We start from the raw sequence: 115,343 nt of genomic DNA, 5'->3' as shown, positions 1-115,343 counted from the left end.
CTTCTACCATTCTCCTAATTTCTTGAAGACACTAAGAAAACACCTTCATTTAGTGCTTTTTCTTTCTTCTACCCTTTTCCTTTCCTGCTCTGACCCTTTCTTTTCAGGCACAGAAGACCCTGAACCTATAATACCAGAGACCGCCATTAGTAATAGTTACTACCTCAGCAAAGATGGTGATGATGCCAACCCTGGCACTAAGGAAAAACCTTGGCGCACCTTGGCAAGAGTGAACTCAGTGGACTTAGAGCCTGGTGAAATAGTTTACTTGGAAGGGGGCAGTACATTTTCTGGAACCCTCTTGCTTGACTCCCTAGACAATGGGGCTAAAGGAAAGCCCGTGGTAATTACAAGTTATGGCCTTGGGATAGCTACCATAAATAGCGGACATAAAGAAGCCGTTATCATCAAAAGCAATTACTTTCATTTGAAGGCCATCAACGCCAAGGGAGCCGGAAGGAAAACAGGAAACACAACGAACGGAATTGAATTAACGAGGGCCCACCATGGTGTTGTTGAACAAGTAACTACGGAAGGATTTCAGCACTCAGGTTTAAAAATCTATAGTTGTCACAACATTGAGGTCATAAAGGTAACTGCCAAAGGCAATGGCTTTTGCGGCATTTATGTTACTGGTGAATTCCTTGAACAAAATGGGAAATACCTCCTCTCAGAAAATAGCGACCACCACTCCCGCAACATCACCCTCAAAAATTGCCTTGCCGAAGACAACCCAGGAGATCCGACTATTCTTGATAACCATAGTGGAAATGGCATTCTAATCGAGCTTACCAAAGGAGCCCTCGTAGAGCATTGCACGGCTACGAATAACGGTTGGGACATGCCTCGTACTGGGAATGGCCCTGTAGGCATTTGGGTGGCCTCCAGTGACAGTGTCATCATCCAACATTGCATCAGCTACCGCAACAAAACCTCTGCCGGAGGATTAGATGGAGGCGGGTTTGATCTCGATGGCGGCGTGACCAATTCTATAATTCAGTACTGCCTGTCTTACGAAAACGATGGAGCTGGATTTGGCCTCTTCCAATGGGATGGAGCTGGAGATTGGGATAATAACATAATCCGTTATTCCATCTCCCTTGATGATGGGAAAGGCCAATATGGAGGTTTTACCATTTGGAATGGCAGCAATGACAGCAAGCAGTTCTCTAATGCTTTCGCCTATAATAATGTGGTTATCAGCAAAAGATCATCAGGCGTAAAGTTCTTTGGCGACAGCAACAACAAAGGTTTCACCTTTTACAACAACATCTTTATCGGCCAAGGCCTGATAGTGGATGGCCCTTCCTCAGGAGAGAAGTTCCTAGGCAACACCTACTGGCAAGTACCCGGGGGCAACGGCATCTCCTTCAGGGGCCACCGCAGCCTGCAGGAATGGGCCAACGCCTCGGGCCAGGAGAAGCTGGACGGTAGGCTGGTGGGCCTGTTCACCGACCCCATGCTGGCCGGCCCCCTCACCACCTCCCTCACCGACCCCTACCAGCTCCACAGCCTGGCCGGCTTCCGGTTGCAGCCCAACTCCCCCCTCCGGGACAAGGGGCTGGACCTGCAGGCCCTCTTCCAGATCAAGCGCCCCCCACTGGACTTCTACGGCAACCCCAGCCTCAGCGGCACCGCCCCCGAGCCGGGCGTGCATGAACTCAAGTAATCAGAAAATAACCTATAGGGCATTCTTTGAATTCAAGATGCAAGCCAGGAGGACGAAAGCCTTATAGTCCCCTGGCTTGCATTTACCGCCTGCCTTAGTATGCATAAATTGCCTAACCCCAAGTTCTACTAAAAAATGGCTAAGCTATCTAATGCTTAATTTTATCTCAAACTCACTCTACAAGATTGCTTCTTATTTGGTTGAAGTTTCTTTATCAAAGCTATTTGTCGGGTGAAGACAACTGCAAGGGCCAGTAGATGCTCCTATTCAAGGCCTTTAAAAAATTAGAAAAGCAGTAAATTGACCGGTTGGGTTATGGCATGCAGCCTAAACCAAGGTATTTTGGACAATTTCTTGTGTAACCCTTTTGATTGTCCTGACCTCTGCCGCGCCTGGTTAAGGTGCTATTGGCTGCTATCTCCTCCGAGCACACGCCTTCTATGCTTATGGAATCTAAGGTTCCATAAAGTATCAAAACCTTTTTACGTCCTCAAGTCCACATAGTATAAAACTAGGTGCAAAGTTATATTAGTATTTATCAATATTAGGCAGTTCATCAGCAATCCTATGGACTGTTGGAGTGGAACTCACTATTTGTTGAAGGTACTACCTGTTCGCCTTCTACCCTAAATGCTTCCAGCCGTTATTGCAGACGGTGCAACTCATTGTTCAGTCCTGAGGAGGCCCAAAAGCTTACTAAGGGTGTTTGAGCAATGCTATGGTGAACCCAACTTAAGGTGGTAGAATAGATAATAATGCTTCGTAAATTTTAACTTCACTTGCAGCCTCATCTATTTGCAGCCTCATCTATTTGCAGCCTCATCTATTTCAGGTCAAGCAAAGGACAATCTATTCAATCTTATTCTCACACTATTATCCTACAATATCATTATATTTAAACAGGTATACAGAGAATTATGATAGTTGTAGCGAGATACTAGAATAGCATAGAAGGCGGCGGCCCCCTTATAATAGTTGGTGGAGAGAAGGCAGTAGTGATTGTCTCTGTTGAGAAGCACTTTATTTTATACCTATACTTAAAGGGAGTTTATAATAAGGTGGTCCCTTCTAACTTAGGAAAGGCGAACACCTGTGCCATCAAGCCGTACTGCTGCCATAGCATTTAATTACCCACTACTACAGTAAGTCACCAGCAAGCAGTAGCTCAGCCTGTTTATAGTCTGTTCAGATACTCTGAATGACCAGCAGAAGAGATCTGAATCTTAGAGATTGTACATTTAGGAAATTCTCAACGCCGCTTCATGCCACCCAAAACATGGCATTGAGGAATTGGCTTATCTTTGGTTGTGCGTCAAATGTCAATTGCATACTTGGCAACATCTCACAGGCACATTTACCCAAACTTAGCCATAAAACTGCAACGTTCTTTAACCTCCCCTTGCCTTATAAAACATAACGCACAAATCATTCGTCGATTGTTAACACCACCTAGTGTAGGAAGAAAACTTCACTTCTTAACATTACAACCTTTGCAAAAACTAGGGCAAGAAACAATATTGGTTTTTTTATAGTTAAAACCATCATCATAATATTTTCGTATTTTAAATCTAACTTTTTTATTATTACTTTGAACTTTATAAATAACCTCACAAATTTTTATGCAAAACTCATCTCTAATATTTAATTTAATAAATACAAAAAGAAATTTTTTAAATCTATATATTATTATTATCTACTCATCTTTTATAGGTGTATCCTGCAATGATGCTTCTCAAAAAGAAGATGAGCCAGGACCTCAAATACCCCAGGCTACTGTCGCTGTGGGATACTACCTTAGCAAAGAAGGAGATGACACCAACCCCGGCACCAAGGAGAAGCCGTGGCGTACCTTGGAACGGCTCAACACTGCAAACTTGGAACCAGGGGAGACAGTGTATTTGCAGGGTGGCACAGTTTTTCCAGGCACCCTCATCCTTGGCCCCGAAGACAGTGGATCCAAGGGAAAGCTCATCACAATCACTAGTTTCGGCACAGGAGTAGCTACCATTGACGGTGGCACTAAGGAGGCAGCGGTAGTCAGGTCCAACTATTTCAGGATTGCTAATTTGAACGCTAAGGGCGCGGGCCGAAAGGAGGGAAACACTGCTAACGGCATTGAATTAAACAGGGCAACCAATGGCACGGTCGAGCAGGTGACAATAGAAGGTTTCCAGCACTCTGGCTTGCGAATCTACAGTTGCCATAATATAGAGGCCATCAGGGTAGTAGCCCGCAGTAACGGGTTCAGTGGTATCCACGTAGCAGGTGATTTCGAGCAGCGCAATGGCAGGTATTCATTCCCAAATAATGAAAAGAACTTATCCAGGAACATTACCCTGCGCGATTGTGTGGCTGAGAATAATCCAGGTGATCCAAGTGTAGGCGACAACCACAGCGGCAGCGGGATCTTGGTAGAGATGACCAAGGTTGCCCTAATTGACCGCTGTGTAGCCACTAATAACGGCTGGGACATGCCTAGGGGTGGAAATGGGCCAATCGGAATCTGGACCCATTCCAGCGACAGCATCACCATCCAACACTCCATTAGCTACCGAAACAAAACTACTTCTAACGGCCATGATGGAGGGGGATTCGCATTAGACGGAGGAGTTACCAATTCCATCATCCAATACTGTCTCTCCTATGAAAATCAGGGGGCTGGCTACGGTCTTTATCAGTGGAGCGAAGCAATGGATTGGGCTAACAACACTGTCCGCTACTCTATCAGCATTGATGACGGATTACCTAATTATGGTAGTTTTAGCCTTTGGAACGGCAGCAATGACAGCAGGCAATTCTCTAATGGCCACATTTACAATAATTTAATAATTAATAGGGTTGCTCGCGCTTTGCAATTTGTATCGTTTGTTGCGAATCAAAATTTCAACTTCTATAACAACATCTTTATTGGTCAAGGCGAAATGATATCCGGCACATCCTCAAGTGATAAATTCCTGGGCAACACCTACTGGCAAATTCCTGGAGGTTACGGCATCTCCTTCAGGGGCCACCGCAGCCTGCAGGAATGGGCCAATGCCTCGGGCCAGGAGAAGCTGGACGGCAGGCTGGTGGGCCTGTTCACCGACCCCATGCTGGCCGGCCCCCTCACCACCTCCCTCACCGACCCCTACCAGCTCCACAGCCTGGCTGGCTTCCGGTTGCAGCCCAACTCCCCCCTCCGAGACAAGGGGCTGGACCTGCAGGCCCTCTTCCAGATCAAGCGCCCCCCACTGGACTTCTACGGCAACCCCAGCCTCAGCGGCACCGCCCCCGAGCCGGGCGTGCATGAACTCAAGTAATAGCCTGTACAATACACATCCAAGAACCTCCCGCCACCTCAAGCAAAGAACTTTAGGTGGTGGGAGGTTCTTGGGAATTAAAGCATTGTCTTAAAGGTCTTCATGGAGGTTTATCCTCTAGAAACCAAGGATTAGGGGTTGGCAAAACAGCCTGATTTATCAAAATCAGCCTAAAAGCAGGTAAAGCACAATCGCACTTACACTGAAAATAGTGGCGCCCTCTTCATCACAACCACAACTTTGAGTATCCCTGTCTCAAATAATATCATTGCCTCAAAAAGCACGACGAACACCTACCCTACTGTTCCAACTGAGCGACTGCCGCCGAAAAAAAAAGGAAAGCTTCTTGCATTTCCGCAACCTTAATCGCAACTTTACGATAAATCAATAGAACACCCTATGGGAGTCACCAAAACGCAGAACTTCACCGCAGAGCAGAACCAGATGGCCGCCTACGCGAAAGCCTTGGCCCACCCGGCCAGGGTAGCGATTCTCCAGTATTTGCTCAAGAAGCAGACCTGCATCTGCGGCGACCTGGTGGGTGAACTTCCGCTGGCGCAGGCCACCGTGTCACAGCACCTAAAAGAGCTGAAGGCGGTGGGCTTAATTAGGGGCACCGTAGAAGGCACTAGCGTCTGCTATTGCATTGATGCCCAGAAATGGGAAGAGGTGCGGGAGATTTTCCTGGGACTCCTTGCCTCGCCTATCCAATGCCAGGACAACTGCTGTTAAAAAAATTTACCTTTATTTATCGTAAAATTGCAATGATATGAACAATACCAATCTTCTTACCTGGAAGGCCTTCAAGGCCCAGTTAGAACAGCACCCCCACCTTCCGCTCCAGTTCCAATATGCGGCGGGCGCCTGGGTAGATGCCTCTTACCACATTACGGAGATCAAGCAGGCCCCCATTGTCTCTGTGGACTGCGGCGGCCAGATGAACAGTTGGACCGAGGTGATCGTGCAGTTATGGGAACCCAGCCAGCGCGACAGCGACCAGGCCATGCCGGTAAGCAAAGCACTTTCCATCATTGCCGTCGTGGAAAAGGTGCTGCCGTTGAACCCGCTGGGCATTGTGAAGATAGAGTTCGGGAACTCGCAGTTTGACACGCGCCAGATGTACCCGGCCGCGTTCACGGTGCAGGACGGGAACCTGGTAGTAGACCTTACGCCAGACGCCACTCAGTGCAAGGCCATTGAGCGGGGCGGCAGTTGCGGCACCACGGCTTCCGGCGAAGAATGCTGTGCCCCCGCCCCTACGGCAGAAAAACCGAAGGTGCAACTTGTAGAATTGACCACCTTGCCGGGCAACAGCTGCACGCCGGGCTCCGGCTGCTGCTAAGCATCACCGCTAACTGTCCCTTTTCCTCTCTATTTTATAAAATCACATGAAAAACGTTCTTGTCCTCTGCACCGGCAACTCCTGCCGCAGCCAGCTGGCCGAAGGGTACCTTCGCCATTTTGCGAACGGGAAAGCCACCATCTACAGTGCCGGCATTGAGACCCATGGCCTGAACCCCAGAGCCGTAGCCGCCATGGCCGCCGACGGGCTGGACATCTCAGGGCATACCTCCAACCATATAGATGAATACCGCGAGGTTCCGTTTGACTATGTGATCACCGTATGTGACCACGCCCAGGAAAACTGCCCTTATTTCCCCTCCAATGCTATCCAGATTCACCACAACTTCCCAGATCCGGCCAAGGCCACTGGCTCAGAAGAGGAGATCACCGCGGCCTTCCACCGGGTACGTGACCAGATAAAGCAGTTCAGCCAGACGTTTGTGGCCGAACACCTGGAGAAATAAGCGCTCCCAAAGAACTGACTTCTACAGGAACAGGCCAATTGACCAGCCTATGATTTCAGCCTGTTTTGTCAAAAATACCTTTAAAGCATGTACCCTGGCCTTTCCCGGAGGCAGGCATTCGCCACCACAGAAACCAAAGCAACCGCATGAGTCAATGCACCATTGATAAAAGGAAAAGGCTCTCTACCCTGGACCGCTTCCTGACCGTCTGGATTTTCGTGGCCATGGGCGCCGGCGTCTTGGTGGGGTATTTGTTTCCGGACACCGAAGGGTTTATCAATTCCTTTCAGGTGGGCACCGTGAATGTGCCCATCGCCATTGGCCTAATCCTGATGATGTACCCGCCGCTGGCCAAAGTAAGGTACGGGCAGTTGGGGCGGGTATTCAGCAATGTGAAAGTGATCACCCTGTCGTTGGTGCTAAACTGGGTCATTGGGCCGGTGCTCATGTTTCTGCTGGCCATCCTCTTCCTGCGGGACTATCCAGAGTACATGGTGGGCATTATCCTCATTGGGCTGGCCCGTTGTATAGCCATGGTGCTGGTCTGGAACGAGTTGGCCGAGGGGGACCGGGAATACGCAGCAGGGCTGGTGGCCTTCAACAGCATTTTCCAGGTCCTGTTCTACAGTGTATTCGCGTATGTGTTCATCACCGTGCTGCCTACCTGGTTTGGGCTGGAAGGCAAGGTGGTAAACATCAGCATGGGGGCCATTGCCCAGAGCGTGGCCATTTACCTGGGCATCCCGTTTCTGCTGGGCTTCTTTTCCAGCTTTTTCCTGCGCCGCCTAAAAGGAGACACCTGGTACCAGACGGTGTTTATCCCGGCCATTAGCCCCATCACCTTGATTTCCTTGCTGTTCACCATTGTGGTCATGTTCAGTTTGAAAGGAAACCTGCTGGTGCAGATTCCGCTGGATGTGGTGCGCATTGCGGTGCCCCTGGTGCTGTACTTTGCCATCATGTTTGTGGTGAGCCTTTACCTGGGCAAGTCCCTGGGCGCCAATTACGCCCAGAACGCCTCGGTGGCATTCACCGCCACGGGCAACAACTTTGAGCTGGCTATTGCGGTGGCCATTGGGGTGTTCGGGCTGAACTCCGGACAGGCATTTGCCGGCGTGGTAGGCCCGCTTATTGAGGTACCCGCTTTGATTGCCTTGGTGAATCTGGCGTATTGGTTCCGAAGGAAATATTACGGCTCTGCGCCGATGCTCACCACGCCGGCAGAGGCGGCACGCAAGAAGGCAAACTGAAACGGGGGGGGGGGCGCGCCTGCCCTTCGCCGGGGTCCGTCCTTACGCAAAGTCCGTAGTTTTTAGGCACATTTTCTTAAAGTAGACCGAAAATCGAAATAGTGATTTTAACTTGCCATAGATTTCTCTGGGGTGGTTTCCCGGCCGGGGCTACTGTACCAGAGCGCTTCGTTTTCAGGGCGTTTTTCAAGAAACTCCCCTAAAACCGTTTTATCTTTTTCCTACCTACCCATGCGTAAACTATTGCTGTTGCTGATGGCTTTGACGGTGGCGCCGCTACTGCGTGCCCAAACCCTTACCTCCCCTGACAAGAACCTCTCCTTCAAATTTGAGCTGGGAGAGAAAGGCGTGCCGTATTACCAGTTAAGCTTCAAGAAGAAACCGGTCATCAAACCCAGTGCGCTGGGCATTGAGACCAAAGACGTGGCCTCTTTCCTGGACGGCTTCACCGTGACCAGCACCGAACTGAAGACGGTGAACGATACTTGGAACCCCATCCTGGGCGAGCAGAAAACCATCCGGAACCATTACAACGAACTGCTGGTGACGCTTACCCAGAAAGCGCAGAAAGACCGCGTCATCCGCCTCCGGTTCCGGCTGTTCAATGACGGGCTGGGCTTCCGCTATGAGTTCCCCAAGCAGAAAGAACTGAACTACTTCGTAATCAAGGAAGAACGCACCGAGTTCAACCTGGCCGGCGACCACAAGATCTTCTGGATTCCGGGCGATTATGACACGAACGAATACCCGTACATGACCTCCCGCGTCTCTGAGATCCCGAGCCTGCAGAAGAAGGCCACCGTGCAGATCTCGGCGCAGCAGCCCATTCCCAACCCCTCGGTGCAGACGCCTTCCATGATGAAGACCTCTGACGGCCTGTACCTCAACATCCATGAGGCGGCTTTGATCAACTACCCGGCCATGCACCTGAACGTAGACGGCAAAACGCTCAAGCTAAGCGCGCACCTCACCCCAGACGCCCTGGGCAACAAAGGCTATCTGCAGACCGACACCCAGACCCCGTGGCGCACCATTGTGGTAAGCGACAAAGCCACCGACATTCTGGCCTCCAAGCTGATTCTGAACCTGAACGAACCCACCAAATACCAGGACGTGTCCTGGATAAAGCCGGTGAAATATATTGGCGTGTGGTGGGAATACTTTGTGGCCGGCAAAAGCAGCTGGGCCTACGGCACCGAGACCAACGTGAAACTCACCGACGACTTCAGCAAACTCACGCCCAACGGCCGCCACGGCGCCACCACCCAGAACGTGAAGAAGCACATTGATTTTGCCGCCACCCACGGCTTTGACGCCGTGCTGGTCGAAGGCTGGAACATTGGCTGGGAAGACTGGTTCGGGAACTGGAAGGAAGAGGTGTTCGACTTTGTGACCCCGTACCCAGATTTTGACGTGAAGGAACTGCACCGCTACGCCGCCGCTAAGGGCGTGAAGATCATGATGCACCATGAGACGTCGGCCTCAGCCACCAACTATGAGCGCCGCCTGCACCAGGCCTTCCAGTTCATGGTAGACAATGGGTACAACTCGGTGAAAACCGGGTACGTGGGCCCTGTCATTCCGCGCGGCGAACACCATGACGGGCAATGGATGGTGAACCACTACATCCACGTGGCCAACACCGCCGCCCAGTACAAGATCATGGTCAACAGCCATGAGGCCGTGCGCCCCACCGGCCTGCACCGCACCTTCCCTAACTGGATCGCCCAGGAATCTGCCCGCGGAACGGAGTTTGAGGCCATGGGCGGCCTGGCCCCCGAGCACGCCACCATTCTACCGTTTACCCGCCTCATGGGTGGCCCCATGGACTATACGCCCGGCATTTTCCAGACGGATCTTTCTTACTACGGCACAGGCCACGGCAACCGCGTGAACACCACCCTGGTGAAACAACTGGCCTATTACGTGACCATGTACAGCCCGCTGCAAATGGCCGCAGATTTGCCCGAGAACTACGAGCGTTTCCCAGATGCGTTCCAGTTCATTAAAGACGTAGCCGCAGATTGGGATGAGACTTACGTGCTGGAAGCCGAGCCCGGTGACTACGTGACCACGGCCCGTAAAGCAAAAGGCAAGAACGAGTGGTACGTAGGCGGCATCACCGATGAGAACGTTCGCACCGCTACCATCAACTTCTCTTTCCTGCCGAAGGGCAAGCAGTTCCTGGCCACCGTGTACGCTGATGGCCCTGACGCGAGCTATGACAAGAAACCGCAGAGCTATACCGTGAAAAAAGTAGCGGTTACCTCCAAAAGTGTCTTGAAACAACGGTTGGCGTCTAGCGGCGGCGTGGCCGTGAGCCTCAAAGAAGCCAGCAAAGACGAGCTGAAAGGCTTGCCGAAACTATAAACCTCCCGGAGCCGGAACTTGCCGGTTTCTCCTTTATTTTTGAAAAACAAGCTAGAAAAGCCCCGTTGCCGGACGCAGCGGGGCTTTTCTTTTGTGTGGCATCAAGGCTTCAGGGGGAAGCCTTTGCCTTTCCGGTTGGTTCATGGCAAGGCTAATATGGAGCGCTCAAAACAACTGGTGGGCTTCACACAGGCCGGTTGTGGCTTTTTGGGTTGTTTTATGAAAACAAGCGATAAAACAGCGCTTGGTATATTTCCGTCGGTTAAAAAAAAAACTCCCCTCACCCTTCTAAAATTCAATTTATGCTCTAAATATGTTTTCTTGAGGAACTTATTTATAATTTTTGTAATTAAAAGTAAATAATTTAATATTTTTACAATAACGGTTTATCACACCTTATACCCTTTCCCCTATGCGTAAACATCTACTCGCGGTCTTACTACTTTGCCTTCTCCACTTGGGCGCACAAGCCCAGGCCCCTAAGCGGGAGTTCAGAGGCGCCTGGATTGCCACGTACGCCAACATCGACTGGCCCAACCGCTCCCAAACCCCGGCCCAGCAGCAGGCGGCTCTCATCAGCATCCTCAACCATCACCAGGCCACTGGTATCAACGCCATCTTTCTGCAGGTCAGAAGCCAGAGTGATGCCTTGTACTTGAGCAACTTGGAACCCATCTCCGCTGACCTGACCGGCACCCAGGGGAAAAACCCCGGTTGGGATCCCTTGCAGTTCGCCTTGGAAGAAAGCCACAAACGCGGCATGGAATTGCACGCCTGGCTTAACCCCTACCGGGCCATCGCGAACGTGAACGGTTTGGCGGCGTTTTCCGCGAACCACGTGGCCAAGCAACACCCTGAATGGTTGATCACCTCCGGCAACCTGCGTACCCTTGACCCCGGCTTACCCGCCGTGCGGGACCACATCATGACCGTGATCGCCGACATCGTGAAACGCTACGACGTAGACGGTATCCACTTTGATGACTACTTCTACCCCAACGCCGCTTTCAACGATGATGCCACCTATGCGGCCCACCCGCGCGGCATCACTGACCGGGCTGATTGGCGCCGTGACAACGTGAACCTGCTCATCCAGCGCGTGCATGACACCATCAACCTTATAAAACCGTGGGTGAAATTCGGGGTATCGCCTTCTGGCATTTACCGCAACAGCACCAACCCTGCTATTGGCACCAGCACCAGCGGCCTGCAGCACTACGTGTCTCTCTTCGCAGACTCGCGCAAGTGGCTCCAGGAAGGTTGGGTAGATTACCTGGCCCCTCAGGTGTATTGGTACATTGGGCAGCCGGGCGCCAACTATGGCGTGATTGTGCCGTGGTGGAACAACAATGCCTTCGGCCGCCACATCTACATTGGCATGGCCGGCTATAAAGTGAATGACCCGGCGCAGGGAACCGCCTGGGCAAATCCGTCGCAGATCCCGAACCAGATACGGCTGAACCGCCAAATGGACAACGTGCAGGGGCAGGCCATCTACAATACCAGCAGCCTGCGCAGCAGCACCAAGCTGGGCTTCCGAGACTCTTTGCGCACCAACTTCTACCAGAAGCCTGCCCTGCAACCCACCATGCCCTGGCGTGATGCAGTGGCCCCGGAGGCTCCGGCCGGCCTGGTCGCCACCAGATACGCGGCAGACTCAGTTTTGCTCACCTGGGAGAAAGCCCCGGAAACCAGCAATGAACTAGACAAAGTGTCCCGCTATGTGGTGTACCGCTCAGAAAGCCCGGTGTTTAACATCAGCAACGCAGAGCAGTTGTTGGCGATCACGGCTACGGCCGGAACCACCTACCGTGACAAGGTGCCTGACCCGGCCAAAACTTACTTCTACACCATCACCGCCGTAGACCGCTTCCATAATGAAAGCGCGCCTTCCAACATCACCGACTACACCGCCCCGGTTTTTGCGTGCCTCGGCAACCAAACCCTGACCTTGTCAGCGTCTTGTGGCGCCCAGGTACCCGACTACACCGGCCTGGTTTCCGTGACCGATGATGTTTCTGGCCCAGACGCCATTACCGTGACTCAAAGTCCGGCCGCCGGCACCCTGATTTCTGGCACCGGCGACTTCACCCTCACCCTGACCGCCACTGACGCCTCTGGCAAGAGCGCTTCCTGCACCTTCACCGTGCAGAAACAAGACGTGACCGCCCCAACCTTTATGCTGGCCGTCAGCCAGAACGTGTCGCTGCAAGCCGGTTGCGAGGTGGTAGTGCCGGACTTCATCACCGGTCTGACCGGCACTGATGATTGCGGTCAGGTGACCTTCACCCAAAGCCCAGTTGCGGGTTCCGTTCTGGCCTCCGGCCACGGCCAGAAGCACGTGGTCACCGTGACCGCCCAGGATGGCAATGGCAACTCCTCTGAGAGAACCGTCACCCTGAACGCCTTAGACACGACTCCGCCGGTATTGATCGTGCAGAACATCACGCGCACCTTGCAAAATGGCACCGTGTCTGTGACTGCGGCAGACGTGAACAATGGCTCTTATGACAACTGCGCCCTGAACACCGGTAGCTTCAGCCTGTCACAGACCACTTTCACGTGCGCTAACATTGGCACCAACACCGTTACCTTCACGGCTCTGGACGAGGCGGGCAATGAGGCGTCTGTTACAACTACTGTGACCATTGTAGGAGCTATTCCGGCACCTGCCATTCAGGTAAGCAGAACGGACCAGACGTACACCGGCCTACCAGAAAACACCCTTGCCTTGGGTTACGGAGCGCAACAGCTTATCCTTACTGCTACCAACGGCACCTCTGCGGCAGGGAACACCACCTATACCTGGAGTCCGGCTGCAGGCTTGAGCACCACCTCCTCAGGCACCACGGTCTTCACGCCAGAAGCGGCGGGCACCTACACCTTCACGGTGACGGTCACCAATGAATTTGGCTGCTCTGAAACTGCTCAGGTCACCGTACAGGTGATAGACGTACGCTGTGGCACCAAAGGTGAAAAAGTGCTGGTTTGCAACACTACCGGCAGCGTGTCTAACCCCGGCAGCGAGATTTGCGTCTCGCCGAATGCAGTACCGGCCTACCTGAAAAACGGAGGTTCTTTGGGTGCTTGCTCTGGAGGAACCATCACGGCTTCGCAGTTTACGGAAGCAAACCTTGTGATGGCACCGGTGCTTACCGCCTTCCCCAACCCGTTTGCGGAGCAGCTCACGGTGGAGTTCACCTTGACGGCCGCAGAACAGCAAGTGAGCCTGGAGCTTTATGACCTGCATGGCAAGAAACTGGCCCAACTGTACACCGGAAACGCAGTTGCCTTCCAGACCTACCGCATTCCGGTGGCCACCCGCACCTTGGTGGGCAGGTTCTACTATGTGCGTCTGGTGACCCCAGACAAGGTGCATACCTTCAAGATCACCCGCCAATAGAATAATACCATCCCTCACCAAAAAGCGCCTGCTGGTTTTCAGCAGGCGCTTTTTCTTTTTACGGTAGACTAAACGGGCGCAGATCACTGCCAGAGGAATACCTTTTCCTGGGTCTTTTCCTGGAATCAGGCTATAAGCCCTATAACCAGCCTGTAAATGAAGAACGCCCGCTTATGATCAGCGGGCGTTCTTCATTTACAGGCTGGTGTCTCCCTAGAACTCCATTTCATCGGCGCTGGGGCCGTAGCTGCCGGGAATGGGCACATTGAGCAGACGCAGGTACACGCCCAATTGCGCCCGGTGGTGAATGACCTGGCTCATGGTGTTGCGCAGCATGTCAAACTTAGACCCCGTGGTGTAAATCGTGTCTCCGTTCCTAAGTATCCATTCCTCGCACAGTTGTTCCTCCTGGCCCTTGGCCAATTGCGCGCGGCCGTCTTCCAGGGTCTCCTCAAAATAGGTCAGCAGTTCCTCGGTGCTGTTGATGACTTTGGGCGTGTAGGGGTGCTTCGCGAAGTCCAGCTCCGGGGCGTTCAGGGTCATGCCAATCCAGGAAGGCAGTTCCGCGAGGTGCGTGGCGAGGGTCCGGATGTTCATGCTTTTGGGATGCGGTTGCCAATCGTATTTATCGTTGGGGATGCGCGCCAACATCTTGCGGGTGGTTTTGGCTTCGGCTTCCAATTCTTTCTGGAGCACGTCTAGCACGGACATGGTTTGTACCTCTGACATAGTTTTCTTTTGGTTAGATGATACCCCAAAGGAACAACCACCCACTGACAACCCTATGGCAGCGCACTTTCAAGAAGTGAAAAGAATTTTCTTTTTTGCCTTGGCCTTATCTTTCATCGGCAAGCCGAAAGATTATTTAAGTTAGATTGTTGGTGATAACACCAACAATGGCGCGAAAAATTGGCACTGAAAGCCGTCATAAATATGAAGAGAACGCCCAGATGTTTATCATAAGCGAGATGCTGAAGGAGGCTAGAAAAGAAGCGAAGCTGACCCAGGAGCAATTGGCAGAAAAAGCAGGGACCAAGAAAAGCTATATCTCTAGAATAGAAAACGCACGAGGCGATATTCAACTTTCTACTTTGATTAGAATATTTGAGAAAGGCCTGAACAAGAAGATCGGCTTGACCTTCCTATAAGGATAGCAGTATCTTTCTTAATACGCCACCGGCAGCTGCTTCATGTACTCCCCAATGGCCATGTGGTCAGGTTTGAGAAAGGGCAGCTCGGTGTTTTTGAGGGTGAGAATGCGCGACACCCTGAAATCGCGGTAGTCCTGGCGATGGTGGCACCAGCCAATCAGGTGCCAGTTGAACGCGTAGAAAATCAGCCCGATGGGTTCAACCCGCCGTTGGCTCACTTCTTCTTTGTTGTTTTTATATCCGATTTCCAGCAGGCACTTTGTGGAGATGGCCTGCTGAATGAGCGCCAGGTACTCATAGTCATTGTTGAAACAGGCGGGCAGCTGCATTTTGATGTGGTGGTGCAGGAAATCCAACTGCTCTTTCTGGGTCGTGCGCAGCACGGCCTTCACCTTGTTCAGGGCCGTTGCGTAGTGCGTCTGAATGGACTTATCGGTGAACCCGAACACCATGGCCTCCATGAGCAGCAGCGCGCTGGCTTCCTCAGAGGAAAACGAGACCGGCGGCAGAAAATAGCCCTGCACCACAAAATAGCCTTTGTGCGGCTCAAACCCGATGGGCATGCCCTGCTCCCCCAGCGCCTTCACATCGCGGTACACGGTGCGCACGCTGATGCCGAAGGATTCCGCAATCTTCTCCGCAGTCACGTACTTCTTAGACTGCAGCATGGTCATGATGCCGAAAAGCCGGTCTACTCGGTTCATATGCCTGGGTTGATTTAAAGCGGTTGAGACTTCGGGGATTCTGGGTACCAAGGTAGAAAACCCGCCGCTCATCTGCCCAAAAAACTCCGTTTAGGGGCTATTTTTCAGAAAAAGGCCTCTAAACGGATTTATACGAACAGCTCCTTTGCCTTACTTCTTGGGGAGGATCTTCTTCAGCGCCTTTCCCACGTGCGGGGCTACGCGCGTGAACCCCAGGTCTGAGAGGTGGCTGCCGTCAATGGTGCCTTCGTGGTCATAGTCAGGGAGATCTTTAGCAGGCAGATAATGCAGGTTTTTGAATTTCTCCTGCTTGAGCTGCTCGTAGGCCTTCCTGAATTCCTGGTTCTGACGGGTATCATGTTGGCGTTTTTCCTGATCCCAAGGGGTGCTCTCCCTGAAAACGCTTTCCACCATGAGAATGGGCGTGTGGGGTTTGAGTTCGCGCAGGCGCTTGATGAACGGCACCGCCCGCTCCCTGATCTGCTCCGGCGACGGATTAGGCACGCAGTCCAGCACATAGACATCGGCGTCCATCTGGCCCAGCACCTCGGCCAAAGCTAGCTCCATCTTGCCGCTCCCGCTGAAGCCCAGGTTATAGACATCCAGGTTCAGCTGCCGGCTCAGAATGGCCGGGTACGCCATACCGGGCCGGCTGGCCGAAGCGCCTTGCGTGATGCTGGAACCATAGATAACTACTTTTCTGGTGGGCAGGAACCGGGCATCGGCTTTCTGGAGCGTTGATCCGGTCTCTACGCCCACGTGCACTTCCTCGGCGGCGGCGTACAGGGGCAGGTGCACGCGGTAGTGGCGCAGCTGGCCATCCAGGTTATTGATGACCAGGTGCTCATTCTGTTCTTTAGACGGCCGCGCGGTAGCCATATACTGCCATTCTTTCCCGTTCCAGCCATAAAGATCCAGGCCGTTTACTGCCGCGGGTGTCATGTTCCAGAGCGTGTTGTACTTGGCCAGCCGCCACCTGAGCTTGATGGACTTGGAGTTGGTTTGGAACGAGACACTGATCCCCGCCGAATTAGTCGCCAACCCGGCCACGGCTTTGGGCAAGCTAGGCCGCTGCGCCGCATCTATGCGATGGAAACCGGAGTCGCGCACGGTAGAGGATTGGCCCAGGATGCTCAGGTCACGGGCATTCACATAGGTGTACTTCACGCCAGTGCTGTCCTGTGCCACGGCTGCCTGACCGCCTAACACAACAAAGGCCCATAGAACCAAATTCAGAAATCTGAGAGAAGGCATAGTGAGATTTGATAAAGATAAAAGGTTGATGTTCGGCGGGCTACTCCACTGCCTGCCGTTTGCGTTTTGCGGGTTATTCTGAAAAAACAGCCTCTAAACAGAAGTATCGCCTTGAGGGAGGTATGGTGCTTTACACCTCTTCGCCCAGGCTCTTGATTTCCCTAAGGAAGGTATTGTCTTATTTTTGGCTACCTCTTGGAAGGCTTCCCCTCCAACTGCAACATTGAACCTGGGCCCGTTTAGTGCCTCTTTTTCTCAAAACTGCCGCTAATCTTGCAGGTAACGGGCCGCCTATCCGTCCTTTAGGCTTTCCCGGCGGGAAGTGTGGCTGGCAAAGGATGCCGGAACGAGATCATCCCAAACAGCAGGGCAAACAGGCCATACACCACCGCCAGCGGCCATAGCACCTGCCCTCCCGCCTGCGCGGCTTTCAAGAGAGCCAGGGCGCCTACCAGAAAGTGCATCAAGTTGCCTAGTGCCACCGGGCGCGCGTAAATACCACCGATAAGGATTCCTTTCGCCATCCAGTTCAGAATAGCAAACCCCAGGTACAGCGCCCCCAGCAGCTGCACCAACAGAGGCCCCAGTCCGGTGGCCTCGCTGCCAAGGTATAGCAACACCTCCTGCGGCATAAAAGAGGAAATGCCCCCTAAAAGGGCCATAAAAATAGCACTGGCAAGCATGACTAATCTGGTATTCATAGGTTTTGCAAGTTGGAAAGGGGTTATTGGGTTCCAAGATAAGGAAAGGACTTGAGGAACAAGCCCCGCCACAGCCGCTAAAAAAGAAAACCTGTTTTAGCCCCCTTTTCACCAAAAGGAGACCAAAACAGGTTCATGAGACACTATCAGTTATTCTTAGGCTACCGCCCGGGTTTTATAACCGCTGAAGCCATAGTAAACGATGTACAGGTAACAGAGCAAGGGCACCACAAAGGAAAGCTGCACGTCGCCGGTCACGTCTGCTAAGGCTCCCTGCAGGGGTGGCACAATGGCCCCGCCCACAATGGCCATCACCAGCAGTGAGGATCCCTGACTTGTGTGCGTGCCCAGCCCCTTGATGGCCAGGTCAAAGATGGTAGGGAACATGATGGAGTTGAAGAGCCCGATGGCGATCACCGCCCACATGGCCACGCTGCCCTGGGCGAAGGTCCCGATGAGCAGCAGCCCGATCACCGCCGCCGCGTAGAGCCCCACCGTGCGGTTAGGAATGAACCGGCCCAGCAGCAGCACCACGAAGTTCGCCGCGATCAGCCCCAGGATGATGAGCGCCTGGTTTAGGTCATAAATGGCGTACACCGCCCCGAAGGTCACCAACGCGATGGCCGCCATGATCCCGTATTTGAGGGAGATGCTGCGCAGCTGCGCCAGGGCCACCGCCCCGAAGAAGCGGCCCACCATGGCCCCGCCCCAGTAAAAGGCCAAGTAATGCTTGGCCTCCGACTCGTCCAGCCCCGCGATCTGGGGCAGCTTGAGGTAGTTGATGAGCATGCTGCCCACGGCCACCTCGCCGCCCACGTACATGAAGATGCAGATGATGCCCAGCACCAGGTGCCGGTGCCGCAGCGCGCCGGAGCCAGGCACAATGGCAGTGTCCCCGCCGGTGAGACGCGGCAGACGGGCCACCTTGATGATCACCGCAATGACGAGGAGCGCCACGGCCAGCCCCACGTAGGGCATCTTCACTGACTCAGCGGTAGCATCGCCGCCGCTCACCTGGTCAAAGATGAGGTAGCCGCCCAGTACCGGGGCAATGGTAGTGCCCAGCGAGTTGAGGGCCTGCGTCAGGTTCATGCGGCTGGAGGAGGACTCGGGCGGACCCAGGATGGAGACGTAGGGGTTGGCCGTGATCTGCAGCACCGTGATGCCCGAGGCAAGCACGAAAAGCGCCCCCAGGAACAGGCCGTAGGAGTGCAGGTCGGCGGCCGGCAGGAACAGCAGGCAGCCCACGGCCGTCACCACTAGCCCCACAATGATGCCGTTGCGGTAGCCGATGCGCAGGATGGGGTCGCCTTTGGTCACCGAGACCAGGAAATAGAGGAGCGAGACGATGAAGTAGGCCCCGAAGAAAGCCGTCTGGATAAGCATCGCCTGCCAGTTCTGCAGCGTGAAGACCTGCTGGAGCTTAGGGATGAGGATGTCGTTGAGGCACGTGATGAAGCCCCACATGAAGAAGAGCATGGTCACCGTCATCAACGGCCCCAGGTAATTGCCGCCGCCGGAGGTGACCCCAGCCGCCGCCGGCGCCTTCGCGCTGTTCGTGATTCCTGCCATAGTTGGTGCGTGTGGTACGAGTTAGTTTGGTAAAAAACGGGGTTCTATGGCTTCCAGCAGAAGGCGGCCCAAGCATGGAAGGCAAAGGACTCCAAAAGCAGCCTTGCATCACCTTCTCCCTTAAAGGGAAACCGCGCATCCAGGCTTTCCAAGGCAGACTGGTTTTGGCGTACTTCCTGAAAAGTAGCACGAAAACATAGGCCCGAAGAAAACCGTGGTTCTTGCTGCGTGATGGCTTCAACAGGAGCCATCGCCCCTGTCAGGCCCATAGAACCTTCAAGTATAGCGTTAATTCTGCTGATTTTGAAAAAACCGGCAAAAAACGCCAGCCTCAGTTTCCAGTCCGGCTTCCTCTGGCGTAGGATGGTGGGTTTGCTTGATTTTTGCTGCCACCGTAGAGGAACCGCAAAAGCAGGTGAGGGAACCCGGCGTCCGTGCCGAACCCTCCCCATGCTCCCGTGGGTGTTCCCAAGAATTCAAGAGATCGCCTGATTCAGGCAAGGCTTGTTACTCCTCTGGCGAGGCCTGAGAAGACGGCGCCTTCCTGGCGGCAAAGCCGGCCTGCTGCTGAAGGGCTTCCAGGGCGCCGGACAGGTACACGAGCGGCGCGTTCCAGTTGATGGCGATCTCATTGGCGGCGTAGGAACAGTCAGAGTCTAGGTACATTTCATCTGGGGAAGTAGCGGTGTAACCGGGGCATTTGTCCTGCTTGTCTGCGTTGGCGTTGGTGCCGCCCGACAGCAGGCCCGGTACCGGCTCGGCCACCGCATCAGCCATGGAAGGGCGGTGGTGCGGGTGCAGGGTCACTTTTTCCCCGAACCCGGTCAGGAAAGAGTAACCCACGGCGTTGCGGCCCAGCAGATAATCCAGGTTGGAGAGGGCAGCCTGCAGGTATTTTTTGTCGTTGGTCAACTGATAAGCCTGCACCAGCGCAATGCCCTGGTTGGCTGCCACCGAGGAACTTCCCCAGATATAGTCTTCTTTCACGCGGCCCATCACGGTGCGGTAAGCGCCGCTGGCTGCGCCGGTCACCATGCCATCGGCTAGCTGCAAAAGCCTTTTCCTTAGTTCGGGCAGGTCTTTCTGGGCAGCGCCTTTCTGGTCTTTGTGCCGCAGGAGGGTGTAATAGCCCAACAGCCGTACCTGGGGCCAGCCTGGCAGCGGCATCCTGGCGTCGGGCAGCATGTTCACGGCGGTGTAGTAGGTGTCTTGGCGGGTGGTGGTGTAGAGCTCGGCGGCGGCCCAGATAAACTCGTCACTGAAGTCTTTGTCGCCGTAGGCGCCGGTGCTCACGTCTGGGTCGAAGTTCTTGTTCAGGCTCTCCTGGTCGTAGACCACATTGGGGTTCTTTAGGGCCCAGGCCCAGGCTTTGGTGGCGGCGGTAAGGCAGGAGTCAGCCAAGCCCGGAAACTCTTTGGAAAACCCTTTGTACACCCGGCTGGCCTGCGCCATGACCGCCGCGAAATTGAGGGCGGCCCCGGTTCCCTTCTGCACCACGTACCGGACGGAGGTGGCTTTGTCTGGCATGATGATTCCGTCAAAGGCCGCATTGGTGAGTTTGTGGTACACCCCGCCGTCATGCGGGTCTTGCATGGCCAGCATCCAGCGCAGGTTCCAGAGAGATTCATCCAGGAGGTCGGGCACCTGGTTCCCGCTCTCTGGCAGGTTCAATTGTTGGGTTTTGTAATACTGCGGAAAATCTTCATACGCAGAAAGCAGCGTGCCCATGGTGATGCCGCTGTTCACGATGTACTTGTTGTAATCCCCGGCATCATACCAGCCGCGCGGCGCGGAGATCACTGTTCCGGCCGGGCGCTGGGGTGTGGCCGCCGAGGCGTGCACCAATACCTTGTCATCTGGGTGCCCCGCCGGCCTATGCCATTTACCGGCATACTTCTGGGGCAGATCAACGGCGGTGCGCTGGAAGTAGAAGCCTTTGATGGCCGCCGCCGCCACCGCCTGGTGAACCTGGGGCTTGATGTCAAAGGGGTAAGAAGTGCCCACCCCCGGAATCTCCAGCACGTAGGTTCCCAAGGCGCTGACCTGACTGAAGTCGGCTACCCGGGTGGGTTTGTTGGAAAGCTCTGTGGGTTGCGAAGCCGCCAGTTGCCCGGTGAATACGGTCTTGCCCTGGTCAGCGGTTTTCAGCAGGAATCTTCCTTCTTTGGTGTCGCCTACCACTACGGCTATTTTGGCGGCGTTTGGATAAAAACCCACCTGATTCAGCCGGATTCGCTCCTGCCCTTGCGGAGCCTTGGGCGTTTTAGGCGGAGTTTGCGCCAGGGCGCAGGAAAAGGAAAGGCAGAACAGCGCTCCGCTGAGGGTTTTGGCAAGGAAAGGCATGTAAGTTTTCGTCAGGTTATAGGAGTCAGAACTATATTGATCACTCTAAAGGCACCTTCTTTTCATAGGCTTATGACCTTGACCGGCTAGGCAAGGCGCAGCTAGAAGGAAAGGCGGTTTTTCTCCTTTTTAAAAAACCAAGGTAGAAAATCGCCACCACTCCCAGGTGTACCAAATGTTTCACATCTGTCCCTCTTCGGTTAACCGCGAGTCTGCTGGCCTCCTGTTTCCCGCACGTGCAGGCGTAACGGGCAGGTCCGTCCAGTGATTGGCTTAGGCATCGGGCTTGGCCGCCTGCCGGCTTTCCGCGTACTGCGAGGGCAGGATGTGGTACTCTTCCTTGAAGTACTTGGTGAAGTATTTCCGGTTGTTGAACCCTACCTTGTAGGCGACCTCGGCCACTGTTAACTGGCTCTTTTCCAGAAACTGGGTTGCATGCTGCAAGCGTATCTTCCGGATGAACTCTACCGGCGACTGCCCCGTGATGGCCACCATCTTCTTGTACAGGTGCACCCGGCTCACGCCCAGTTCCCGGCTCATCTCCTCCACAGACAGGTCTGGGTTGCTCAGGTGGTCTTCCACGTACTGGATCGCCTTCCTGATGAGTTTATCATCCAGAGACACGATCTCGTTCTGGCTGGCCTGCACGCTGATCTTCTTCTCAAACACCTTCTGCAGAAGCTCGCGCTGCGCGATCAGGTTTCTGATTCTGGACAGCAGCATGTCAAAGTGGAAAGGCTTGGTGAGGTAATCATTGGCGCCTATGTCTAAGCCCTTCAGTTTCTTTTCATCTGAGGTGTGGGCCGTGAGCAGCACAAACGGGATCTGCGAGGTACGGGGGTCTCCCTTGATTTTCTGGCAGAACTCCATACCGTCTACCACGGGCATCATGAGGTCGCTCACAATCAGGTCTGGCAGATACGCCAGCGCCTTCTGCCAGCCTTCTTTGCCATCCTGGGCCTCCAGAATATGGAAGTGCGGGCTCAGGCTGTCTTTGAGGAAGAACCGGAAGTCTTCGTTGTCCTCGGCTACCAGCACCACGGGCTTGGGCTCTGGGAACGCCAGGCGCCGCCGATCCGCGGGTGAAGCAGGTTCCTCGGCGGGTTCGTAAGGAGCGGAGAGGATGGTTTCGGGCGCTTTTTCCACGGATTCCTTCACCGGGATCGTCACCGTAAAGCAACTCCCGGACCCGGGGGCACTATCTACGGTGATGACACCCCCGTGCAGGTGCACGAACTCCTGCACCAAGGCCAGGCCAATGCCGCTGCCCTGGTTCATGAGGTGCGCGGGCACAGTGTCCCGGAAGAACCGGTCGAAGATCTTTTTATGGTTCTCTTTGGCAATACCGATGCCGGTGTCGCGCACCTTCAGCTCCAGAATCATGATGCCTTCTGACGAGGAGTCAGAGGTATGGCCATGGAGCTCTACGTGGATCTGGCCCTGCGGCGGCGTGAACTTGAAGGCATTGGACAGCAGGTTGAACAGGATCTTCTCCAGTTTGTCATGGTCAAAGTACACGGTGAGTTCTTTCACGCTCGCTGAAAAGTTCAGGGCAATGCCTTTGGTGTCTGACAAGTTGGCAAATGAGTGCACCGTTTCCTGCACAAACGCCACCACCTCTCCCCGGGTGGGCGAGAGCCGCATGTCTTCCAGGTCCATTTTCTTGAAGTCCAGCAACTGGTTGACCATGTGCAGGAGGCGTTTGGCGTTCTTCTGGATCATCTGGAACTGCTGGCGCTGCCCGGGGTCCTCTGTTCCTTTGAGCAGTTTCTCCAGCGGGGCCAGAATCAAGGTAAGCGGCGTTCTGAACTCGTGGCTGATGTTGGTAAAGAACTTGATCTTGAGCAGATCCAGCTCATGCAGCTGGTGCGCCTGCCGCCGCTCCTGCTCCAGCTCAAACCGGGCCGTCGTCCTGCGCAATTCCACGCGCCTTATCAGCACCAGCGCAATAATCGCCAGCACCACATACAGCCCAAACGCCAGCGGGGTTTGCCAGAAAGGCGCCAGTACGGTGATGGTGAGGCGCGTGGCGGTGGGTGTCCAGACGCCGTCATTGTTAGAAGCCATCACGTTGAACACATAGGTGCCCGGGTCCAAGTTGGTGTAGGTGATTTTCCGGTTGTTATCGGTTACGGTATGCCATTCTTTGTCAAAGCCCTCTAACCTATAGCGGTACTGGTTTTTCTCGGGGTGCAGAAAGTTGAGGGCGGCAAATTCCAGCGAGAAAGCGTTCTCATCATGCTCCAGCGTGATCTGATCAGTGTCAGAGACGGCTTTGGCTAGAATCACCCTTCCGTTTACGGGTTGGCCCGCTTCCAGTGATTGGTTGAAGAGCTGGAAATCGGTGAACACCACCCGGGGAGCCGCCTGGTTTTTCCTGATCTGCTCTGGCCGGAAGAGGTTGAACCCGTTCGCGCCGCCAAAGATAAGCTCGCCGCGGCGGGTTCTCAGGGCGGCGTTCTCGTTGAAGGCTTTGCCCTGCAGGCCGTCCTGTTCATCAAAGTTCCTGAAATGGTAGCTATACTTCCCGCCTTTTTGCTGCACCGTGAGTTGCGCGATGCCGTTGTGCGTGCTCACCCACAACTGGCCGTTCTTATCTTCCAGAATGGTGGTTATGGTGTTGTTGGGCAGCCCGTCTTTGACCGTGAAATGGGTAAAGGTGTTGCCCTTCTCCTGGTACAGGTCCAGCCCTTCAGTGGTGCCTATCCAGATTCTGTTCCGGCTGTCTCTGTGGATGTAGGTGATGTTGTTGCTGATCAGGCTCCGGGGGTTTCGGGGATCATGGGAGAAATAGCTGCTCTTGCCGGTTTCCTTGTGGAACACGTCAATGCCATACCCGCCGCCTACCCACAGGTTGCCGTGGCGGTCTTGGGTGATGGAAGAGATGTAATCACAGTGGATAGGGAATTTGCCCGTGCCCACGCTGGAATGGATGAACCCGTTCTGCGCTGGGTCAAAGAGTTCCAGGCCACCCCGCAGGGTACCCACCCAGATATGGCCCTGGGTGTCTTCATACAGTTCCCAGACACTGTTGTCTGACAGGCTTCTGGGGTTGCCCGGCTCATTTTTGTAGTGGGTGAACGTTTGGCCGTTGAACCGGGAAAGCCCGCCCAGGTAGGTGCCCACCCACAGGTTCTGGTGCCGGTCCAGGAGCAGGCTCACCACCACATCATTGGCCAGGCTGTTGGCACCTGCCGGGTTGTGCCGGTACCGGGTGTATTTTCCCGTGGCCCGGTCCAGGTACAGCAGGCCCTCGCCGTTGGTGCCTATCCAGAGGTTGCCTTTCCCGTCTTCGGCGAAGGCGTTGATATCATCAAAAGGCAGGCTGCCCGGCAAAGAGGGTTGGTGCCTCACCAGCGGGAACCGCACCAGGTTCTTGTGGTAATAGTTGATGCCTTTCTTGAAGGTGCCTACCCACACAATGCCCTCGTTGTCTTTGTAGAGCGTGTTGATGCTGTTATGGGCCAGGCTTTTCGCTACCTCTTCGTTGTGCCTGATATAGCGCACCGTGAGCGATTTCTTGTCAATGACGTTGATGCCGCCGTGGTCCGCGCCTATCCACAACTGGCCCGGCTCGGCTTCCACAATTCCCCTGATCACGTTATTGCTCAGTTGCAGCCCGGGTGAGGATTTGTGGAAATGCCGCAGGGTTTTGGCTTTGCTGCTATAGAAATAGACGCCTCCCTCTTTTTCGCGCACGTAGAGCCAAAGGTCATCAGCGGAGTCTACCGTTACCGCGTAGTCCAGGGTTTCCTGGCTGTAATGGCGGTACATCTCTTCTTGCCGCTCCACCACTTTCAGCGTCTGGCCGTCCAGTTTCTCCAGGATGCCGTTTTTGTGCACCACCCAGATGTGGCCCTGGCTGGTCTGGCCCAACCCCGAGATATCATTGGTGCTGAGGCTGCCCTTCGCCGAGAAGGCGTGCTGCAAAGGAATGGTTTTCCGGTTTTTAACCTGGTATTTAAAGAGTCCCTGGCCAGCCAGGGCAAACCAGAAGTCTCCGTGGCAGTCTTTCAGGATGTCTTCAATGGCAGCGTTAGCGGGCAGATGATATGTTTTATAGAACTCGCGTAGGTTGCGTTGGAATTTCCCGGTGACCGGGTCAAACACGCAGCCTCCCTGCAAGGTCTGCACCCAGATCTTGCCGTCGGGCGCTTCCAGAAGCCGGGTGACATCATTGCTGATGAGCGAAGTGGTGTCATCTGACCGGTACTTGTACACTTTGAGTTTGTAGCCGTCGTAACGGTTGAGCCCCCCGGCCATGGTGCCTACCCACAGATAGCCCCGGCTGTCTTTCAGGAAGCATTTGACCTGGTTGCTGGAAAGCCCCTGGTCTATGTCTATGAGCGAGAACCTGAACTGCGTAGGCACCTGCGCCAGCGCCAGCGGCAGAACCCCCAGCACCAGCAACACCACTATTATGCCTTTTCTAACTCCCATACCTATCTGATCTTGCCCGGAAATCCTGTTGTAAAACCGATACCACGTCCGGTTCTGCCATTAAATTATCACTTTATTTGGACATACTTGACAACGCGGCCTGCAAAATGAAAATGCTTCCGTTTCAAGGCCATTTTCAGAAAAGCAGCCCGAAATCAATTCCCCTCTTAAAAGCGGCGGAAACTTCTGGTTAACATGACAGCCTCTTGCCCTATATTTCAGATGATCCTGTGCCCAGAGGGGCCGAAGCAGAGGTTTCAGGTAAGTATTCTCAAAACAAGCCAAAAAACAGCGTTCAGGCGTTCACCCCCTTCCGTCACTGGTGCCTCCAGAGAAACCGCCTCTGTCACTACCCCCCCATTGAAAGAGGAAGCCCAGCCGAAAAGAGGGTCTTTTTGATAAAAGGCCACCTAAACAGGTTTTTCAAATATATGGGCTAGGGCCGTGTGGCCGAAGGATCAAATGTTTCCTTTTGGTGGTGCATTTGTTAAGCACGACTCCTGGCTGGGTTTCTACTCAAAAAGATGTTTTATACTTGTAGAGCCCCTGTGCTATGTTACTTATAAACGGGCGCGATGTCTTAGAAAAAACCAACCACCACCATGAGATACATCACCCCACTGGCCCTGGCGTTCGCCCTGGGGCTGCAGGCCTGCAGTTCTACCCAAACAGGGCAGTCTGCCGCACCAGAAGGCGCCCTGGCTACCGCTACCAGCCCCGCTCCGGCTACCCAACCCCGCCGCGACCAGCAAATTGAGGATTTGCTCTCCAGGATGACCGTGGAGGAAAAAGTAGGCCAAATGACCCAGCTCACCATAGACCTGATCCTGAAAGACAACGAGGTCGCCACCGTAGACACGGCCAAGCTGCGTAAGGTACTGGCCAACTACCACGTGGGCTCCATACTGAACGTGCGCAACCGGGCGTATACCATTGACGAGTGGCACCAGGTTCTGAACGCTATTCATGACATGACGGAGAAAACCCGGCTGAAAATCCCGGTGATCTACGGCATTGATGCCATCCACGGCGCCAACTACCTGGCCGGTACCACCCTGTATCCCCACAACATCGGCATGGCCGCCACCCGCAACCCTGAGCTGGTAAACCGCCTGGCCCAGATCACAGCCCTGGAAACCAGAGCCTCGGGCATTCCATGGAACTTTGACCCGGTGTTGGATGTGGGCCGTCAGCCGCTTTGGCCGCGCTTTGAGGAAACCTTCGGCGAAGACGTGTTCGTGGTGAAGACCATGGGCGCCGCCGCCATCAGGGGCTATGAGCAGAACGGCAAGGGCCCGGACTTCACGGTGGCCTCCTGCATGAAACACTTTTTAGGCTATTCGTACCCGTCAACGGGCAAAGACCGCACGCCCTCCTATATTCCGGAGCAGATGATGCGCGAGATCTTCCTGCCGCCGTTCAAGGCCGCGGTGGAAGCCGGCGCTTCTACGGTCATGATCAACTCCGGCGAGATCAATGGAATTCCCGTGCACGGCAGCAAGTACTACCTGACGCAGATTCTGCGCAACGAACTGGGCTTTGAGGGCGTGGCCGTGTCTGACTGGGAAGACGTGATCCGGTTGCACACCCGCCACAAAACGGCCGCCACGCCCAAGGAAGCTGTGCGCCAGGCCGTTGAAGCCGGCCTGGACATGAGCATGGTGCCCACTGATCTTTCGTTCTATGACCATTTGGTGGCCCTGGTGAAAGAGGGTACCATCACGGAGGAACGCCTTAACCTCTCGGTGCGCCGGATTCTGGCCCTGAAAAAGAAATTGGGTTTGTTTGAGCAGGTCAGACCCAAAGCCGCCCTGAAAAGCACCATCCATCAGCCCGCCTTCGACCAGGTTTCCTTACAGGCAGCGCTGGAAAGCCTGACCCTGCTCAAGAACGACAGGAACGTGCTGCCGCTGCGCAAGACCACCAAAATACTGGTGGCCGGTCCCACCGCCAACACCTTGGCCGCGCTGCACGGCAGTTGGTCGTATATCTGGCAGGGCACCGATGAGAAGCAATATCCCGCCAAAGCCAAGACGGTGCTTCAGGGCCTGGCGGCCGAGATTGGGCAAGACCGCGTATTTTCCCGCTCCGTGGCAGATTTCACCAACGCGGCCAATTATAACGTAGCCCAACTGAAGAAAGACGCCGCCCAGGCACAGGCCATTGTGCTTTGCCTGGGGGAGAAAGCCTACGCCGAGAGCCCGGGCGTGATTGATGACCTGGACCTGGAGGAAAACCAGCTGGCCCTGGTGAGAGCCGCTAAAGAAACCGGAAAACCCGTGATCATCGTACTGCTGGAAGGCCGGCCCCGGACCCTGTCGGCGGTGGAGCCGCTGGCGGATGCCATTCTGTTGGCTTACCGCCCGGCTACCTTTGGCGCGGCGGCCATTGCCGATGTGCTGTTCGGGGATTATAACCCAGACGGGGTGCTGCCCTTCACCTACCCCCGTTTCTCTGGTGATGTGCTCACCTATGACCACAAAGGCACGGAGATCATCCGGGAAGATATTCCGAACGCGGCCGGCAACCGGGGCTTCAACCCGCAGTGGATGTTCGGACACGGCCTAAGCTACACCACCTTCGCGTTCTCTGACCTGCGCGTGAACAAACCCACCTTCACCACCAATGACCAATTGCAGGTAACCGTGCGGGTGAAAAACACCGGCAGCAAGGCAGGCAAGAAGGCTGTGGAATTGTACAGCCATGACCAGTTCGCCAGCATTACCCCCAGCGCCCGCCGCCTGCGCGCCTTCTCCAAGGTAACCCTGCAGCCCGGCGAAGAGAAGGAAGTGCGGTTCACCCTCACCGCCCAAGACCTGGCCTTCGTGAACGAGGCCGGCAAATGGGTGACGGAACCCGGGGCCTTTGACCTGATGGTAGGCGACCAGAAAACCGTGATCACCTTGCAGTAACCGGTACTTAGGCAAGCTTCCCGTTTTAGGCCCTTTTTTTACCAAACCCGCCTGAAACGGGAAGCTTTGGTGCATTTCCACCTGAAATGCCATCTGCCAAACCCGATGGAAGGCTATCGCCTTACGGAAGTTTCCAACTTCCGGATATTCCAGGTCCAAGTTGAAAACTTGAACCAGAGGTTGGGTCTGGTGAAGGAATCGGCACTGCCGGCAATCCGAGCTAGTGCCATGCCTATTTTAGGGTTTATTTTCAAGAATCGCCCTGAGAGCGCACCTGCCCGGCTTCAGTTCTTACAGCTTTTTTATTCTAACCTGGATCACCTTATGAAATCAGTGTCGCGTTCTTATTTATTCGGGGTGATGCTTCTGGTGGTGTCGCTGGGGCTGGGTTGCAAGAGTACCGAATCTGAAAAACCCGACAAACCCACCCGGGCGCAGACTCCGGTGGAAAAATACGGTAAGTTGAGCATTGTGGGCCCTCGGGTGGTAGACCAAACCGGGAAAGCGGTACAGTTGCGGGGCATGTCGCTCTTCTGGAGCCAGTGGCAGGGCGGCTTCTACAACCCGGCGGCGGTGAAATGGCTCAAAGACGACTGGCAGGTGACGGTGATCAGGGCGGCTCTGGCGGTAGATCACGGCGGCTACCGGCAGAACCCGGAGGTGGAGAAACAGAAAGTCATTGCGGTGGTGGAAGCCGCCCTGAAAGAAGGCATCTACGTGATCATTGACTGGCATGACCACGAGGCGCACAAGCACATAGCACAAGCCCGGGCGTTCTTCGGGGAGATGGCCCAACGCTTTGGCCAGTACCCCAACGTGATTTATGAACCCTACAATGAACCCCTGGAGAACGCTGATTGGGCAATCCAGATAAAACCCTACCACGAAGCCATTATTCAGGAAATCAGGAAACACGACCCGGACAACCTCATTGTCTGCGGCACCAGAATGTGGTCACAGCGGGTAGACGAGGCCGCTGACAACCCCATCCGGCAGCCCAACATTGCCTACACCCTCCATTACTACGCGGCCACCCACAAACAGGAACTGCGCACCATTGCCACCAAAGCCATCAACAAGGGCGCCGCCCTGTTCGTGACTGAGTTTGGCACCTGCGCCGCCGACGGGAACGGCAAGGTAGACGCAGCGGAAAGCAAGTTATGGTGGGAGTTCCTGGACCAACATCAGATTTCCTGGTGCAACTGGTCGGTCGCGGACAAAGACGAAGCCGCATCAGCTTTGAGGCCCGGCGCCAGCGTCAATGGCCAGTGGACGGCCGCCGACATCAGTCCTTCGGGCCAACTAGTGAGGCAAGAGCTTCTGAACAAAGCAAAACTGGAAAAAGCCCAGCCGTAGAAAGCCTCCAGAGGTGTTTAAGATGAAACAGTAGGTGCCCGCCATTACATTTGCGGGCTCCTACTGGTTTTGCGCTCTTCAGGGCTTCCCTCTTCTAAGCCCTTTTTACAAAAAAGCCCCTAAACCGTTCTTACCTAAGCTACCCTTGTCATCCTGAAAGGATCTTGGTTGCGTACGGCAAGGACAGTGCAGGCATGCCTTTCTAGTTCGCCCACAAGATCCTTTCAGGATGACAAAATAGGGTGTATCTGGTAACTGAGCATGCCACAGAACCCTTTCCAGGGGAGAAAAAAGGAACTGGGTTGTCTCTTACTGATGCATTTACCCCATCCTGATAAGACCCTAGGGCTTTAGGGCGGGACAACCGGCACATATCTTTAGATGAAGACTCTGGAGCCGGAGTAGTTTTGCCGGAACTCTTTGGGCGTGCAGCCATTCTTGCGCCGGAAAATGCGGTTGAAGTACGACAGGTTATTGAAGCCGCATTTAAATGACACCTCAGAAATGGTCTCGGTGGTGTCAATAAGCATGCGCGAGGCGTGGCCCAACCTGATTTCATTGAGGCTCTCAATGAAGGTTTTTCCCGTGCGTTTTTTGATAAACCGGCTAAAAGAGACCTCAGACATATTCACCACTTTAGAGACATCTGCTAGAGACACTTCCTTGTCATAGTTGGCCTGCATGTACTCAAAGGCCTTTTCAATGCGGCGGCTGTAGTAATTGAACTGCTCTGAGGTGAAGGAGCTGTTAGACAAAGTCCGCATGTTGCGCGATACCGACAGATCATGCAGAATGGAGATCAGCTCCAGCACGGAGTCAAAACCGCCTTTCTGGGTGAGTTGCTCCAACCGGGGCTTGAACGCTTCCTTTATTTCCCGGGAGAAGGAAATGCCTTTGCTGGCCCGCTCCAGCAAGGTCTTGATAAAACTCAACTGATTCCGGCGCAGGAACTTCTCATCCAGCAGGTCTTTGTGGAACTGGATGGTGATCTCCATGATTTCCTGGCTTTTGCACTGGTGCGTAAACCAGCCGTGGGGCAAATTACTGCCCACCAGCACCAGCTCCAGGTCGTCTAGGATCTCCACGTGGTCTCCTACCACCCGCTTGGCCCCGGCGGCGTTGTAAATGAAATTCAGCTCAAAGTCCTCATGGTAATGGAGCGGAAAATTAAACTCCTGCTTTACCCGCGAGAAAATGGTGAAACAATCATTCTGGGTTAAGGGTGTGATCTCACGATAAATAGAACTCATACTTCTTCTGCTAGGCGGTCAAGGTACAAAGAAGAAATAAAATGGCTGTCATCGGGATAAAAAAATACCAGTAATGCCATTTGCTAAACCTGCTCTTAAAGTGCCGCCGGTTAAGAAAGAAGTAGCTTGAACCATTTATAACCCAAACAGCCCTCGTGGGATAGACACTAGTATGCTTATCCCCTTTACTCTTATCTCTTTATCTATTAGCTTAGATACTTCGGCTTGCTGATACATGCGTCTTCCTTACGTTTTTGGCAAACAGATACAAAAGCACCTAGGGGCCGATATCGGGTAAGAACATTAGAGCAGCGCCATTATCCATCAAACAAACGATAAAATAGTATTATACCTCGGCATAAAATCTATGTAGTTTTGTAAAGTAGCCTTTTGTCTCTGCTCAGGAAAAATAAAGGAGAGCGGCCTCCCTTTTTCGCAGACCCTTCTTTTACCAGAGAAATGAAAAAAGAGGGTAAAAACAGGTGAATTGCTTACGCATACAACAGGGCAGCCCCAGCGGTGGCAAACCAACAGGCGGCACCTTCCCAATACAAACCAGAAGCTTCTACACAGACAGAACCTATGACAAGATTTCTCCTGGCCTTCCTTTTCTTGGCGCTGTCGCACCTTCCCTCCTGGGGGCAGGAGTTTCAGCCCATCAACCGGAAAGCCACACCTGAAACCAAGAATTTGTACCACAACCTGAAGCGCCTCGCGCAGAAAGGCATCATGTTCGGGCACCAGGATGCGCTGGCCTACGGGGTGGGTTGGAAGTATGAGCCGGGCCGCTCAGACGTGAAGGAAGTGGTAGGCGAATACCCGGCGGTGGTAGGCTGGGAACTGGGCCACTTGGAACTAGGCAAACCCATGAACCTGGACAGCGTCCCGTTCCAGAAGATGCGGGAGTTGGCCCAGGAGGTGTACGCCAAAGGAGGCCTCAACACCTTCAGCTGGCACCTGAACAACCCCGTTGACCCTTCCAAAACCAGTTGGGACGCAGCCGATTCCACCATTCAGCACCTGTTCCAGGACAAGAAAGCCCTGAAACGCTACAAGTCCTGGTTAGACGGGCTGGCCGGTTTCATGAAAAGCCTGAAAGGGCCCAAAGGCGAGTTGATCCCGGTGGTGTTCCGGCCCTTGCATGAGCACACCGGCAGTTGGTTCTGGTGGGGCCGCCAGCACTGCTCGCCCGAGGAATATAAGCAGATGTGGCGCTTCACGGTAGATTACCTGCGCAAGAAGAAGGCCCATAACCTGCTGTTCGCGTACTCCACCGACCGTTTCACTTCCCGTGAGGATTACCTGGAACGGTACCCCGGTGATGACTACGTAGACATGGTGGGCTTTGACATTTACCACCGTCCGCCCGCAGACCCCAACGTACTAACCCAGGCTAACCAAAACTTCATCCAGGATACTCGCCGCATGGTGGAAACCCTGCGCCAGATTGGCCAGGAGAAAAACAAAGTCTGGACGCTGAGTGAAACCGGCCTGGAAACCTTGCCTCAGGCAGACTGGTGGACTAACGTGCTCACTCCTATCATCAAAGACGCGGGCTTGTCTTACGTGATGGTGTGGCGCAACGCCCGCAAAGAACATTTTTACGCCCCTTATCCCGGCCAGAAAAGCGCCGAGGATTTCAAGGTCTTTTACCAGAACCCCAACGTGTTCTTCCTGGACAAAGTAGCCCGGGAGCGCCTCTATGACCCGGCACCGCCGGAGAAAGCAGGCGCCAAGCTATAGCTGCTTTTTCCAGATATTCACCCCGCCCCTTACGCCCCAAACAAAACAGACATTTCATCCCGCACCCATGAGACTAACCGCGCTGGATATCAGCATCATTTTCATCTACCTCATAGCGGTAGCGGCAATAGGCCTGTTCTTGCAGAAAAGAGCGAAGGCGAACAAGGAAGCTTACCTGCTGGGGGGCAATACCCTGCCGTGGTACGCCCTGGGTCTTTCCAACGCCTCTGGCATGTTTGACATCTCCGGCACCATGTGGATGGTGATGCTGGGCTTTGTGTATGGCCTCAAAAGCATCTGGATTCCGTGGCTATGGCCGTCGTTCAACCAGATTTTCCTGATGATGTTCTTGGCGGCCTGGTTGCGCCGCTCTAACGTGACCACCGGCGCCGAGTGGATGCTCACCCGCTTCGGCCGGGGCCGGGACTCCAACAAATCGCACGCCATTGTGGTGGCCTTTGCCTTGCTGAGCTGCCTGGGCTTTCTGGCGTATGGCTTCATCGGGTTGGGTAAGTTCGTGGAGATATTCGTGCCGTGGTCAGCGGTGCAGCCGTATGTGCCGTTTACCGTTTCAGCCGAGTTCGTGCCTCATTTTTACGGCATGCTTTTCACTTTCTTCGCGGTATTCTACTCTATTCTGGGTGGAATGGCCAGTATTGTGTGGGCCGATGTGCTCCAATACGCCATCATGACCGCGGCCTCCGTGGTGGTGGCGGTTCTGGCCATGAACAACCTGGACACCGCCCCGCTGAACGTGCCCGAAGAATGGAAAACGCCTTTCTTCGGGGCTACCCTGAACATGGAGTGGACGGGCATTATTGATGATGTCAACGCCAAGATCCAGTCAGATGGGTACTCGCTCTTCGGCATTTTCTTCTCACTCATGGTCTTCAAGGGAATCCTGGCCAGCTTATCCGGCCCTACGCCCAACTATGACATGCAGAAGATCCTTTCTTCCCGTTCCCCGGCCGACGCCGCCAAAATGAGCGCCTTTGTTTCCGTGGTGCTGATTCCTACGCGGTACCTGATGATCATGGGGTTTACGGTGCTGGCCATCCTGAACTATGACCAACTCAACCTGCATTCAGCCAGCGGCATTGACTTTGAGCGCATCCTTCCGGCGGCTATCCAGAGGTTTGCCCCCACAGGGATCATGGGTCTGCTTCTGGCGGGCCTTCTGGCGGCCTTTATCGGCACGTTTGCCGGTACGCTCAACGCGGCCCAGGCCTACTTGGTAAATGACGTGTACCTGAAATACGTGAACCCCGAGGCATCTAACGTGGCGGTGAACCGCATGAACTACGCCACCGGTATTGTGGTGGTGCTGGTGAGCATGGCGCTGGGCTTTATGGCCAAAGACGTCAACAGCCTGCTGCAGTGGATTGTGGCCGGTCTGTACGGGGGCTATATCTCCGCAAACGTGTTGAAATGGTATTGGTGGCGCTTCAACGGCAACGGCTTTTTCTGGGGCATGTTGGTAGGCATCATCGCGGCCTTGATCTTCCCTTATTTCACCGAGGGGCTTGACCTATACTACTTCCCATGGTTGCTGCTCATCTCGTTGACCGGTAGCCTCATTGGCACCTTTATGGCACCACCCACAGATGCCGAGACCCTGAAAAGCTTCTACAAGACCGTGCGCCCGTGGGGCTTCTGGAAACCAGTGGCCGACCAAGTGAAAGCCGAAGACCCCTCCTTCGTGGAAAACAAAAACTTTGTACTGGACATGTTCAACGTACTCATTGGGGTAGTGTGGCAGATGAGCCTCACGGTTCTGCCTATTTACCTAATCCTGGGCATGCATAGGGAACTGATGGTTTCCGGCGGGATTATGCTCGTGTGCAGCCTGATCCTGAAGAAAACCTGGTGGGACAAACTGCCTCAGGATTCTGACTCGGTAGCGGCCCTTCTCAAACGAAAATTAGTTTCTCATTCTTAATCTTCTGCGGCCTTACCCCGGCTGCTCCCCCAACACCTTAATCCTATTACCATGGAAAATGCCTTCCAGCAAAGACAGCAAGCGTTGGAGAAGTCTTACGCCGACCTTATCAACAGAAAGAACGAAAAGCAGCCCCTTGGCAACGGCATCTACCACCGATACAAATACCCGGTGTTAACGGCTCAGCACGCGCCTCTTTTCTGGCGGTATGACCTGAACCAGGACACCAACCCGTTCCTGATGGAGCGGATTGGCATCAACGCCACCTTCAACGCCGGGGCCATCAAATGGAATGGCCGCTACCTGCTGGTGGTGCGCGTGGAAGGCAATGACCGCAAATCGTTCTTCGCGGTAGCGGAAAGCCCGAACGGCGTGGACAACTTCCGGTTCTGGGATCGCCCCATCACCCTGCCGGAGACGGAGAACCCGGACGGCAACGTGTATGACATGCGCGTGGTGCAGCACGAAGACGGCTGGATATACGGCCTTTTCTGCACCGAGCGCAAAGACCCCAATGCCCTGCCCGGCGATGAATCCTCGGCGGTGGCGCAGTGTGGTATTGCCCGCACCAAAGACCTGGTCACCTGGGAACGTCTGCCAGACCTGAAAACCCCGTCCCCTCAGCAGCGCAACGTGGTTTTGCACCCTGAGTTCATCAACGGAAAATACGCCCTGTATACCCGTCCGCAGGATGGCTTCATCAACGCCGGTTCCGGCGGAGGCATCGGGTTCGGCTTCACCGATTCCATGGAGAACGCCGTGGTGGAAGAAGAGATCATTGTAGATGGCAAGCAGTACCACACCGTGTATGAGGTAAAGAACGGCCAGGGCCCCGCCCCGCTTAAAACAGAGAAAGGCTGGCTGCACCTGGCCCACGGCGTACGCAACACGGCCGCTGGCCTCCGCTACGTGCTGTACCTGTTCCTGACGGATCTGGAAAATCCCGCCCAAGTCATTGCCAAACCGGGCGGGCACTTCATCGCCCCGGAGGGCGAGGAAAGAGTGGGTGACGTGTCTAACGTGGCCTTCGCCAACGGCTGGATCATGGACCAAGACGGCCGCGTGTTCATCTACTATGCCTCCTCAGACACCAGAATGCACGTAGCCACGTCTACCGTTGACCAATTGCTGGACTACGTGCTGCACACCCCCGCAGACGAGTTCCGCTCCGCCGCCTCTGTGCAGCAGATCAACCGACTGGTAGACAAAAACCAATCCTACATCCAGGGCAAAAAGCAGGTGATGGCCCCAGAACTAAACGGCGCAAATTAATGGCTACTGCTTCCACTACCTCTTTCGCACCCCAGCTTAGAACCTACCAACAGGAGATGGAAACCGAGTTGGCGAGAATTCTTGGGTTCTGGGCTGAGAAAACCCCGGATCACCAGCACGGCGGGTTCGTGGGGCAGATAGATCATAGCGGGCAGGTGAACCCTCAGGCGCCCAAAGGCAGCATCCTGAATGCCCGCATTCTCTGGACGTTTTCGGCCGCTTTTAAGCAAACGGGGCAAAAAACCTATCTGGAGATGGCTACCAGGGCGTTTGAGTATATGCTTTCTTCCTTTCTTGATTCTGCCCACGGCGGCGTTTATTGGATGGTAGACGCCCAAGGCCAGCCTTTGAACACCCGCAAGCAGATTTACGCGCTGGCCTTCACCATCTACGGCATGAGCGAGTTCTATCTGGCCACACAAAATGAAAAGGCGCTGCAGGTAAGCCAGGAATTATTCCGGTGGATAGAGAAGTACAGCTTTGATGCGGAGCACGGCGGCTATCTGGAAGCCTTCAGCCAAACAGGCCAGTTACTGGAAGACCTGCGACTGAGCGAGAAAGACCGCAACGACCCGAAGACCATGAACACGCACCTGCATGTTTTGGAAGCTTATGCCAACCTTTACCGCGCCTGGCCAGACCAGCACCTGGGCACGCAACTGAGGGGCCTGATTGAAGTATTCCTGCACCGCATTATTGACCCGGCTACCGGTCACCTGCACCTGTTCTTCTCCCGCGACTGGACTTCTTCGGGGAACCTGGTTTCCTATGGGCATGACATTGAGGCCTCGTGGTTGTTGCAGGAAGCCGCTGAAGTGTTGGGGGACCAGGCGCTACTTTCAAGGGTGAAAGTGGTAGCGCTCACCATGGCAAACGCCACGGCAGAAGCGGTACTCCCCGATGGCAGCCTGTACCATGAACTGAACCTTGACCAAGACCACTATGACACCCACCGCGAGTGGTGGGTGAGCGCCGAGGCCATGGTGGGCTTCTTCAACGCCTATGAGTTAACCGGCTCCCAGGACTTTCTGCAGCGGTCTCTGAACTCCTGGAAATTCGCCCAAACCCACCTCCTGGATTTGGCGGGAGGCGAGTGGCACTGGGGCGTGCACGATGATTACTCCCTCATGGCCCAGGAAGACAAAGTGGGTTTCTGGAAATGCCCCTACCACAATGCCCGGGCCTGCCTGGAAATCATGCACAGATGCCAGAAAGAACTCAGCCAAAGCTGACCTTCCTGCGCCAGGTTTACCGTCTGTTTTTGCAGAAAGGACTTGGAACAAGCCTTCGGTTTTCCAGCTGATTTTAAGAAACAAGCCTTTAAACATCATCGGGTTCACCTAAGCAAGCGGATAGGTAACTGGTTAAAACTATTTCCTATATAACTCTTCCCTTTGTCATCCTGAAAGGGTCTTGTGAGCGAACTAGAAAGTCTTGTCTGCACTGCCCTTGCCGTTAGCAACCAAGATCCTTTCAGGATGACAAGGAATAAAGGGCCTTGCTGTAGGTAACCTTCCGCTTACCACAAAAAAGAAACACCACACCTTACTTTCCCCGATCTAACGCATTAAACCACCATGAAAAAACTAGTGCTCTCCTTAGCGGCCCTCACCCTTTCTTTCGTGGCTCTGGGCCAGGGAAACAACTATGCGCAGAACTACCAAAAGTTTGAAGGTTTGGCCATGACCCCGCCCATGGGCTGGAACAGCTGGAACAAATTCGCCTGCAACGTAGACGAGAAACTGATCAGGGAAACTGCTGATGCCATGGTCAGCTCCGGCATGAAGGCCGCCGGCTACACCTACATCAACATAGATGACTGCTGGCACGGCGACCGCGACAGCCTGGGCTTTATTCAAGCGGACCCCAAACGCTTCCCTTCGGGCATCAAAGCCTTGGCAGATTACGTGCATTCCAAAGGCCTGAAACTGGGCATCTACTCTGATGCCGGTTCCCAGACCTGCGGCGGCCGCCCCGGTAGCCGCGGGTATGAATTCCAGGATGCCCAGATGTATGCGCAATGGGGTGTGGACTACCTGAAATATGACTGGTGCAACACCGAGGGCCTCAAAGCCGAGGGCGCCTACAAAACCATCACCGCCGCCCTGCGCAAGGCGGGCCGCCCCATGGTGCTCAGCATCTGCGAGTGGGGCACCGACAAGCCCTGGGAATGGGGGCCGGCCGTAGGCCACCTCTGGAGAACTACCGGCGACATCTACAACTGCTTTGACTGCGTGAAAGACCACGGCACCTGGAAATCCTGGGGCGTGATGCAGATCCTGGACCAGCAGGAAGGCCTGCGCCAGTACGCCGGCCCCGGCCAATGGAACGACCCCGACATGCTGGAAGTGGGCAACGGCATGGCCGTGAACGAAGACCGCGCCCACTTCACCATGTGGAGCATGCTGGCGGCCCCGCTTATTGCCGGAAACGACCTGCGCCAGATGAGCAAAGAAACCCTGGCCATCTTAACCGATAGAGAAGTGTTGGCCATCAACCAGGACAAGCTGGGCATCCAGGGGTTGAAGTACTCCGCCAAAGACAGCCTGGAAACGTGGCTGAAACCGCTGGACGGGGGCAAGTGGGCCGTTGCGTTCCTGAACCGGGCCAAAGTCCCGCAGAAAGTATCGTTTGACTGGAAGAAAACCCCCATCACAGATGCTCTCTCCAAAAGAGAGCTGAACGCGAACAAAACCGACTATAAAATCAGGAACGTGTGGGCGAAGAAAAGCCAGGGCACTACCAAAAAAGCCTTTGAGGCCACCGTACCCGCGCACGATGTGGTCTTGGTGGTATTGGCAGAATAGGCAATCCCCTGTTTGAGGCCTGTTTTCCTCAAACCAGGCTTAAAACGCCCTTACCACCCAAGCTTTTGCAGGTGGTTACGCCATGCGCTCATCCAAATACTTGTCAAGAAACCAAGGTACTAATGCAAGAAAGATGAAACTGACGTCTTTAAGAAAACTCCTCCTGGGCATGCTACTCACAGGCGCCACTACCTCCGCAGAAGCCGTCTCGCTGCCCGCCATCATAGGCCACCACATGGTGCTGCAACGCAACGCCGAGGTCACCATTTGGGGCTGGGGCAAGACCGGCGAGGAAATCACCGTGACCGGCAGCTGGGACTCCCAACCTGTGAAAACCAAAGCCAATACCCAGGCCAAGTGGTCGGTGACACTGCAGACCTCGGCCGCTCCTGGCCCGCACACCGTAACCGTGCAAGGCTATAATACCCTGGTGCTGGAAGATGTTTTACTGGGCGAGGTCTGGCTGTGTTCAGGTCAGTCAAATATGGAATGGAGCGCCAGCATGGGCATTGACAACGCAGACCAGCACACCAAAGAAGCCACCTATCCTTCTATCCGTTTCTTCCAGGTAGGCCACCGCACCGCTGATGCTCCCCAGCTGGATGTGCAGGGCCAGTGGGTAGTGTGCACGCCCGAAACCATGAAATACTTCAGCGCGGTGGGCTACTTCTTCGGGAGGGAGATCCACCAGAAGTTGAACGTGCCCGTAGGTTTGATCAACAGCAGTTGGGGCGGCACGCCCGCCGAGGTGTGGCTGAGTTCGGAGGCCATCGCTTCTAGCCCTGTTTTGGCAGAAGCAGCCGCTAAACGCAAAGAAGTGGAGTGGGGTCCGGTACAGCCGGCCAAAGCCTACAACGCCATGATCGCGCCGCTTATCCCCTTCCGGCTGGCCGGCGCTCTCTGGTACCAGGGTGAATCCAATACCGATGCGCCGGAGGTGTACGCCCAGATGCTGCCCGCCCTCATCCAGGATTGGCGCACCGCCTGGAAAAACGAGTTCTCCTTCTACTTTGCGCAGATTGCGCCCTACACCTACGGCGGCGCGGAGGAATGGCCCCGCCTGGCCGAAGCCCAGCTCAAAACCCTGCGCGTTCCCAACACCGGCATGGCCGTGCTCCATGACATAGGCAACGTGAACGATATCCACCCCAGAAACAAGCTGGACGTGGGCAAGCGTTTAGCGGGTTTGGCCCTGAACAAAACCTACGGCCAAAAAGAGGTGCCTGCCTCTGGCCCCATTTACCGCGAGATGAAGAAGGAAGGCAACAAGATCCGGCTCTACTTTGATCACGCTGACCAGGGTTTGATGGCCAAAGGCAAAGAACTCACCCACTTTGAGATTGCCGGGGAAGACCAACGTTTTGTGCCCGCCCAGGCCAGGATTGACGGCAAAACCCTGGTAGTAAGCGCCAAAGAAGTGAAGAACCCGGTAGCCGTCCGGATGGGCTGGAGCAACACTGCTACGCCTAACCTGTACAACAAGGCAGGTCTGCCAGCCTCCACGTTCAGAACCGATAACTGGCCCAGGAAAAACAACCTGTAGCCTGTCGGTTGGCAGCTTCTTATTTTTTTGGCAGCTTTTCGCAAAACGGCCTCAAAACATCTTAACCCATTACTCTTAGCCGTTTTTACTTCGTCACTTTCCCTCTGTCATCCTGAAAAGATCTTGTGGGCGAACGGTACTACCATTTACTACAACGTTTTTACCAATCGGGCACAAGATCCTTTCAGGATGACAACATGATACGACCATAGGAGAAACTGCCTTAATCCTTCAGGGCCTGTTCTTCCTTTCAACTGAAGTTACCCATGAAACACATGAAAAGAATCTACCTCCTTCTGGCCCTGCTTTGGGCATTCCTGGCGCAGGTGCAGGCCCAGCAAACCTCTTTTGTAAAGACTGATGGCCATCTGTTCACCCTGGACGGCAAGCCTTACTATTACGTGGGCACCAATTACTGGTACGGCGGCCTGCTGGGTTCTACCGGCCAGGGCGGCGACCGCAAACGCTTGCTTCATGAACTGGATTTGCTCAAGAAAAAAGGGATCACTAACCTGCGAATTCTGGCCGGGGCCGAGGGTCCGGACAACGAGCCATACCGCGTGTCGCCGGGGTTGCAGATGGCGCCGGGTGTTTATAATGACACGTTGCTGGCCGGCTTGGATTTCCTGTTGGCTGAGATGGCCAAGCGTGACATGAAGGCGGTCTTGTACCTGAACAACTCCTGGGAATGGTCTGGCGGCTACGGGCAATACCTCAACTGGAATGGCTACGGCCCTATCCCCTATGCCTTGGCCAACAACAACGACTGGGCGGGCTTCATGCGCTATGTTGGCCAGTTCCACCAGTGCGACCCGTGTAAGCAACAGTTCGCCGATCATGTGAGATTCCTGGTAAGCCGCACAAACCAGTTGACGAACCAGAAGTACACCCAGGACCCTACCATTATGGGGTGGCAGATTGCCAATGAGCCTCGGGCTTTTTCCATGGCTAATGTACTGGCCTATGACCGCTGGATCAAAAGCACTGCCGCCCTGATCAAGTCCCTGGATAAAAACCATCTAGTGTCTACCGGCTCTGAGGGTTCGCACGGGTCTGAGGCTTCTATGGACGTGTTCCGGCAAGTACACACCGACCCCAACATTGATTACTTCACCATGCACATCTGGCCCAAGAACTGGGGCTGGCTGGACAGCAAGAACATTCTCGGCACCCTGGACTCCGCGATCGTGAAAACGAACCAGTACATGGACCGCCATATCGCCTTTGCGCGGGAACAGCAGAAACCCATTGTGATGGAAGAGTTCGGCCTGCCGCGGGACCACCACCAATTCACCCTCTCTGACCCCACCACCGCCCGTGACACGTATTACCGGCACGTGTTTGAACGGGTGTTGGCCAGCGCGAAAGCAAAAGACGCCCTGGCCGGGGCCAATTTCTGGGGCTTCAGCGGTACCGCCCGCCCGCACCCAGACCGCCATTTCTGGAAAACCGGCGATGCCCTCACCGCCGACCCGCCCCAGGAAGAACAGGGCCTGAACTCGGTCTTTGATACAGACAGCACCATGCCCTTGATTGCCCGGTACGCCAAGGCCGTCAACAAGGCTGGCAAGAAGAAAAAGAGGCAATAACCGAAAAGGGAAGAGCACAGGATAGCCTCTCTTCCGGTGTGATTTCAGTCAGCCTTAAACAGACATAGCCTCAGCCAAACTCACAAGTAGTTTAGCAGAGGCTATGTCTGTTATGGGTAAGGTGGCTAGTTCTTCAAAGGAGCACCCACGGCAATGCCGCAATCATGACCAGGCTGGCCGTGCGGCGGGTTCAAACCTTTAGCCGTTGAAATGGGCGGCGCAGACGGAAGCACCGGGGCCGGTGGCAAGGCAGAAGGAGCAGCACTTGGGGTAACGGTCGTAGAGGGTGCTGTAGCTGGGGCCGAGTTTAATGGGGCTCCCACCTGAATATCGCACCGGTGACCGGGTTGGCCGTGGGCCGGATTAAGGCCGGCAGTGGCGCCTCCCTGGGCGGCTGGCATTGCCTGCCCGGTGGCCGCAGGCTGGTTTTGAGCCGCCGGGAAAGTAACGTCCTGGGAATTGTTCGTCTGCGCTGGGGTATTGTCTTTGCTTTTGGAGCAACCTGCCAGGCTGAGCACAGAGGCGGCTAGAACCACCGGAAGTATATTTTTCATAACTGATTTTAAAAAGACCAAACAGCAAGGCTGGGGGTAAAGTGCCCGCTATTGCTCCACAAGATACACAAAAAAACATCCAGCCTCACTTATCTACCAGGTTCAGATGGGCCTGGTAAATACCTGCTTTTCCTAAAACAGGCTGTTTTCACTCAGAAACCAATATTTCAGCTTCCTGGAAAAGGGCAAAACCTCTTGCTCCGCCTCCAGAGGCAGGTCTTAGTTAAGAATGGGGTTCTGCGGGAATTTAGAGAGTTTTGACTTGGAGGCGAACACCAGCATCTGGATCATGACGCCAATGGCGATGATCAAGACCAGTTCAAACTGCGTCAAAATAGAAGAACCGGCAATGATGCGTTTGGTCTGCTCGTTCAACCGCTTTCCTTCGGCCACCTGAATGCCCGACAATTGATGCAGATGATTGGTCGCTTGGGCGTATTGGCCATCCATGCGGTGTTTGGCCAGGGCTCTTTGCTCCTGTTCTGTACCCGGCTGCAGCAGGTACTTTTGCTCCAGGGTGCTCAGTTCTTGCAGGTTCTGTTTCAGTGAGCTGAAATAGGTGGCCTCGGTCTCGGTGAGCTGCGTTTTTTCATAGGCCACCAGCAGTTCTGAGATCGCCGCGTTTTTCTCTTTGAGGCGGGTAGGCAACCCACTGTCCTCGGCGGCATAGAAGTTCTTATCTACCATCATTTTCTTCTGGTACAGGTGGTCTGAGAGCTGGTAGATATAACTTTCCACCAGCAACCGGTCTTCATACACAGAGGCGAAGGAGGTCCCTAACTTTGACACGTTCTTGCTGTCCATGAAGTTCTTGGCCAATACCAGCACCAGCACCAAAGCTAGCAGCAAGGCGGCCTTTGTCTTATGCTTCACACTATATGCCCATCTCATCTTTGTCAGGAAGTAAAAGATTAAACAATCACGTGGGCCAGCCTTAGCGGGGAAAGGGTGTTGGCCCTGCTTTCCGAAAAAGAGGCGAAAAACCCACGCACTTGCAGGAAGTTACAAAAATAAAACACCAAAAGCCAGACGGTAAGTTTCTTTGACCAAGACAAAGATAAGGGTTTGTAGCACCGGGTACTTTTCTTTGGCTTCCTGTAATTCAAGGGTATGACGCCCGCAAATGATGACCGTGCTGCAGGAACCGTTCTGTTATGGCCAGGCCAAGGCCAGCCCAGCCTTCATACCTTAGAATTATATATCCAGCCAATCTCATTACCCTGCCCAAGGCTTGGTGGTAAAGTAGCACATGTTGTGGTGAAGTTGCACCTGTTTTTACTCGTTCGTTCCTAACTGCCTTCTACCTGATCTTTGCTCTTGCAAAGCAGTGTTGTTCTTTGCGCATGATTAAGGTTTATCTTTCGCCTGAAAATGGCTGAGTTCCTCAAAAAGCACCTTCAGCGGTACCACGCTACCCGTCAGTTCAAGGTACAAACCGTCCGTGATGTCTTGGGCAGCAAAGGCCCAGACTTCCGCAAGGTGGAAGTGCCCCTGCCTTCTAACTAACGTATTCCCCCTGCTGTCCCGGGTATTGAGCATGAAACTAGTCTCTAGACTCCGTGTGTATCACTAGCAGGCGGATGTTAGGTAAGTAATCTCTCCAAAAAAGGAGGCCTCAGAACAGAGGCTTCCCTTTGCTATTGATTATGAACCCCTTTCTCAGCAAATAAGGCAACTCTGTTTTAAGCTTGTTCTGGAGAAAAGAGGCTTGAAACGACTTGCTCCTGAGGTTGCCTTCTTCTGGCCATGAGTTAGCGGTCTTACAAGACCATTCGCCCATAAGAAGATTCTTCTGCTATACCCTTCCAACTATTTTCAAATTGGTGCATCTGCCTACAAGTAGCTTTTACCGGAAGCACAAAGAGCCGGTTTCCCCCTTCGCTGCCAAGGCTTTGAAGTGGAAACCGGCTCTTTTATTATCATGCCTTTGTGGTCCCTTCCTTGTGCAGGACTCAAGATTCTGTTTCCTTACGCCAATAGGGTGTTTTTCACGTAGTCGCGGCTTTGTTTGATGCTTTGGATGGGGTCTTTGCCGGCGGCGAAATTCTCCTGCTCCACAAAGATGCGGTCTACCCCGGAAACCTTGGCCTGGGCGAAGATACCCGGGTAATCAATGGAGCCGGTTCCAATCTCGGTGTTGAGGGAAGGAGTGGTTTTATCCATGTCTTTCACGTGCCACATCACAAAACGTCCTTTGTGCTGCTGGAACAACTCCTGCGGTTTTCGGCCGGCTCTTTCTATCCAATACAAATCTGCCTCAAAGCTGACCAGGGCAGGATCGGTTTCCTGGAGCAGGATGTCATAGCCGGTGGTGTTGCCGTACTGCTTGAACTCAAAATCATGGTTGTGGTAGGCCAGCTTGAGACCTGAGGCCTTACACAGCTCGGCGGCCTTGTTCATTTTCTCCGCGATGTTCTTGTAGGCATCCGCGCTGTTCCGGAGGTCCTCGGCCAGGTAAGGCACGGTGAGGTATTGGTGGCCCACCACCTTGCCGGCGTCTATGTACCGCTTCACAATATCTTGGTTGCCGTCTTTCATGTACTGCCCAAACTCATAGTGCCCACTCGTAGACACCAGGTTGTTGGCTTTCAGCAGTTCTTTGAAGGCTTGGGCATCTAAGCCCCAATAGCCGTTCTCTGGCGTGTAGCCGTAGGTTTCCACGTCTTGGTAACCCGCCTGCGCCACCTGGCCTATCACGCCTTTCACGTCTTTGGGCAAAAGCTCCCGCAGGGTGTACAACTGGATGCCAATGTCACGAAGGCCCGAACCAGGGGAGACAGCCGTGTTGTTCGCGGTTAGGTCTGCAGAGGAGGTGGCGCTGCCTGTTTTCTGGTTAGCGGAATCACAGGAGGTAAGCAACGCGGGCGCGAAGGCCACCCCCGCCGATAAGAGCCCTAGCTTCTGTAAGAAAGATCTTCTGTTGTTCATGTTGGTTGGTTTGTAGTCAGACGGCAGATGGTATCAAAAACGGGGGCCTCAGACATCGCAGATCTGAACGGCTTTTTTAAGGGAAGCAAGTTTGTCTTTAGCCGTGGGAATGAACTCCTGGGCCACAAAGCCTTTGAAACCGGTGGCCTTGATGGCGCGCATAATAGCCGGATAATTCAGCTCCTGCGTATCATCAATCTCATGCCGGCCCGGTACCCCGGCGGTATGGTAATGGGCAATGTAGGAGTGGTTGTCTCTGATGGTCTGGATCACGTTGCCTTCGTCTACCTGCATGTGGTAGATGTCATAGAGCAGCTTGAAGTTCTCTGAGCCCAGTCGTTTGGCCAGTTCCACGCCCCAGGCGGTGCGGTCGCATTGGTAGTCTTTGTGGTTCACCTTGCTGTTCAGGAGTTCCATCACCAGCACCACCTTGTGCTTTTGGGCCAGGGGCAGCAGTTGTTTCAGGCCGGCTACGCAGTTTTTCAGGCCGGTTTCATCATCAAGCCCGTTTCGGTTGCCGCTAAAGCAGATCAGGTTGGTATAGCCCGCCTTGGCCACCTGCGGAATCATGTCTGTGTAATTTTTCAGGAGCGTGGCGTGGTGCTTGGGGTTGTTCCAGCCTTCGGTGAGGCTGATCTCTGCGCCATTGCACATAGAAGACACCAGCCCGTATTTCTTAAGGGTAGGCCAGTCTTTGGGGCCCACCAGGTCAATGCCTTTCAGGCCCATTTCTTTGGCAGCGGCGCAGAGTTGCTCCACGTTCAGGTCTGGGAAACACCACCGGCACACCGCGTGGTTCAGGTTTCCTTTCAAGGGAGCCATGGCTTCTGGCTGGGGTACAGTGGCTGCCAGGCTGGCCAAAGAACCGGTGGCCGTAATGGCGGCCGTAGTGGCTAAAATCCCTTTGATGGCTGTTCTTCTGTTCTTGTCTGACATACGGGTTCCTGTTGGCGGTTAGGGTAAACTGGTAACGGCGGGGGCTTTGTCGGTTTCCGGGGCGAAGGCAGCCGTGGCGGGCTGCTGGGTGTTCCGGTCTTTGAACAAGAGCAGGAACAGCAGCAGCACTGCTGCCGCAATGGCCGCCGGAATCAGCCAGATGGTTTGCCAGTCATGGGTTTCCGGGCCGGTCTGGTACTTGTCTACCACCACCCCAGAAAGCAAGGAGCCAATGAGCATGCCCACCCCGTAGGTTGCCAGCGTGATCATGCCCTGCGCCGAGCTCTTGAACTTCTCGCCCGCCAGGTTATCGGTATAGATCTGTCCGGTCACGAAGAAGAAGTCATAGCAGATGCCGTGCAGCACAATGCCGCCAATGAGCATCCAGTAATTGGCATCGGCATCGCTGAAGGCGAAGAACACGTAACGCACCACCCAGGCCAGCATGCCAATGGCCAGCATCTTCTTTACGCCCAGCCGCATAAAGAACATGGGCATCAAAAGCATGAACAGCAACTCAGAGATCTGCCCCAATGACTGTTTCCCGGCCGCCGACTCCATGCCCACGCTGTTAAGGAATGGGTTGGTGAACCCGTAGTAGAACGCCAGCGGCACGCAGATGGCCACCGACGAAAGGAAGAACAGCAGGTAGGATTTGTTTTTCAGGATCCCGATGGCATCAAGCCCCAGCAAGTCGCGCACCGAGGTTTTCTCGCCTCTTTTCACCGGCGGCGTAGACGGCAGCGCAAAGCTGAACAGTCCCAGCATAGCCGAGGCCACGGCGGCCATTTTGAAAGTAAGCCCCAGTTGTCCGGTTTGCTCCCAGTTGAGCCAGCCAATGGTGAGCCCCGCCACCACCCAACCCAAGGTGCCCAGCACCCTGATCTTAGGAAACTCAGTGCTGGGGTTTTTCATCTGCCTAAAGGAGATGGAATTCACCAGGGCCAGCGTGGGCATGTACAGGATCATGTACACCAGAATGTAGGGGTAAAAGGTATCAAAGTCCCTGACCTCAGAGGCCAGCCAAAGCAAGGCCGCTCCTAACAGGTGCAGAATACCCAGAATACGCTGCGCCGGAAAAAACTTATCCGCGATGAGCCCAATGAAGAACGGGGCTACAATAGCGCCAATGGACTGGGTCAGGAATGCCACGCCCACCTGGGTGGCCGAGGTCTTTAAATTGGAGAACAGGTACGTTCCCAGCGTCACAAACCAGGCACCCCAGATGAAGAACTCCAGGAACATCATGGCAGATAACTTGAGGCGGGTAGTTGTATTCATGGTTTGTTCGTTTGGTTAGAGCGTGTGGTATGTTTAGGGGCTGGTTTTGGTAAACTATGTCTTTTTTTGGAGTTGTTTTTTGATTGAAAAGGCAGAAAATGTCCACTACTTGCGATTTCCCTTAGTCTCATTTAGTCTTTGCATCCTCCTTCAAAATGGTAGTGCTCCATAGAAGCAGTTGTGAATTCTCCAATGAAATATGGGTCCTGGGCCTTTACTTTTAGCTTATCAGGCTTCATGTTAACCATGTTATTTTGAATTGCCCAATCAAGAGCACCTTGGTTCACCGGATACTTTGTAAGAGTACCTGTCAATTTATTCTTGGCAATCCATTTTTCAGCTAAAAACTGATCATCGAAAACCCCTCCAGGCAAACCCTTGTTGGAAGAGTTAAAAACCCAGATACTTTTTCTATTGTCGATTCTGGTGAAGACTGATTCGAATTCGTTGGTTCTTATCAAGTGATCAATTAGCCTCTCTATTTCTACTCTGTTGATTTTACTTACAAGGAGCATGTTCTTAGCCCAAAAGTATTCTCCTCCAAGGCATTCACCAGTCTTCGTGTATCTGTTCCTCAGCCAATTGATATTATCAAAGGTGAAGACAGTAGCGTAGTAAACTGTACCGTCTTCCAATATCACATCTACATCGGAGTTATCATTGATTTCTTCCTGTCCACCTAGTATTGCACCTTTGTTCTCTGACTCAATGACAATTTCCTTTATGTTCATTCTCTACAATTTACCTAATGATTATGATAGGCTAGGCCGAGGCGTTGGACAAAACTGGCCTAACCTCAAAGGCTTTTAGACGATGCTTTATGTATTATTCAAATTCTATCCACTTCTTCTCAAAATAGATCATCCTTGATTTGGCTAGATGATCAATGGCAACCGCTTCAATGAAATCACCTCTGGTCTGCAGGTACTTTAACTTCAGTTGTTTCATGCCATCCGTTTCATAATATGCTCCTAGCTCGCATTTAAAGGGGTTCTTTTCAACATCGTCTGTAAAAACAGAAAGCAGCAGCAGTTTATTTGAGGTTGTGTCTGGCTTTGCATATCCAAAAATTCGATGCTCTTGCCTGATGTTGGCGGTCAGATGAATTGAACTGTCGCTTTCAAAAACATAGGCTTTGGTTCCTTGCTCATCTGAGGAAGGGGTTTCGCCTTCTTCAGCGCTTACCTTTACCACCTGACCGATATTTTCTGACGCTTCAGCAACCGTAGTCCCCTTGTGCTGATAGTCAGCAACTCCTGCTGTTTGACTCCTGCTATCTAATTTGGTTTCTTCTTTTGCACCTGGCTTAGTACAGGCTGCTATAAGAATTGAGATGGCTATAAAGTACTTGGCTTTTTTCATTTCTGTCATTCTAAACCGTCTCGTGTAAACAGCATGCAGTGCTATAGGCCAGAGCTGCCATTTAGTTGCTGTTGTCCTGGTCTACTATTTTACTCAATCGTTCCATGTGCAACCAAAGAGACTGCCAATAGCATTGTTATCCCTAGCGCTGTAATCAATCCGGCTAAACTCTTTTTTACTATAGTACCTATTCCAAAGGCCATTGCTGCTGAGAAAAGAATTCCCCAAACCAAACTGACAGTTGCATACAAATCAGGGGTTGTATAATAGTAAGGAGTTGGACCCTCTCCGCCAAAAGGATAGCCGGTCTTCCTTTGAAGCACACTGATTGAGCACCACTCTTCCAAATTCATAAAAGCCAATATTCCTGTAGTAGAAACAAGCACTCCGCTTAAGAACCAAAACGAAGCCGACCTTTTGTTTTCTTTCATTTTAACCCAAGGCCGTTGTGGCTCGTTTTTCTTTAAAAGTCTGCTTCATAACCATGGCCTCTTTGTCCCCACCATAGCAGCCATTTTGCAGCCGAGAATAGTATATGAACTTTGCTTTCAGGTGTATCTTCGTCAGAATCTGGAGGTATTCTTTGCTCTTTTAGATACTGCAAATTGTATTTGCTTGCGTAGTCCTCAGCTATCTTCATTAATCGTTTCCCGAAGTCCACTGTCCCAGGTGCAAGTTGGGATGTGTACGCCTCCTCCATCATTTCCTCTCCCAGTATCTGCTCACAGATTTGCAGGAACTGAGCTCTAAAAACATGCGGTTCGTAGTGTGGAGCAATGTACACGGGAATACCATCGTGTTCCGTAACAAGGTCAACTACATGATACCCATGCATTTCTTGGAGGAACTCCTGAAGCGGTTGGTTCTTGTCCGTCCGTTGGTCAAACTGACTTTTGGCCCACTCATTCGCCTTTTCGTCAAAACCTACCTTTGGGGCCGTTAGCGTTTCATAAGCTGGTATTGAAATATCAAGAAACTGCTCTAACAACTCTTCCTCGCTTTTCTGCTTCTTCCCAAATAAACTTCCCAGAATGGAAGTGTTTGCTTTCTTTTTTCCTGATAAAGTAAGAAAAATGTCTTCATACTCTTCTTCTCTACCTGCCAGGGGCTTATTTAATGGCTTCCAATCAAGTCCCATTTCTGTTTATTAAATGTGCCATAACTAAGTTTATTTGGCCTCCTACCTTTCTTCCCCTTTTGGGGCCATTTCCTTAAAAACGGCCCCAAATCAGTCAGGCCTTAGAGTTCCCGGATCATGATATTGCGGTACCAGACGTTGTCGCCGTGGTCCTGGAGCGCGATCTTACCTGATTGGAATGCCCCAAAGCCCCCCATCTTGGCGAATTTACTGCCGGCAATCATCTGTTTCCAGTTGTCATCCCAGAGGGTGGCGGTCAGCACTTTCTGGCCGTTCTGGATTACCTCCAGCTGACCTTTATTGCTGATGATCTCTACCTGGTTCCATTGGCCGGCGGGCTTCACCGTCTCCGGGCTGCTGGCGATCAGGTCATAGAGGTCACCGGCGCGGTGCTTGTGGATCTTGGCATCAGGGTGGCCGTTGTTGTCCAGGACTTGAATCTCAGGACCCGTGTGCCAGGTGTACTTGTACTTGGCCGGGTCTTCCTGCACAAACAGGATAATGCCGCTGTTGCCATTGGCCGCAATCTTCCAATCCAGCTTCAGGTGGAAGTTTCCGTAGCTGCCTTCTGTGACAATGTCGCCGCCGTCTGAGGTTTGCCAGTCCTTTTTGTTCGAGGCGTCCAGGTGCAGGGCGCCGTCATCCACTTTCCAGGCCTTGCCCACGCCGGTCTTCCCGTAGGTGTGCCAACCGGTGGTGGTTTTGCCGTCAAACAGAGGTTTCCAGCCGGAGGCCGCCGGGGCAGATGCCGAAGCTTTTTCTGGAGCCATAGAAGATTGGGAGGTAGAGGACTGACAGGCGAACAGGGCCGCCATGGACAAGACAGGAAGCAGGTGACGGAGGGTCATAGTTACAGGTTATTTTTTGAGAGACATGATGTATTGGGCCATTTGTTTGGCATCCTGCTCGCTTAGGCCCGGATGCGGGGTCATGGCCACCGGACCCCAAACGCCTTGCCCGCCCTGGATGATCTTGCCTGCCAGGTAGGCGATGTCTTTTTCATTGTTCTCGTATTTCTGGGCCACGGCCTCATAGGCGGGGCCTACCACTTTCTGGTCTATCTTATGGCAAGCGGTACAATCTGACTGCGCAATGAGCTTGGCGCCGTTCTCCACCGAACCGGTGCCGGCAGAACGGTCGGTGCCCAGGTTCAGGCTGCTGGTGTCTGCGTCCGGCTGACGGGTGCCCGCGCTCATAGAGGCCGAGGCGGCGGAGTCTGTTTCTGTACTTTCAAGGGCACCTTCTTTTGCCGTAGAGGACGAATTACCGTTACAGGCTACCAGAAAGGCGCCGCAGCAAAGAAGAAGAGATACTTTTTTCATAGGGGTACGCGTAAAACAAAGGTTAAAAGGAATTACTGGTTAATTGAACCGCACGGAGTGGCTCATTCTATGCGACAATAAAGTCCGTCCATTTCTGGGAACTGGCACTGCTGGCTACCACCGTCTCAATGAAGGCCATGCCACGCACCCCGTCTTGTACAGAAGGGAAGTCCAGAGCTTCAGGGGCAGGTTCAGTACCCTCCAGGCGGGCTGACAAGGTAAGCGCGAAATTGCGGTACAGGTTGGCGAAGGCCTCAATATAGCCCTCAGGGTGACCGCCGGGCGTGCGGGTGTTGTGCGCGGCGTACGATGAAAGACCAGCACCACCGGTCCGGAGCACCTGGGTAGGTTTGTCCAGCCATTTCACCAGCAAGGTGTTGGGTTCCTGTTGGGCCCATTCCAGACCACCGTTTTCGCCGTAAATTCTCAATTTCAGGCCGTTTTCTTCCCCCGCCATTACCTGTGAGGCCGTCAATACGCCCGTGGCTCCTTCGTTAAACCGAAGCAGCACGTGCCCGTCATCATCCAGGGCCCGGCCTTCTAGCACGGTATTGAGTTGCGCGCAGACCTGCTCAATCTTTTGGCCCGAGACATACTCCGCCAGGTGCGCGGCGTGCGTGCCGATGTCGCCCATGCAGCCGCTGATACCGGAGCGGGCCGGATCTGTGCGCCAGGCAGCCTGCGCGTTGCCTTCTTTCTCAGACAAGCGGCTAAGCCAGCCCTGGGTATATTCTACCAGCACTTTCCTGATCTTGCCCAGTTCCCCGGACTGCACCAGGTGCCGGGCCTGTTTTACCATAGGGTAGCCGGCATAAGTATGGGTAAGCAACACCAACAGACCGGTTTCCTCTGCTTTCTGCCGAAGCTGTCTGGCCTCGGCCAGAGTCAACGTCATAGGTTTCTCAATGACCACGTGGAAGCCTTTCTCCAGCGCCAGCAGCGCCGGCGCCAGGTGCGCGAAGTTGGGGGTGACAATGCTGACAAAGTCCATGCGCTCACCGTCGGGCAAGGCACTTTCCTGCGCCAGCATCTCCTCATAGCTGTTGTAGATGCGGTCAGGGGCCAGAAAAAGGGCGCGGCCGCTTTCCTGGGCAATCTCTGGGCGGGTGCTCAGAGACCCGCAGACCAGTTCAATGGCGCCGTCCATGGTGGCGGCCATTCTGTGGATGGCTCCGATGAAGGCACCTTTGCCGCCCCCAATCATCCCCATTCTCAGTTTTCTGTTCATTCTTCTAGTTTAGGTAATGTATTCGGGCGCGCAGGAAGCCCCCGGGTTACTGCATAATGGTTTTAGGCTTGTTTTCTGAAAACAGCTTAAATAGGGCATTTTATCTGAGCTTTCCGCCTGCCGCGGCTTAAAAGATGCCCACCCCCCGTGGTTTCTTCCTGCGGGAGTGGTTCTTTACCGGCAATACGGGCAAGTGGCAGGGCTGTTCAGGTAGCCCAGGCCTTGTCGCCTTTCTTGTAAGGAACGCAGCCTTCATATTTACCAGGCACGGGCGCGTAGCGCAGAGCCTGCGTGGCGCCTACCTCAGAAGTAAAGAAGCCCAGCATGGTCAGTTCCTTCATCATCCGGAAGTAATGGTTGGGCTCGTCTTCCTTCTTGGTCTGCTGGTGGTTTTTCTGCGCGGCATCTAGTTGCGTGAGCAGTTGGGTACGCTCCTGGGCCGAGGCTTTCAGGAACTTCTTCCCGAACTTCTCCTGGCAAGCGTCATCTAGTTGGGAAATACCCTTCAGGAACACCTGCTGGTCTTCGGCCTTGTAACAGTCCTGCACCATGGTGGCCATGAAGTGACCAATTTTGGCGGCTTTGGCACCCGGCGTGGCAGTGGTGGGCAGAATGGTCTCCCCTACCTCGTCCAGAAACGCTACCTGGTCCAGGTCAAATAGTTGGTTCACCTTGCCGGCGCTGCTGGTGCAGGAGACCAGCATCTCGGCGCCAATCATGGTGCCGCCCAAGATCCAGCCAATGGCCGCGACTGCTTCTCTTCTATTCATTGTATAAACCCGTTTATGCCTACTTTTCTAAAAACAATGTCTAAACTGATAGTACTTCTACCTTTTCCGCCGTTGAGGACAGGGCTGATTCCTTTCCCTATTTACCTGGTTCAACCACCTAGTACAACCTGGTTCAAGTTTTCAACTTGGACCTAAAATGGTCAGAAGTTTACAACTTCTGTGAGGCAAAAGCCTCAAAAACATTTGCTGAGCCAGCACTTCTGAGTAACTGTCAGCCTTGTCATCCTCCTTAAAGGCAAGACTGCTTCCTTCTGATTATACTTGTTCGTGTTGCGTCAGCAAAAGCCAATTTGAGGCACCCCTCATGGAAGTTGCAAACTTCCATGAGGGGTTAGGTCCAAGTTGAAAACTTGAACCAGGTACCTAGGAGAATGGATCAGCCCCTCATGCAAGGGCGACACAAGGCGCCCTCCTCAAATCAGACCCCTAAAGTCCAGCCGGCGCGATATTGGCGCTTTACGAACTGGTTCACCTCGTCAAAGTTAGTGACGCGCATATTGTCGTTGTCCCAGAGCATTTTGATGCCGCGGCCCGGATAGTCGAACCCGTTGCCGTCAGCTTTGGGCCGGCGCACATCCACGCCCCTGATGGCAAGGTTGGCCATGAGCAGCGCCTCGGTGAGCGGACCGGCAATCTCAAACGGAGAGCTGACGGGCATTTTTCCGGGACCGGCCAGACAGGCTTCCACCCACTGGGCGTAATGCCCGTCTGCGCCACCGGGCACCCGGGCAATTCTGTGCTTGGCCTTGGTTTCAAAGGTGCGCGAGGTAGGCAACAACCGCGGGTTGGCCCCGTAGGTGCTGCCCATCATTTTTCCTTTGGTGCCTATAAAGAGCGTGCCGTTGCCGCCGTCCCCGAACAGTTCATTGGGGCCTAGCTCCTCCGGGCGCACCGGCTGAATGCCGCCGTCCATCCAATGAAGGGTAACTGGGCCTTTGGTTTTGTCGGTTTTAGGGAAGGTCAAGGTCACGTGGCTGGAGGGAGGGCAGCTTTCCGGGAAGTAGCCCCGCTTGAACTCATCTACATACACGCTGCCCACGCTGGCCTGCACATCAGTAGCGTATTTCAGATTAAGCACGCTAAACGGCGCCTCAATCAGGTGGCAGCCCATGTCGCCCAGGGCGCCGGTACCGTAGTCCCACCAGCCGCGCCAGTTAAAGGGCACCAGTTTCTCTGCGTAGTCTTTGTAAGGAGCAGTACCCAGCCACAGGTCCCAATCCAGACCCGGGGGAACGGTGGCTTTGGCAGTAGGCCAGGGAATGCCTTGCGGCCAGACCGGCCGGTTCGTCCAGGCGTAGATGGTGTGCACGTCACCGATGGCCCCGGCATCATACCATTCCCGCAGTTGGCGCACCCCATCGCCGGAGGCGCCCTGGTTGCCCATCTGGGTGACCACGTTGTAGCGCTTGGCAGCCTGGGTGAGCATGCGGGCCTCGTAGATGTCATGCGTGAGGGGCTTCTGCACGTACACGTGCTTGCCCAGTTGCATGGCCGCCATGGTGGTGACGGCGTGGTTGTGGTCTGGCGTAGAGACGGAGACAGCGTCAAAGTTCTTGCTCTCTTTGTCAAAGAGCTCGCGCCAGTCTTTGTAGTACTTGGCTTTGGGGAACCGTTGCCGTGTTTTGGCGGCCCGGGCGTCATCTACGTCGCAGAGAAAGCCAATGTCGGCTTTGCCGCTGTCAAAGAAACTCTTTATGTCGCTTTCGCCTTTGCCCCCTACCCCTACGCTGGCAATCATCAACCGGTCACTGGGGGCCACAAACCCTTTCCCGCCCAATACATAGCGCGGTACGATCATGATGCCGGCAGCCACCAAGGCGCTTGTTTTCAGGAATTTCCTTCTAGGGTTCTCAGGGGGCGTGGTGTTCTTTTCTTCTTCGGCCATAGGGGGTACAGGAAGAGGCATTTCTCTGGTTATAGGTTCTTAGATATTCAGCTTTTTCATTTCGCCCAAGGCATGGTCTACGGCCCGGGCGGTGAGGGCCATGTAGGTGAGTGAGGGGTTCTGGCAGCCCCCGGAGGTCATGGCGGCGCCGTCTGTGACGTACACGTTGGGGGCGTCCCAGACCTGGTTAAACTGGTTCAGCACCGACGACTTGGGATCTCTTCCCATGCGGGCCGTGCCCATCTCATGGATTCCCTGGCCCATGGCATACCCGGCGTCATAGGTTTCCACGTCTTTCAGGCCGGCCATCTCCAGCATTTCCTTGGCGTCATTGGCCATGTCTACCCGCATTTTGCGCTCGTTCTCCTTGATCTCTGAGGAAATGGCCAACACGGGTAAGCCCCACTTGTCTTTCTTGCTCTTGTCTAAGGTCACCATGTTCTCATGGTACGGCAGAATCTCGCCAAAGCCATTGATGCCCATCTTCCACTCGCCGGGCTCACACATGGCGTCTTTGAGGTCGGCGCCAATGCTCATCTCTGCGATCTCACGGCCCCAGCCCGAGCGGCTGGCGCTGCCCTGGTAGCCAAAGCCCCTGATGTAGTCGCGCTGGTCGCCGTTCACGTTCCGGAACCGCGGGATATAGATGCCGTTCGGCCGGCGGCCGTAGTAGTATTTGTCTTCGTAGCCGTCTACCGTGCCTCTGGCGCCGGTCCTGAAGTGGTGGTCCATGAGGTTGTGGCCCAGCTGTCCGCTGCTGCTGCCCAGGCCGCCCTCCCACACATCTGTGGCGGAGTTCATCAAAACCCAGGTGGAGTTGAGGGTGGAAGCGTTCAGGAACACCACTTTGGCGAAGTACTCATAGGTCTGGTTGGTCTCGGCGTCCAGCACCTCTACCCCTTTGGCGCGTTTGGTGTCTTTGTCATACAGGATCTTGGTGACAATGGAGAACGGCCGTAGCGTGAGGTTCCCGGTGGCCATGGCGGCGGGCAACGTAGAGGATTGGGTGCTGAAGTACGCCCCAAACGGACAGCCTAACCAGCACTTGCTGCGGTACTGGCAGTTGACCCGGTCATGGTGGGGGGCGGTGAGGTTGGCCGTGCGGCCGATGATCATGTGCCGGTTTCCCTTGTAGTGGTTTTTGATGCGGGCCGCCACGTCTTTCTCCACGCAGTTGAGCTCCATGGGCGGCAGGAACTCCCCGTCTGGCAGGTGCGGAATATTCTCTACGGAACCGCTGATGCCGGCGAACTTCTCTACGTAGCTGTACCAGGGGGCCAGGTCTTTGTAGCGGATGGGCCAGTCCACCGCGATGCCGTCTTTGGCATTGGCCTCAAAATCAAGGTCAGAGAGACGGTAGCTCTGGCGGCCCCACATGAGCGAGCGCCCGCCCACATGGTAACCGCGGTACCAGTCAAAGCGCTTGGTCTCCACGTACGGGCTTTCCTTTTCATTCACCCAGAAATCCAGGTTGGCCTCATTGAGGGTGTAGTCGCGTTTGAGCACCGGGTAGTTCTCAATCATTTCCTGGGTGCGGCCTCCTCTGTGTGGCAATTCCCAGGGGTTCTTGTTGGCGTTGACGTAGTCTTTGACGTGTTCCACGTTTCGGCCCCGTTCCAACATGATGGTTTTAAGCCCTTTCTGGGTTAGTTCCTTGGCAGCCCAGCCACCGGAGATACCCGAACCAATGACAATGGCATCGTACTGATTATTGGCCATAGAGAAGAGGATATAGCTTTAAGAGTTGATTTTATATTCTTTTATAAGAAAGAAGTCAAATACGGTACTGGTAAGAGAGAAACTAAAAGAAACCGCTTTGTTAACAGAATGAAAACAGAATTGCGCTCTTAATAATAATTTTTAATAGTTGGAAAAGCAAGTGAAAGGTGGAAAGGAAAAGTGTACTTGCCGAGAAAGAGGGCTGAAGTGGGCGTTTTCGGGCTGTTTTTCAGAAAACAACCGGAAAAATTCAGGGCTGTTGTTTTCTTACCAGTTGGGTAGTTGGCTTCTACTGGCATCACTGCTGTTGGCTGGGGACATGCCTTTTGTGTTGCATAAGTGCATGCCTTTTGCCGTTGCTGGCGTAACGGGTGCTTTTGGCGAGGCCCTTATGCTCCCTTGTTCACCGTAGTTGGTGTTCTCACCAACTACCAAAACTGCGTCTCCCAGCCGCTTGTTTCACATGTGGCTGTTCTGTGCACGCCTTTTGCTGTTGCTGGCGTAGCGGCCGGTTGATGCGAGGCCCTTATACTTGGCCTTTCCATAGCTGCCCTCCGAGCGCTCACGGCCGCGAGGCCCCGTCTTCCCCTCTCGCACTGCCCTTTCGGCCTGAGAAGTCTGTTCTGCTTAGCAGTAGTCTATCCAGGGCCAAAAGCGAGGCGCGCTCGGGAAAGACTGGAACAGGGAAAGTGGCATATATATTATATATGGTGATGGTGAACCCCTGTAGAGACAACGGCACCGCCTTGTCTCTTTACGCATTGCTACCTATTCCTTTCTTTTGCTCCAACGCACCGCCTTGTCTCCCACGCATTGCTATCCTTTGCTCCCGAGCATTCCTGATACTCCCCCTTTGAAGGGGGTGAGGGGAATGTTGACACCTTCCGATTACCTTACTAACTGAAGACCTCTCATGGCGCAAATTTCAAACTTAAACCCACCATGATCTGAAATCTGCACCTTCAGGGAGGCGACAACCTCAAGAGGAGGCTTGCTTAAATTTTCTTTAACTATACAGAACCTGAACCAAACTAGATAAAATGGACAGAAGCCGTTTAAATTCCGCTAAACCAGATTCCTACCGGGTGTCTTCTGGCATATATTCCCTTAAACAGGCCTTAAACGCCCAGGTCTTTCATGGTGACAACTGGTATGTCCTGCGTTGTGGTTTGCTTCAGTTCCTGGAAGGCAGTGGCGGGGTATTGGTAGCCTTCAGGGGTGAGGTCCCAGAGGAGCGGGGCCAGGGACAGGGTGGTGGCCTGGTAGCCTTGCAGGATTGCTCCCAGGTTGCCGGTTCCTTTGGAGAGGGCGGCTTCGTTTTCAATCTCAAAAGGACCGGTGAAGCCCTGCGCTTTGACGGTGGCTACAAAGGCGCGCCAGTCCACACTGTCAGAACCCCCGAAGCCCGGCAGGGTGGCCTCATAGGCATGGCGGTCCCATTCATGTTGGGCGGTAGGCACCCCGGCACGTTGGGCCAGCCCCGCCTCTATCTGCTGCATGGCGTACAGGTTGCCCCAGTACACGTTGTTGCCGTTTCGGGTGCCTTTTACGTGAATGCGGTGCAGACGCGCCATATCTGTGTGTCTAATGACCTGGCTGGGGTCTACGTGCTGCCACACGTCATGCGATGGGTCATAGATTTCGCCGTGGGCGGTGCTGGGAATCATCTCATACATGAGTTTGCGGGCGGCCAGTACACCGGTAAGGTTGTTGAACGTACTGGAGTAACTGGCCGGGCGCCAGCCTTCCATGGGGCAGTTCTCATAGAGCACCGTCACCCCCAGGTCCTCAGCGTATTTGATGATGGGCGTAAAAATGCGGGCATACTCGTCCAGGTTTTTCTGGAAGCCGTTTTCCTGGTTTCCCAACTCATGGTTGTAGCCCACAAAAGTGCCTACTTTCACGTCATTGGCATCGCCGCCCAACAGGTGCGCCATCCGGATGAGCCGCAGCAGGTGGTCTTGGTTTTTCACGCGTTGCGCGGGCTCGCCGCCAAGGAGGTTGTCAAACGCCCCCAATGACAGGCGCAGCCGGTGGTGGTTGAATTTCTCCAGCAAGGTCTGGGCGTCTGACAGCCCAAAATTTTCATAGTTCAGGTGCGTGGCCACAAAATCATTGCGGGTACCGTCTTTCCGGAATACGCACACGTCTAAGCCCTGCACACCTACTTCCTTCGCTTTAGTGATGACTTCATCTAAGCTCAATTGGTCAAAAGCCGAGGTCATGATCCAGATGGGGTTGCTCATAGGGCACAGGGTTAAGGCGAAAAACAGTAAGAATGGATAAGTTGCAGCTGGCTAAGTTAAAGATTCTACTGCTTCCTCCAAACCAAGGGCTGCTCCGCCCCTCTCTTTTCCGGCAGTTTCCTTCAAAACAAGCCCTAAACCAGATTACTCTAAAACGCAAAAGCGGGAACCTAAAGTAGGCTCCCGCTTCTGCGTTCTGGCAAGGATAAAGACAAGATTATCTTCCCTGCACGGTAATGTCTTCTGTCTTGATTTCGCTTTGGCGCAGTTGCACCGGCTCCACTTTCTTGCGGAGCTTCATGTTCAGGAACTCCACCAATAAAGAGAAGAACATGGCAAAGTAGATGTAGCCTTTCGGAATCTCGCCGTGGAAGGCCTCTACTACCAGCATTACCCCAATCAGGATAAGGAAGGACAGCGCCAGCATTTTCACGGTTGGGTGGTTGTTCACGAAGTCGCTGATCACCCTGGCGAAGGCCAGCATGATGCCCATAGACAGGATAACGGCGATCACCATCACAATTAGGTGGTCTACCATGCCCACCGCCGTCAGGATAGAGTCAAACGAGAACACGATATCCACCAGAATGATCTGCACCAGCACCTTGGCCATGGTAGCGGAACCTCCGGCAGCCCCGTGCCCCTCTTCTTCGCCTTCCAGCTTGTTGTGGATTTCTGTGGTACTCTTGGCCAGCAGGAACAAGCCCCCGCCAAACAGGATAATATCCCGCCACGAGACATGGAATGGCTCATCCATCCAGAACGGTTCTAAGGTGAACAGCGGTTGGTTCGCGTTCACGATAAAGCTGATGAACATGAGCAGGATGATGCGGAACACCAGGGCCAGAATCAAGCCAATGGTGCGCCCGCGGGCCTGCTGGTCTTTGGGCAGCCGCGAGACCACAATGGAGATGAACACAATGTTGTCAATCCCCAATACAATCTCCATGAAGGTAAGGGTGAGCAGACTTAGCCAGACATCTGGGCTGGAGAATACGTCAAACATAGTTTTATGTAGGTCAGGAATGGATTATGCGTAGCAAGATAAGGGTTTTAAACGCATTCTAAAGAAGCTGGTTAAGCGCCCCGCACATTTAATATCCCGTTATGCTGGCTGGCCACTAGGACTTCATGTTCACGAATTGCAGCGGAAGCCCCAGTTCTGCCCGGCGCAGCAGGGAGATCACCTCTTGCAGGTCGTCAATCTTTTTGGCGGTCACGCGCACCTGGTCGTCCATGATGGCGGGGGTTACCTTGATCTTGCTGTCTTTGATGAGCTTCACAATCTTCTTGCCGTCTTCCTTCTCAATGCCGGCGCGCACTTTCACGTCTTTCTTGATCATGGGTCCGCTGGGGAACGCCTCGTTGCTGAAATCCAGCGCGGTAGCGTCAATCTGTTGCTTCACGATCTTGCTCAGGATGATGTCTTCAATCTGGCGCAGGCGCATGTCGTTCTCGGTGACAATGTGCACCACGTTGGTTTTCTTGTCCAGTTCCACACTGCCTTTGGTGTCTCTGAAATCAAAGCGGGTCTGGATTTCTTTCTTCACGGTGTTTATGGCGTTTTCCAGCGTTTGCGGGTCCACTTTGCTCACAATATCAAATGAGGGCATAACAATTGTTTTATTTTGAAACGAAGGGTAATTGAGAGGTTTTATTGCACGAAGCCGTACAAAGTTACTAGTTTAGCGAAATTTTCTGGATTAGAGCTTAAAAACGCAGTCATGCAAATCATTCAGCCCTCCACCTTTCACGAGTTTGAGCAGTATTACCGTTTACGCTACGAAATGTTACGCAAGCCCTGGCACCAGCCCCTGGGCAGCGAGCGCATGGAAGACGACGACCAGGCCACGCACCTGATGGCCATAGACGAGAATACCGGCGAGATCATGGGCGGCTGCCGGGTGCACCTGGAATCAGAGACCGAAGCCCAGCTCCGGTTCCTGGCCGTGGGACCTAAATACCAGAACAAACAGGTGGGCCGCCGCCTGTTGCAGGCCGTGGAAGACGAAGCCCGCCGCTTAGGGGCCAAAGAGCTCATTGTGCAGGCCCGCGAGTACGCCAAGAACTTCTACAAGCGCAACGGTTTCACCGAAGAATACCCTTCCCATCTACTTTTTGGCGAAGTGCAGCATTACCAGATGCGCAAACCGCTTTTCTAACTGGGTTCGTATACCAAGGCAAGACTTTTCTGGTTCGGCTTCTCTTCCCGCACAGGAGGAGCACCCCCAGATGCCTTCCGTTTTACGTGCCGTTATGAGAAAATCCCTTGTTTTCGCGGGCATAGGCCTAGGGCTTTTAGCCCTGGGGGGCCTTTACCTGGGGTTTCGGCCCAAACCAGCCCCTTTGCCCACCGTCCCTACCGTTGACCTTTACCGCTACGCTGGCAAGTGGTATGAGATTGCCGCCTTCCCTAACCGGTTCCAGAAAGGCTGCCATTGCACCACCGCGGTCTATACCCCCAAAGAAGGCTACGTGGAGGTGCGCAACTCCTGCCGCAAAGGCAGCGCCAACGGCAAGCTGGATGGCGTTATAGGCAAGGCGTTTCCGGTGGAAGGCAGCCACAACGCCAAGCTGCGGGTGCAGTTCTTCTGGCCTTTCCGCGGCGATTACTGGATCCTGAGCCTCGCCCCCGACTATTCCCATGTGCTGGTAGGCGCCCCAGACCGCCAGTACCTCTGGATTCTGGCCCGCACGCCCCAACTAGACGAAGCGGCTTTCCGGCATTTGGTGCAGGAAGCGGAGCGGCTGGGTTTTGATTCCAGTCGTCTGGTGAAATCAGACCAGAGTTGTCAGGATAAGTAAAGGATGCTGGTCCCCAGCAACCCTTCTTTTCTTTGACTGCCCGCTGGCCTTTTGGCTTGATTTCCCTTTGCCTGCTGACGATCACTTTTCAACCTTTGGGCTGATGTGCTCAGGAACATATTGCAATTTCCTTCTTGTGCTTGCGTGCAAATGCTGTATCTGCGGTAGACGGTTCCTTTCGCTGTTTTACCTTTTTGCTGTTCTGCCTTAATGATTGGTTGTGGTTTGTAGAGACGAGGCACTGCCTTGTCTCACGTTTGCAGATAATAAGCCTTCCTATTAGATGAACCGCTGTTGTTGAGGTTCAACTGCCTCTTTCTGCGGCTTTTTTACTCATAAGCGGGTTTGTGCACGCAGTATGTTATTCCCCAGGCACTTCCGCTTCTTGCGTTGATCCACGAACGGCTCTTTTCATAGGTTCCGCTAAGCGCTCACGGCCGCGAGGCCCCGCCTTCCGCCCTCGCGCTGTGCCCTCTACTCCGCCCACTTCGCTCTCGCTCAGGGGCGGTCGAGTGCTAGGCGCTCAAGCGAAAGGCTGGAATAGGGATATGCGTTAGGAATGTTGGCAGACCTCACAGGTTTCTAAAACCTGTGAGGTCTTGGCTTCCATGGCGCTCTTCTATGGCGCAAATTCACTTCCTTGACTGAGGGATATAGAATGAAAGTAAGGAAGAGTCTCAGGGGAAGCCTTGATTAGAGGATTTCCCTCTCCCCTGGAGAGAGGGCTAGGGTGAGGGGCAGCGGCACTCCAGGACAATAGCCTTTCCAGCCTGAAATGCTTTTCCCTTAACCGGCAGGTATTTCATAGCCACGGCTTTTCTGGCTAAGGACCAACTCCCCCTCATCCTAGCCTTCTCCCTCAGGGAGAAGGAACGGCAAGCCTCTGTTTTGGGGCTGTTTTGCAGAAGGGAATCGGAAAATGCATTGCCAGATATAGCTAATGAAAGGCTTGGGCGTAAAAAAGCTTTAAGGCCCCAAATACACACAACCTGAATTGTAGGTTTAGAAAGCCCCTAACCATACCGCCCGCTCCAAAGACACTCATAGTGTCTGCAAGACCTACGAGTGTCTTTGCCTCCTACCCTTCTCCTCCGTCTCCATTAGGGCCAGGCGCCGATTTTTCAGGGGATGTCGGGCCGGATGCGGCAGATTGGTGCAGGGCCAACACGGCCTGCAACTCCCGGCGCAGTTCCTGTACTTCCTGGCGCAGTTCTTCCACCTGGTGGGCGCCGGCCACGTCAGAGGTTGGGCTGGCGGCGTCCTGGTCCAGAAAGAAGCTGGCCAGCAAAGCCGTAAAATACCCGAAGATGGAAAAGCCGTAGAGGGCCAGCACAAAGCAGAGAGCCCGGCCTTCGGGGGTTTTGGGCCAATACTCGCTGCCCAGCGAGATCAGGATCATGGCGGTCCACCAGAGGGCTTCGCTGAAGGAGGAGAGGCCGCCGGCTACCTCATTCTCAAAGGCATACATGCCGGCGGCGCCGGCGAACAGGACCGCCACGGAAAGGGTGAGCATGTACCCGAATCCCCGTCGGCCCATGGCGGCCCCCAGGCTTTTCATGCCCCGGTTCAACGAGCTGAGCACCCGTACCAGCCGCAACCCGCGGGCAGCCCGTACCGTTCCCAGCACCCGGGCAAACCGGGCAATCCGGAACACCCTCAGGGCCGGCACCACCAATGAGACGGCCGTTAACCAGTTACTTTTCAGGAAAGGCAGCTTTTCCGGGGCCAGCGTGAACTGCAGGAGAAAATCCAGGATAAACACGCCCCAGATGGCATAGTTGACCAGTTGCAGCGCCGGACTCAGCCCCCAGATCAATTCCACCACCAGTAACACCAGCCACACAAACCCCAAAAACACCATGGGCCCTTCCAGGGCATTCTGGATCTGCCGGAGCAGTTGGAGTCGTTCCTGGTTCAGGGCCGAGGCAGGGGGTGGAGGCGGGGTGGACGGGTGGCTCATTTATAGGAATTTTTCCTTCTGCATACGCAGAAAGAGCCTAACAGGAAGAACACGCCCGGCCTTAAACCCATCGGCTTTAGGCACCCCTAGTATAGTTTTAGCCCTATTTCCTTAAAACAAGGCAAAAACCTTGAAAAGCAGCACTTTTTTACGCCTCTTCTATGCAACCACAGCTATATATCTTGAGTACAAGCAGTATCTCTTATAAATGCTACCTCCTCCATTTTGTCTACGCATACGATAAAAAGATACACGCTTAAAACACTGGCCGTGCTCCTGTGGATCATTGGCATTGTGTTGGTTCTGGTAGTGCTGCTGCTGGTGGCGCTGCAGCTACCCAAGGTGCAGGACTTCGCGGCCAGCAAGGTTGAGAGCTACCTGGAGAACAAGCTGGGCACCGAGGTCCAGATTGGGAAATTCCGCAGTGATTTCCGGAAGGACATCTTGCTGGAGGGCGTGTACCTGGAAGACCAGAAAGGCGACACCCTCTGGTATTCTGAGCGCCTGGCCGCCAACCTGGACATTCTGGGCATCCTCAAATCAAAGGTAGCCCTCAAATCACTGGAGCTGGAAAACGCCACCGCCCACATCTACCGCACCATGCCAGACAGCGTCTCCAACTTTGACTTTATCCTGGAGGCCTTCGCCACGCCCACAGACACCACGGCCCAGGATACCACCAGCGCCGGCTTCACCTATGACATAGGCACCCTTGACCTCACCAACATCTACCTCACCTACCGTGACGAGGTGAACGGCCAGAACGTGCGTACTCGCGTGGGCAACCTCACCGTGAAGATGGATGAACTGGACCTGACCAAAGAGATTTACCGCATAGATGACATCGCGCTGCGCGATACCTGGGTAGACATGACCCAGACCAAGATTCCCCCCGAAGGCGAGTCTGAACCGCTCACCATGCAGTTCGGGCTTAAAACGGTGTCCCTTGACCGGGTGAAACTGAAGTACCGCAACGGGGTGGCCAAGCAATACATTGACGTGAACCTGGGCGAGGCCCGCATGGCTTCTGAGAAGATTGACCTGATCAACTCGCGCATAGACCTGAGCAACCTGGAGCTGCACAACAGCACCCTGGCCTACTCCCAGAATGCCGACATGCCCACGGAGAGCCGCGTGGTGAACCCCGCCGAAGCCGTGGAAGCCATTGAGGAAGCCGTGAGCAAGTCCACCGGCCAGCCCGTGAACTGGGTCTTCACCCTGGACAAGCTCAACGTGACCGAGGTAGACGCCGCCTTTGACAACTATGACGCCCCCAAGCAGGCGCGCGGCATGGACTACAATCACCTGTTGGCCAGCAACCTCAACCTGCAACTCACTGACCTGTACTACAGCACCAACCGCACCACCGCCCAGCTCAACCAACTCGCATTCCAGGAGAAAAGCGGTTTTGAGGTAAAGCAGTTCACGGCCGGCATCCTGTTTGACTCGGTTCAGACGGAGTTATCAGATTTAGTGCTGGAAACGGGCCACAGCCGCATCGCGCGCCGGATCAAGGTAGGCTACCCCTCGCTGGAGACCGCTGCCGACGACCTGAGCAAGCTCACCCTTTCGGCTGATCTGCAGAACACCTATATCGGGTTCCAGGACATTGCCTTGCTGCAGCCGGCCCTGGTGAACCAGCCCCCTCTGGCGGGCAACCTGAACCAGACCGTACGGGTAAGCGGCGTGGTGAATGGCCGCATGGACAACCTGCTGTTGAGCAACGTGCGCGTGAGCGGCTGGCGGAACACCGATCTAGCCATGAGTGGCCGCATCAAAGGGCTCCCCAACCCAGATAACCTGTCAGCCAACATCCAGATCAACCGGTTCCATACCACTGCCGCGGATGTCAACTCGCTGCTGCCGGCCGGCACCTTGCCCGCCAACATCACCCTCCCTCCTTCTATGGACCTGGAAGGCTCGTTCAGCGGCACCATGACGGCTTTTGACGTGGATGCCACCATCCGCACTACCTTCGGGAACGCCATTGCCAAGATTGACATGACCCCGGGCAGAACCGCGGGGCAGGAACGCATCAAAGGAAACGTGCGCCTCATGCGTTTTGACCTGGGCCGCCTTATGCAGAACAAAGACCTGGGCCGCGCCTCATTGGTAGCCAATATCAACGGCACCGGCCTCATGCCAGAGAACATGGTGGCTAACATTGACGGCACCGTGCAGAGCTTTGAGTACGGCGGCTACAACTACCGTGACATCACCTTTGACGTAGATGCCAACCGCAACCGCTACGGCATCAAAGCCAACAGTACCAAAGACCAGAACCTTGATTTTGCCCTGAACGGAACGGTGAACCTGCGGGGTGCCGAGCCCGTGATCGCCATGAACGCCAACCTGCGCGCCGTGGACTTCCAGGCCTTGAAACTCTACTCAGAAGACCTGCGCCTGCGCGGCGATATAGTAGCCAACCTGCGCGGGGCTGATGCCAACAGCCTGAACGGTTCCATCATTGCCCGCAACACCGCCCTTACCAGCAATAACCGCCCGCTTAAGTTTGATTCCCTGGCCGTCTACCTGACCCAGCAACCCAACAAGACCGAAGTACGCGTGCTTTCAGACGTGCTCACGGCCCACCTGGATGGAAACATGGGCTTGGGAGACATTGGCCCTGAGCTGATGAACCACATCAGCCGGTATTATGACATAGGCAACGGCGCGTATAAACCCAGCAGACAGGCAAGGCAGTTTACCTTTGCCATGGCGCTGCACAAGCCCCGGGTGTTCCAGGCCTTTGTGCCCGGCCTTACCCGCGTGAAGCTAGACACGCTGTACGGCAGCTACAACAGCCAAACCGCCAACCTGCAGGTGGTAGCTGATGTGCCCCGCCTCCGGTACACCAACTTCCGGCTAGACTCGCTTAACCTGGAAATGAACTCCAACCCAAACCAGCTGAACTACGCGGTAAGGGCAGAGCGGGCGCGGCAAGATACCCTGCAGATTGAGAACATCGTCTTGACCGGTAACGTGCAGGATAACATTGTGGCCACGCGGGCCGCTATCCAGAACGAGGCCGGTGAAGACCAGACAGCCTTGGGCGTGCGTCTTCAGCAGCTGCGCAATGCGCTGGAGATGCGCTTTGACCAAGACCTGCTCATCAACCGCGACCAGTGGGAAGTCTCCCCTAACAACTACGTGCGGTACTATACCTCTACGGGGGCCGTGGTGGCAGATGCCCTGCGCCTGTCTAACGGACCTATGGCCCTGACCCTGCAGAGCCAGAACCCCCAGAACCCCAACTCCCCGCTGAATGTCAACGTCACGGATCTGGACATTGGCTACCTGGCGCGGGCGTTCCTGGACCAGGACAGCCTGGTGGGCGGCACACTGGATGGTCAGGCCACTATCAATGACATTACCGGCAACATGAGCTTCACCGCAGACATGGCCCTGGCCGGTCTGGAATACCAGACGTTCCCGATAGGGGACCTGACCCTGCAGGCCAGCAACCCCAGCGCCAACCGGTACAACATGAACGCCCGCCTCACTGGCTTCGGCAATGACGTTACCCTGGCGGGATATTACCTTACAACTGAGGGGCAGCCTATCTCCTTTGACCTGGACATGGGCAAGTTGAACCTGGCCAGCCTGCAGTCGTTCACGGGGGGCATGGTGAAGGATCTGGGCGGGAACCTGGCGGGGTCGGTGGCCATCAGGGGCTCCGTAGATGCCCCTAAAATGGTGGGCGACATCCAGTTCCAGAATGCCACCTTCAACATAGCCATGCTCAACTCCACCTTCAGGGTGCCAGATGAGCGGGTGAGCGTGAACAACCAGGGCATCCAGTTCAATGATTTTGTCATGCTGGACTCCCTGAACAACCGCGCCACGGTAAACGGCGCCATCTTGACCTCCAACTTCCTGGACTACCGGTTTGACCTGCGCGCCGTCACAGATGACTTCATGGTCATGAACAGCACCGCCGCTGATAACCCGCTGTACTACGGCCGGGTGTTCTTAGACAGTGACACCCGCATTACCGGCGACCTGAACGTACCCGTTATCAATACCGCCGTCACCGTAGTCCCTAATTCCAACCTCACGTATGTGATGCCGCAGGAAGAGGTGGGCGTGAACCGAGAGGGCATTGTGGTCTTTGTAGACGTGGACAGTGCCCGCAACCGGCGCATCAACCGGCAGAAGGTCATTGACACGGTAGAGACCCAGATTCAGGGGATTGAGCTGGCCATGACTTTGACCCTGACAGATGAGACGCCTATCACCGTGCTCATGGACCCAGAGTCTGGAGACAACCTTACCATCAGAGGGAATGCGAACCTGAACGTGGGCTATGACGTGACCGAGAACATTACCCTGTCTGGCCGCTATGACGTGAGCAAGGGCCTCTACTCCATGAGTTTCTATGAATTGGTGAGCCGCGAGTTTGAGATAGACCCCGATAGCTACATCATCTGGACGGGTGACATGCTGGAGGCAGATGCCAATATCACGGCCATCTACAGCGTAGATGCCGCCCCGCTGGAACTGATCCAAAGCCAGACGTCAGGGTTAGATGCAGCATCAGCGGGCCAATACCGGCAGAAACTGCCGTTTGACGTGCGCCTGAACCTGAAAGGCGAGATCATGAACCCCATCATCTCCTTCAACATTGAACTGGATGAGAAAGCCAAAGGAACCATGGTACCCGAGGTAGATGCCCGCCTGGACCAGCTTAGCCAACCCACGCAGGAGTCTGAACGCACCAAACAGGTGTTCTCCCTGCTGGTACTGGGCCGGTTCATGGCGCAGGATCCGTTGGCGTCCTCGGGCGGGGGCGGCATCAGCAGTGCCTTGCGCGGCAGTGCCAGCAAGGTGCTCTCAGACCAGCTCAACGCGCTCACCGGGCAATACCTGGGCGGTTTAGGACTGGAACTGGGCCTGAATTCCTATGATGACTATTCCTCGGGCGAAGCCCAGAGCCGCACTGATCTGAACGTAGCCATGCAACGGCAGCTTCTCAATGAACGGCTCACCGTGAGTGTAGGCACTGATATTCCGCTGGGTGGGGGCAATGACCAAGGCAATTCCGGCGCCAATACCAGTGGCAGCAACTTTTCCGGGGACGTCTCTGTAGAGTACACCCTCACCAAAGACGGTCGGCTCCGGTTGCGCGCCTTCCGGCAGAATTCCTATGAAGGATTCCTGGACGGGCAGCTGCAACGCACCGGGGTGTCGCTTCTTTTTGTGCGGGAGTATGACAACTTCGCAGACCTCTTTAAAAATACTGGCAAAGCAAAATAATGATAGCGCTTTCTACCTACGTGCCCTTCCTGAGATCCTCCTTGTTATGGAACCTGCCTTTGGTAGTGCTCCTGGTCACGCTGGCCGGCTGCAGCAGCACCAAGAGCGTACCCCAGGGTGACTACCTCTACATTGGCGGTGACATCAAAGTAACTTCTCCTGTGCCGGAAACTGACACCGAACACCTGGAGTCAGAACTGAATGCCGCCATCAGGCCGCAGCCCAACCTGTCGTTCCTGGGCATGCGCCCCAAGCTCTGGATCTACAACGCCATGGGCGGCAAGCGCGAGCGCAAAGGCGTGGCCAACTGGATCAAAACCCGCCTGGGCGAGCCTCCCGTGCTGTTGAGTGAGGCCCACCCAGACCGCGTGAAAGGGCAGATGCTGAACCGTTTGTACAACAATGGGTATTTCTCGCCTTCCATAGAACACAGCGTAGACTCCACCAGCAAACGCAAGATGGCCATGGTGCATTACGCCGCCACGGTAGGCAAACAGTACACCATCCAGCAGATCCAGTTCCCGCAGGGCAATGACAGCCTTTCCATTGCCATCAGGGAAACCGAGCCCCAGAGCCTGCTGAAGGTGAACGACCCTTATAACCTGGAGAAACTGATTGCCGAGCGCCTCCGGGTAAATGAAATTCTAAAGGAAAAAGGCTTTTTCTTCTTTGACGAGGGGTACATTATCTACCACGTAGACAGTACGCTCAACAACAAGGTCAACATCTATATCCGCATCAAAGACATTGCCCCCAAAAAGGCCCTGATCCCGTACCGGTACCAGCAGGTAAGCATTTACACCGACTTCTCCCTGGGGGACCCCATTGGCGACAGTGAAACACCCCCGGTGCAGTTCAAAGACTACAAGTACTACCCGGACGAGGAAACCTTCAAGGCAAAAACCATCCTGAACGCGGTGTTCGTGGAAAACGGCGACCTCTACAGCCGAAAGCGCCACCTGCAGACGGTGAACCGCCTCATGGACCTGGGCACCTTCAAATTTGCCGAGGTACGGTTCACGCCGCTGGATTCCATTGGGTTGGATGGCCGCCTGAACGCCGATATCCTGTTGACCCAGGCCAAAAAGAAATCTGTGCGGGCAGAGGTACAGACGGTGCAGAAATCAAACGGATACGCCGGCCCCGGCATCACGGTCAGTTTCCGGAACCGGAATGCCCTGCGCGGGGCCGAGTTGCTGTTGGTGAACCTGGTAGGCTCCTTTGAGTCGCAGATCAGCGGAGACAGCGCCCGGTCTGGCCTTACTTCTATGGAAGTGGGCGCTGATGCCGAGATGCACGTGCCCCGCATCATCTCTCCCTTCAACATCCGGCTCTCCAGCAGCTTGTACCAGCCCAGAACCCGGTTTGCGTTGGGTTTCCGGTTTATCAACCGGCAGGAGTTTTTCCAGCAGAACTCGTTCAACTTTGAGTACGGCTACTCGTGGCGGCAACGCGCCACCACCCAAATTCAGCTTAACCCGGTGCAGGTGCAGTATTCCCGGTTAATCAACCCTACGCCCGCCTTTGAGGCAGAACTGCTACAGCGCCCCTTCCTGGCCCGGGCGTTTGACCAGCAGTTGATCATTGGGGGTAATTACCGCTTTATCTACAACACCCAGGGCATAGAAGGCAGCAAGCATCAGTTCTACATCAGCCCGGGCCTTGACCTTTCCGGGGGGTTGTGGGGATTGTTCTACCGGGTCAAGAACCAGCGTCCCGCCGATCCGGAGAATCCCAACCGCTTCCGGGGCCAGGCCCTTTCACAATACGTCAAAATTGACCTGGAAACCCGCTACAACTTCAACATCACCAGCAAATTGGTGCTGGCCACCCGGTTTCTGGGCGGCTACGGGCTACCGTACGGTAACTCCACCGTCTTGCCCTACATCAAGCAGTACGGCATTGGCGGGCCTAACAGCATCAGGGCGTTCCCGGCCCGCAGCATTGGCCCCGGTCTCTATGACCCCACCCAGCTGCAGCAAGGTGACAACCCGGTTTCGCAGAGCTTTTCTTATTTTGACCAGACCGGCGATATCCGGTTGGAAGGAAACGCTGAGTTCCGGTTCCCGCTCCTGGACCCCTACCTGAAGGGCGCTTTCTTTGTGGATGCCGGTAATATCTGGCTCGTGAGCGAAGACCCCACCCGCCCCGGCGGAAAGTTCAGCGGTGATTTCATGAGCCAACTGGCCGTGGGCGCCGGGGCCGGCGTACGGGTAGACGTGCAGTTCTTCGTGATACGGGTAGACCTGGCCTACCCCCTCCGCGACCCTACCTACCCCAACGGCGGCAGACCTACCTCGGGCCTCTTCGGGAAAGGGGTGCTGAACCTGGCCATTGGCTATCCCTTCTAAAAATCAACCATCGGCATGAAGCCCGTTTAGGGGCCGTTTTATCTAAAACAGCCCCTAAACGGGCTTTGTGGCTAAAGCAGATTTCTCGCCCTGCTCTGCGAAGGCACCTCCTGCAGCTACCCTACCACCCACAGGAAAGAGCTTCAACCGCAGAGACAATGCAAAGGAAAACCCTTACCTTTCGCCAGAGATGCGCCCGGCAAGGCGTAGCTTGAAAAGGTGCTCATTTCTGTAAAACAAGGCAGAAATAAGCTGTGCAGCCGTCTCCTGTTTCCTGCTGCATGGCTTTTGGTCATTAGGGCAATGCCCGCCGGAGCCGCTCCGCGGGAAAAAAACGCAACAGCCTGCCCTTAAAAACGTTCAGCACTCCTTAAAGAGATATTTTTTCTTAACCCCTGAAATAAAAACAATGGCGACAGGTCTTCTCGCTCTTTTAGATGATATCGCGGCGCTGGTGAAAGTCAGTGCGGCCAGTCTGGATGATGTGCCCACGCAGGTGGCCAAAACCACCGGAAAAGTCTCCGGCATTGTGATTGATGACACGGCCGTCACGCCCAAATACGTAGTAGGCCTGGACCCCTCGCGGGAGCTTTCCATCATCTTCCAGATCGCAAAAAAATCACTGATCAATAAGGTTATTTTCCTGGCCCCGGCCGCCCTGCTGCTAGGGTTCTTCGCGCCGTGGGTCATTACCCCTATCTTAATGTTGGGGGGTGCCTATCTGTGTTATGAGGGGTATGAGAAAGTCCATTCCATGTTCAGTAGCCATGCCGCCGAGGGCCACAACCTTGAAGGGAAGGAAATAAAAGCCATCACCCCCGACGAACTGGAGAAGGAGCGCGTTTCCGGCGCCGTGCGCACAGACCTTATCCTTTCCGCGGAAATCATCGCCATTACCTATTCCACCGTGGCTGACAAGCCCCTGGTGACCCAGATTGCCGTGATGCTGAGCGTGGCCGTCTTTATTACGACGGCCGTGTACGGGTTTGTGGGGTTGATTGTGAAGGCCGATGATATTGGCGTGCACATGGCCCAGGAAAAGTTTAACGCCACCACCCGTAAAATAGGCCGTGGCATTGTGAAGTTCATGCCGCATTTCCTTACCATTCTGGGTTACGTGGGCACCGCCGCCATGCTCTGGGTGGGCGCTGAAATCATTGCGCACGGCATTCCTTTCCTAAGCCACCAGCTGGACGCCCTGGGGCATTCCCTGGCCGATGTGCCTCCTCTGGCCTGGTTTGCCAAAGCCATGGCCTGCGCCCTGGGAGGAATAGCCTTGGGATTTGTCATAGACAAACTGGTGAAGGTCTTTAAGCGGGCCTTCTCCAGGGGGCCTAAAGAAACCACGGCCCAGTAACCCTACAGTTTTCACGTCGCCGTAGTTATCTCACAACTGACATCCCGGGCAGAAATAGGTAGCGCGGCCGCCCACGTATTTCTTCTGGATGCGGGTCTGGCAGCGCGGGCAATGCAGGTGGGCTTCTGAAACGGCGGAAACCGGGGCCTCGTCCCACTCGCGGGCATGGATGAGGTAGTGCGATGGGAAGTCCCGGTACACGGCCTCGGCGGCAATAGCGGTCTCCAGCACCTCCCGTATGGCGGTCGCCAGACGGTCCACCTCCGGGGGCAGCAAAGTATGGGCCGGCCGTTCCGGCTCCAGCTGGGCCTGGAACAGCACCTCATCCGCAATCCAGTTTCCTACGCCGGGGGCGATGCGCTGGTCCAGCAGCAAGGGCTTAATAGCCGACTTCTTTTTAGCCAGGCCTTTGGAGAGTTCCTCCGTGGAGAGCGTGAGTGCATCTGGTCCCAGTTTCTTCTGCTGCCGGAAAGTGTCTATGCTCTGGGTGAGACCCAAGCGACCGAACTTCCGGGAGTCCAGGAAAGCGAATTTGAACCCGCCCTCAAAATGAAACACCGCCCGCGCAAAGCGGGGAGTGTCAGCTTCATCGCGGTAGAAGGCCACGTCTCCGGTCATGCCGAAGTGCAGGGTTACAATGGGCCCCTTCGCCGTCAGGAGAAAAAGCTGTTTCCCGATGCGGTGGGTCTGGGTGAACTGATTGCCCCGCAGCACCTGCCTGAATTCGTCCAGGTCTACCTGCAACTGCCGCCTGGGGTCCTGCACCTCCACCTCGGCAATGGTCTGGTGCAAACTGGTTTCCTCTATAAAGCGCCGGTAGGTTTCTACCTCAGGTAATTCTGGCATGGCGAAAATTGCGTTTAGGGGGTATTTCAGGGAAAGAGGCCAAAAAGGCCTCGCTCTTTCAACCGCCGGGCGGCGCACATTGTTGCGGCAAACCTTGTTTTTATACCTCGCCCTCTTTCATAGGCAAAGGCGCTTTAGCGGGCGGAACAGGCTATTCTTGGGGCAGCCCGCCAAAACGAAGCAGCTTCCTTTTGGCAGAGCTTCAAAATTACGGGCCCAAAACGCAGCAAAGAAATCTCTAATTCGTTAGATTTGTTTAGACCAGTACCTTCATTGCATGGAAACCTCTACGCTACCCTTAGAACTCATCCGTTACCCGATAGGCAGGTATAAAACCCCGCCTCTTTACAGCTCTTCTTCTGTTAAACAGGCCCTTGCCGCCCTAGAAGCACTGCCGGGCCAACTGCGGGCTGCCGTGGCTTCGCTCTCCAATGAGCAGCTTGACACCCCCTACCGCCCCGGCGGCTGGACCCTGCGCCAGGTCACGCACCACCTGGCAGACAGCCACATCAACAGCTACACCCGCTTCCGGCTGGCCCTCACCGAGGACCGACCGGTGATCAAACCCTACGAGGAATCTTCCTGGGCGTACTTGCATGATGCCCGGTGGGCAGATCCGGCCCTTTCGCTGCAACTCCTGGAGTCACTGCACCACAGGCTGGTGATGCTGCTGCGCTCTTTGTGCCTGGAAGAATGGCACCGCTCCTTCCATCATCCGCAAAGCGGGGAGATTTACCTTTTCCAGGCCGCAGGAATGTACGCCTGGCACGGCGCCCACCATATAGGCCATATTGTTTCTTTGAAAGAAAGAATGGGTTGGTAAGGAATTAGCGTGGTTTTGGGAAAACACCCTGAAAACCACAGCGGTAGAATAGTAGGATATAAATATTTTTACTATATTTTAGTCAGAAGTTTCAATTTCTGACCATGTGCCTGCCAACGCCCCTCTTCCTTGTTTCTGCTTTCTGGTCACTGTTGCAGTTACTGCTGCCAACCCCTGCGCCCACGTTTGAACCCTTGGCGCCCGCTCCCCTTCCCCTCAGCAGAAACAACGCTCCTGAAGCCCGAACCTTGGAGTTTGTGGAGAACAAAGGCCAATGGCCCCAACAGGTGAAGTACGCGGCAGACCTCCCGGGCGGCAAGATGTTTCTGCAACCCTCGGGCTTTGTCTATGTCATGCAGGATCCCACGGCCTTCGGGCAGCACGGCAGTACCCCGGAAGCGCCGGCCCCCGGGCAACGCAGCGCCTCCCCAGGGAGCCTTCTGAAAAAGCATGCCTACTCCGTCACGTTTGAGAAGGCGAACCCCGCGCCAGAACTAGCCCCTCAGGAACCCACCGAGGGCATCCGGAACTATTACCTGGGAAAAGACCCCAAGAAGTGGGGCGCCGGGGCGAGAGGCTACCGGGAGTTGCGCTACCAGAACCTGTACCCGGGCGTGGACCTGGCTTTGTATGAACAGGGCGGGCACCTGAAATATGACCTGCACGTGGCCGCGGGAACTCCTACCGACCAGATAAAACTCAGCTATGCCGGTGTTTCAGGCTTGGTTTTGCAGAAGGGCGCCTTGCGCATAGAAACCTCGGTGGGCAGCATTACTGAACACCGGCCAGTGGCCTACCAACTGGTGCAGGGCCAGCGGGTGCCGGTCACCTGTCAGTACCGCCTGGAGGGGCAGACCTTGTCGTTCCAGTTCCCGGACGGCTATGACCGGAACACGGCCTTGGTGATTGACCCGGTGGTGGAGTTCTCTTCTTTTACCGGCTCCACGGCAGACAACTGGGGCTACACCGCTACCTATGACAGCCAGGGCAATATGTATTCAGGCGGTATTGTCTCTAATATTGGGTATCCTGCCACGCTGGGCGCCTTTGACACCAGCTTCAGCGGCGCCTGGGACATCGCCATCATCAAGTATGACACCAAGGTAAGCGGGGCTGCCGCCCGATTATATGCCACCTATCTGGGCGGTAGCGACACCGAGTCGCCGCATAGCCTGGTGGTGAATGCGCAGGATGAACTGTTAGTGCTGGGCACTACCAGTTCCCGGGATTACCCTACCTCCTCTTCGGCCCTGAGCCGCACGTTCAAAGGCGGCACCTTTATCTCGCCGCTGGGCGGAGGGGGCAACCCGGCCTACAGCAACGGCTCAGACCTGGTCATCACGCGCCTCAGCAGAGAGGGAGACCGCTTGCTGGCCTCCACGTTTTTAGGGGGCAGCCAGAACGACGGGCTTCTAACCCGGCTCATCACCACGCCTACCCTGGTCCAGAATTACGGCGACCAGTACCGGGGCGACATCATCACTGACCCGGACGGCAACGTGTACATCGCCTCCAACACCACCTCTGATGACTTCCCGACCCGGAACGGCTTTAGATCCCAACGCATAGGGGGCAGCCATGACGCGGTGGTAGTTAAGCTTTCGCCAGACCTGAGCCAGGTGCTATGGGGCAACTATTACGGCGGAACGGGGATTGATGCGGCCTACTCCATCCAACTGGACCAGAACCGGCAAGTGTACGTGTGCGGCGGCACCACCAGCACCACGCTGATAGGCAACACCAACGGCCTGTACTCTACCTCCGCGGGCAATACAGACGGGTTTGTGCTCAAGATCAACCCGGCGGGTACGGCGGTACTGGCGGCCACCTTCGTGGGCACCGCCGCCTATGACCAGACCTACTTTCTGCAGTTAGACGGGGCCAACAGCGTGTACCTGTTTGGCCAGACCCTGGGCAACTACCCGGTCAGCAACGGCACCTACCGGAACACCAATGGCCGGCAGTTTCTGCACAAACTCAACAACAACCTCTCAGCCACCGAATGGTCTACCGTGTTCGGGTCGGGCCGCGCTACCCTTGACATCTCCCCTACCGCCTTTCTGGTGGATGAATGCCAGCGGATCTACGTCTCTGGGTGGGGCGGTACCAATAACGGTGGTGTGTACGGCAATGGCACTACCACCGGTCTGCCTACTACCCCCAACGCGGTACAGACCACCACCGACGGTGGCGACTTCTACCTCATGCAACTGGGCACCAACGCGCGGCAGCTGCTGTATGCCACCTTCTACGGCGGCAACCAAACCGTGACTGGCGGAAGCCAGGAACACGTGGATGGCGGCACCAGCAGGTTTGACAAGAAAGGCTATGTGTACCAGGCGGTATGCGGCGGTTGCCAGGGGCGGTCCAACTTTCCCATTCCGCCCGGGGCCAATTTCTACTCCCGAACCAACAGCAGCACCAACTGCAACAACGCCGCCTTCAAGTTCGATTTTGCCGAGGAACTCAGGGCCGATGCCGGTCCTGACCAGGAAGTATGTGTGGAAGGTCTGAGCGTGACTTTACGCGGCACCCCCCTGGGCGGTGTCTGGACGGGCAACGGCGTGCGCCAGGTCAATGGGGTTTATTTATTCACTCCCTCCCCGGCTTTACTGGGCGCCCAAACGCTTACCTACACCGTGACCGGCACCGGGTCTTGCTCTATTGCCAATACCATGGTCATGACCGTGACTCCGCCGGTGCCGCACACCATCTCGGTCCCTGACACCCAGTTCTGCGCTACCTCCACTGTGCCCATCCAGTTGGTGGGTTCTCCGGCGGGGGGCACTTTCACGGGGAAAGGGGTCACCGGCACCACCTTTACGCCCGCCACCGCCGGTATTGGCCGCCACGTGATCACGTATCGCAATGATGGCACCAAAGGCCCCTGCGGCTCGGTTACCAAAACCATCTCTGTTTTTCTGCCTAACCTCCAGATTGGCCCAGACACCATGTTATGCCCGGGCAACCTGGCCTCTTTCCAGTTGCGCACCAACATCTCTGGCGGAACCTGGAGCGGGAGCGGCGTCTCTGCCACGGGCGTTTTCACCCCTCCGGTCAATTTCAGCGGTCCGGTTAGGGTAACGTATTCCATCTCGGCCCCTTGCCCGGTTTCGGTCTCCAGGATTATTGACCTGCCGCCCCGCCCCAGGCTTCGGGCTCAGCTAGCCAATGCATGTAAAGAGAACCTGGCCATTTCTGGCTATGCGCCGTTCAACGCCGCGTTTGCCAATACCTCAGACCAATTCACCAGCTTTACCTGGAACTTCGGGGACGGGTCACAATCTGGGGAGAAGGAGCCCCGGCACCTATACCAGAAGCCGGGTACCTACCAGGTGACGCTGGTAGGTACCTACGGCACGGGCTGCCAGGAAACCCTGAACGTGGGGCAGGTCACGGTGGCGCCGCCGTTCATCCCCAATATCTTCACGCCCAACGGCGATGACAAGAACGAGACCTTTGTGCAGCATTTCAGTTGCTTCCCCACAGAGCTCACCGTCTTTAACCGGTGGGGCAAACAGGTGCTGCACGAGCGAATCTACAACCAGCAGTGGAACGGCGGCAATCTCTCTGACGGCTCCTACTTCTACATCTTGAAAGACACCGAAGGCAACAGTGCCAAAGGCTGGGTGGAGATTGTGCGGTAGCAGGTATTTTTTGGAAGGGCATAGGGGAAAGTTTCCTTTTGCCCGTCATGGAACAGAACCTGCCGCTAATCCCTGGTTTGTCTTTATGCGCCACCTGCTCCTGCTGTCCGTTTTTTGCCTCTTGGTTTTAGTTTCCGGCTGCGGCGATGACTTCATGGACCACCCTGCCATGACCGCCAAGGTAAACGGCCGGGATTTTACCGCCTGCACCAACCTGGAAGGAAAGATCCCTACGCCTACCTTGCCCAAGAACAACCTGGAGGTCCTGTATGACGCAACCAGCGGCCAATTGGTGATCAAGGGCACCGACAGTTGCCAGGACTCTATCAAAACCATCCACCTGGACATCAGGGAGGTGTTCGCCCCGGGCAGCTACCCTATCCGGCACCAGTCAAAGCTGTATTACAACCTGGACAATACCCCGGGCAACGGGGCCGGAAGCAACGCGGCGCTCCAGTTCCTGGGCCGCCATCCGCAGAACTCCGCGGGTCTTTTCTCTACCCAGCCCAACACCCATACAGGTACTTTCACCTTGACGGCCTTTGACTTGGAGAAAAGGCGTTTCTCGGCTGACTTTGACCTACAGGTCTATGATGCCCGCGCCAACAAGGCCTATCATATCACCCAGGGCCGCTTGCGGGACGTGTCTTTCTGATCGCCTTTTCTGCTGCCCATAGAAACGCTGAGCCGTCTATCCTACCTGACTTTATGGGCCGGTCAACTACCTTTGGGAAAACGAACTCTTCTATTCCCGCTATAGTTTTAATACTTTAGCACCAGATCTTATCTTACAAACTTATGTCAAGACGCGGTAGACGCACGTTAGGCGTTCCTACTTTCCCTATGCCCCTTTCCGGCAGGTTCATGCCGGCTACGCTGCTGATCATTCTGGGCTTGGGCCTGATGATCTTTAAAAACTTCACCCAAGAAGTGAAGACCGCCCAAGACCTGGTGGTGAAAGAAGGAACCCTCATCAACTACTCTTTCAAGAAAACCCCTGAAGGCGAGAGAGACTACGGTATCTGGCTCAGGGAATTCGCGGAACGCTTTGAGCTGGAGGGACCAGAGGAAGCCTCTTTTGATACCACAGCCTTCAAAGCCGCCATCAAACCCGGCGACCGGCTGCGGGTAGAGTACAGTGACCGCCAGGACGTGCTGGAGAACGGTGGGGTACGCACCCTCTACGGGTTAACCGCCCCGGCCAAGAAGCTGTCGTTCTTTGAAGGGCAGGAAACGGTTCAGAAACAGAACAGCGGCCTGGTCACCTATGGGATCTATGGGTTCCTGGCCCTGGGTATTCTGCTGTACATCTGGCAGCTCATCCGGTTCCAGCGGGAGCAGAAAGCGTATGAAGAAACCCACGGGTAAGCACAGGCCTGTTTCCGGGCCCTTTTAGGGAAAACACCAGCCAAACAATAGCCTATGTTCGGCTGTAGGCCAGGTTCCTTCCTGGGCAGAGCAGCCAAACGGCCTGGCTCCCGTAGAACACAGAAGAGGCAATAAAGCAATTATGAGTAAATACCCAACAGATCCCCGGCAGGTCATCTACGCCTGCGGCAGTGGCAAATGCCAGAAGCGCGGCGGCAAGGAAATCCGCAAGTACATGCGAGACCAACTAAAGATGGCCGGGCTGAAAGACGAAGTAGAGATCATCAAAACCGACTGCACAGACCGCTGCAAGCACGGGCCCATTTTCAGCCTACAACCGCAGAACATCTGGTTGCATGACATGACCGAAGCCCAGATCATGCAGGTGTTCCGGGAGAAGGTGCTGGGGCAACAGTCTGTTTAGGCGACCTTTTTCAGAAAACGTCCGTAAAACATCACCAGATACCGGGCCACTAAAAAGCCCCTCCCGCACAAGGCAGGAGGGGCTTTTTAGTTTAATGCGTACTGGCCAGGTTATTCTCCGGCACCGTCATTGTCATAATGGATTTTGCGCACCTGCTTGTCGATTTCCCAACGGCCGGTGCCTTCTTCGCCAATCACGTCAAACAGTTCCAGGGCGCGACGGGCCACATATTCCTCTTCTACCTGCTCCTTCAGGAACCACTGCAGAAACTGGAACGTCATGAAGTCCTTTGACTTCATACACTGGTCAGCCAGGCGGTTGAACTGCTGGGTCACAAAGATCTCCTGCTGCAGGGCCTTCTCAAACACGTCTCTGAACGAGTCAAACTCCTGCGGGATGTTCACCACCTCCGGAGAAACGGCATGGCCACCTAAGTCGCTCACAAAGTTGAAAAGCTTGAGCATGTGCTCCCGCTCCTCATGTGACTGCTTCATGAAGTAATCTGCGCTGTAGTCGAAGCCCTGGCGGTTGCACCAGGAAGACATGGCCAAATATGTAGCCGATGAATGCGCTTCCACCTTTATCTGTTCGTTTAAGAGCGTCTCTATTTCTTCTGAAAGAGAGGTACGCAGTCTCAATAAATCTTTCATGGTATGGTTTCGGTAATACAAGGCGTGCTTTGGGTAAGCGCCTTGACTCAAATATACCGGTAAAAGCCTTTGTTGGTTCTTGGTATTAAAGCATTTGGCCTAATACAGATTCAGTCTAAATTCAGAGAACCTAAACAACATCCGCTCTTGGCAGGCAAAATGCTACCAGCCTTTTTCCGGCCTGTTTTAGCCAAAGGGATCAGAAAACGTCCCTTCCCAGGAAGAGAGATACAGGTGCGCCAACCCCTTTCCAACGGCGGGGCCGCTTGTTCTTAACCCCTGGCAGGGTCTGGAGGCTCGGTGAGCGCCTTTGCCTAAGTGAATAGAAGCCGCAGGTTGAGTTGTTGGGAAGTCCGGCACAGAGAACAGGAAAAGGGCGATCCTTGGTGGTTTCCCTTCGTGTTGGTGGCCTGCCCAATAGGCAGTCTATGCGGGGAAATAACGTACCAATGACGGAACTGCTGAGGCAAGCAATGCTTGGTCTCTACCGGCCACCCTGCTAAGTACGCTGGGTAAATCGCAGTGCCAAAAGAGAATTCGGCCCGGGCCGAGAAAAAGAAAGTGGAAGAAGGAGGAAAGGAAAGCAGGAAGCTAGGTACTACGCCACCTGGGCCTGCAGGCACTCGTGCAAGATGCTGTTCAGGGCCATCATGGCTTTGGCGCCTTGCAGCAACTCCTGGAAGTGGAGCACATCAGCCAGCGTCAACACAAAGCAGCGCTCTGACCGGTACGGCATGAGCACGTGTACATCTGAGGCGCGCGAAGGGTCTTCTACCATTCTGGCCACATCAATGGCTTCTACCTGCTGCTTGAGAACCAGGAAATCCTTTACCTTGAAGGGCGAGATACCGCCGGCAAACTCCACAAAATAGCAGTTATAGCGGTTGCACTGGTACACGGCGCCAAAAGCCGTCCGGAATAGTTCTTGCAGGTTGGGAGAGGTAGGCATAGGTTCTGCTGCTGGTCTGTTCAAAGGGAACACTGCAAAAATAGACCCTGTTTAGAATTAGTCCAAATAATTCAGCATGATATTTCTCATTTTCTGGGCCGGCACTTGGTATTTTTGGCCTAGTTTTGGAAAAAAGGCCCCAGAACAGCCTTAACGCTGCTTTCTCTACCCTTATTCCGGGGCGGTTCAGACGTGGGCGAGTTCAGTGGAAGTTTGGCTAAGCTATCTGCTTATTTCAGAGAAATCTTCGTTCTCATCAGCGGCACTGCTCCCGGCAACTAGCAGCTCCCCTGCTCGCTGTCTCCGAAACTTCTGCCCCCCTTTCTTGGTTATCTTTCTTTACCTGCTCACGTTCTTCTACCCTATATGAGAGTCTTCCTTTTTGCCTTTATATTCCTGCTGGGCTTTACCTCCTGCGCCCAAACCCGAAACGAGAAAAAAGCCCCCACGGCGAAAGCCGCCACCCCCGCCGCCCCGCGCCCGGACAGCCTGGCCGTGGCCACTTTTGCCGGAGGTTGTTTCTGGTGCACCGAGGAGGCCGCCGAGAAACTGAGAGGCGTCTACGACGTGATTTCGGGCTACACCGGCGGCACTACCAAGAATCCTACCTATGCCCAGATAAGCACCGGCCAAACCGGCCACGCCGAAGCCGTCCAGATTCACTATGACCCCAAGACCATCTCGTATGAGACCTTGCTGGAAGCCTTCTTCGCCGCCCATGACCCCACCACGCTTAACCGCCAGGGCCCCGATGAAGGAACCCAGTACCGCTCGGCCATTTTCTACCGCACCCCGGCAGAGAAAGCCCAGATAGAGGCTTACATCCAGAAACTGAATGCCGCCCGCGCCTTCCAGGCCCCCATTGTCACCGAAGTAGCCGCCCTCCAAGAGTTCTACCCCGCGGAGGCAGAGCACCAGGACTTCTACCGCCACAACCCCGACAACCCTTACATGCGCGCCGTCTCTACCCCCAAGGTGGAGAAGTTCAAGAAGAAGATGGCCGGCAAGCTGAAGGAGGAGGAGTAATTGGGAGATGTGAAGATTTGTAAATGTGCTAATTATTCAATGTGCTGATGTGCTATTTCCTTTTCAGTTTTCACGCTACGGCAAAGCCACTTTCTCTAAAAGGTACTTTCTGTTATAGGCCTGTTTCTTGTATAACAGGCCTATAACACCAGGGCGCAGTTCCTTCTCCCCCAGGGAGAAGGGTAGGATGAGGGGAAACATTTCAGGAATAGCGTTGCAGATCCGTAGGGACAGGTTGTGACCTGTTCCTACGAATTCCTTTCTTTTTCCGGGCACAAATAGCTTTCTCTTGCAGGTTTCGTGCGGCTGTAAATGCCCTCTACAAAGGGGGAATCGGTGTTGTGGACGCAGACGCTCGCAGGCCCCCTGAACGCTACAAGGTCTCCGGAGCACGTTTTTCACAAAACACCCCAAAACCATTCACCACCTCACTCCTTCGTCAAATTAAAGCAACTTACCCTTGCTGCCCCGCGTTTCCAGTAACCAACAAGAATGGCTAGCTTTGCTACTGTTCTTCCAGAAAAGATGTACCCTTGAAAGCAACTCAATTTTTGGAGCTGTACCGGCAGGACCCCGTGGTGCAAACCGTGGCCCAGCACCTGCAGACTCCTGAACCTCAACATATACAGTTAAAAGGATTGGTGGGCAGCTTAGACGCCGTGGTGGCCTCTGCCTTGCAGACCATGCACGCTAACACCCACCTCTTCATCTTGCATGACCGCGAGGAAGCCGCCTATTTCTACAGCGACCTCTCTAACCTGCTGGAAGAAGGCCAGGAAGTGCTCCTGTTCCCCAGTTCCTACAAGCGGGCCTACCAGTTTGACCACACAGAGAACGCCAACATCCTGCTGCGCGCCGAGGTGCTCAACCGCCTCAACGACCGTGCCGGCGCCGGAGCCCTCATTGTCACCTACCCCGAAGCCCTCACCGAGAAAGTCATCAACAAGAAGTCGTTGGTGGCCAATACGCTGGGTGCCAAGGTAGGGGAGAAACTGGACGTGAATTTCCTCACGGAGATGCTGGCCAGCTATGACTTTGAACGCACAGATTTCGTGTATGAGGCGGGTCAGTTCGCCGTTCGCGGGGGCATTGTAGACGTGTTCTCCTATGCCAATGAATTGCCGTTCCGGCTAGAGATGTTCGGTGATGAAATAGAGAGCATCAGAACCTTTGACCCCAACACGCAGCTGAGCGTGGAGCAGAAAAAGCAGATCTCCATCATCCCCAACGTGCAGACCAAACTGCTCCAGGAGACCCGCGAATCGTTCCTGGACTTTATCCCCGAGGACACCAAGATCTGGGTAAAGGATTACCGGCAGACCGTAGAGGTGGTCACAGAGTCTTTTGAGAAAGCGGAACAGGCGTTTCAGGAGATGCTGGAAGGCAGCGCCGGCGTGCAGATCGTCTCTAAGCCAGAGGCGCTGTTTGAGTCTGGCAAGGCCTTCAAGAAATCCTTGGAAGGTTTCACCCTGGTGGAGTTTGGCAAGCGCTTCAACTTCAAAAACGCCCAGGTGGTGCAGTTCCAGGCGCATCCGCAGCCCTCGTTCAACAAGGATTTCCAGCGGCTGGTGGCCAACCTGCACGAGAACCAGAGCAAAGACTACGTAAACGTCATCGCTGCGGAGTCGCCCCGCCAGGCCGACCGATTGACCACCATCTTTGACGAGTTAGACCATGACGTGCGGTTCCACCATTTGATGCTGGCCCTGCGCGAAGGGTTTGTGGATGATCTGGTGAAGCTGGTGTGCTACACCGACCACCAGCTGTTTGAGCGTTTCTACAAGCATAAGACCCGCGAAGGCTATTCCAAGTCCAAGGCGCTCACCCTCAAAGAGCTGCGCACCCTCAAACCCGGCGACTATGTCACGCACATGGACTACGGCATTGGGCGGTTTGCGGGGCTGGAGAAAGTAGAGGTAGGTGGTCGCCTGCAGGAAGCCATCCGGCTTATTTACCGCGATGATGATTTGCTCTACGTGAGCATCCACTCGTTGCACAAGATCAGCAAATACACGGGCAAAGAAGGCACCCCGCCCACCATGAGCAAGCTGGGCTCGCCGGAGTGGGAGAACAAGAAGAAGAAAGTCAAGAGCAAAGTCAAAGACATTGCCGCCGAGCTGATCTCTCTGTATGCCAAACGCAAGAAAGCCCCCGGCTACGCCTACTCCCGAGATGGCTTTTTACAAGCCGAACTGGAGTCTTCGTTCATCTATGAAGACACCCCAGACCAGGGCAAGGCCACCGAGGACGTGAAAAACGACATGGAGCTGCCCCACCCCATGGACCGGCTGGTTTGCGGCGACGTGGGCTTCGGGAAAACCGAGGTGGCCATACGGGCAGCCTTTAAAGCCGCCTGTGACGGCAAGCAGGTGGCCGTGCTGGTGCCCACCACCATCCTGGCCATGCAGCACTACAAAACCTTCAGAGACCGGCTAGAGGCTTTCCCGGTGCAGGTAGAATACATCAACCGGTTCAAGACCACCAAACAGATCAAAGAGACTCTGGGCCGCGTGGCCGAAGGCAAGACCGATATCCTGATCGGGACGCACCGGCTGGCCAGCAAAGACGTCAAGTTCAAGAACCTGGGTTTGCTGGTGATTGACGAGGAACAGAAATTCGGGGTGAAAACGAAAGACCGGCTTAAGGAAATAAAGGTAAACGTAGACACGCTCACCTTGACAGCCACCCCTATTCCGCGCACGCTGCATTTCTCCTTGATGGGGGCCCGTGATCTTTCAGTGATTGCCACGCCGCCGCCTAACCGCCAGCCGGTACAAACCGAGCTGCACGTATTTGAAGATACGCTCATCAGAGACGCGGTGGCGTATGAACTCAAACGCAAAGGCCAGGTCTTCTTCGTGCACAACCGCATCGCTGATATTGAAGAGATGGCCAACCTGATCCTCAAACTGGTGCCCGATGCCAAAGTCACCTACGCCCACGGCCAGATGGACCCCGAGGAGCTGGAGAAACGCATGATGCGCTTTGTGGAGGGCGAGTATGACGTGCTGGTTTCCACCAACATTATTGAAAGCGGGCTGGATATCCCCAATGCCAACACCATCCTCATCAACCGGGCGCACATGTTCGGGTTGAGTGATCTGCACCAGATGCGCGGGCGCGTGGGCCGGTCCAACAAGAAAGCCTATTGCTATCTGTTAACCCCGCCTGTATCCGGACTGCCGTCTGATGCCCGCAAGCGCCTGAGTACCCTGGAAGAGTTCTCTGACCTGGGCGAGGGCTTCAAGATCGCCATGCGCGACCTGGACATCCGCGGGGCGGGCAACATGCTGGGCGGCGAGCAGAGCGGCTTCATCAATGACCTGGGCTTTGAGGCCTACCACCAGATCCTGGACGAGGCCGTGCAGGAACTGAAGGAGACCGAGTTCCGGGACCTGTTCTTCAAAGAACTGGAGACCGACAAACTGCTGGACCCCATCAGGGAGTGTTCTGTGGAAACAGACCTGGAGATTCTTATCCCGGACTCCTACATCAGCAACATTACAGAGCGTTTACAGATGTACAGCAAGCTGGACCGCGTGAAAGACCTGGAGACCCTGCAGAAGCTGGTAGAGGGCATGGTAGACCGGTTTGGGCCACTGCCCCCTGAGGTAGAGCAACTGGTAAACATTGTGAAGATGCGCTGGGAAGCCTGCCATTTGGGCTTTGAGAAACTCACGTTGAAGAAAGACACGCTCAAGGGCTACATTCCCAGCCAGAACAATGACGCTTTCTTCCAGTCAGACACTTTCAGCCGCATCTTGCAGTACGTGCAGCAACATTCTCGCCGGTCAAGGCTCAAAGAGGCCAAAGACAAGCTGATTGTGACAGTAGAAGATGTTTCCACGTTAGAGGAAGCCAAAGCCATCTTCAAAGAACTGCAGGCATAACCGCCGGCGGGGCCTTTTCCTGAAAAGCCCCCGCCAGCGGTTAAACCCGCGTTCCGGTGATACCTATGCTACCGGGAAATCCCCAGGGCATCTTTTCCAGAATTCAATGCTTTAATGCACATGATGTCTTCTCCCACGTCTGCCCCTCCCCTTGACTTGGCGCTCATTGTCCAGGCTTTGCCCGGGCTTTACCTGGTCCTGTCGCCTGACCTCACCATTCTGGAAGCCACTGATGCTTACCTGGCCGCCACGTTCAAAGACCGGTCTATCCTGGGCAGGTACCTTTTTGAGGTCTTCCCAGCTAATCCCCAGCTGGAAAAACCAGAAGGCGTGCTCAACCTCAAGCAGTCATTGGAGTTTGCCAGAGACCACAAGGTGCCGCATAAGATGGCGCTTCAACGCTATGACGTTCCCCGTCCGCAGAGCGATGGCTTTGAGGAAAAATACTGGCACCCCTACAACAAGCCCGTTCTCAATGCCCAGGGCGAGGTGCTCTACCTTCTCCACCACGTGGTAGATGTAACAGAGCTACACAGACAGCGGGAGGAGCAAGAGATCACCCAGGGCAGTCTGCGGGCGTTTGTAGAGGCGTCTGGCGGCGCTTCCTGGGACTATGACGTGAAAAGTGGCAAATTCTATTGGGGAGATAATTTCACGCAGCTTTTTGGGTACCCCGTCTCGGCCCAGGGCGAAAGCCCAGACCAGTGGGATGCCCGTGTGCACCCCGCAGAGTATGAGCAGTTGCGCGACAGCCTTAACCTGGTGGTCAGGAAGAAAGAAAAATCTTGGACTGGCAAATACCGTTTCCTGAAAGCCGATGGCACCTACACCCATGTCATGGACCACGGCTATATCCTGTATGATGCGGAAGGAAACCCCTACCGCATGCTGGGCACCATCATTGACATTGCGCCCCAGCAGGAAAACGAACGGCTGGCGAAGGAGAACATGAAGCGGTTTGAGCTGCTGGCCACCGCCACCAATGACGTGATCTGGGACTGGAACCTGAAAGATGACTCCATCTGGTGGAACAACGGGTTTAAGACCAGTTTTGGCTATAAGGAAGAAGAAATAGAGCACGACATCAACTCCTGGTACGGCCGCCTGCACCCCCAAGATGCGGAACGGGTAGTGGAAGGCATTCACCAGGTGATTGACAACGGCGGCACCAACTGGCAAGACGAATACCGTTTCCGGAAAGCAGACGGCACCTACGCAGACATCTTTGACCGGGGCGTGGTGTCGCGTGACGAGGCCGGCACGCCCCGGCGCATGATTGGGGCCATGCTGGACCTCACCGAGAAAAACCAGTATGCCGCGGACCTGAAAGCCAGCGAGCAGCACGTGCGCGCCCTGCTGGAAGGCATTCCTGAGATTGCCTGGGTAGCCCACGCAGACGGTACCATCTACTACTTCAACAAAGCCTGGTACGCCTACACCGGCAACACCGGGCCAGATGAGGGCTGGGACAAGGTGGTGCACCCAGATGACCTGGCATCCACCATTCACAACTGGACTACCGCCCTGCGCACCGGCCAGGAATACCTGAACGAAGCCCGCCTGAAACGGGCCTCTGACGGCGAGTACCACTGGTTTACCATGCGGGCCACCCCTTTGAAGAATGAAGAAGGCACTATCAAAGCATGGATAGGGGTAGACACTGATATCCAGGAGCAAAAAGACATCCAGCAGAAATTGCAGGAGCGCGATGAGTACGTCAAGCGCATGCTATCGCAGGCGCCGGTGCAGTTTGCCGTGCTCAAAGGCAGCAACTGGACCGTTGACTTTGCCACCCCCCAGTTCAAACAACTGGTGGGCAACCGAGACACCATTGGGAAGCCTTTTAGGGAAGCGCTCCCAGAATTGGAGGAGCAGGGTTTCTTTGAGATCATCCAGGAGGTTTTCACCACCGGCGAATTGCATCTAGGGTCAGAGACCCCAGCGTACCTGGACCGCCACGGCACGGGGGAACTGGAACTGGGATACTTCAATTTCATGTACCAACCCCTCTTCAATGAGCACCACGCCGTGGAAGGCATCATGATCCTGATTGTAGAGGTAACCGAGCAGGTGCGGGTGCAGAACGAGGCCGCCCAACTGGCGCAGGAACTGCAGGTCTCGCATGAACGCACCCTCAGGATTCTGGATGCCCTGCCCCACATGACCTTTACGGCCAAGCCAGACGGCTACGTGGAGTACTATAGCCGCCAATGGTATGACTATCTGGGCACCACGCAGGCAGAACTGACTGGCTGGGGCTGGGAGCATTTCATCCACCCAGATGACCTGGGCATCACCCATACCCACTGGGCCCATTCCCTGGCCACCGGGGAGCCCTACATGGTAGAGAACCGCTGGCGCACCAAAAACAGTGCAGAGTACCGTTGGTTTCTGGTACGGGCGGTGCCCATGCGCGATGAAGCCGGCAGCATAACCTTATGGGTAGGTTCCCACACTGATATCCAGGACCAGAAAAAGATGCTCCTGGAACTGCAGGAAAGCATCCAGAATTTCCAGTTCCTGGCAGACAGCATGCCCCAGTTGGTCTGGACCACCACCCCAGACGGCTACCACAACTACTTCAACAAGCAATGGGTGGAGTACACCGGCTATGACGTGGAAGCCAGCAAGGGCACCCGCATGTGGAACAACCTCCTGCACCCAGACGACCAGGAAAGGGCATTTGCCCGTTGGAACCACTCCCTGCGCACCGGTGAGCCCTATGAAGTGGAGTACCGCTTCAAACGGGCTTCAGACGGCGAGTGGCGGTGGTTTCTGGCGCGCGCCCTTCCGCAGCAGGACCAGGAAGGCAACATCACCATGTGGTTTGGCACCTGTACGGAGATAGAAGACCAGAAACGCAATGAAGCGCTCATGGAGCAGACCAACCGCGAGCTCCGCAGCATCAACGAAGACCTGGACAGCTTTGTCTATACCGCCTCGCATGACCTTAAGCTGCCCATCATCAACATGGCCAGCATCTTTCAGGAGCTCACCAAAGGAGCCACGTTCCATGACCCAGACGCGCCGCTCCTGATCAACATGTTCAACAAATCGCTCAAGCAGATCAACGCCACCATCTCAGACCTGGCAGAGATCGTGAAAGTGCAGAAGGAAATAGACGCGCACCAGGAAGAAATAGACCTCCTGGAGTTGGTGGACGAAGTACGCCTCAGTATCCAGGACCTGATCCAGAATTCAGGGGCGCAGGTTACCCATGATTTCAGCCAGGTGCCGCAGCTTTTCTTTTCCCGCGTGAACCTGAAGAGCATTTTCTACAACCTGATCAGCAACGCCGTGAAATACCGGTCCCCGGAGCGCCCGCCCAGCGTGCATCTGCACACCTGCCGCCAGCAGGACTACACGGTGCTCACGGTACAGGACAACGGCATGGGCATGGACCTGGAGAAACACGGTGCCAAGATGTTCCAGATGTTCAAACGCTTCCACAACCACGTAGAAGGATCTGGCCTGGGCCTGTACATCCTAAACCGCATTGTGCAGAAGAACGGGGGCCGCATTCAGGTGGAAAGCCAGGTGAACCAGGGCACCACCTTCACCATTTATTTGAAAAACAGCATCCATTAGCGTACGCGCTTTCTATATTTGTCCTATGAAAAGGTTAAACCTGATTTTATTGGTTGACGACGACGAAACCACCAATTTCCTGAACAAGCGCCTGCTCACCCGTATGGAGATTGCGGAGCGCATTGAGGTGGTCAACAACGGCGAAGAAGCGCTTACGTTCCTGAACAATGCCGTTGCCCAGGGAGCCTCGCTGCCAGACCTCATGTTCCTGGACATCAAAATGCCCGTGATGGATGGCTTTGAGTTCCTGGACAAATACCACCAATTGCCGGAAACCACCCAGAACTGCATTGTGGTCATGATGCTGACTTCCTCGGCCAGCTTCTATGACCTGGAGAAGCTCAAGAAGTACAATGCCGTGGAGCAGCACATCTCCAAACCCCTGGAAGAAGCCCACGTGCGCGAGATCTTGGCGGCGCACTTTGCCTGAGGTTAGAATAAAACAGACCTGAAACGGCGGCCTTGTCTAAGACAAGGCCGCCGTTTCTTCTGTAGGGCACAAGAGAGCCAACACCGCTGCCGGCAGAAAGTTTTCTACGGGTAGTTTAGGGGCCGTTTTAAGGAAAAGGAAGAGAAAAGGGAATCAGGGTACCAGGACCGCAGCCGGCGCAGGAAGGCAACCCGCTTGGGCTGCCGGTACTTTTTGAATGCTTTTGGCCTGCCCATGCGCAAACCCAGAGATCACCAGAAAAAACAAGAAAAAAACGCCCAGCAGGGGTAAATACCGTTTCATAAAAAGTACGCTAAAAGTCTTACTTCCCCTCCATACTGCATTCGGCGGTAAAGGTTCTGCCCGGGCCAGGGGGGCTTTCGGTTCACCCTCACGCTGAGGCAGAAAGAATCAGCAGCTTAACTCTCTGGCCAAGGTATCGTACATAGGTCTGTGTTCCTCTCTAACCAGAGGCATTGTTTTTTCTACTTAAATGATACAATCATGGAGGAAAATAAAAGAAACCAGTACATCAGACCTGGCCAGGGCGGTGACGCCGAGAACCACCAACGGGGCCGGGAATTATACCAACGCGACCAGCAGAGGCACCAGCAGAACCCGCAGCAGCAGCACCGTCCGGAAGACCGCCACTGGGACGCCGGCAACCATTTCCATACCGGGTACAGCAACCAGACCCACAGCCACTTCCCAGAAGACACGCATGAGCGTACGTCTAACGCAGACCGGGGTGCCAGCCTGAGCAAACACTACGGCCAACAGGAATACAGCGCGTACCGCAACCCTGACAGCCTGAACTACGGGGACGGCCGCGGGAACAGCACCTACTCCGGGCCGCAGCAAGGCCGGGGCTTTGCCGGTAGCCAGAACAGCGGCACCTATTCCTCGCACGGAGACGGCCGCGGCAACTATTCGGCCCGCCAGGATTCGTATGGCCAGGGGCATGAGAATGTGCACCCAGACAACCGGATCTCTGAGCAACGCCGCAGAGATGACACCAATGAGAACTACTACCGCGGCGGGTACATGGAATCACGGGGCGTGCGCACCGAGCTTCCCCGCCCAGATGACAACCCCTACAATGACTGGCCGGGCGGCCGCAGCCGGTACAAAGATGATGACTACCGCTACGGCAGCGGCAACCACACCTGGTACGACGAGCACCGCTACACGGACAACAACGGCCGCCGCGCAGACCGTGACAAAGGCGATGTATTAGGCGACATGGGCGAAGGCGTACGCGAAGCCTGGCAAGACATGAAGCACGGCGTGCGGAACCTGTTCAACCGCAACTCAGACCAAAGCCAACCAGACCACGACAGCCGCCGCCATGACCACGAATACCGTTCCCCCCAGGACAGAGGCACGGAAAGAGGTCCCCGGTGGTCAGATGAGACGGATTCAGGTGATGATGATTCACGGCACTACAACCGCGACCACAACCCGCGGCGCTACTAACCACTGGACGTCAGCAAGCCTATGAAAGCCTTGATGATCGCTATTGCCGTCACCAGCGTGGCCGCCTCTTACCTGCTTCTGAGGGCATTCCCTGAAGACGAGGTTACCACAGAGGGGCTACTGGACACGTAAAAACCACCTTCACAGAATAATTGAAGCCGGTGCCCAGCGCATCGGCTTCTTTTTTGCTACCCGTTTTTGCCCGCTTTTCCTGAAATTAGCCCTAAGAGCATGCTTAAATTTGTCTTTTGCGCTGCAAAATTCCATAGCAAGAACCTGCGTTTGCTTTTTTCTCGCCCCATAGCGCTGCTACGCGGCTCAAAAAACGCTTCCGCAGAACCTCCCTCTGGCCTTTTTCGCCTACAAAATCAAAATGTAAGCAAGCCCTAAAACCACGTCCCATGCTAGAAGAACTGCTTCCCCAGATCAGAGCCTGCCAGTTGTGCGCCGCGCACTTGCCGCACGGCCCCCGCCCGGTGCTGCGGGCCTCTGCTACGGCGCAGTTGCTCATTGTGGGGCAGGCGCCCGGCACCAAGGTCCACGCCAGCGGTATTCCGTGGGATGACCAGAGCGGCAAACGCCTGCGCTCCTGGCTCGGGCTCACGCCCGATGCATTCTACAATGAGGCGCACGTGGCCATTGTGCCCACCGCCTTCTGCTACCCGGGCACCGGCAAGTCAGGCGATCTTCCGCCCCGGCCGGAGTGTTTCCGGCATTGGCACCCGCAGTTGCTGCCGCTGCTGCCCAACATCAAGCTCACCCTGCTCATTGGCACGTACGCCCAACGGGCTTTCCTGGGTTCGGCCGCCAAGGCCACCCTTACCCAGACCGTGGAAGCCTGGCAAGAGTACCTGCCCCGTTACCTGCCGCTGCCCCACCCCTCGCCCCGCAACATTGCCTGGTTTAAGCGGCACCCGTGGTTTGAGCGCGAGGTGGTGCCCACCCTGCAGGAAATTGTGCAAAGCACGGTTCCCACCTAACCAGACGGAACCGTTTTTTCTTTATTTTCACCAAAACAGGCTAAAAACCGCACCATGGGCATTTCTCTGCAAAGCAAACTACCTACCGTAGGCACCACCATCTTCTCTACCATGAGCCAGCTGGCGCAGCAGCACGGGGCCATCAACCTGTCGCAGGGGTTCCCGGATTTTGACTGCCCGCCGGAGTTGGTGGAGTTGGTGGCAGAGGCCATGCGGGCCGGGCACAACCAATACGCTCCTAGCCCCGGTCTTTTGCTGCTACGGCAGAAAATCAGCCAGAAAACGCAGCAGCTCTACGGCCATGCCTGCGACCCAGACTTGGAGGTCACGGTCACGTCTGGCGCTACCGAGGCCTTGTTTGCCGCCATTGCCGCCGTGGTGCAACCCGGCGATGAGGTGCTGGTGCTGGAACCCTGCTATGATTCGTATGTGCCCGCCATTGAGCTGAGCGGCGGCGTGCCGGTGTTCGTGCCTCTGCGGTTTCCTGATTTCAGCGTGGATTGGGAAAAAGTGGCCGAAAGCCTGACCCCTAAGACACGGCTGCTCATCATCAATTCCCCGCATAACCCCAGCGGCGCGGTGTGGAAGGCAGCCGACCTGGAGGCCCTCACGCGCCTCTCTGAACAGCACCCGTTCCTGATCCTCAGCGACGAAGTGTATGAGCACATGGTCTTTGACGGGCAGCCGCACGCGAGTGTGCTTACGGTACCGGCGCTGGCCCAGCGGGCGTTCGTGGTTTCCTCCTTCGGGAAGACGTACCATACCACCGGCTGGAAAGTGGGGTATTGCATCGCGCCTGCGGCCTTAACGGTTGAATTCCGGAAGGTACACCAGTACCTCACCTTCAGTACCGCCACGCCCCTGCAGCACGCCCTGGCCCATTACCTGGACCACCCCGAGCACTACCTTTCCCTGCCGCAGTTTTACCAGCAGAAGCGGGATTTATTCGCCTCCCTGTTGCAGCCCTCCAAATTTGAGTTGCTGCCCTGCGCCGGCACCTACTTCCAGCTGGCGCGCTACCGCCAGATCTCCAAAGCACCAGATGTGGAATTCGCCCAGTGGCTCACCAAAGAAGCGGGCGTGGCAGTGATCCCGGTCTCGGTTTTTTACCACAATGCCGTAGACAATGGCGTGATCCGGTTCTGCTTCGCTAAGATGGAAGAAACGCTACGGGCCGCTGCCAACCGGCTAAGCCGGTTGTAAGCTCGAGTTCTGAGTTCTGAGTCTTGAGTCCTGAGTTGTAGGGGCAATCCCTTATGGTTGCCCTTTCCAATGCAGTTGTCCTTTTGGGAGCAGGTGTCTTTCTGGTTGTTGGTGAAAACACCAACAACGGCTAGCAACCAAGAACAACTTCGCTTGCTCAAAAGACCTCGCAGCGTCTTTCAGACCTGCGAGTGTCTGTGCCCACAGCTTTTCCGTTTCACCACTACGGCAATGGCTGTTAGACTCCTGCTTTTCTAGTCCGCTCACAAGATCCTTTCAGGATGACAAAATAGGAGGAATTGCTTCAATTACGTTTCAAACCCTTTTCGCGGTATGAACCTGTTTAGTACAGAACAAAAATAAACAGCCCAGCCGCCATTGTTGGTGTTCCCAGAGGCCAACGATCCAGACGCAGGAGCCTTTTCGCTTGCTGGTGAAAACACGCAGCAAGGGCAAGAGTTAGTGGCGGTTCCTTTACTAAACAGGTTCAAAACAGCTCTAAAACAACCTTACCATTACAGCAGTTTCTCGGCTACTTCTTGCCAGGTGCTCACGCGCTCAAATTCCAGGATGTTCACGTTGTGCGGCGAGGTAAAGAGGAGCTTGCGCTCGCCGGAGAAGGTGATCAGGTTCTTGGGGCGGTCATCAATCATGATGTCGGCCCCAATGATGCTTTTGTCGCCGCAAAGCACGTAGTTGCGCCAACTGATGAACGGGAAATGGTCCTGTAGCCAGTCGAACTTGTCGATCAGCGAATTCCGGAACTCCATGCCGGCGCTCACAATGAATACCTCGTATTTCTCGGTAAGGGCTTTGATCACTTCCTGGCTGTCTGGGATGACGGTAAGGTCTCGGAAGAACCCCTCGGCGTTGATGTATTCCCAGACCTTGTCGGAGTGTTCAGGCGGCACGGCCTCATAGATTTCCTTTCCGTGCAGCGCCTCCAGCTTCAGGTCCAGGGCGAAATCCTGGTTATATAGGTTGATGAATTTCTCAATGGGGTCAGCCATGACCTCGTCCATGTCAATGGCAATCTTTTTCTTTTGAATCTCCATGGGGGATTGTTTGATGTAACCGTAAGTACCTACCTTTATCGTAGGTGGTAAGGAATAGGTTAGCCTGTTCCCAGAAAACCGCAATTAATTCCTGATTCTTAATTCCAGATTAACAATGACGGACCTCCGCGTTTCCCTTCTCCAGCTAGACCTTGCCTGGCATGATGCCGCCGCCAACCGCGCTAACTTCCAAGCCAAGATAGAACAGTTGCCCCAAACGGACCTGATCATTCTGCCCGAGATGTTCACCACCGGTTTCAGCATGGATGCCCCGGCCCTGGCCGAGGAAATGGACGGACCTTCTGTGGCCTGGATGCGGCAGATGGCGCAACAGCGCGATGCGGTGGTCATGGGCAGCCTCATCATCCAAGAGAACGGCCAGTACTACAACCGCCTGGTCTGGATGCGCCTTGACGGCACCTACGCCCACTATGACAAGCGTCACCTCTTTAGAATGGCCGGGGAGTGCGAAGCCTATTCGCCCGGCACCCAGAAACTGATCGTGGAGGTGAAAGGCTGGAATATCTGCCCGTTGGTGTGCTATGACCTTCGGTTCCCGGTCTGGTCCAGAAACACGCCCATCTCGTATGACGTGCTCATCTACATTGCCAGTTGGCCCGACCGCCGCCGCCTGGCCTGGCAAACGCTCCTGAAGGCCCGCGCCATTGAGAACCTGGCCTATTGCATAGGCGTGAACCGCGTTGGCATTGATGCCAAAGGCCACGCCTACGCCGGCGACTCCGCCGCCTACAACCTCCTGGGCGAGGAACTGGCCCACCATGAACACGAGGAAGCCGTCACCACCATCACCCTATCCCGCCAGCACCTGGAAGAAACCCGCCAGAAACTCCCCTGGCACCTGGACGCCGACGCGTTCACGCTGGGGGTTGATTGAATTATTGAATGATTGAGTGATGGAGAGATTGAATGAATGAATGAATGAATGAATGAATGAATGAATGAATGAATGAATGAATGAATGAATGATTGAGAGAAGGATGGAGGATGAAGGAAGGCGGTAAGGATAGTCCTCCCTAGTAATCTCCTCAGAAATCCTGCTCCTCTCCTTTTGTCATCCTGGAAGGATCTTGTGGGCGAACTAGACAACCGTCAACTAAACGCCATTCTTTCCTGAGGCTGTCGCCTCACTGAAGTTGCCAAAGCCTGTTTCAGGGCTGTTTTGCAAGAAACAGTCCTGAAACAGGCTTTGGTTTTTAATGCCGCACCACCAGTTTATGCGTCACGATACGTTCGTCGGCGGTTTGCACCCGCACCACGTAAAGTCCGGCGGCCAAGGCTTTGGTAGAGATGGTGTGGGGTTGCCCTGCCTCTGTTTTCCCCCGCCCTATCAATTTCCCGGCTGCGTTGTGCAACTGGTAGGTGGCGTTCTTTTGGGTGAGTAGCTGCACCACCTGGTCAGCCGGGTTGGGGAACAGTTGCACGGCCAGGGCATCCTCTGTGGGGTTGGGCACGCTGAGGGGTTCTGAGATGGCTTTCAGGAACCGAAGCCCCCCGGCGTGGGTGCCTACCAGAATCTCCGGCAGTTGGTTCGTGCCCTGGTCCAGGTTGGCCGCGGCCAGGATCATGCCGGCCCCGAAATTGGCAATCCCGTACTGCTGCGCCAGGGGTTGCCAGAAAATGTCCTGTTCCTGCGGAAACGTGCCGGAAACATGGGCCTGAAAACCGGGGTACGCCCGCAGCTGACCGCTGTCATCAGTAGTAAGCAAATCTGGTTGCCCGTCTTGGTTCAGGTCGGCTACGGTGACCTGCAGGCGCCGCCGCTCTCCGTTGGCCCCAATGCCGCCCAGCGCATCGGTCACCAGCGACCAAGTAGGTGCCGTGGAAGTACCGGTGTTCCGGAAATAGGTAAGGCCCCCGGAAGACCGGCCGATGAGCACATCCACCTTGCCGTCTTTGTCTACATCATACAGGTACGGCGTGTCTCCCCTGAAAAGCAGGAGACCGGGCACGGTGACGGCATTAGCCAGGGAAAACTGCGCGGATTGCCCAGATGCGGCCTGGTTCAGCACATATTTGAATTCCATGGAATTGGTAGCGGGCCGATAGGCGCTCCAGGCAAGATCAACTTTCCCGTCGGCGTTCAGGTCCAGAAACTGGGGCTTGAGGGAAAGCAGGTTCTGGGCCGAGAACCCCAGGTAGTCGGGGTCTGTCGCCTCAAAAACAGCCTGGCTGTTTGTGCCCTTGTTTTGGTAAAACGCAATAGAAGCGGAATAGCGGCCATTCTCCAACACCGCGGTATTCCCCACCACCAGATCCAACACCTCAGTACCGCTAATTTTGGCCAGGGCGGGAGCGGCGCCCTCTCCTACATCTATCATCTGATCTTGCAGGAATGGCTGGCGCGGGCTCTCGAACCTGGGGTTCTGGGCGGTTCCGGTATTGGGGTACACCCACACCGAATTCTTCAGGTCCACGTTCTGGTGCGAGTTGGAGGTCATGTTAGGTGCTACCACCAGATCTGGGATTTTGTCAAAGGTGACATCCAGGTAATAGGCGGCCGGGAAGACACTTAGTTGCGGCCCCGTGATGAACGGCGGCAGGTTGTACTCGGCACTGGTGATCTTGGGTTGCAGGGTGGTGCCGGTATTGAACAGGCTGACCAGATCGGGGCAATCGTCATGGCCTGCCAGCAGATCCAGCACCCCATCGGCGTTCAGGTCTAAGGGCAGCACGCTGGAGCCGCCAATATGGTGGGTAGAAGGGCAGGTCTCGTTGTTGAAGCGGTAGTTGTTGCAGGTCCCCACGCAGCGGGTCACCTGTCCCCACTTAGACGAGGCCCGGGTGAATTTGAGGGTTCCGCAGGGAAGGCCCTGCTCTACCTGCTCATTCCGGAAATACTCCAGCACGGTGCCCTGTGACCACTCCCAGGAAAGGATATCCAGGTCACCGTCACCGTCCATGTCCACAATAGCCGGCATATCTTCAGCCCCCACCAGCAGGTTGGCGTCGGTGTTGAAGTTCAGGACGGGGTGCGTGAGGTTGAAACGGGGGCCTGAACTGGCCGAGGAAATATTGGTGTATACCGCGACGCCCAGGTTGGTGGCGGTGAAAAGATCAGGCAGGCCGTCACAGGTGAAATCGCGGAGCAGCGCAAAGAACCGCAGCCCTTTGGGGAAGGCGCTGGCATACTGCGGCGCGTGCCGATACGTCCAGGTGCCGTTTGTTTGCACGGCCAGATAGGTGGTCACCTGCTGTGAGCTGCGGTCAAAGACGAACAGATCCTGCTGCCCGTCTTGGTTCAGGTCAATGGCCGAGAACTGCGGGCTGTTGAACCCTCCGGCCCACGGCAGACGCATTTGCTGCCCCCCCTGAGATTGGACCGTAGGCCCCGCGGCTTCCTGCAGCCGGATAGGTGCCTGCGCCCACAGCGATTGCCCGGGCCAGGCTATCCAAGTTAAAAAAAAGGCTAGTACCTTTAATGCTCGATTCATTTATTCGTATCCTAGACGTAAAAGCAATACTACCTAAACTATGGCGGAGCTAGTGGAGCACCTGTATCAAAAATACCTGGAGTGCCGGAAAGTAAGCACAGATTCCCGGGCCGAACAAGAGAACACGCTTTTTTTCGCGTTAGACGGCCCCAATTTCAAAGGCAGCCAGTTTGCGCAAATGGCCCTGGAAAAAGGCGCCCGGTACGCGGTGGTGCAGGACCCGGCCATCACCGGTCCCCACATCATTCAGGTGGAAGATACGCTGAAGGCCTTGCAGGCGCTGGCGCTGCACCACCGGCTCCAGTTGGACATCCCCATCATTGGCATCACGGGCAGCAACGGCAAAACCACCACCAAAGAACTCATCAACGCGGTCCTGAGCCAGAAATTCAACGTGCTCTGCACCAAAGGCAACCTGAATAACCACATCGGGGTGCCACTCACCCTGCTCAGCATCCAGCCCGAGCATGAACTAGCCATCATTGAGATGGGCGCCAACCACCCTGGCGACATCGCAGAGCTCTGCTCGTACGCGCTGCCTACCCACGGCCTCATCACCAACATTGGCAAGGCGCATTTAGAGGGCTTCGGGAGTCTGGAGGGCGTGGCCCGCACCAAGAGTGAGCTTTACCTGCACCTGGACAAAGCCAACGGCACCGTGTTCGTGAATACTTCTAACGAACACCTCATGCGCATGGTACGCAGAATCCCCACCAAAGTAACTTATTATCAGCCCGAAGACGATTATTCTGCTGAGCTGTTACAGGCCGCCCCGCAGGTGGTGTACCGCGCCGCCAACGGCCAGGAAGTACACACGCACCTGATGGGTTCCTACAACTTTGAGAACATGATGGCGGCGGCCTGCATCGGTCAGTATTTTGGGGTGCCGCATGAGCAGATCAATGCGGCCATTGCCGGCTATATGCCCACCAACAACCGTTCGCAGATTGTGCAGAAAGACACCAACACCATTCTGCTGGATGCCTACAACGCCAACCCCAGTTCCATGGCCTTGTCTGTCTCTAACTTCGGGCAGATGGCCGGCGAACCCAAGGTAGTGATCTTAGGCGATATGCTGGAACTGGGCCAGGAAAGCGAGCCCGAGCACCGCGCCCTGGGCGAACAGTTAAACCAGCAGAACTTCACGCAGGTGTTTCTCTGCGGCAAGGAAATGCGTTACGCCGCCGAGGTCAACCCTGATTTCCGGTACTTCGCTGAGAAAAGCGCGCTGGTGCAATGGCTCACAGACCACCCCATCAGAAACAGCCACGTCCTGATCAAAGGCTCCCGCGGCATTGGCTTAGAGACACTGGTGGATTTGTTGTAAGGCCTTTGTTTTAGGGGAGATTTGGGCAAAACAAGGCTGAAACGCAAATGGCGGAGACACTCGTAGGAGCTGCGCACACTACGAGGTCTTTGGAGCTGTCTTAAACCTCACAGGTTTTGAAAACCTGTGAGGTTTTTTCTTTTTCTCAAGGCCGTAGAATTTATTTCAGATGACGGTTAATGCTACCCATTGCCCCAACCAAAGACCTCGTAGTGTGCGCAGCTCCTACGAGTGTCTTCCGCTAACTACATTTCACCCCTGTTTTCTCAAAAACAGACCAGAATAAAGAATAAAAAAAACCTCACAGGTCTTGAAGACCTGTGAGGTTTGAATCTTAAAGTATCAACCGCTTAGAAAGGAGATTCAAAACCTTCCAGAACCGGCAGGATTTCGTCTTTCTCTGAAACCAGCGGCGTCTCAATTCCCCAGTTGATGTTCAGGGCCGGGTCATTCCACAGCAAGCCTCCTTCTGAGGCTTTGTCATAGTAATTGCTGCATTTGTACTGGAAAACCGTGCCTTCCTCCAAAGCCACAAAACCGTGGGCGAACCCTACCGGAATAAAGAACAGGTTCCGCTTCTCCGCGTCCAGCAGGCAGGTAACGTGTTGCCCATAGGTGGGAGATCCTTTGCGGAGATCCACCGCCACATCCAAGGCTTTGCCGGCGGTCACGCTCACCAGTTTCGCCTGCGCGAAGGGTGGCTTCTGAAAATGCAGGCCGCGCAGGACCCCTTTTTTGGAAACGGATAGGTTGTCCTGTACAAAGGTCTCGGTGATCCCGGCCTCGGCAAAAACTTTGGCGCTGAACGTTTCCAGGAATGCTCCCCGTTCATCGGCAAAAATCCTGGGCGTGATCTCCACTATTCCTTCTATGGGGTATTTGGTTACCTGCATGTGTCTTGTCTATCTGAATGTCTTTTTGAATGATTGAGAGAGTGAATGAATAAGAGAATGATGGGGCTACGCAAGAAAGAGAATTGCTTCTGAATCTTCAAATCTCCTCATCTTCAAATTTCCTAATCTCCTTTACCTTTGGTGGCACTTTCTATGGCTCTAAAATAGCGTTCTATCACGAACTTCTCGTCAAATTTTTCCTCGGCTAAGCGGCGGCTGTTCTGGCCCATGGCCTGGAGCTCCGGCTCTGCGAGTAAATACACCTGCTCCATCTTGGCGGCCAGGTCAACGGCGTTCCGCACTTGGCAGAGGTAACCGTTGTAGCCGTCTATCACCGTTTCTTTGCAACCGGGCACGTTGGTGGTCACAATAGGCTTGGCCATGGCGGCGGCTTCCAATAAAGTACGGGGCGTGCCTTCGCGGTAAGACGGGAGCACCACGCAGTCGGCGCCGTGCACTACGCCGGCCACATCATCTGAAGTACCCAGGAATTCCAGCCAGCCTTCTTTGGCCCACTGCTCTACCAGGGTTCGCTTGATGCCAATGTTGCCTTCTTCGTCAATGGCGCCCAGCAACTGAACCCGGATCTGCGGGTATTTCGCTTTCAGGATCTTGCTGGCTTCTACGTATTCTACCAGGCCTTTCTCATACAGGGCGCGGGAAACCATCAGGAAAACGAAGGGCTCCTGGCGTTTAAACTGTGGGGCCGGCAGGTAGCGTTTGGTGTCAATGCCAGACCCGGGAATCACCTCGGTAATAGACTCCCGCACCAGCTTCCGCTCCAGGAAAAGTTCTTTGTCATCTGTGTTCTGGAAAAAGACCTTGGCCGGGAACTGGAAGGAAAAGCGGTACAGCGCCATGGCGATCTTAGACACCAGGTTCTCCACAATGAACACGGTACCCAAGCCGGAAACGTTGTTGATGGTAGGAATACCAGCCAGCCGCGCCGCTACAGACCCGTAGATGTTGGGTTTGATGGTGTATTGCAGAATCACGTCGGGCTGTACGCTCTTGTAGGCTTTCAGGAACTTGCCTACCAACAGCATGTCTTTGAGCGGATTGGTGCCTTTGCTTTCCATGGGCAGCGGCACAAACCGGCACCCTTCGGCCACCAGTCTGGCAGAATACGCGTCCTTGGGGGCAATGGCCACCACTTCATGGCCGGCGGCCAAGAGGGCTTTGACTAAGCTTAAACGGAAATTGAAGATATTCCAGGACTTGTTGATAACAATCGCGATGCGCATGGGGTAGGGTCAGGCAAAAGGCAAAGATAACAGCAGATTTGGCAGCACTCTGCTCCTACGCACAGAATCTGCGCCGGTTTATCGGTTTTCCAGCCCATTGTACTTACTTTGCACAGAAACCTACGGCAGGTTTACCCCTGGCACCCTTATGACCACCGCTTTTCTACATACGCACGTGCTGGTAGTGATCCTGTTCCTGCTCCTGTTTCTGGGGAAGGCGTTCCTGCTTTTCTTCAACCGGCATGACGCGCTCAACAAGGCCCGCTCCTCCACCAAAATGCTGGACATTGTGTTTGGCGGGCTCATTCTGATCACGGGCGGATTCCTGGCCTTCCGCTACAACGGCCCGCTGCCCAGTTGGCTCCTCATAAAAATAGGGCTGGTGCTGGCAGCTATCCCGCTGGCCATAGTAGGCCTGAAACGGCACAGCAAGGTCTTGGCTGCTGTCAGCGTGCTTATTTTCGGGTACGTATACGGCGTAGCCGAAACCAAAAGCCTGAAAATGCGTCCTGATAGAGGCGAAGCCGTGGCTGTATCTCCCAACGGGGCAATAGGCACCGCCTCTCCTGACCCGGAAAAGGCCAGCAACCCAATTTTACACCAACTGGAAGGAACGCAACTGGAGAACACCAAAGCCATTTACACCGCCCTGTGCGCCAATTGCCACGGGGCAGACGGCCAGAAAGGAACCGGCGGAGCCGTGAACCTGCAACAGAGCACCCTGAGCGTGGCCGACCGGCGGGAAATCATTGCCCGGGGCCGCGGGCTCATGCCGGGCTTCGGCTCCCAACTCTCTGAACAGGAAGTAGAGACCCTGGCGCTCTATTCCACGTTGCTTAAAAAGTAAATTTACTACATGAAGAACCAACTCCATATCACTGCCAAAGAACAGGAAACCGCCGTGTTAGTGGCCGTTCCTGCCTACAAGCAGACCGATGAGAAAACCAAAGAATACCTGGATGAACTTGCGTTCCTTACTGAGACCGTAGGCGCCAAAACCCTGAAACGGTTTGTGCAGAAGCTGGACAAACCTGACATGCGTACCTATGTGGGCAAGGGCAAGTTAGAAGAGATCGTGGCCTACGTGAAGGAACACAAGGTAGACATGGTCATTTTTGACGATGACCTCTCCCCTTCGCAGGTGCGAAACTTGGAGCGCGAGCTGGAAGTGAAGATCATAGACCGCAGCTTGCTCATCCTGGACATCTTCGCGCTTCGGGCGCAGACGGCTACCGCGCGCGCGCAGGTAGAACTGGCCCAGTACCGCTATCTCCTGCCCCGCCTTACCAACATGTGGACCCACTTAAGCCGTCAGAAAGGCGGGGGCGTGGCCATGCGTGGACCGGGTGAGACCGAGATTGAGACCGATAGACGGATTGTGCGCGAGAAGATCACCTTGCTGAATGAGAAGCTGGAGAAATTTGAGAAGCAGAACTTTGAGCAGCGCAAGTCCCGCTCCGGCATTGTGCGCGTTTCGTTGGTGGGCTACACCAACGTGGGCAAGTCTACCATCATGAACCTGCTCACCAAGGCAGACGTGTTCGCCGAGAACAAACTGTTTGCCACGGTAGACGCCACGGTGCGCAAGATGGTGATTGACAACATCCCGTTCCTGCTCTCAGACACGGTTGGGTTTATCAGGAAACTGCCTACCAAGCTCATTGAGAGCTTCAAGACCACGCTAGACGAGATCAGGGAATCTGACCTGCTGCTGCACGTGGTAGACGTGTCGCACGCTTCTTTTGAAGAGCACATTGGCGTGGTGAATGATACCCTGAAAGACATCCACTCCGCGGACAAACCCATCATCCTGGTCTTCAACAAAACCGACCTGTACCTGGAGCAGCGCGAGCAGGAACTCAAAGAAGATAACCCAGAGGCCTTGCCAGACATCAATGAGTTGAAATCCTCTTACATGGCTAAGCAGCACAACCCGGCCATTTTCATCTCGGCCACTAACCGCGCCAATATTGATGAACTGCGCCAGGCCCTGCTGGATCAGGTCTCCAAGATCCACTATGAGCGGTACCCCAACAACGCCCCGCAGGAATATTAATCCTGCGCTTAGGGCCTATTTTGACGAAAACAGGCCCTAAGCGCAGGCCCAAGCCATGGTCTATCTCTTACCTGGAAAGTACCTTCTTTCAGGGGTGTTTTTACCAAAACGCCCCTGAAACAGCCCTAGGCTGAAGGGCCTGCCACCAGAACAGGGAAGTGGCTATCCTGGCACAACCATTTTACGGCACAAACAGTAAAGAAAAGAGCCACAACTGCACGTCAGTTGTGGCTTTCAAGTTATGTATGCCACATGAAAACGCTATATCTGTTACGCCACGCCAAATCCAGTTGGAAATACGAGGAGTTAAGTGACCATGATCGCCCGTTGAACAAGAGGGGTCGCACAGACGCGCCTCTGATTGGGCAGGAACTGGTAGAAAGGGAAGTCAAACTGGACCTGATCATCTCCAGCTCTGCCGTAAGGGCCATTACCACGGCCACCCTGGTAGCCAAGGAACTGGGCATTGACCCTGAGCAGATTGGGGTGCAGGAAGAACTCTACCTCATCGCCACCGAGGACCTGCGGATGTTTGCCCAGTCTTTGCCCGACGAGTACCACCAGGTCATGCTGGTGGGCCACAACCCGGCGCTCACAGAACTGGCCAACCATTTCAGCCCAGAGAAAAACATCGCCAATATTCCAACGGCGGGTGTGGTAGCCCTTTCCTTTGACTGTCACTATTGGGCCGAGATCTCAGGGGACAACGCCAAGTTGCTCTTCTTTGATTTCCCTAAAAACTATCGCTAACCCGCGGCGGTCCTGCCGCGCCTACTACCATTTGAATGGCCTCAACAGATAATCTAGACCTTACTGAATCTTCCACGGCCAGCGAACCTCAACAGCAAATCCCGCTTATCAGCAGGGAGCTGAGTTGGCTGGCTTTCAATTACCGCGTACTGCAAGAAGCCAAAGACCCGCGGGTGCCCCTCTTGGAGCGCCTCAACTTCATGGCCATCTTCTCCTCTAACCTGGACGAGTATTTCAAGGTACGGGTGGCCACCATGCGTCGCCTGGTACAGCTCAAAAAGAAAACCCGCGAGAAGCTGGAAGACGACCCTTCACAGGAATTGGAGGCGATCCTCACCGAAGTCTCGCGGCAGCAGGAGGAATTTGGGCACGTTTACCGGAACGAGTTGCTGCCCGAGCTCCGCAAAGAGCAGATTTACCTCATTGACGAGACCGAGTGCACTGACGGCCAGCGCAAGATGGCCCTGGACTATTTCCGGCGTACGGTGAAACCCCTGTTGGTGCCCATCATCTTCAGCACCAACCCCAGCCCCCTGTTCCTGAAAGACCAGACCGTGTACCTCATGGTGCGCCTGCTGCCCAAGGCAGACCAGGCACCCGCGCAGGAGCAATACGCCATTCTGGAGATTCCTACCCACAAGCACGGCAGCCGGTTTGTACAGCTCCCCATAGAGCAGGGCAAACACTACGTGATGCTTCTGGATGACGTGATCAGGATAGGTTTGGCAGAGCTTTTCCCCGGCTTCGCCGAAGTGGAAGCCTACGCCGTCAAACTCTCCCGCGACGCCGAGCTGGACATTGAGGAAGAGGTGTCTGGTAATTTAATGGCTAAAATCAAGAAAAGCCTCAAGAAACGCGAGACCGGCCACCCTAGCCGCCTGCTCTTTGATCCGGCCACTCCCCGGCCCATGCTGCAGGCCCTGCTGGACCGCATCGGTATCACCACTGAGGAACTAGTAGAAGGCAGCCGGTTCCACAACTTCCGTGACTTCTTCGGGTTCCCTAAATTCAAGCTCCCAGAGCTGTACTATGCGCCGCAGCCTCCGTTGCCGCATCCGGTGCTGGAGAATGCCCCCAGTCTTCTGGCGGCCATGAAAGAGCAGGAGTTCATGGTGCACTACCCCTATCAGAAGTTTGACTACGTGCTGCGCTTCTTTGAGGAAGCCGCCAGTGACCCGCAGGTCACTAGCATCAGCGTGACCCTGTACCGGGTAGCCGACAAATCAAAAGTGGCCAAAGCCCTGATCAAGGCCGCCGAGCACGGCAAGCTGGTGACCGTGGTGGTAGAGCTCAAAGCCCGTTTTGACGAGGAATCCAATATCTACTGGGGAAACCAACTGGAGAAAGCGGGGGCCAACGTGATCTACGGCGTGCCAGACCTCAAGGTACACAGCAAAATAGGCTTGGTGACCCGGCAGGAAAACGGGCAAGCCGTGCAATACGCCTACCTGAGCACCGGTAACTACAATGAGAAAACCTCCCTCATTTACACAGACCACGCCCTTTTCACCACCGATGAGCGCCTCACCAATGAGCTAACCAAGGTCTTCCACTTCCTGGTAGACGGTGAACGCGACCTCACGTTTGAGCACCTGCTGGTGGCGCCCTTCAACCTGCGCAGCGACCTGAACGCCCTGATCCAACAGGAGATGAAACTGGCCCAGGAAGGAAAACCTGCCTACCTCATTGCCAAGATGAATGCCCTGCAAGACAGCCGCATGATCAAGCAACTCTATGAGGCCAGCCAGGCGGGCGTGAAAATAGAACTGTTGGTGCGGGGCATCTGCAGCCTTATTCCGGGGGTGCCTGGTCTGAGCGAGAACATCACCGTGCGCAGCATTGTAGACCGGTACCTGGAGCACGGCCGCATCTATGTGTTTGGCAACGGCGGTGAGGAGAAGGTCTACGTAGCCTCCGCTGACTGGATGAACCGAAACCTAAGCCGGCGGGTAGAAGTAGGGTTCCCTATCTACAACCCCATCCTGCGCCAGGAAATACGGCACCTGCTGGACCTGCACATGCGAGACACCTATAAATCCCGTCACTCAGACAACCAGTACTGCCTGCCGGAAGACCCCTCCAACGTGGTGCATGCCCAATATGCCTCCTATGACTACCTGAAACAGATGGCCGACCAGCACGAGGCAGAAGGGCCTGTGGAAAACTAGAAGGCCGAATGGCACTTCGCAGAAAAAAAGGAAGCCCGCCACAGAGATTGTGGCGGGCTTCCTTTTTCTATTTATCAGAACCGAAGGTTGTTTCAGGGTTATTTTCGGGAAAACAACCCTGAAACAAGGTGCGGCCTTATTGCTTGAGGAACCTGCGCGGGGGCACCAGGAACAATTCCACGTTGAAGTATACCGCATCTTTGATGTGCGTTTCAATCAGCGGGTTGGCCGTGCGCTGGCGCCCATCATAGAGGTTGAACCGGTGGTTGTAGCGGTAGCCAGATTCCAGGGCGAACCATAGGAAGTCGTAGATCTCCCGGTCCCACCGGAAACGGGCCTTGATCTCAGATTTCCGCAGCTCCACCGTCTCATATTGGTTGAAAGGCTCGGTCTCTATGTTGATGTTGTAGGTGGCACCCTCAATCCGGTAGCCCATGTACAGCAGCGACTTCTCTGAGAAGTTGCGCCGGAACGTGACGTTGGCCGGGAAGATGGCCTCCACGCCCCATTTATCATTAAAGGTGCGGTTGTATAAAAGGGCAGGGTAAATGGTCTGCCGCCCAAAGGCGTAGCCCAGCTGCACCCCAAGCCCGTACGAAAGGAAAGGGCTTTTCTTCCAGCCGTAGATCGCCTCCATGGAGGTACGCAGGTACCTTGTCAGGCTCACCTTGGAGTGTTTGCCGTAATCGCCGTTCAGTTCCCCCTTCACCCGGAAGATAAGGTAGTTCTTCTCATCAATGGGGCGCAACATCACCAACTGGCCATCCAGGGAGCGCAGGTTCTTGTCTTCCAGCCGCTGGTACAAAGGGTATTCCTGGTTTTGGGGCTGTTTGAAGTTAAACTCCTCTAAAAAATAGCCCCCGCCCAACACCAGCTTGAAGTGCGGGTTGTTCACCAGGGGCGCATAGGCCTTGAACTCAAACCGGTTGCTTCTGAGCACATCAGCGCGGGCGTCTTCCACCTTGCTCTGCTGGCCCTGGGAGTGCATGCCAAACCGGGGCAGCCGCTCATACCTGATGATCACGCCTTTGCTTTTGCCCATGCCCAGCACAGAGGGATTGGCCAGTTCCTTGGGGTCTGTGCCCGCGCGGGCAGCTCTCAAAGAGTCTGAGAAGAGCCCTTGCCCCAGGGCCCGTTCCAGAGGGGCCAGGGCCAGGACTCCCACCAATAAGATAACAAGCTGTTTCATGCAGGGGATGGCGGTAATTGAGAAAGTAGGTTAAAAACAGAAGTGCTGGTGCACCGATTAAAAAAGGAACCCGAAGTTGAGGTTGAAGAGCTTATCTTCTTCCCCCACAGAGTAGGTAGCATTGACCACGGCCTGCTTGAGCACGTCAATCCAGATACCGCCGCCCACGCCCCGGTGTATTTTATTGGAGCTTTGCCCATCTGCCCACACGCGGCCATGGTCTACCAAGCCCATTATCCCAAATTTACCCGGGAACAGGTACACGTTGAACTTGAAGACTTCTACCCGTACCTCGGTGTTCTGGTAGACGCTGCTACGCCCGGCAAAACGGGTACGCCGGTAGCCTCTTAAGTTGGAGAGCCCGCCCAGGGTGTTGGCCTGGTGGAAGGCGAATTCACCAAAGTTGTGCGCCCCGCCTAACCGGGCGGCCAGGGTGAGCTGGAATGGTAGCCGCGGGCCAATGTAGAAGATGAACTCAGAGCCCACCCTTCCAAAATTCCGACCTTCTCCGCCTAACTGCCGGCTGTAAGAGAATTCATTGAGCCACTTGAGGCCAATACGGGGGTTGATAGGCGTACTCACGGCCTGCAGGTTCAGGAAACCCCTTAACCCGGCATACTGCTCAATCCCGAAGGCGCTCTCCGGGAGTACCTTATCCACGAAACGCCCTGGGTAGTGCTGCAGTTTGTACCGGTCATAGAAAGGCCCCAGGCCCACTCTAATGTACTTGGTGAAACTGGTGTTCAAGGTAGGCGACACCATCATTCTTTCCTGGCGCACCCGGTACTCCTCAATGGGCAGGTTTTGCTCGGTCTCATTGCCCAGACCAAAGTAGTTGATCTGGTACTGCGGCCCAAAGATGGCGGCTTTCACCCCCAGGTCCAGCCGATCATTCATGACCTGCTTGAACTCTGAGTCATACCGTATGTTGTAAGCCTTGGTGGCAAAGGCGTAATTGCCCCGCAGGTAATGCTCAGAGGCGTACGGCTGCTTCCGGAACTTGTGGTTGCGGTACAGCACGCCGCCGCCCAGGAACACACCGTCATCCACGTTATACTCAATAGAGAGGCGGGGGCCGAAGTAGGGGATCTTGTAGTTGTCCCGGTCATAGAGGTTCACCTCTTCAAAGGCCTCGGTTTTGTCTTCCGCCTCAGAGCCCAGCGCCAACGTGTTTTTCTCGCCGGTAAAGTCATAGACCTTGGTTTTGCGCACAAAGCCTTTCACTGTGGAGTTATCTGCGATGGAGTCATTGCCTTCGCCGCCAATGATGCGCAGCATGGGGCTGGTCTTCACGCTGCCGGTCACCTCAAATATGTCATCGCCACCCAGGCCGTACAACCTGATCTCCTCCGTTTCTTTGTTCAGGAATTTGCGGTGGTAAAGCACTTTAGACACCTTGCCTTCTTTGTTGATCTTGCGCACGGTCACCTCAGTCTCGTCATCACTGATGCGGTGTACCTCAAACTTCTCGCGTTTGTCTGAGCCGGCAATGTCCACGTCCTCGGCCAGGTGCAGGTAATATTTCTCCGCCACCTGGGGCAGCAGCTCTCTTCTGGACTTCAACTTGGCAATAAGTTCAGGCCCGGAGATAGGATATACCTCGGGGGGCATCTGGCGCACCGCCTCTTCAATGGCGGAATCAGTCATGGAAGCCTTCATCTCGTTGGCCAGGGCAATCCACTGCTCCCGCGTGACACTGGACAGGAAGGTACGGTCAACGGTAAGGGCCGTTAAGTTCAATCCCTTGTAATCACTGTAGTCTTTGCCGAAGTGCTGGAAGTTACGCACCGCCCAGCGCCGGCTCACGAGCCAGGGAATGATCCCATCAGCTTTGAAGAAGGCCACGTCGCGGTCTTCGGGCACCGGCCGGTAGGTACGGTTGTCTTCGCCTGATCTGGTCTCCACCCAACGCCACTGGCCCTCATGCCGGTCCCAGTCGCCAATAAGCATGTCCAGGAGGCGGGCTTTGGCAAACTCCTGCTCGTCTACGCGGTTGTCATGGTCGTTGCGTTTTCGCTCCAGCAGTCTTTCAGTGCCTATGATGTTGGTGGCGTTGCCCAGGCTGGCCACGTCAGAATGGTCTTCATCGGCGTCTTCCTCTAAGAAGGCCACGGTGTTGCTGAACTCATCCAGGTACTGGCGCAGGCGCGGGTCATTGGGGATGTACACCAATTTAGGGTTGGTATGGTACACTCCGGCGGCACCGGCCAGCTTGGCCGCTACCAGCGCCCCGTATGGGTGCTGGGCCGAGATCTGGTCTTGCAATAGGTCACGGGCAAAGGTTTCCTGCAGGGCCACCGGCAGCACGCTGGTAGGGTCTTTGTTCACCGACCGGAGGGTATACTCGCGGCCTTCCTCATTGCGCAGTTTCAGGGAAGAAGTCTGTTTTCCGCCCCCTTTCTGGTAGGGTATCAGGCCTCCCTTCTCGCGCTGCAGATCCAGCAAGGGCATAGAAACCGGGGTTTTCCACTCTTGGCGGTAGTGGTTACCCAACAGCCCTTGCTTTAAGCCCTTGGCCGCGTAAACAGAATTGGCCGGCAAGGTGATGGTGCTGTCTTTGTAGTCAACGGAGGAAACCGCCAACTGCTCTGTCTCTGGCTTGGCCTTGGTGTACATCTGCGTTCTGTACGACAGCCGGGCCGGTTCGTCATCGTCGTTCTTGGCCCAGAATTCAACCCAGGCCTCGCCGTTCTTGTAATAGTTGATGCGGGCGTAGCCCTGGGTTTTTTCTGCGTACAGGGCGTCACCGCCGTTCTTCACGTGCTGCGTCTTGCACCCGGCCCCGCTGACAATGTGGGCTAGCCTGCCTTGCTTGGTATACTGCAGGTTGTGCTCATGCCCGGCCGCATAAGTGATGTTGTCATATTTGTTGAAAATGGCCATCAACCCATTGATATACGCTTGGTACGAGGGGTGCGGAATATCCTGGGCAATGCCCCCATACTTGCGGGCCAGCGGATAGATGGACCCGATCACGGGCAAAGGCAACACAAACCCCTTGCGCAGGATGGTCAGGGGGAACAGGTGGTCGGTGAGGGTGAAATACCCACCGTGGATCCCGTTACTGAACAGGGGGTGGTGAGCCACCACCACAATGTTCTTTTCTTTGTTCTTGTGGATGATGTCTTCCAACTGCACCAGCATGTCTACCTCATTGACCACGCCGCAGGGACTTTCATCACCGTAAGGTTTTTCATAGGGATGTAGCCACCAATGGGAATCTAAAGCAATGAGGACAATCTCTTCCTCAATCAGCACCTCAAAAGGACCAGGGCATCCGTTGCCGGGCACAAAGAAGTCAGTACCCACTACAATGTTGCTGTCAGCGAGGTACTCTTCCACAAACCGTTCCTCGCGCACCACGGCTTCCCAACCGTCTGGGGAACCGCTGCCCCCACCCCAGTCATGGTTACCGGGGATCATGTATTTCTCGCCCTTGTACCCTTTCAGGATATCCAGCTGGGCCTTCATGCGGTCCTCAGCTATCTTACGGTCATAGGCCTCTGGCTTAGGCAAGCCGTTGTGGTAGATATTGTCGCCCAGGTATACCACGGCACTCTTTTCACCCACTTCGTCTATCTGGGACTTCAGGTGCATGAGCGTAGGGTCAGGCTTACCGGTAAGCGGAGCCCCGGCATCTCCAATCAGGAAGACGCTGTAGATAAGCTCAGAAGGGTCTTTGGGGGCTTGCTCCTGCCAGTTGAGGGCGGTAGGGGCATAGAACGGTTTTGAGGTGGTACATGCCTGCACCAGCCAAAACAACGCGAAAGGTAAAATGAGGAGACTGTATTTTTTCTTCATGAACAAAAGGTGGCAAAGCATGTCACTTCTGCGGCCCGTTGGGGTTTCCCAACAGCGGCAGGAAAATACCGCACGCCGTGAAAGTTGCCCTTTATACGGGGCATCAGCCTCTGGGATAATCCAGATCCTGTTAAATAGCTTTCACAGCATATTTGCCTCTATGACGTACGCGGGCGGGTTAGGGTTAGAATAAATTTCCTGCCGCCCATTTCTTCCCTTATTACATAAAGTTTACCCTATTTTATAAGACAATATAAAGGAAAAGACAGGTTCATTGACAGCCTTTGCTTAAGGCAACGCCTAATCGGCAAGGTTCCTCCAACTACCCGGTAGTGCCTAAGGAGCCTGTTGCCGAAGAGGCCTGGTTTGGATTCGTACTTAAAGCCCCCTGGGCCAGGAGAAATAGGGCCGTTTTTTAAAAACCAGCCCAAAATCAGAGATTGGCTTTCTGGAAACGGAACCCCGGCGGGGCACGAAAACGATTTCTGCTAACCTTCCTGGGTCAATTCGCGTTGTAGACCTTTGGATTCAACTATATTCAGAGGCCCCCTTTGGGGCTGACAAGTGCTACAGGCAGTACCGCTCTCACCTACTTTATGGAAAACGAAGATCTCATCCGAAAAGCCGGCAACTATGTGTTCCTGCTTTTCAAGGAGAAGTTATCAAAGAAGCTAGTTTACCACAACTACAAGCACACGTTTGAGGTGGTAAAGGAAGCCAGACACCTGGCCGAAGGGTATACCCTACCCCCAGAAGACCTTGAAATACTCGTATTGGCTGCCTGGTTCCATGACACGGGCTACATTGCTACCTATGAGAACCATGAGGAGGAGAGTGTGGAGATTGCCACCGCTTTTCTGCAGGAACAGAAATACCCCCAGGAAAAAATTGACCAGGTGAACCGCTGCATCATGGCCACCAAACAAGGCCAGATCACGCACCATCTGCTGGAAGACATTCTGGTAGACGCAGACATTGCCAACATTGGCAAAGAAACCTTTTTCGCCACGGCAGAATTGCTGCGGGTGGAATGGGAGATCTACCTGGGCCGCACCTTCTCTGACCTGGAGTGGGCCCAGTACCAACTAGACTTCCTGCTCTCTGTCTCTTTCCGGACCCAGCCGGCCCAGGCCAAATTCTCCAAGCAGTTGAGCACCAACATCCAGACGCAACGCACCCATCAGTTGGAACTGTCAAAGAAGAAGAAGAAGAAGGAGAAGAAGAACCGCGAGACCATGGCCCAGCCCAAGCGGGGCATTGAGACCATGTTCAAGAGCACCTATGACAACCACATCAGCCTGAGTGCCATCGCAGACAACAAGGCCAACATGATGATCAGCCTCAACGCCATCATCATGTCCATCATCATCACGTACCTGGGTACCAAGTCCTCTATCATTGGGGCCGAGTTCACCCGCAACCCCGTGCTGATGATCCCGGTAGGGATCTTGCTGGCCACCACGCTGGCCTCGGTGATCTCGGCCATCATCTCGGCGCAGCCAGAGGTGACCAGCTTCCGCCTACGGCCCGACAAGCTCACCAGCCGCCGCATTAACCTGCTGTTTTTCGGAAACTTCACCAAAATCCCGCTGGAAGATTTCCAGTCAGGCATGCATGATATCATGCGCGACAAGAACGCGCTCTACAACAACATGATCACCGATATCTACTACCTGGGAGACGTGCTCAAGAACAAGTACCGCCTGCTGCGCATCTCCTACACCATTTTCATGATCGGGATTATCTTAACGGTGGTGTCATTTGTGGTGGCCATTGCCCGCTAATTAAGCGTTTCCCCTTAAAGCCAGAAGAGGCTGCCGTACTGTACGGCAGCCTCTTCTGGCTTTAAGGGTAGTCTTATCTTGGTTCTCAGGCCAGCCGGTTCCGGTGGAGTTTCTCGCACAGGGCTTTCAGCCGCAGGAAAGACACCTTCATAAACCCTTTGATCTGTTTGCGGCCAAAGTTGTCATAGAAATAATCGCCCACAGACACGCGGCTGTAGTGGAATTCCAGGGTGAGGTTAGTGCCGCCGTCTTCTTCGTACAGGAAATAGAAGATCAAGGAGTTGGGGAACATCTTGAAGTTGGCCATCTTCTCAATGACCTCTATCTTTTCTTCGGTGATCCTGCTTTGCAGCATCTGCAATTCTATGGTACCGCCCTTCTCCATCTCGCAGAAGTAGTTGGTGCCAATGCGGTTCACCTTTTTGGTATCAAAATGCGCGTTCTTGACCCGGTGCATCCATTTGGGTTTAAGGCGGTAATTCTGGATCACCCGCAGCACCAGGTCTACCGGGGCATTGATATGGTCTGTGACCGAGAAGGTGTTAGGGTACTTCTTATGGGTGTGATCTGCCTCTGGGTCTGTGACCAAAAGGCGGAGCGGCGTAAGAAACGCATACTTGTACCGGATATCCCCCACGTGCTCATAGGAATTCATGCCGTCTTTCAGCTGAGACCACTCAAAATTGCGCTCTATGGCCTCCGGCTTCTGGGTGTTCAGGTATCCTTCGGTCAACAGCACGTATTCAGAGCCTTCTATGCTGTTTTTAAGCAGCCGGTGGGCCAGGATCACATCTGTGCCCATCAACTTGATGTGGTCCCTTATCTGGGTC

The 115,343-nt window shown here is 54.9% G+C and carries 80 protein-coding genes and 1 pseudogene (2 of these 81 running past the window's edge); 44 read left to right on the top strand and 37 right to left on the bottom strand.

Features of this window, described 5'->3' with window-relative positions; translation table 11 throughout:
- The 9 genes and pseudogenes from FOE74_RS21775 to FOE74_RS20925 all read left to right on the top strand — a co-directional run.
- Nucleotides 1-823 (top strand): annotated as a pseudogene (locus tag FOE74_RS21775) (hypothetical protein) (its annotated part extends 44 nt beyond the left edge of the window); the annotation flags it as partial.
- 18 nt (nucleotides 824-841) lie between these two features.
- Entirely contained in the window at nucleotides 842-1,669 is an 828-nt protein-coding gene (locus FOE74_RS21770) for a hypothetical protein (RefSeq protein ID WP_373288728.1), read from the top strand.
- A gap of 1,781 nt (nucleotides 1,670-3,450) precedes the next feature.
- Entirely contained in the window at nucleotides 3,451-4,968 is a 1,518-nt protein-coding gene (locus tag FOE74_RS20955) for a right-handed parallel beta-helix repeat-containing protein (RefSeq protein WP_188687105.1), read from the top strand.
- 399 nt (nucleotides 4,969-5,367) lie between these two features.
- On the top strand, nucleotides 5,368-5,700 hold the full coding sequence (locus tag FOE74_RS20950) for an ArsR/SmtB family transcription factor (protein ID WP_149100600.1): 333 nt from the start codon (nucleotides 5,368-5,370) through the stop codon (nucleotides 5,698-5,700).
- Between the two features lie 37 nt (nucleotides 5,701-5,737).
- Nucleotides 5,738-6,310 (top strand): DUF6428 family protein, encoded by a 573-nt coding sequence (locus tag FOE74_RS20945; RefSeq protein WP_149100599.1) that lies wholly within the window; start codon nucleotides 5,738-5,740, stop codon nucleotides 6,308-6,310.
- Between the two features lie 46 nt (nucleotides 6,311-6,356).
- A complete protein-coding gene (locus FOE74_RS20940) occupies nucleotides 6,357-6,776 on the top strand; it encodes an arsenate reductase ArsC (RefSeq protein WP_149100598.1) in 420 nt (139 codons plus the stop codon).
- A 146-nt stretch (nucleotides 6,777-6,922) separates the two neighbouring features.
- Nucleotides 6,923-8,026, top strand: a complete 1,104-nt coding sequence (arsB, locus tag FOE74_RS20935; protein WP_149100597.1) for an ACR3 family arsenite efflux transporter — start codon at nucleotides 6,923-6,925, stop codon at nucleotides 8,024-8,026.
- A 231-nt stretch (nucleotides 8,027-8,257) separates the two neighbouring features.
- A complete protein-coding gene (locus FOE74_RS20930; protein ID WP_149100596.1) occupies nucleotides 8,258-10,396 on the top strand; it encodes a glycoside hydrolase family 97 protein in 2,139 nt (712 codons plus the stop codon).
- A 412-nt stretch (nucleotides 10,397-10,808) separates the two neighbouring features.
- Nucleotides 10,809-13,799: a family 10 glycosylhydrolase gene (locus FOE74_RS20925; RefSeq protein ID WP_149100595.1), complete on the top strand. Its 2,991-nt coding sequence runs from the start codon at nucleotides 10,809-10,811 to the stop codon at nucleotides 13,797-13,799.
- 213 nt (nucleotides 13,800-14,012) lie between these two features.
- Here FOE74_RS20925 and FOE74_RS20920 read toward each other — a convergent pair whose 3' ends face one another.
- Nucleotides 14,013-14,528, bottom strand: a complete 516-nt coding sequence (locus tag FOE74_RS20920) for a DinB family protein (RefSeq protein WP_308422745.1) — start codon at nucleotides 14,526-14,528, stop codon at nucleotides 14,013-14,015.
- Between the two features lie 167 nt (nucleotides 14,529-14,695).
- Here FOE74_RS20920 and FOE74_RS20915 point away from each other — a divergent pair, with 167 nt between their 5' ends.
- Nucleotides 14,696-14,947: a helix-turn-helix domain-containing protein gene (locus tag FOE74_RS20915; protein ID WP_149100594.1), complete on the top strand. Its 252-nt coding sequence runs from the start codon at nucleotides 14,696-14,698 to the stop codon at nucleotides 14,945-14,947.
- 17 nt (nucleotides 14,948-14,964) lie between these two features.
- Here the strand turns inward: FOE74_RS20915 and FOE74_RS20910 are convergent, their stop codons facing one another.
- From FOE74_RS20910 to FOE74_RS20885, 6 genes are all read right to left on the bottom strand, one after another.
- Complete coding sequence (locus tag FOE74_RS20910) at nucleotides 14,965-15,654, bottom strand: helix-turn-helix transcriptional regulator (protein ID WP_149100593.1); 690 nt, start codon at nucleotides 15,652-15,654, stop codon at nucleotides 14,965-14,967.
- Between the two features lie 150 nt (nucleotides 15,655-15,804).
- Nucleotides 15,805-16,842: an SGNH/GDSL hydrolase family protein gene (locus FOE74_RS20905; protein WP_225840921.1), complete on the bottom strand. Its 1,038-nt coding sequence runs from the start codon at nucleotides 16,840-16,842 to the stop codon at nucleotides 15,805-15,807.
- Nucleotides 16,843-17,210: 368 nt separating this feature from the next.
- Complete coding sequence (locus FOE74_RS20900; protein ID WP_149100591.1) at nucleotides 17,211-17,609, bottom strand: hypothetical protein; 399 nt, start codon at nucleotides 17,607-17,609, stop codon at nucleotides 17,211-17,213.
- Nucleotides 17,610-17,765: 156 nt separating this feature from the next.
- Nucleotides 17,766-19,181 (bottom strand): sugar MFS transporter, encoded by a 1,416-nt coding sequence (locus tag FOE74_RS20895; RefSeq protein WP_149100590.1) that lies wholly within the window; start codon nucleotides 19,179-19,181, stop codon nucleotides 17,766-17,768.
- Between the two features lie 507 nt (nucleotides 19,182-19,688).
- A complete protein-coding gene (locus tag FOE74_RS20890; protein ID WP_149100589.1) occupies nucleotides 19,689-21,524 on the bottom strand; it encodes a glycoside hydrolase family 9 protein in 1,836 nt (611 codons plus the stop codon).
- Nucleotides 21,525-21,797: 273 nt separating this feature from the next.
- Nucleotides 21,798-25,964 (bottom strand): hybrid sensor histidine kinase/response regulator transcription factor, encoded by a 4,167-nt coding sequence (locus FOE74_RS20885; protein ID WP_149100588.1) that lies wholly within the window; start codon nucleotides 25,962-25,964, stop codon nucleotides 21,798-21,800.
- Nucleotides 25,965-26,566: 602 nt separating this feature from the next.
- On the opposite strand from FOE74_RS20885, the gene FOE74_RS20880 reads away from it, so the two are divergent.
- Nucleotides 26,567-28,876, top strand: coding sequence for a glycoside hydrolase family 3 N-terminal domain-containing protein (locus FOE74_RS20880; protein WP_149100587.1), 2,310 nt, complete (start codon nucleotides 26,567-26,569; stop codon nucleotides 28,874-28,876).
- Between the two features lie 324 nt (nucleotides 28,877-29,200).
- Nucleotides 29,201-30,232, top strand: a complete 1,032-nt coding sequence (locus FOE74_RS20875; RefSeq protein WP_225840920.1) for a glycoside hydrolase family 5 protein — start codon at nucleotides 29,201-29,203, stop codon at nucleotides 30,230-30,232.
- 377 nt (nucleotides 30,233-30,609) lie between these two features.
- Here FOE74_RS20875 and FOE74_RS20870 read toward each other — a convergent pair whose 3' ends face one another.
- Nucleotides 30,610-31,482, bottom strand: a complete 873-nt coding sequence (locus tag FOE74_RS20870; protein ID WP_149100586.1) for an AraC family transcriptional regulator — start codon at nucleotides 31,480-31,482, stop codon at nucleotides 30,610-30,612.
- 582 nt (nucleotides 31,483-32,064) lie between these two features.
- On the opposite strand from FOE74_RS20870, the gene FOE74_RS20865 reads away from it, so the two are divergent.
- The 7 genes from FOE74_RS20865 to FOE74_RS20835 all read left to right on the top strand — a co-directional run bounded on the left by FOE74_RS20865 (nucleotide 32,065) and on the right by FOE74_RS20835 (nucleotide 42,375).
- Entirely contained in the window at nucleotides 32,065-33,225 is a 1,161-nt protein-coding gene (locus tag FOE74_RS20865) for a glycoside hydrolase family 26 protein (protein ID WP_149100585.1), read from the top strand.
- A 67-nt stretch (nucleotides 33,226-33,292) separates the two neighbouring features.
- Nucleotides 33,293-35,164, top strand: coding sequence for a sodium:solute symporter family protein (locus FOE74_RS20860; RefSeq protein ID WP_149100584.1), 1,872 nt, complete (start codon nucleotides 33,293-33,295; stop codon nucleotides 35,162-35,164).
- 51 nt (nucleotides 35,165-35,215) lie between these two features.
- The gene (locus FOE74_RS20855) at nucleotides 35,216-36,436 is read left to right on the top strand and encodes a glycoside hydrolase family 130 protein (protein WP_149100583.1); all 1,221 of its coding nucleotides are present in this window, start codon (nucleotides 35,216-35,218) and stop codon (nucleotides 36,434-36,436) included.
- Nucleotides 36,436-37,668, top strand: a complete 1,233-nt coding sequence (locus FOE74_RS20850) for an AGE family epimerase/isomerase (RefSeq protein WP_149100582.1) — start codon at nucleotides 36,436-36,438, stop codon at nucleotides 37,666-37,668. Before FOE74_RS20855 ends, FOE74_RS20850 begins: the two co-directional genes overlap by 1 nt.
- Before the next feature lie 345 nt (nucleotides 37,669-38,013).
- A complete protein-coding gene (locus tag FOE74_RS20845; protein ID WP_149100581.1) occupies nucleotides 38,014-39,243 on the top strand; it encodes a glycoside hydrolase family 27 protein in 1,230 nt (409 codons plus the stop codon).
- 133 nt (nucleotides 39,244-39,376) lie between these two features.
- A complete protein-coding gene (locus FOE74_RS20840) occupies nucleotides 39,377-40,786 on the top strand; it encodes a sialate O-acetylesterase (RefSeq protein ID WP_149100580.1) in 1,410 nt (469 codons plus the stop codon).
- 275 nt (nucleotides 40,787-41,061) lie between these two features.
- Nucleotides 41,062-42,375, top strand: a complete 1,314-nt coding sequence (locus FOE74_RS20835) for a glycoside hydrolase 5 family protein (protein ID WP_225840919.1) — start codon at nucleotides 41,062-41,064, stop codon at nucleotides 42,373-42,375.
- Nucleotides 42,376-42,500: 125 nt separating this feature from the next.
- On the opposite strand, the gene FOE74_RS20830 is transcribed toward FOE74_RS20835, so the two are convergent.
- Nucleotides 42,501-42,929 (bottom strand): hypothetical protein, encoded by a 429-nt coding sequence (locus FOE74_RS20830; RefSeq protein ID WP_149100578.1) that lies wholly within the window; start codon nucleotides 42,927-42,929, stop codon nucleotides 42,501-42,503.
- A gap of 219 nt (nucleotides 42,930-43,148) precedes the next feature.
- Nucleotides 43,149-43,802, bottom strand: a complete 654-nt coding sequence (locus FOE74_RS20825; protein ID WP_188687103.1) for an MCP four helix bundle domain-containing protein — start codon at nucleotides 43,800-43,802, stop codon at nucleotides 43,149-43,151.
- A gap of 498 nt (nucleotides 43,803-44,300) precedes the next feature.
- Between FOE74_RS20825 and FOE74_RS21605 the strand changes: the two genes are divergently transcribed.
- Nucleotides 44,301-44,435, top strand: a complete 135-nt coding sequence (locus tag FOE74_RS21605; protein ID WP_262713754.1) for a hypothetical protein — start codon at nucleotides 44,301-44,303, stop codon at nucleotides 44,433-44,435.
- Nucleotides 44,436-44,897: 462 nt separating this feature from the next.
- On the opposite strand, the gene FOE74_RS20820 is transcribed toward FOE74_RS21605, so the two are convergent.
- The 16 genes from FOE74_RS20820 to FOE74_RS20745 all read right to left on the bottom strand — a co-directional run bounded on the left by FOE74_RS20820 (nucleotide 44,898) and on the right by FOE74_RS20745 (nucleotide 61,378).
- Nucleotides 44,898-45,857: a sugar phosphate isomerase/epimerase family protein gene (locus FOE74_RS20820; protein WP_149100576.1), complete on the bottom strand. Its 960-nt coding sequence runs from the start codon at nucleotides 45,855-45,857 to the stop codon at nucleotides 44,898-44,900.
- A 48-nt stretch (nucleotides 45,858-45,905) separates the two neighbouring features.
- Entirely contained in the window at nucleotides 45,906-46,793 is an 888-nt protein-coding gene (locus FOE74_RS20815) for a hydroxypyruvate isomerase family protein (protein WP_149100575.1), read from the bottom strand.
- An 18-nt stretch (nucleotides 46,794-46,811) separates the two neighbouring features.
- Nucleotides 46,812-48,074 (bottom strand): nucleoside permease, encoded by a 1,263-nt coding sequence (locus tag FOE74_RS20810; protein WP_149100574.1) that lies wholly within the window; start codon nucleotides 48,072-48,074, stop codon nucleotides 46,812-46,814.
- Nucleotides 48,075-48,205: 131 nt separating this feature from the next.
- Complete coding sequence (locus FOE74_RS21530) at nucleotides 48,206-48,805, bottom strand: DUF7710 domain-containing protein (protein ID WP_225840918.1); 600 nt, start codon at nucleotides 48,803-48,805, stop codon at nucleotides 48,206-48,208.
- A 94-nt stretch (nucleotides 48,806-48,899) separates the two neighbouring features.
- Nucleotides 48,900-49,445 (bottom strand): hypothetical protein, encoded by a 546-nt coding sequence (locus FOE74_RS20800; protein WP_188687101.1) that lies wholly within the window; start codon nucleotides 49,443-49,445, stop codon nucleotides 48,900-48,902.
- A gap of 80 nt (nucleotides 49,446-49,525) precedes the next feature.
- Nucleotides 49,526-49,867, bottom strand: coding sequence for a hypothetical protein (locus tag FOE74_RS20795; protein WP_149100572.1), 342 nt, complete (start codon nucleotides 49,865-49,867; stop codon nucleotides 49,526-49,528).
- A gap of 32 nt (nucleotides 49,868-49,899) precedes the next feature.
- Nucleotides 49,900-50,574, bottom strand: a complete 675-nt coding sequence (locus FOE74_RS20790) for a hypothetical protein (protein WP_149100571.1) — start codon at nucleotides 50,572-50,574, stop codon at nucleotides 49,900-49,902.
- A gap of 101 nt (nucleotides 50,575-50,675) precedes the next feature.
- Complete coding sequence (locus FOE74_RS20785; RefSeq protein WP_188687099.1) at nucleotides 50,676-51,422, bottom strand: 3-keto-disaccharide hydrolase; 747 nt, start codon at nucleotides 51,420-51,422, stop codon at nucleotides 50,676-50,678.
- Between the two features lie 9 nt (nucleotides 51,423-51,431).
- Nucleotides 51,432-51,896: a c-type cytochrome gene (locus FOE74_RS20780; protein ID WP_225840917.1), complete on the bottom strand. Its 465-nt coding sequence runs from the start codon at nucleotides 51,894-51,896 to the stop codon at nucleotides 51,432-51,434.
- Between the two features lie 67 nt (nucleotides 51,897-51,963).
- Nucleotides 51,964-53,124 (bottom strand): Gfo/Idh/MocA family protein, encoded by a 1,161-nt coding sequence (locus tag FOE74_RS20775; RefSeq protein WP_149100570.1) that lies wholly within the window; start codon nucleotides 53,122-53,124, stop codon nucleotides 51,964-51,966.
- A gap of 206 nt (nucleotides 53,125-53,330) precedes the next feature.
- On the bottom strand, nucleotides 53,331-53,894 hold the full coding sequence (locus FOE74_RS20770) for a gluconate 2-dehydrogenase subunit 3 family protein (RefSeq protein WP_149100569.1): 564 nt from the start codon (nucleotides 53,892-53,894) through the stop codon (nucleotides 53,331-53,333).
- A 439-nt stretch (nucleotides 53,895-54,333) separates the two neighbouring features.
- Nucleotides 54,334-55,800 (bottom strand): Gfo/Idh/MocA family protein, encoded by a 1,467-nt coding sequence (locus tag FOE74_RS20765; protein WP_149100568.1) that lies wholly within the window; start codon nucleotides 55,798-55,800, stop codon nucleotides 54,334-54,336.
- 39 nt (nucleotides 55,801-55,839) lie between these two features.
- The gene (locus tag FOE74_RS20760) at nucleotides 55,840-57,519 is read right to left on the bottom strand and encodes a GMC oxidoreductase (RefSeq protein ID WP_149100567.1); all 1,680 of its coding nucleotides are present in this window, start codon (nucleotides 57,517-57,519) and stop codon (nucleotides 55,840-55,842) included.
- 1,118 nt (nucleotides 57,520-58,637) lie between these two features.
- Nucleotides 58,638-59,765: a sugar phosphate isomerase/epimerase family protein gene (locus FOE74_RS20755; protein ID WP_149100566.1), complete on the bottom strand. Its 1,128-nt coding sequence runs from the start codon at nucleotides 59,763-59,765 to the stop codon at nucleotides 58,638-58,640.
- Between the two features lie 217 nt (nucleotides 59,766-59,982).
- Nucleotides 59,983-60,771, bottom strand: a complete 789-nt coding sequence (locus FOE74_RS20750; RefSeq protein WP_149100565.1) for a TerC family protein — start codon at nucleotides 60,769-60,771, stop codon at nucleotides 59,983-59,985.
- 115 nt (nucleotides 60,772-60,886) lie between these two features.
- Entirely contained in the window at nucleotides 60,887-61,378 is a 492-nt protein-coding gene (locus FOE74_RS20745; RefSeq protein WP_149100564.1) for a YajQ family cyclic di-GMP-binding protein, read from the bottom strand.
- Between the two features lie 111 nt (nucleotides 61,379-61,489).
- Between FOE74_RS20745 and FOE74_RS20740 the strand changes: the two genes are divergently transcribed.
- Both FOE74_RS20740 and FOE74_RS20735 read left to right on the top strand, forming a co-directional pair.
- The gene (locus tag FOE74_RS20740) at nucleotides 61,490-61,927 is read left to right on the top strand and encodes a GNAT family N-acetyltransferase (RefSeq protein ID WP_149100563.1); all 438 of its coding nucleotides are present in this window, start codon (nucleotides 61,490-61,492) and stop codon (nucleotides 61,925-61,927) included.
- Between the two features lie 94 nt (nucleotides 61,928-62,021).
- Nucleotides 62,022-62,570: a lipocalin family protein gene (locus FOE74_RS20735; RefSeq protein ID WP_149100562.1), complete on the top strand. Its 549-nt coding sequence runs from the start codon at nucleotides 62,022-62,024 to the stop codon at nucleotides 62,568-62,570.
- A 1,078-nt stretch (nucleotides 62,571-63,648) separates the two neighbouring features.
- Here the strand turns inward: FOE74_RS20735 and FOE74_RS20730 are convergent.
- On the bottom strand, nucleotides 63,649-64,530 hold the full coding sequence (locus FOE74_RS20730) for an ion transporter (RefSeq protein WP_149100561.1): 882 nt from the start codon (nucleotides 64,528-64,530) through the stop codon (nucleotides 63,649-63,651).
- Nucleotides 64,531-64,800: 270 nt separating this feature from the next.
- Between FOE74_RS20730 and FOE74_RS20725 the strand changes: the two genes are divergently transcribed.
- The 3 genes from FOE74_RS20725 to FOE74_RS20715 all read left to right on the top strand — a co-directional run bounded on the left by FOE74_RS20725 (nucleotide 64,801) and on the right by FOE74_RS20715 (nucleotide 73,494).
- Entirely contained in the window at nucleotides 64,801-69,786 is a 4,986-nt protein-coding gene (locus tag FOE74_RS20725; RefSeq protein WP_192576644.1) for a translocation/assembly module TamB domain-containing protein, read from the top strand.
- On the top strand, nucleotides 69,786-72,137 hold the full coding sequence (gene tamL, locus FOE74_RS20720) for a translocation and assembly module lipoprotein TamL (RefSeq protein WP_149100559.1): 2,352 nt from the start codon (nucleotides 69,786-69,788) through the stop codon (nucleotides 72,135-72,137). The genes FOE74_RS20725 and tamL overlap by 1 nt, the downstream gene beginning before the upstream one ends.
- Nucleotides 72,138-72,546: 409 nt before the next feature.
- Nucleotides 72,547-73,494: a DUF808 domain-containing protein gene (locus FOE74_RS20715; protein WP_149100558.1), complete on the top strand. Its 948-nt coding sequence runs from the start codon at nucleotides 72,547-72,549 to the stop codon at nucleotides 73,492-73,494.
- 30 nt (nucleotides 73,495-73,524) lie between these two features.
- Here FOE74_RS20715 and mutM read toward each other — a convergent pair whose 3' ends face one another.
- Nucleotides 73,525-74,340: a DNA-formamidopyrimidine glycosylase gene (gene mutM, locus FOE74_RS20710; RefSeq protein ID WP_149100557.1), complete on the bottom strand. Its 816-nt coding sequence runs from the start codon at nucleotides 74,338-74,340 to the stop codon at nucleotides 73,525-73,527.
- 277 nt (nucleotides 74,341-74,617) lie between these two features.
- Here mutM and FOE74_RS20705 point away from each other — a divergent pair, with 277 nt between their 5' ends.
- From FOE74_RS20705 to FOE74_RS20685, 5 genes are all read left to right on the top strand, one after another.
- Nucleotides 74,618-75,163 (top strand): YfiT family bacillithiol transferase, encoded by a 546-nt coding sequence (locus FOE74_RS20705; RefSeq protein WP_149100556.1) that lies wholly within the window; start codon nucleotides 74,618-74,620, stop codon nucleotides 75,161-75,163.
- A 194-nt stretch (nucleotides 75,164-75,357) separates the two neighbouring features.
- A complete protein-coding gene (locus tag FOE74_RS20700; RefSeq protein WP_192576643.1) occupies nucleotides 75,358-78,810 on the top strand; it encodes a DUF7948 domain-containing protein in 3,453 nt (1,150 codons plus the stop codon).
- A gap of 85 nt (nucleotides 78,811-78,895) precedes the next feature.
- Nucleotides 78,896-79,465 carry a hypothetical protein gene (locus FOE74_RS20695; protein ID WP_149100554.1) on the top strand — a complete coding sequence of 190 codons (570 nt, stop codon included), beginning with the start codon at nucleotides 78,896-78,898 and terminating at the stop codon, nucleotides 79,463-79,465.
- Between the two features lie 143 nt (nucleotides 79,466-79,608).
- Entirely contained in the window at nucleotides 79,609-80,178 is a 570-nt protein-coding gene (locus FOE74_RS20690) for a hypothetical protein (RefSeq protein ID WP_149100553.1), read from the top strand.
- Nucleotides 80,179-80,320: 142 nt separating this feature from the next.
- Nucleotides 80,321-80,602, top strand: coding sequence for a (2Fe-2S) ferredoxin domain-containing protein (locus FOE74_RS20685; protein ID WP_149100552.1), 282 nt, complete (start codon nucleotides 80,321-80,323; stop codon nucleotides 80,600-80,602).
- A gap of 110 nt (nucleotides 80,603-80,712) precedes the next feature.
- On the opposite strand, the gene FOE74_RS20680 is transcribed toward FOE74_RS20685, so the two are convergent.
- Nucleotides 80,713-81,252 (bottom strand): ferritin, encoded by a 540-nt coding sequence (locus FOE74_RS20680; protein WP_149100551.1) that lies wholly within the window; start codon nucleotides 81,250-81,252, stop codon nucleotides 80,713-80,715.
- A 598-nt stretch (nucleotides 81,253-81,850) separates the two neighbouring features.
- The gene (locus FOE74_RS20675) at nucleotides 81,851-82,201 is read right to left on the bottom strand and encodes a hypothetical protein (RefSeq protein ID WP_149100550.1); all 351 of its coding nucleotides are present in this window, start codon (nucleotides 82,199-82,201) and stop codon (nucleotides 81,851-81,853) included.
- Nucleotides 82,202-82,567: 366 nt separating this feature from the next.
- On the opposite strand from FOE74_RS20675, the gene msrA reads away from it, so the two are divergent.
- From msrA to FOE74_RS20640, 7 genes are all read left to right on the top strand, one after another.
- On the top strand, nucleotides 82,568-83,227 hold the full coding sequence (gene msrA, locus FOE74_RS20670) for a peptide-methionine (S)-S-oxide reductase MsrA (RefSeq protein ID WP_149100549.1): 660 nt from the start codon (nucleotides 82,568-82,570) through the stop codon (nucleotides 83,225-83,227).
- 533 nt (nucleotides 83,228-83,760) lie between these two features.
- Entirely contained in the window at nucleotides 83,761-87,117 is a 3,357-nt protein-coding gene (mfd, locus tag FOE74_RS20665) for a transcription-repair coupling factor (protein WP_149100548.1), read from the top strand.
- 120 nt (nucleotides 87,118-87,237) lie between these two features.
- The gene (locus FOE74_RS20660) at nucleotides 87,238-90,705 is read left to right on the top strand and encodes a PAS domain-containing protein (RefSeq protein ID WP_188687095.1); all 3,468 of its coding nucleotides are present in this window, start codon (nucleotides 87,238-87,240) and stop codon (nucleotides 90,703-90,705) included.
- Between the two features lie 25 nt (nucleotides 90,706-90,730).
- Nucleotides 90,731-91,135 (top strand): response regulator, encoded by a 405-nt coding sequence (locus tag FOE74_RS20655; protein ID WP_149100546.1) that lies wholly within the window; start codon nucleotides 90,731-90,733, stop codon nucleotides 91,133-91,135.
- Between the two features lie 504 nt (nucleotides 91,136-91,639).
- Nucleotides 91,640-92,611 carry a hypothetical protein gene (locus tag FOE74_RS20650; RefSeq protein WP_149100545.1) on the top strand — a complete coding sequence of 324 codons (972 nt, stop codon included), beginning with the start codon at nucleotides 91,640-91,642 and terminating at the stop codon, nucleotides 92,609-92,611.
- Between the two features lie 401 nt (nucleotides 92,612-93,012).
- The gene (locus tag FOE74_RS20645) at nucleotides 93,013-93,591 is read left to right on the top strand and encodes a uracil-DNA glycosylase family protein (protein WP_149100544.1); all 579 of its coding nucleotides are present in this window, start codon (nucleotides 93,013-93,015) and stop codon (nucleotides 93,589-93,591) included.
- A gap of 54 nt (nucleotides 93,592-93,645) precedes the next feature.
- Entirely contained in the window at nucleotides 93,646-94,794 is a 1,149-nt protein-coding gene (locus FOE74_RS20640; protein ID WP_149100543.1) for a pyridoxal phosphate-dependent aminotransferase, read from the top strand.
- Between the two features lie 515 nt (nucleotides 94,795-95,309).
- Here the strand turns inward: FOE74_RS20640 and FOE74_RS20635 are convergent.
- Nucleotides 95,310-95,849, bottom strand: a complete 540-nt coding sequence (locus FOE74_RS20635) for a 5' nucleotidase, NT5C type (RefSeq protein WP_225840916.1) — start codon at nucleotides 95,847-95,849, stop codon at nucleotides 95,310-95,312.
- Between the two features lie 115 nt (nucleotides 95,850-95,964).
- On the opposite strand from FOE74_RS20635, the gene FOE74_RS20630 reads away from it, so the two are divergent.
- The gene (locus tag FOE74_RS20630; RefSeq protein WP_149100542.1) at nucleotides 95,965-96,744 is read left to right on the top strand and encodes an amidohydrolase; all 780 of its coding nucleotides are present in this window, start codon (nucleotides 95,965-95,967) and stop codon (nucleotides 96,742-96,744) included.
- 319 nt (nucleotides 96,745-97,063) lie between these two features.
- On the opposite strand, the gene FOE74_RS20625 is transcribed toward FOE74_RS20630, so the two are convergent.
- The gene (locus FOE74_RS20625; RefSeq protein ID WP_149100541.1) at nucleotides 97,064-99,301 is read right to left on the bottom strand and encodes a T9SS type A sorting domain-containing protein; all 2,238 of its coding nucleotides are present in this window, start codon (nucleotides 99,299-99,301) and stop codon (nucleotides 97,064-97,066) included.
- Nucleotides 99,302-99,341: 40 nt separating this feature from the next.
- Here FOE74_RS20625 and FOE74_RS20620 point away from each other — a divergent pair, with 40 nt between their 5' ends.
- Nucleotides 99,342-100,628 carry a UDP-N-acetylmuramoyl-tripeptide--D-alanyl-D-alanine ligase gene (locus FOE74_RS20620; RefSeq protein ID WP_149100540.1) on the top strand — a complete coding sequence of 429 codons (1,287 nt, stop codon included), beginning with the start codon at nucleotides 99,342-99,344 and terminating at the stop codon, nucleotides 100,626-100,628.
- Nucleotides 100,629-100,978: 350 nt separating this feature from the next.
- Here the strand turns inward: FOE74_RS20620 and rfbC are convergent, their stop codons facing one another.
- Both rfbC and FOE74_RS20610 read right to left on the bottom strand, forming a co-directional pair.
- On the bottom strand, nucleotides 100,979-101,521 hold the full coding sequence (gene rfbC / locus FOE74_RS20615) for a dTDP-4-dehydrorhamnose 3,5-epimerase (protein ID WP_149100539.1): 543 nt from the start codon (nucleotides 101,519-101,521) through the stop codon (nucleotides 100,979-100,981).
- Nucleotides 101,522-101,643: 122 nt separating this feature from the next.
- A complete protein-coding gene (locus tag FOE74_RS20610; RefSeq protein ID WP_149100538.1) occupies nucleotides 101,644-102,765 on the bottom strand; it encodes a glycosyltransferase family 4 protein in 1,122 nt (373 codons plus the stop codon).
- Between the two features lie 148 nt (nucleotides 102,766-102,913).
- Here FOE74_RS20610 and FOE74_RS20605 point away from each other — a divergent pair, with 148 nt between their 5' ends.
- The 4 genes from FOE74_RS20605 to ppk1 all read left to right on the top strand — a co-directional run bounded on the left by FOE74_RS20605 (nucleotide 102,914) and on the right by ppk1 (nucleotide 107,739).
- Complete coding sequence (locus FOE74_RS20605; RefSeq protein WP_149100537.1) at nucleotides 102,914-103,612, top strand: SirB2 family protein; 699 nt, start codon at nucleotides 102,914-102,916, stop codon at nucleotides 103,610-103,612.
- A 9-nt stretch (nucleotides 103,613-103,621) separates the two neighbouring features.
- The gene (hflX, locus tag FOE74_RS20600) at nucleotides 103,622-104,821 is read left to right on the top strand and encodes a GTPase HflX (protein ID WP_149100536.1); all 1,200 of its coding nucleotides are present in this window, start codon (nucleotides 103,622-103,624) and stop codon (nucleotides 104,819-104,821) included.
- A 252-nt stretch (nucleotides 104,822-105,073) separates the two neighbouring features.
- Nucleotides 105,074-105,571 carry a SixA phosphatase family protein gene (locus FOE74_RS20595; protein WP_149100535.1) on the top strand — a complete coding sequence of 166 codons (498 nt, stop codon included), beginning with the start codon at nucleotides 105,074-105,076 and terminating at the stop codon, nucleotides 105,569-105,571.
- A gap of 35 nt (nucleotides 105,572-105,606) precedes the next feature.
- Nucleotides 105,607-107,739, top strand: coding sequence for a polyphosphate kinase 1 (gene ppk1, locus FOE74_RS20590; protein ID WP_149100534.1), 2,133 nt, complete (start codon nucleotides 105,607-105,609; stop codon nucleotides 107,737-107,739).
- A 136-nt stretch (nucleotides 107,740-107,875) separates the two neighbouring features.
- On the opposite strand, the gene FOE74_RS20585 is transcribed toward ppk1, so the two are convergent.
- Nucleotides 107,876-108,928 carry a DUF6268 family outer membrane beta-barrel protein gene (locus FOE74_RS20585; protein WP_149100533.1) on the bottom strand — a complete coding sequence of 351 codons (1,053 nt, stop codon included), beginning with the start codon at nucleotides 108,926-108,928 and terminating at the stop codon, nucleotides 107,876-107,878.
- Between the two features lie 57 nt (nucleotides 108,929-108,985).
- Nucleotides 108,986-112,729: a metallophosphoesterase gene (locus FOE74_RS20580; RefSeq protein ID WP_149100532.1), complete on the bottom strand. Its 3,744-nt coding sequence runs from the start codon at nucleotides 112,727-112,729 to the stop codon at nucleotides 108,986-108,988.
- A gap of 596 nt (nucleotides 112,730-113,325) precedes the next feature.
- Here FOE74_RS20580 and FOE74_RS20575 point away from each other — a divergent pair.
- The gene (locus FOE74_RS20575) at nucleotides 113,326-114,513 is read left to right on the top strand and encodes a Pycsar system effector family protein (RefSeq protein WP_149100531.1); all 1,188 of its coding nucleotides are present in this window, start codon (nucleotides 113,326-113,328) and stop codon (nucleotides 114,511-114,513) included.
- 85 nt (nucleotides 114,514-114,598) lie between these two features.
- Here the strand turns inward: FOE74_RS20575 and FOE74_RS20570 are convergent, their stop codons facing one another.
- A protein-coding gene (locus FOE74_RS20570) for a DUF2652 domain-containing protein (RefSeq protein WP_149100530.1) crosses the window boundary here: on the bottom strand, nucleotides 114,599-115,343 show its 3' portion. The gene runs 398 nt beyond the window's last position; only the last 745 of its 1,143 coding nucleotides appear in the window; its start codon lies beyond the right edge, outside the window — the gene reads right to left on this strand; the stop codon is at nucleotides 114,599-114,601.

Origin of the sequence: Rufibacter glacialis (genome assembly GCF_008271745.1) — a bacterium.
Taxonomy (GTDB): Bacteria; Bacteroidota; Bacteroidia; order Cytophagales; family Hymenobacteraceae; genus Nibribacter; species Nibribacter glacialis.
This window is presented reverse-complemented; position numbering and strand designations above follow the sequence as displayed.

Bases quoted from the DNA above. Each gene is read 5' to 3' on its own strand.
- FOE74_RS20810 (WP_149100574.1), bottom strand. From the start codon at position 48,074: ATGAATACAACTACCCGCCTCAAGTTATCTGCCATGATGTTCCTGGAG.
- FOE74_RS20705 (WP_149100556.1), top strand. From the start codon at position 74,618: ATGGAAACCTCTACGCTACCCTTAGAACTCATCCGTTACCCGATAGGC.
- FOE74_RS20925 (WP_149100595.1), top strand. From the start codon at position 10,809: ATGCGTAAACATCTACTCGCGGTCTTACTACTTTGCCTTCTCCACTTG.
- FOE74_RS20740 (WP_149100563.1), top strand. From the start codon at position 61,490: ATGCAAATCATTCAGCCCTCCACCTTTCACGAGTTTGAGCAGTATTAC.
- FOE74_RS20875 (WP_225840920.1), top strand. From the start codon at position 29,201: ATGAAATCAGTGTCGCGTTCTTATTTATTCGGGGTGATGCTTCTGGTG.
- FOE74_RS20620 (WP_149100540.1), top strand. From the start codon at position 99,342: ATGGCGGAGCTAGTGGAGCACCTGTATCAAAAATACCTGGAGTGCCGG.
- FOE74_RS20595 (WP_149100535.1), top strand. From the start codon at position 105,074: ATGAAAACGCTATATCTGTTACGCCACGCCAAATCCAGTTGGAAATAC.
- FOE74_RS20920 (WP_308422745.1), bottom strand. From the start codon at position 14,528: ATGTCAGAGGTACAAACCATGTCCGTGCTAGACGTGCTCCAGAAAGAA.
- FOE74_RS20870 (WP_149100586.1), bottom strand. From the start codon at position 31,482: ATGAGTTCTATTTATCGTGAGATCACACCCTTAACCCAGAATGATTGT.
- FOE74_RS20940 (WP_149100598.1), top strand. From the start codon at position 6,357: ATGAAAAACGTTCTTGTCCTCTGCACCGGCAACTCCTGCCGCAGCCAG.
- FOE74_RS21530 (WP_225840918.1), bottom strand. From the start codon at position 48,805: ATGAACATAAAGGAAATTGTCATTGAGTCAGAGAACAAAGGTGCAATA.
- ppk1 (WP_149100534.1), top strand. From the start codon at position 105,607: ATGGCCTCAACAGATAATCTAGACCTTACTGAATCTTCCACGGCCAGC.
- FOE74_RS20645 (WP_149100544.1), top strand. From the start codon at position 93,013: ATGCTAGAAGAACTGCTTCCCCAGATCAGAGCCTGCCAGTTGTGCGCC.
- FOE74_RS20885 (WP_149100588.1), bottom strand. From the start codon at position 25,964: ATGGGAGTTAGAAAAGGCATAATAGTGGTGTTGCTGGTGCTGGGGGTT.
- FOE74_RS20755 (WP_149100566.1), bottom strand. From the start codon at position 59,765: ATGAGCAACCCCATCTGGATCATGACCTCGGCTTTTGACCAATTGAGC.
- FOE74_RS20585 (WP_149100533.1), bottom strand. From the start codon at position 108,928: ATGAAACAGCTTGTTATCTTATTGGTGGGAGTCCTGGCCCTGGCCCCT.
- FOE74_RS20690 (WP_149100553.1), top strand. From the start codon at position 79,609: ATGTCAAGACGCGGTAGACGCACGTTAGGCGTTCCTACTTTCCCTATG.
- FOE74_RS20640 (WP_149100543.1), top strand. From the start codon at position 93,646: ATGGGCATTTCTCTGCAAAGCAAACTACCTACCGTAGGCACCACCATC.
- FOE74_RS20750 (WP_149100565.1), bottom strand. From the start codon at position 60,771: ATGTTTGACGTATTCTCCAGCCCAGATGTCTGGCTAAGTCTGCTCACC.
- FOE74_RS20915 (WP_149100594.1), top strand. From the start codon at position 14,696: ATGGCGCGAAAAATTGGCACTGAAAGCCGTCATAAATATGAAGAGAAC.
- FOE74_RS20785 (WP_188687099.1), bottom strand. From the start codon at position 51,422: ATGACCCTCCGTCACCTGCTTCCTGTCTTGTCCATGGCGGCCCTGTTC.
- FOE74_RS20765 (WP_149100568.1), bottom strand. From the start codon at position 55,800: ATGGCCGAAGAAGAAAAGAACACCACGCCCCCTGAGAACCCTAGAAGG.
- FOE74_RS20655 (WP_149100546.1), top strand. From the start codon at position 90,731: ATGAAAAGGTTAAACCTGATTTTATTGGTTGACGACGACGAAACCACC.
- FOE74_RS20745 (WP_149100564.1), bottom strand. From the start codon at position 61,378: ATGCCCTCATTTGATATTGTGAGCAAAGTGGACCCGCAAACGCTGGAA.
- FOE74_RS20880 (WP_149100587.1), top strand. From the start codon at position 26,567: ATGAGATACATCACCCCACTGGCCCTGGCGTTCGCCCTGGGGCTGCAG.
- FOE74_RS20635 (WP_225840916.1), bottom strand. From the start codon at position 95,849: ATGGAGATTCAAAAGAAAAAGATTGCCATTGACATGGACGAGGTCATG.
- FOE74_RS20910 (WP_149100593.1), bottom strand. From the start codon at position 15,654: ATGAACCGAGTAGACCGGCTTTTCGGCATCATGACCATGCTGCAGTCT.
- FOE74_RS20840 (WP_149100580.1), top strand. From the start codon at position 39,377: ATGAAACTGACGTCTTTAAGAAAACTCCTCCTGGGCATGCTACTCACA.
- FOE74_RS20850 (WP_149100582.1), top strand. From the start codon at position 36,436: ATGGCTACTGCTTCCACTACCTCTTTCGCACCCCAGCTTAGAACCTAC.
- FOE74_RS20775 (WP_149100570.1), bottom strand. From the start codon at position 53,124: ATGAACAGAAAACTGAGAATGGGGATGATTGGGGGCGGCAAAGGTGCC.
- FOE74_RS20865 (WP_149100585.1), top strand. From the start codon at position 32,065: ATGACAAGATTTCTCCTGGCCTTCCTTTTCTTGGCGCTGTCGCACCTT.
- FOE74_RS21605 (WP_262713754.1), top strand. From the start codon at position 44,301: ATGGCTGAGTTCCTCAAAAAGCACCTTCAGCGGTACCACGCTACCCGT.
- FOE74_RS20610 (WP_149100538.1), bottom strand. From the start codon at position 102,765: ATGCGCATCGCGATTGTTATCAACAAGTCCTGGAATATCTTCAATTTC.
- rfbC (WP_149100539.1), bottom strand. From the start codon at position 101,521: ATGCAGGTAACCAAATACCCCATAGAAGGAATAGTGGAGATCACGCCC.
- FOE74_RS20855 (WP_149100583.1), top strand. From the start codon at position 35,216: ATGGAAAATGCCTTCCAGCAAAGACAGCAAGCGTTGGAGAAGTCTTAC.
- FOE74_RS20625 (WP_149100541.1), bottom strand. From the start codon at position 99,301: ATGAATCGAGCATTAAAGGTACTAGCCTTTTTTTTAACTTGGATAGCC.
- FOE74_RS20695 (WP_149100554.1), top strand. From the start codon at position 78,896: ATGCGCCACCTGCTCCTGCTGTCCGTTTTTTGCCTCTTGGTTTTAGTT.
- FOE74_RS20930 (WP_149100596.1), top strand. From the start codon at position 8,258: ATGCGTAAACTATTGCTGTTGCTGATGGCTTTGACGGTGGCGCCGCTA.
- mutM (WP_149100557.1), bottom strand. From the start codon at position 74,340: ATGCCAGAATTACCTGAGGTAGAAACCTACCGGCGCTTTATAGAGGAA.
- FOE74_RS20845 (WP_149100581.1), top strand. From the start codon at position 38,014: ATGAAAAAACTAGTGCTCTCCTTAGCGGCCCTCACCCTTTCTTTCGTG.
- FOE74_RS20945 (WP_149100599.1), top strand. From the start codon at position 5,738: ATGAACAATACCAATCTTCTTACCTGGAAGGCCTTCAAGGCCCAGTTA.
- msrA (WP_149100549.1), top strand. From the start codon at position 82,568: ATGAGAGTCTTCCTTTTTGCCTTTATATTCCTGCTGGGCTTTACCTCC.
- FOE74_RS20660 (WP_188687095.1), top strand. From the start codon at position 87,238: ATGATGTCTTCTCCCACGTCTGCCCCTCCCCTTGACTTGGCGCTCATT.
- FOE74_RS20790 (WP_149100571.1), bottom strand. From the start codon at position 50,574: ATGGGACTTGATTGGAAGCCATTAAATAAGCCCCTGGCAGGTAGAGAA.
- FOE74_RS20715 (WP_149100558.1), top strand. From the start codon at position 72,547: ATGGCGACAGGTCTTCTCGCTCTTTTAGATGATATCGCGGCGCTGGTG.
- hflX (WP_149100536.1), top strand. From the start codon at position 103,622: ATGAAGAACCAACTCCATATCACTGCCAAAGAACAGGAAACCGCCGTG.
- FOE74_RS20795 (WP_149100572.1), bottom strand. From the start codon at position 49,867: ATGAAAGAAAACAAAAGGTCGGCTTCGTTTTGGTTCTTAAGCGGAGTG.
- FOE74_RS20800 (WP_188687101.1), bottom strand. From the start codon at position 49,445: ATGACAGAAATGAAAAAAGCCAAGTACTTTATAGCCATCTCAATTCTT.
- FOE74_RS20815 (WP_149100575.1), bottom strand. From the start codon at position 46,793: ATGTCAGACAAGAACAGAAGAACAGCCATCAAAGGGATTTTAGCCACT.
- FOE74_RS20605 (WP_149100537.1), top strand. From the start codon at position 102,914: ATGACCACCGCTTTTCTACATACGCACGTGCTGGTAGTGATCCTGTTC.
- FOE74_RS20780 (WP_225840917.1), bottom strand. From the start codon at position 51,896: ATGAAAAAAGTATCTCTTCTTCTTTGCTGCGGCGCCTTTCTGGTAGCC.
- FOE74_RS20680 (WP_149100551.1), bottom strand. From the start codon at position 81,252: ATGAAAGATTTATTGAGACTGCGTACCTCTCTTTCAGAAGAAATAGAG.
- FOE74_RS20860 (WP_149100584.1), top strand. From the start codon at position 33,293: ATGAGACTAACCGCGCTGGATATCAGCATCATTTTCATCTACCTCATA.
- FOE74_RS20950 (WP_149100600.1), top strand. From the start codon at position 5,368: ATGGGAGTCACCAAAACGCAGAACTTCACCGCAGAGCAGAACCAGATG.
- FOE74_RS20675 (WP_149100550.1), bottom strand. From the start codon at position 82,201: ATGCCTACCTCTCCCAACCTGCAAGAACTATTCCGGACGGCTTTTGGC.
- arsB (WP_149100597.1), top strand. From the start codon at position 6,923: ATGAGTCAATGCACCATTGATAAAAGGAAAAGGCTCTCTACCCTGGAC.
- FOE74_RS20575 (WP_149100531.1), top strand. From the start codon at position 113,326: ATGGAAAACGAAGATCTCATCCGAAAAGCCGGCAACTATGTGTTCCTG.
- FOE74_RS20730 (WP_149100561.1), bottom strand. From the start codon at position 64,530: ATGAGCCACCCGTCCACCCCGCCTCCACCCCCTGCCTCGGCCCTGAAC.
- tamL (WP_149100559.1), top strand. From the start codon at position 69,786: ATGATAGCGCTTTCTACCTACGTGCCCTTCCTGAGATCCTCCTTGTTA.
- FOE74_RS20630 (WP_149100542.1), top strand. From the start codon at position 95,965: ATGACGGACCTCCGCGTTTCCCTTCTCCAGCTAGACCTTGCCTGGCAT.
- FOE74_RS20735 (WP_149100562.1), top strand. From the start codon at position 62,022: ATGAGAAAATCCCTTGTTTTCGCGGGCATAGGCCTAGGGCTTTTAGCC.
- FOE74_RS20650 (WP_149100545.1), top strand. From the start codon at position 91,640: ATGGAGGAAAATAAAAGAAACCAGTACATCAGACCTGGCCAGGGCGGT.
- FOE74_RS20580 (WP_149100532.1), bottom strand. From the start codon at position 112,729: ATGAAGAAAAAATACAGTCTCCTCATTTTACCTTTCGCGTTGTTTTGG.
- FOE74_RS20685 (WP_149100552.1), top strand. From the start codon at position 80,321: ATGAGTAAATACCCAACAGATCCCCGGCAGGTCATCTACGCCTGCGGC.
- FOE74_RS20890 (WP_149100589.1), bottom strand. From the start codon at position 21,524: ATGCCTTTCCTTGCCAAAACCCTCAGCGGAGCGCTGTTCTGCCTTTCC.
- FOE74_RS20830 (WP_149100578.1), bottom strand. From the start codon at position 42,929: ATGAAAAATATACTTCCGGTGGTTCTAGCCGCCTCTGTGCTCAGCCTG.
- FOE74_RS20835 (WP_225840919.1), top strand. From the start codon at position 41,062: ATGAAAAGAATCTACCTCCTTCTGGCCCTGCTTTGGGCATTCCTGGCG.
- FOE74_RS21770 (WP_373288728.1), top strand. From the start codon at position 842: ATGCCTCGTACTGGGAATGGCCCTGTAGGCATTTGGGTGGCCTCCAGT.
- FOE74_RS20895 (WP_149100590.1), bottom strand. From the start codon at position 19,181: ATGGCAGGAATCACGAACAGCGCGAAGGCGCCGGCGGCGGCTGGGGTC.
- FOE74_RS20820 (WP_149100576.1), bottom strand. From the start codon at position 45,857: ATGAACAACAGAAGATCTTTCTTACAGAAGCTAGGGCTCTTATCGGCG.
- FOE74_RS20770 (WP_149100569.1), bottom strand. From the start codon at position 53,894: ATGAATAGAAGAGAAGCAGTCGCGGCCATTGGCTGGATCTTGGGCGGC.
- FOE74_RS20900 (WP_149100591.1), bottom strand. From the start codon at position 17,609: ATGAATACCAGATTAGTCATGCTTGCCAGTGCTATTTTTATGGCCCTT.
- FOE74_RS20760 (WP_149100567.1), bottom strand. From the start codon at position 57,519: ATGGCCAATAATCAGTACGATGCCATTGTCATTGGTTCGGGTATCTCC.